Origin of the sequence: Paenibacillus sp. 2TAB26, from assembly GCF_052115145.1 — a bacterium.
GTDB lineage: Bacteria > Bacillota > Bacilli > Paenibacillales > Paenibacillaceae > Pristimantibacillus.
Genome location: NZ_JBFRGC010000016.1, coordinates 1 through 115,343, shown reverse-complemented (window position 1 = coordinate 115,343; position 115,343 = coordinate 1). Strand labels below are relative to the sequence as shown.

General features: G+C 44.9%; 95 protein-coding genes and 1 pseudogene (1 of these 96 running past the window's edge). 71 read left to right on the top strand and 25 right to left on the bottom strand.

Translation table 11 applies throughout. The annotated features are described in order from the left end of the window. The 11 genes and pseudogenes from AB4Z50_RS19340 to AB4Z50_RS19290 form a co-directional block, all read left to right on the top strand. Nucleotides 1-183: the final stretch of an ABC transporter ATP-binding protein gene (locus tag AB4Z50_RS19340; RefSeq protein WP_441881161.1), read on the top strand. Its footprint begins 2,010 nt before the window's first position; 183 of the gene's 2,193 nt are visible here — the last part of the coding sequence; its start codon lies beyond the left edge, outside the window; it ends in the stop codon at nt 181-183. Beyond that, a complete protein-coding gene (locus tag AB4Z50_RS19335; protein WP_441881160.1) occupies nt 180-713 on the top strand; it encodes a DUF1854 domain-containing protein in 534 nt (177 codons plus the stop codon). The genes AB4Z50_RS19340 and AB4Z50_RS19335 overlap by 4 nt, the downstream gene beginning before the upstream one ends. A gap of 177 nt (nt 714-890) precedes the next feature. After that, on the top strand, nt 891-1,403 hold the full coding sequence (locus tag AB4Z50_RS19330; RefSeq protein WP_441881159.1) for a TlpA family protein disulfide reductase: 513 nt from the start codon (nt 891-893) through the stop codon (nt 1,401-1,403). Nucleotides 1,404-1,416: 13 nt separating this feature from the next. Next, a complete protein-coding gene (locus AB4Z50_RS19325) occupies nt 1,417-2,232 on the top strand; it encodes an MBL fold metallo-hydrolase (RefSeq protein ID WP_441881158.1) in 816 nt (271 codons plus the stop codon). Nucleotides 2,233-2,389: 157 nt separating this feature from the next. Then, complete coding sequence (locus AB4Z50_RS19320; protein ID WP_441881157.1) at nt 2,390-3,073, top strand: response regulator transcription factor; 684 nt, start codon at nt 2,390-2,392, stop codon at nt 3,071-3,073. After that, a complete protein-coding gene (locus AB4Z50_RS19315) occupies nt 3,070-4,329 on the top strand; it encodes an ATP-binding protein (protein WP_441881156.1) in 1,260 nt (419 codons plus the stop codon). Before AB4Z50_RS19320 ends, AB4Z50_RS19315 begins: the two co-directional genes overlap by 4 nt. A gap of 144 nt (nt 4,330-4,473) precedes the next feature. Then, nucleotides 4,474-5,235: an ABC transporter ATP-binding protein gene (locus tag AB4Z50_RS19310; protein WP_441881155.1), complete on the top strand. Its 762-nt coding sequence runs from the start codon at nt 4,474-4,476 to the stop codon at nt 5,233-5,235. Between the two features lies 1 nt (nt 5,236). Next, the gene (locus tag AB4Z50_RS19305) at nt 5,237-7,579 is read left to right on the top strand and encodes an FtsX-like permease family protein (protein ID WP_441881154.1); all 2,343 of its coding nucleotides are present in this window, start codon (nt 5,237-5,239) and stop codon (nt 7,577-7,579) included. Between the two features lie 145 nt (nt 7,580-7,724). Then, a complete protein-coding gene (locus tag AB4Z50_RS19300) occupies nt 7,725-8,681 on the top strand; it encodes an alpha/beta fold hydrolase (protein WP_076270672.1) in 957 nt (318 codons plus the stop codon). A gap of 105 nt (nt 8,682-8,786) precedes the next feature. After that, entirely contained in the window at nt 8,787-9,152 is a 366-nt protein-coding gene (locus AB4Z50_RS19295) for a hypothetical protein (RefSeq protein WP_441881213.1), read from the top strand. Further along, a pseudogene (locus tag AB4Z50_RS19290) lies at nt 9,076-9,281 on the top strand (transposase); the annotation flags it as partial. The gene AB4Z50_RS19295 and the pseudogene AB4Z50_RS19290, both read left to right, overlap by 77 nt. A gap of 151 nt (nt 9,282-9,432) precedes the next feature. Here AB4Z50_RS19290 and AB4Z50_RS19285 read toward each other — a convergent pair. Then, a complete protein-coding gene (locus tag AB4Z50_RS19285; RefSeq protein WP_441881153.1) occupies nt 9,433-11,526 on the bottom strand; it encodes a GxGYxYP domain-containing protein in 2,094 nt (697 codons plus the stop codon). Between the two features lie 420 nt (nt 11,527-11,946). On the opposite strand from AB4Z50_RS19285, the gene AB4Z50_RS19280 reads away from it, so the two are divergent. The 4 genes from AB4Z50_RS19280 to AB4Z50_RS19265 all read left to right on the top strand — a co-directional run bounded on the left by AB4Z50_RS19280 (nt 11,947) and on the right by AB4Z50_RS19265 (nt 16,524). Further along, nucleotides 11,947-12,423 carry a CcdC family protein gene (locus tag AB4Z50_RS19280; RefSeq protein WP_441881152.1) on the top strand — a complete coding sequence of 159 codons (477 nt, stop codon included), beginning with the start codon at nt 11,947-11,949 and terminating at the stop codon, nt 12,421-12,423. Nucleotides 12,424-12,698: 275 nt separating this feature from the next. Beyond that, nucleotides 12,699-12,944 (top strand): hypothetical protein, encoded by a 246-nt coding sequence (locus AB4Z50_RS19275; RefSeq protein WP_441881151.1) that lies wholly within the window; start codon nt 12,699-12,701, stop codon nt 12,942-12,944. Nucleotides 12,945-12,993: 49 nt separating this feature from the next. Continuing rightward, on the top strand, nt 12,994-15,267 hold the full coding sequence (locus tag AB4Z50_RS19270) for a glycoside hydrolase family 3 C-terminal domain-containing protein (protein ID WP_441881150.1): 2,274 nt from the start codon (nt 12,994-12,996) through the stop codon (nt 15,265-15,267). Nucleotides 15,268-15,525: 258 nt separating this feature from the next. After that, on the top strand, nt 15,526-16,524 hold the full coding sequence (locus AB4Z50_RS19265; RefSeq protein ID WP_339206155.1) for a LacI family DNA-binding transcriptional regulator: 999 nt from the start codon (nt 15,526-15,528) through the stop codon (nt 16,522-16,524). Nucleotides 16,525-16,620: 96 nt separating this feature from the next. Here the strand turns inward: AB4Z50_RS19265 and AB4Z50_RS19260 are convergent, their stop codons facing one another. Next, nucleotides 16,621-17,163 (bottom strand): NADPH-dependent FMN reductase, encoded by a 543-nt coding sequence (locus AB4Z50_RS19260; protein ID WP_441881149.1) that lies wholly within the window; start codon nt 17,161-17,163, stop codon nt 16,621-16,623. A 409-nt stretch (nt 17,164-17,572) separates the two neighbouring features. Between AB4Z50_RS19260 and AB4Z50_RS19255 the strand changes: the two genes are divergently transcribed. From AB4Z50_RS19255 to AB4Z50_RS19225, 7 genes are all read left to right on the top strand, one after another. Beyond that, nucleotides 17,573-17,857, top strand: coding sequence for a hypothetical protein (locus tag AB4Z50_RS19255; protein ID WP_441881148.1), 285 nt, complete (start codon nt 17,573-17,575; stop codon nt 17,855-17,857). Next, nucleotides 17,766-18,611, top strand: a complete 846-nt coding sequence (locus AB4Z50_RS19250) for a carbohydrate ABC transporter permease (RefSeq protein WP_441881207.1) — start codon at nt 17,766-17,768, stop codon at nt 18,609-18,611. The genes AB4Z50_RS19255 and AB4Z50_RS19250 overlap by 92 nt, the downstream gene beginning before the upstream one ends. After that, nucleotides 18,608-19,489 (top strand): carbohydrate ABC transporter permease, encoded by an 882-nt coding sequence (locus tag AB4Z50_RS19245; protein ID WP_076268609.1) that lies wholly within the window; start codon nt 18,608-18,610, stop codon nt 19,487-19,489. Before AB4Z50_RS19250 ends, AB4Z50_RS19245 begins: the two co-directional genes overlap by 4 nt. Nucleotides 19,490-19,547: 58 nt before the next feature. Next, on the top strand, nt 19,548-20,888 hold the full coding sequence (locus tag AB4Z50_RS19240; RefSeq protein WP_441881147.1) for an ABC transporter substrate-binding protein: 1,341 nt from the start codon (nt 19,548-19,550) through the stop codon (nt 20,886-20,888). Nucleotides 20,889-20,972: 84 nt separating this feature from the next. Further along, nucleotides 20,973-21,965, top strand: coding sequence for a LacI family DNA-binding transcriptional regulator (locus AB4Z50_RS19235; RefSeq protein WP_441881146.1), 993 nt, complete (start codon nt 20,973-20,975; stop codon nt 21,963-21,965). A 28-nt stretch (nt 21,966-21,993) separates the two neighbouring features. Further along, nucleotides 21,994-22,965, top strand: coding sequence for an N-acetylglucosamine kinase (locus AB4Z50_RS19230; protein ID WP_441881145.1), 972 nt, complete (start codon nt 21,994-21,996; stop codon nt 22,963-22,965). Between the two features lie 207 nt (nt 22,966-23,172). Then, complete coding sequence (locus tag AB4Z50_RS19225; protein WP_441881144.1) at nt 23,173-24,504, top strand: family 43 glycosylhydrolase; 1,332 nt, start codon at nt 23,173-23,175, stop codon at nt 24,502-24,504. A 66-nt stretch (nt 24,505-24,570) separates the two neighbouring features. On the opposite strand, the gene AB4Z50_RS19220 is transcribed toward AB4Z50_RS19225, so the two are convergent. From AB4Z50_RS19220 to AB4Z50_RS19205, 4 genes are all read right to left on the bottom strand, one after another. Further along, complete coding sequence (locus tag AB4Z50_RS19220) at nt 24,571-24,960, bottom strand: carboxymuconolactone decarboxylase family protein (RefSeq protein ID WP_441881143.1); 390 nt, start codon at nt 24,958-24,960, stop codon at nt 24,571-24,573. 75 nt (nt 24,961-25,035) lie between these two features. After that, nucleotides 25,036-25,713: a Crp/Fnr family transcriptional regulator gene (locus tag AB4Z50_RS19215; protein ID WP_441881142.1), complete on the bottom strand. Its 678-nt coding sequence runs from the start codon at nt 25,711-25,713 to the stop codon at nt 25,036-25,038. A gap of 148 nt (nt 25,714-25,861) precedes the next feature. Next, nucleotides 25,862-26,914 carry an LLM class flavin-dependent oxidoreductase gene (locus AB4Z50_RS19210; RefSeq protein WP_441881205.1) on the bottom strand — a complete coding sequence of 351 codons (1,053 nt, stop codon included), beginning with the start codon at nt 26,912-26,914 and terminating at the stop codon, nt 25,862-25,864. Nucleotides 26,915-27,378: 464 nt separating this feature from the next. Next, complete coding sequence (locus AB4Z50_RS19205; protein ID WP_441881141.1) at nt 27,379-28,134, bottom strand: class I SAM-dependent methyltransferase; 756 nt, start codon at nt 28,132-28,134, stop codon at nt 27,379-27,381. A 146-nt stretch (nt 28,135-28,280) separates the two neighbouring features. On the opposite strand from AB4Z50_RS19205, the gene AB4Z50_RS19200 reads away from it, so the two are divergent. The 3 genes from AB4Z50_RS19200 to AB4Z50_RS19190 all read left to right on the top strand — a co-directional run bounded on the left by AB4Z50_RS19200 (nt 28,281) and on the right by AB4Z50_RS19190 (nt 35,534). Then, complete coding sequence (locus AB4Z50_RS19200; protein WP_441881140.1) at nt 28,281-29,069, top strand: arylamine N-acetyltransferase family protein; 789 nt, start codon at nt 28,281-28,283, stop codon at nt 29,067-29,069. Nucleotides 29,070-29,802: 733 nt separating this feature from the next. Then, nucleotides 29,803-34,884 (top strand): AAA family ATPase, encoded by a 5,082-nt coding sequence (locus AB4Z50_RS19195; protein ID WP_441881139.1) that lies wholly within the window; start codon nt 29,803-29,805, stop codon nt 34,882-34,884. After that, a complete protein-coding gene (locus AB4Z50_RS19190; RefSeq protein WP_430055984.1) occupies nt 34,881-35,534 on the top strand; it encodes a response regulator transcription factor in 654 nt (217 codons plus the stop codon). Before AB4Z50_RS19195 ends, AB4Z50_RS19190 begins: the two co-directional genes overlap by 4 nt. 9 nt (nt 35,535-35,543) lie before the next feature. Here the strand turns inward: AB4Z50_RS19190 and AB4Z50_RS19185 are convergent, their stop codons facing one another. Both AB4Z50_RS19185 and AB4Z50_RS19180 read right to left on the bottom strand, forming a co-directional pair. After that, a complete protein-coding gene (locus AB4Z50_RS19185) occupies nt 35,544-37,310 on the bottom strand; it encodes a sulfatase-like hydrolase/transferase (protein ID WP_441881138.1) in 1,767 nt (588 codons plus the stop codon). Nucleotides 37,311-37,460: 150 nt separating this feature from the next. Next, a complete protein-coding gene (locus AB4Z50_RS19180) occupies nt 37,461-38,123 on the bottom strand; it encodes a hypothetical protein (protein WP_441881137.1) in 663 nt (220 codons plus the stop codon). A 155-nt stretch (nt 38,124-38,278) separates the two neighbouring features. Between AB4Z50_RS19180 and AB4Z50_RS19175 the strand changes: the two genes are divergently transcribed. From AB4Z50_RS19175 to AB4Z50_RS19105, 15 genes are all read left to right on the top strand, one after another. Next, entirely contained in the window at nt 38,279-38,995 is a 717-nt protein-coding gene (locus AB4Z50_RS19175; protein ID WP_339206184.1) for a response regulator transcription factor, read from the top strand. Between the two features lies 1 nt (nt 38,996). Next, a complete protein-coding gene (locus tag AB4Z50_RS19170; protein WP_441881204.1) occupies nt 38,997-40,349 on the top strand; it encodes a sensor histidine kinase in 1,353 nt (450 codons plus the stop codon). A 488-nt stretch (nt 40,350-40,837) separates the two neighbouring features. Further along, nucleotides 40,838-41,824 carry a LytTR family transcriptional regulator DNA-binding domain-containing protein gene (locus tag AB4Z50_RS19165; RefSeq protein ID WP_441881136.1) on the top strand — a complete coding sequence of 329 codons (987 nt, stop codon included), beginning with the start codon at nt 40,838-40,840 and terminating at the stop codon, nt 41,822-41,824. Between the two features lie 173 nt (nt 41,825-41,997). After that, nucleotides 41,998-42,846 (top strand): ATP-binding cassette domain-containing protein, encoded by an 849-nt coding sequence (locus tag AB4Z50_RS19160; protein ID WP_441881135.1) that lies wholly within the window; start codon nt 41,998-42,000, stop codon nt 42,844-42,846. Continuing rightward, complete coding sequence (locus AB4Z50_RS19155) at nt 42,843-43,553, top strand: ABC transporter permease (protein ID WP_441881134.1); 711 nt, start codon at nt 42,843-42,845, stop codon at nt 43,551-43,553. Before AB4Z50_RS19160 ends, AB4Z50_RS19155 begins: the two co-directional genes overlap by 4 nt. Before the next feature lie 197 nt (nt 43,554-43,750). Beyond that, nucleotides 43,751-45,376, top strand: coding sequence for a response regulator (locus tag AB4Z50_RS19150; RefSeq protein ID WP_441881133.1), 1,626 nt, complete (start codon nt 43,751-43,753; stop codon nt 45,374-45,376). 1 nt (nt 45,377) lies between these two features. Continuing rightward, nucleotides 45,378-47,162, top strand: a complete 1,785-nt coding sequence (locus AB4Z50_RS19145; RefSeq protein WP_441881132.1) for a cache domain-containing sensor histidine kinase — start codon at nt 45,378-45,380, stop codon at nt 47,160-47,162. 15 nt (nt 47,163-47,177) lie between these two features. Beyond that, complete coding sequence (locus tag AB4Z50_RS19140; RefSeq protein ID WP_441881131.1) at nt 47,178-48,164, top strand: substrate-binding domain-containing protein; 987 nt, start codon at nt 47,178-47,180, stop codon at nt 48,162-48,164. Nucleotides 48,165-48,274: 110 nt separating this feature from the next. Beyond that, nucleotides 48,275-49,477, top strand: a complete 1,203-nt coding sequence (locus AB4Z50_RS19135; RefSeq protein ID WP_441881130.1) for an extracellular solute-binding protein — start codon at nt 48,275-48,277, stop codon at nt 49,475-49,477. Between the two features lie 189 nt (nt 49,478-49,666). Continuing rightward, on the top strand, nt 49,667-51,034 hold the full coding sequence (locus tag AB4Z50_RS19130; RefSeq protein WP_083682071.1) for an ABC transporter substrate-binding protein: 1,368 nt from the start codon (nt 49,667-49,669) through the stop codon (nt 51,032-51,034). Between the two features lie 87 nt (nt 51,035-51,121). Next, the gene (locus tag AB4Z50_RS19125; protein ID WP_054026051.1) at nt 51,122-52,024 is read left to right on the top strand and encodes a carbohydrate ABC transporter permease; all 903 of its coding nucleotides are present in this window, start codon (nt 51,122-51,124) and stop codon (nt 52,022-52,024) included. A gap of 13 nt (nt 52,025-52,037) precedes the next feature. Further along, a complete protein-coding gene (locus tag AB4Z50_RS19120; protein ID WP_076268588.1) occupies nt 52,038-52,883 on the top strand; it encodes a carbohydrate ABC transporter permease in 846 nt (281 codons plus the stop codon). A 195-nt stretch (nt 52,884-53,078) separates the two neighbouring features. After that, a complete protein-coding gene (locus tag AB4Z50_RS19115; protein ID WP_441881129.1) occupies nt 53,079-54,155 on the top strand; it encodes a copper resistance D family protein in 1,077 nt (358 codons plus the stop codon). 155 nt (nt 54,156-54,310) lie between these two features. Further along, complete coding sequence (locus tag AB4Z50_RS19110) at nt 54,311-55,408, top strand: polysaccharide deacetylase family protein (RefSeq protein ID WP_441881128.1); 1,098 nt, start codon at nt 54,311-54,313, stop codon at nt 55,406-55,408. A gap of 18 nt (nt 55,409-55,426) precedes the next feature. Beyond that, nucleotides 55,427-56,578 (top strand): MFS transporter, encoded by a 1,152-nt coding sequence (locus tag AB4Z50_RS19105; RefSeq protein WP_441881127.1) that lies wholly within the window; start codon nt 55,427-55,429, stop codon nt 56,576-56,578. Nucleotides 56,579-56,782: 204 nt separating this feature from the next. On the opposite strand, the gene udk is transcribed toward AB4Z50_RS19105, so the two are convergent. Continuing rightward, on the bottom strand, nt 56,783-57,418 hold the full coding sequence (gene udk / locus AB4Z50_RS19100; protein ID WP_076268584.1) for a uridine kinase: 636 nt from the start codon (nt 57,416-57,418) through the stop codon (nt 56,783-56,785). 145 nt (nt 57,419-57,563) lie between these two features. Here udk and AB4Z50_RS19095 point away from each other — a divergent pair, with 145 nt between their 5' ends. Then, on the top strand, nt 57,564-58,484 hold the full coding sequence (locus AB4Z50_RS19095; RefSeq protein WP_441881126.1) for an aldo/keto reductase: 921 nt from the start codon (nt 57,564-57,566) through the stop codon (nt 58,482-58,484). Between the two features lie 66 nt (nt 58,485-58,550). Here the strand turns inward: AB4Z50_RS19095 and hflX are convergent, their stop codons facing one another. The 3 genes from hflX to AB4Z50_RS19080 all read right to left on the bottom strand — a co-directional run bounded on the left by hflX (nt 58,551) and on the right by AB4Z50_RS19080 (nt 64,413). Beyond that, entirely contained in the window at nt 58,551-59,816 is a 1,266-nt protein-coding gene (gene hflX, locus AB4Z50_RS19090; protein ID WP_441881125.1) for a GTPase HflX, read from the bottom strand. Nucleotides 59,817-60,247: 431 nt separating this feature from the next. Further along, nucleotides 60,248-63,205 carry a DEAD/DEAH box helicase gene (locus AB4Z50_RS19085; RefSeq protein WP_441881124.1) on the bottom strand — a complete coding sequence of 986 codons (2,958 nt, stop codon included), beginning with the start codon at nt 63,203-63,205 and terminating at the stop codon, nt 60,248-60,250. Continuing rightward, a complete protein-coding gene (locus AB4Z50_RS19080; protein ID WP_441881123.1) occupies nt 63,202-64,413 on the bottom strand; it encodes an SWIM zinc finger family protein in 1,212 nt (403 codons plus the stop codon). The genes AB4Z50_RS19085 and AB4Z50_RS19080 overlap by 4 nt, the downstream gene beginning before the upstream one ends. Nucleotides 64,414-64,606: 193 nt before the next feature. Between AB4Z50_RS19080 and AB4Z50_RS19075 the strand changes: the two genes are divergently transcribed. The 9 genes from AB4Z50_RS19075 to AB4Z50_RS19035 all read left to right on the top strand — a co-directional run bounded on the left by AB4Z50_RS19075 (nt 64,607) and on the right by AB4Z50_RS19035 (nt 70,837). Beyond that, nucleotides 64,607-64,924, top strand: coding sequence for a thioredoxin family protein (locus AB4Z50_RS19075; RefSeq protein ID WP_083682069.1), 318 nt, complete (start codon nt 64,607-64,609; stop codon nt 64,922-64,924). Between the two features lie 145 nt (nt 64,925-65,069). Beyond that, nucleotides 65,070-65,300 carry a hypothetical protein gene (locus AB4Z50_RS19070; protein WP_053373130.1) on the top strand — a complete coding sequence of 77 codons (231 nt, stop codon included), beginning with the start codon at nt 65,070-65,072 and terminating at the stop codon, nt 65,298-65,300. Nucleotides 65,301-65,550: 250 nt separating this feature from the next. Beyond that, the gene (locus AB4Z50_RS19065; RefSeq protein WP_076268579.1) at nt 65,551-65,730 is read left to right on the top strand and encodes a hypothetical protein; all 180 of its coding nucleotides are present in this window, start codon (nt 65,551-65,553) and stop codon (nt 65,728-65,730) included. Nucleotides 65,731-65,930: 200 nt separating this feature from the next. Beyond that, nucleotides 65,931-66,584 (top strand): polysaccharide deacetylase family protein, encoded by a 654-nt coding sequence (locus AB4Z50_RS19060; protein WP_441881122.1) that lies wholly within the window; start codon nt 65,931-65,933, stop codon nt 66,582-66,584. 193 nt (nt 66,585-66,777) lie between these two features. Beyond that, a complete protein-coding gene (locus AB4Z50_RS19055; RefSeq protein ID WP_441881121.1) occupies nt 66,778-67,167 on the top strand; it encodes a hypothetical protein in 390 nt (129 codons plus the stop codon). A 154-nt stretch (nt 67,168-67,321) separates the two neighbouring features. Continuing rightward, complete coding sequence (locus AB4Z50_RS19050) at nt 67,322-68,344, top strand: serine hydrolase domain-containing protein (protein ID WP_441881120.1); 1,023 nt, start codon at nt 67,322-67,324, stop codon at nt 68,342-68,344. 54 nt (nt 68,345-68,398) lie between these two features. Next, nucleotides 68,399-69,127, top strand: coding sequence for a metal-dependent hydrolase (locus AB4Z50_RS19045; RefSeq protein ID WP_441881119.1), 729 nt, complete (start codon nt 68,399-68,401; stop codon nt 69,125-69,127). Next, nucleotides 69,111-69,671 carry a nucleotidyltransferase family protein gene (locus AB4Z50_RS19040; RefSeq protein WP_441881118.1) on the top strand — a complete coding sequence of 187 codons (561 nt, stop codon included), beginning with the start codon at nt 69,111-69,113 and terminating at the stop codon, nt 69,669-69,671. Before AB4Z50_RS19045 ends, AB4Z50_RS19040 begins: the two co-directional genes overlap by 17 nt. A gap of 179 nt (nt 69,672-69,850) precedes the next feature. After that, complete coding sequence (locus tag AB4Z50_RS19035) at nt 69,851-70,837, top strand: cation diffusion facilitator family transporter (protein WP_441881117.1); 987 nt, start codon at nt 69,851-69,853, stop codon at nt 70,835-70,837. Nucleotides 70,838-70,973: 136 nt separating this feature from the next. Here AB4Z50_RS19035 and AB4Z50_RS19030 read toward each other — a convergent pair whose 3' ends face one another. The 6 genes from AB4Z50_RS19030 to AB4Z50_RS19005 form a co-directional block, all read right to left on the bottom strand. After that, on the bottom strand, nt 70,974-71,807 hold the full coding sequence (locus AB4Z50_RS19030) for a PIG-L deacetylase family protein (RefSeq protein ID WP_441881116.1): 834 nt from the start codon (nt 71,805-71,807) through the stop codon (nt 70,974-70,976). 36 nt (nt 71,808-71,843) lie between these two features. After that, a complete protein-coding gene (locus tag AB4Z50_RS19025; protein ID WP_441881115.1) occupies nt 71,844-72,689 on the bottom strand; it encodes a carbohydrate ABC transporter permease in 846 nt (281 codons plus the stop codon). Nucleotides 72,690-72,731: 42 nt separating this feature from the next. Further along, nucleotides 72,732-73,601, bottom strand: a complete 870-nt coding sequence (locus AB4Z50_RS19020; RefSeq protein WP_441881114.1) for a carbohydrate ABC transporter permease — start codon at nt 73,599-73,601, stop codon at nt 72,732-72,734. Nucleotides 73,602-73,697: 96 nt separating this feature from the next. Continuing rightward, nucleotides 73,698-74,972, bottom strand: coding sequence for an ABC transporter substrate-binding protein (locus tag AB4Z50_RS19015; protein WP_441881113.1), 1,275 nt, complete (start codon nt 74,970-74,972; stop codon nt 73,698-73,700). Nucleotides 74,973-75,101: 129 nt separating this feature from the next. Further along, nucleotides 75,102-76,328, bottom strand: a complete 1,227-nt coding sequence (locus AB4Z50_RS19010) for an ROK family protein (RefSeq protein WP_441881112.1) — start codon at nt 76,326-76,328, stop codon at nt 75,102-75,104. 85 nt (nt 76,329-76,413) lie between these two features. After that, nucleotides 76,414-77,307 (bottom strand): hypothetical protein, encoded by an 894-nt coding sequence (locus tag AB4Z50_RS19005; protein ID WP_441881111.1) that lies wholly within the window; start codon nt 77,305-77,307, stop codon nt 76,414-76,416. A gap of 536 nt (nt 77,308-77,843) precedes the next feature. Between AB4Z50_RS19005 and AB4Z50_RS19000 the strand changes: the two genes are divergently transcribed. The 3 genes from AB4Z50_RS19000 (at nt 77,844) to AB4Z50_RS18990 (ending at nt 80,814) form a co-directional block, all read left to right on the top strand. Then, on the top strand, nt 77,844-78,788 hold the full coding sequence (locus AB4Z50_RS19000; protein ID WP_441881110.1) for an acetamidase/formamidase family protein: 945 nt from the start codon (nt 77,844-77,846) through the stop codon (nt 78,786-78,788). A gap of 177 nt (nt 78,789-78,965) precedes the next feature. Continuing rightward, nucleotides 78,966-79,391 carry a MerR family transcriptional regulator gene (locus tag AB4Z50_RS18995; protein ID WP_441881109.1) on the top strand — a complete coding sequence of 142 codons (426 nt, stop codon included), beginning with the start codon at nt 78,966-78,968 and terminating at the stop codon, nt 79,389-79,391. A gap of 4 nt (nt 79,392-79,395) precedes the next feature. Further along, entirely contained in the window at nt 79,396-80,814 is a 1,419-nt protein-coding gene (locus tag AB4Z50_RS18990) for an MDR family MFS transporter (RefSeq protein WP_441881108.1), read from the top strand. A gap of 42 nt (nt 80,815-80,856) precedes the next feature. Here AB4Z50_RS18990 and AB4Z50_RS18985 read toward each other — a convergent pair whose 3' ends face one another. The 3 genes from AB4Z50_RS18985 to pyk form a co-directional block, all read right to left on the bottom strand. Next, nucleotides 80,857-81,231, bottom strand: coding sequence for a hypothetical protein (locus AB4Z50_RS18985; RefSeq protein WP_076268564.1), 375 nt, complete (start codon nt 81,229-81,231; stop codon nt 80,857-80,859). Nucleotides 81,232-81,473: 242 nt separating this feature from the next. Then, complete coding sequence (locus tag AB4Z50_RS18980) at nt 81,474-81,770, bottom strand: hypothetical protein (RefSeq protein ID WP_076268563.1); 297 nt, start codon at nt 81,768-81,770, stop codon at nt 81,474-81,476. Nucleotides 81,771-81,985: 215 nt separating this feature from the next. Next, nucleotides 81,986-83,401, bottom strand: coding sequence for a pyruvate kinase (gene pyk / locus AB4Z50_RS18975; protein ID WP_430055889.1), 1,416 nt, complete (start codon nt 83,399-83,401; stop codon nt 81,986-81,988). Nucleotides 83,402-83,506: 105 nt separating this feature from the next. Between pyk and AB4Z50_RS18970 the strand changes: the two genes are divergently transcribed. Then, nucleotides 83,507-84,289 carry an AraC family transcriptional regulator gene (locus AB4Z50_RS18970; protein WP_441881107.1) on the top strand — a complete coding sequence of 261 codons (783 nt, stop codon included), beginning with the start codon at nt 83,507-83,509 and terminating at the stop codon, nt 84,287-84,289. 98 nt (nt 84,290-84,387) lie between these two features. Further along, on the top strand, nt 84,388-85,017 hold the full coding sequence (locus AB4Z50_RS18965) for a type 1 glutamine amidotransferase family protein (protein ID WP_441881106.1): 630 nt from the start codon (nt 84,388-84,390) through the stop codon (nt 85,015-85,017). Here AB4Z50_RS18965 and AB4Z50_RS18960 read toward each other — a convergent pair. Continuing rightward, on the bottom strand, nt 84,997-86,382 hold the full coding sequence (locus AB4Z50_RS18960; protein WP_441881203.1) for an MFS transporter: 1,386 nt from the start codon (nt 86,380-86,382) through the stop codon (nt 84,997-84,999). The genes AB4Z50_RS18965 and AB4Z50_RS18960 overlap by 21 nt on opposite strands. A gap of 113 nt (nt 86,383-86,495) precedes the next feature. Here AB4Z50_RS18960 and AB4Z50_RS18955 point away from each other — a divergent pair, with 113 nt between their 5' ends. Further along, complete coding sequence (locus AB4Z50_RS18955) at nt 86,496-87,383, top strand: LysR family transcriptional regulator (RefSeq protein ID WP_441881105.1); 888 nt, start codon at nt 86,496-86,498, stop codon at nt 87,381-87,383. Nucleotides 87,384-87,462: 79 nt separating this feature from the next. Here AB4Z50_RS18955 and AB4Z50_RS18950 read toward each other — a convergent pair whose 3' ends face one another. After that, the gene (locus AB4Z50_RS18950; protein ID WP_441881104.1) at nt 87,463-87,867 is read right to left on the bottom strand and encodes a CBS domain-containing protein; all 405 of its coding nucleotides are present in this window, start codon (nt 87,865-87,867) and stop codon (nt 87,463-87,465) included. A gap of 504 nt (nt 87,868-88,371) precedes the next feature. Between AB4Z50_RS18950 and thrS the strand changes: the two genes are divergently transcribed. From thrS to AB4Z50_RS18925, 5 genes are all read left to right on the top strand, one after another. Next, nucleotides 88,372-90,285 (top strand): threonine--tRNA ligase, encoded by a 1,914-nt coding sequence (gene thrS / locus AB4Z50_RS18945; RefSeq protein ID WP_441881103.1) that lies wholly within the window; start codon nt 88,372-88,374, stop codon nt 90,283-90,285. A gap of 293 nt (nt 90,286-90,578) precedes the next feature. Beyond that, entirely contained in the window at nt 90,579-91,403 is an 825-nt protein-coding gene (locus AB4Z50_RS18940) for a MetQ/NlpA family ABC transporter substrate-binding protein (protein ID WP_441881102.1), read from the top strand. Between the two features lie 73 nt (nt 91,404-91,476). Next, nucleotides 91,477-92,505 carry a methionine ABC transporter ATP-binding protein gene (locus tag AB4Z50_RS18935; RefSeq protein ID WP_441881101.1) on the top strand — a complete coding sequence of 343 codons (1,029 nt, stop codon included), beginning with the start codon at nt 91,477-91,479 and terminating at the stop codon, nt 92,503-92,505. Beyond that, the gene (locus AB4Z50_RS18930; protein ID WP_076268553.1) at nt 92,495-93,169 is read left to right on the top strand and encodes a methionine ABC transporter permease; all 675 of its coding nucleotides are present in this window, start codon (nt 92,495-92,497) and stop codon (nt 93,167-93,169) included. Before AB4Z50_RS18935 ends, AB4Z50_RS18930 begins: the two co-directional genes overlap by 11 nt. A 195-nt stretch (nt 93,170-93,364) precedes the next feature. Next, entirely contained in the window at nt 93,365-94,384 is a 1,020-nt protein-coding gene (locus AB4Z50_RS18925; protein WP_441881100.1) for a cache domain-containing protein, read from the top strand. On the opposite strand, the gene AB4Z50_RS18920 is transcribed toward AB4Z50_RS18925, so the two are convergent. Next, nucleotides 94,372-96,159 carry a sensor histidine kinase gene (locus AB4Z50_RS18920; protein ID WP_441881099.1) on the bottom strand — a complete coding sequence of 596 codons (1,788 nt, stop codon included), beginning with the start codon at nt 96,157-96,159 and terminating at the stop codon, nt 94,372-94,374. The genes AB4Z50_RS18925 and AB4Z50_RS18920 overlap by 13 nt on opposite strands. Continuing rightward, nucleotides 96,140-97,435, bottom strand: coding sequence for a response regulator transcription factor (locus tag AB4Z50_RS18915; protein WP_441881098.1), 1,296 nt, complete (start codon nt 97,433-97,435; stop codon nt 96,140-96,142). The genes AB4Z50_RS18920 and AB4Z50_RS18915 overlap by 20 nt, the downstream gene beginning before the upstream one ends. 278 nt (nt 97,436-97,713) lie before the next feature. Here AB4Z50_RS18915 and AB4Z50_RS18910 point away from each other — a divergent pair, with 278 nt between their 5' ends. From AB4Z50_RS18910 to AB4Z50_RS18865, 10 genes are all read left to right on the top strand, one after another. Beyond that, complete coding sequence (locus tag AB4Z50_RS18910; protein ID WP_441881097.1) at nt 97,714-98,643, top strand: carbohydrate ABC transporter permease; 930 nt, start codon at nt 97,714-97,716, stop codon at nt 98,641-98,643. Nucleotides 98,644-98,654: 11 nt separating this feature from the next. Next, nucleotides 98,655-99,539: a carbohydrate ABC transporter permease gene (locus AB4Z50_RS18905; RefSeq protein WP_441881096.1), complete on the top strand. Its 885-nt coding sequence runs from the start codon at nt 98,655-98,657 to the stop codon at nt 99,537-99,539. Between the two features lie 149 nt (nt 99,540-99,688). Further along, entirely contained in the window at nt 99,689-101,152 is a 1,464-nt protein-coding gene (locus tag AB4Z50_RS18900; protein ID WP_441881095.1) for an ABC transporter substrate-binding protein, read from the top strand. A 132-nt stretch (nt 101,153-101,284) separates the two neighbouring features. Next, complete coding sequence (locus AB4Z50_RS18895; protein WP_441881094.1) at nt 101,285-102,394, top strand: hypothetical protein; 1,110 nt, start codon at nt 101,285-101,287, stop codon at nt 102,392-102,394. A 52-nt stretch (nt 102,395-102,446) separates the two neighbouring features. Next, nucleotides 102,447-107,066 carry an S-layer homology domain-containing protein gene (locus tag AB4Z50_RS18890; protein WP_441881093.1) on the top strand — a complete coding sequence of 1,540 codons (4,620 nt, stop codon included), beginning with the start codon at nt 102,447-102,449 and terminating at the stop codon, nt 107,064-107,066. Between the two features lie 245 nt (nt 107,067-107,311). Then, on the top strand, nt 107,312-109,537 hold the full coding sequence (locus tag AB4Z50_RS18885; protein WP_441881092.1) for a GH92 family glycosyl hydrolase: 2,226 nt from the start codon (nt 107,312-107,314) through the stop codon (nt 109,535-109,537). Beyond that, on the top strand, nt 109,524-111,578 hold the full coding sequence (locus AB4Z50_RS18880; RefSeq protein WP_441881091.1) for a hypothetical protein: 2,055 nt from the start codon (nt 109,524-109,526) through the stop codon (nt 111,576-111,578). Before AB4Z50_RS18885 ends, AB4Z50_RS18880 begins: the two co-directional genes overlap by 14 nt. A 287-nt stretch (nt 111,579-111,865) precedes the next feature. Beyond that, on the top strand, nt 111,866-112,789 hold the full coding sequence (locus AB4Z50_RS18875; protein ID WP_441881090.1) for a PLP-dependent cysteine synthase family protein: 924 nt from the start codon (nt 111,866-111,868) through the stop codon (nt 112,787-112,789). 1 nt (nt 112,790) lies between these two features. Continuing rightward, on the top strand, nt 112,791-113,927 hold the full coding sequence (locus tag AB4Z50_RS18870; RefSeq protein WP_441881202.1) for a bifunctional cystathionine gamma-lyase/homocysteine desulfhydrase: 1,137 nt from the start codon (nt 112,791-112,793) through the stop codon (nt 113,925-113,927). Nucleotides 113,928-114,013: 86 nt separating this feature from the next. After that, nucleotides 114,014-115,141 (top strand): copper amine oxidase N-terminal domain-containing protein, encoded by a 1,128-nt coding sequence (locus tag AB4Z50_RS18865; RefSeq protein WP_441881089.1) that lies wholly within the window; start codon nt 114,014-114,016, stop codon nt 115,139-115,141. The last annotated feature ends 202 nt before the right edge of the window (nt 115,142-115,343 follow it).

The window sequence follows — 115,343 nt, the reverse complement described above, 5'->3', positions numbered from 1 at the left end:
ACGTTTGCGATTGCCCATCGATTGTCGACTTTGCGCAATGCAGATCGGCTTGTTGTGCTGGATCACGGCAAAATTGTTGAAGTAGGAACACATGAGGAGCTGCTGGCTTCCGAGGGTGCATACTACAAGCTGGTTGAGGCGCAAAAGGAAATGTCCAAGATCAAGGGGGTAGAAAATGCATGATTGATTCCAATGACATTGGTGTTGAAATAAACACGAAGGACCCTTTTGAGATTAATCTATTGGAACCCAATGCGGTCTCATTTTCCCGCAGCCAAGGCGGCGTTTTTCAAGGCGTTGTAGAAGGAAAGGCCTATGAAGAAATCACACTCTTTCGTATATTTCCTTTCCAATACACGACCCAGTATATATCAGTCCGCGATGCCAAGGGTGAAGAAATCGGCGTTATTCAGGATATTGAGCAGCTGGATAAAGAAAGCCGAACCGAAATGGTTAAAGAGCTGAAGCTTCGGTATTTCCTTCCGCTTGTAACTCATATTGATTCCATTAAGCAAAAAGCCGACATGTGGATTTGGGAGCTGCAAACGAATTTGGGACCGACCCGCATCGTCATGCGGAACTTGCATGAGCATATGCAATACCCGAGTGATAATCGAATTATTCTTACCGACATCAACGGCAAAAGATGTGAAGTTCGTGATTGGAAGATGCTAGACGGCCACAGTCGTGGTCAGTTGAAGGATGTCTTATAAGGCAACGAATATCGTGCTGTCCCTCTTTTTCTAAATAAAAGAGAGGGCGGCACTTTTGTATTGTCTTATGATGCTCGTGTAGAAAAAAAGTAGATAGCATGTGAAAATCATCGTAAGATAGAATGAATATCCACTTTCAACCAGCATCCCAATGATCAATGGAAGGATCATGTGTAAATGAAGAAAATAGTTAAAATTACGACAGGCACAATTATTATTGCGGCGTTTAGCTTGATGGTCTATCTTGGGTATAGCTATCTCAACAAACTCAAAACCGAATTATCAAGTATCGCCTTGTCGGAGCTCAGTACAGGGGAAGAAGTGGCGGTTGATTTTGCGGAGAAACCAACGGTTTTATYCATCTTTACTTCATGGTGCCCTTACTGTAATGAGGATGCCCCAAAAATGGTCGCTTTGCATGAAAAGTATAAGGATAAAATTAATGTATACGGTATAAATGTTACGAATCGTGATGAATTATCAGAGGTAAAAAACTATGTGGAGCAGCATCAAATTACATACCCGGTTCTCCTGGATAAAACGGGGGATGTATACAAGTACTACGGCGGAGATGGCTTCCCAGCTCTGTGCTTTGTGAATACGGACGGGGAGATCATTGATTACATTATCGGATCGCTTGACCAAGATGAAATAGAAGCTTCGTTTAAGAAGCTTCTCGGCGAGACCTAAAGGAGAGATACTTTTGATTCAATACAAAAATGAACAGGTAACCGTGTTCCAAAGTGAGTTATATCAAACGACAGCGACGGTCATTCAGACGGAGGAAATGGTGCTCATCGTAGATCCGAACTGGCTGGCGGGAGAAGTTGAGGCGATTAAAGAGTATGTAAATGAGATCAAAGGTGATCGAGCTTTGTATCTATTATTTACTCACGGAGATTTTGACCATATTATTGGTTATCAAGCGTTCCCTGATGCCACGACCATCGGCAGTACCGGGCTGCAGCATCATCCGCAAAAAGAAGAGAAGCTTGAAATGATTCGAGATTTTGATCGTAAAAACTATATTGCAAGAAATTATCCTATCGCATTCCCAAGCCTTGATATCATAATTAAAGAGGATGGACAGCAGCTGCACGTAGGAGATACGACAATGACTTTCTATCTTGCGCCGGGTCATACGGAGGATGGATTAATAACGATCGTGGAGCCGTTAGGAATCATGATTGCAGGAGATTATTTATCCGATTTCGAGCTGCCTTTTATTTATCAAAGTGCGAAGGCGTATAATCATACCCTTGAGAAGGCTGGCTGTATTTTTGCAACGCATTCCGTTCGCTTGCTTATACCGGGTCACGGAAAAGCGACAGCCGACTCGTCAGAGATGAAGAGACGTTTGGCTATGGCATCGGATTACCTAAAGCGCCTTTGTGAGGCAGTTATGGCAAATAACGAGACTGCTCTTGCTGCACTCTACCGTGAGCATGCCTTCTTATCCACCTTTACGGAATATTGCCATAAGGAAAATGTATCGATTATACAACGTGAATATCAGTAATAATATAATCAACGAACATTAAAACACCCTAACGAGGAGCCGCTTGCGTGCTGCGCGATAGGGTGTTTTTGGTTTATTTACGTTTAAACTTCCTTTTTCATAGTATATTATGGAAGTGACTGATGTTTACTATTCTATCAACTAATGGAGAACGCATATGAACTATGATTGCTTAATTGTGGATGACGAGACGGTTCTTGCAGAAACGACGAGTGAATATTTTAATATGTTTGAGGTCAAATCAGCATACGTGTCAAGTGCAGAGGAATGTGAGCTCTTTTTACGGGAAAATGAAGCGTCGGTTATCCTGCTCGACATTAATCTTGGTCATACTTCCGGGTTTGATTTATGCAAGAAGCTTAGACAAACGACACAAATTCCGATTCTGTTTATTAGCGCTCGGTCCAGTGATGACGATATTCTTATAGCCCTTAACATAGGCGGCGACGATTATATCCAGAAGCCTTATACGCTGAGTGTGCTGCTTGCGAAAGTGAAGGCTGTCCTCAAAAGATACGGGAATCAAAGCCCAACCGAAATGCTAGAGTTTGGTGAAGTGAAAATTGATTGCAATCTTTGCCGCGTTCGTGTGAACGGTGTAGATATGAAGCTCAAAACGATGGAATATAAATTGCTCTGTTACTTGGTGAAAAATAAAAACAGAGTCATTTCAAAAGAAGAGCTGTTTGACAAGGTGTGGGGTGACTCCTTTGCCGGAGATGGAACTCTTAATGTACATATTCGCCACTTGCGCGAGAAAGTCGAACCGAATCCCAACCAGCCGCAATATATTAAAACGGTATGGGGGACGGGATACGTCCTGGAAGATCACAAGTTATGAGAATAAAGTGGCTGTTCATCACTATCCTCTTTGTATTTGCAACAGGCAGTGCAGCTTCTTGGCTCGTTATGAATAGCAAGACGGATACCGAAGTGGATATGGTAGCTTTAAATGAGGTGTTAAAAAAGCTTGAGAGCCACTGGGGGCAAATCGATCAAGCGAATTTCAGCACGATAAAGCAGTCATTCAGCGTTATCGATACTCATGGCCAAGTACGCTTTCAAACATTCGAGGGGCAATCTCCTACCATTAATGATGCAATTAAAAATAGAGATACGATAACAGATGTCGTGGTAGAGGGTACTTTAGTTGGCAAGCTTATTGTGCTAAACGATGATAAAAAAGTAATTCAGCAAATGAAACGGCAGCTTATTATCGTGCTCTTTATGACTTTTACCATGTTTGCGCTGCTGAGTGTCATCTATGTTTTATTTTTAAATTATAAGGTTTTCAAACCATTTCATAAGCTGCAAAGCTTTGCAGTTAACGTGGCGAGAGGGAATCTGGATATTCCTTTGAAAATGGGTCAAAACAACCCGTTTGGCGCCTTTACAGAGAGCTTCGACATTATGCGCGAGGAACTGGCTCTAGCAAGGCAAAGTGAATATGAGGCAAACCGCAGCAAGAAGGAGCTTGTAGCCAGCTTAAGTCATGACATTAAGACACCAGTTGCCTCCATTAAAGCGGTGAGCGAATTGATGCTGCTTCGAGCTGACGATGAGAAAGTAACGAAGCAATTAACGACGATTTATTCAAAGGCAGAGCAGATCAACCTATTGGTGAGCGATATGTTTACGGCAACTTTAGAGGAGCTTAATGAGCTGAAAGTAACAGTGACGGAGGAAGAAAGCAGTGTTTTAAACGGTATTATCGCTAACGTGAATTATGATGATCAAATCAGCTTTGCGCCTGTTCCTGCATGCCTAATCTTAACGGATATATCGCGTTTACAGCAGGTATTTGATAATCTTTTGAGCAACTCTTACAAGTATGCGGGTACCTCAGTTACCATTTTGTCCGCAATAAAACACAGCTATTTGGAAATAAGCATTATGGATTATGGTAAAGGTATTCAGCCTGACGAGTTGCCGCTCTTGTTCAATAAATTTTATCGAGGAAATAATGCAGAGGGACACAGTGGCTCAGGGCTTGGGCTATACATATCCCAATACTTGATGCAAAGCATGCAAGGGGATATAACCTGCCATAACCGTGAAGATGGTTTTAGCGTGATGTTAAAAATTAAGTTAGCTTAAAGAATTAAGAATTGGCTAAGGATTGAACAAAGCTTAACTAAGAATTGGTTTTGTATGATAGGACTGTAAGCTACATTACAGTCTTTTTTGCTTGGGGCTAGAGCGAAGCTATCATACAATTGCAGGATAAAGGAGATTTAATTTATGCCAAGCCAAATGTTAAGAACCGAAAAATTGTGCAAAACGTTCTCAAGCGGGGGAAATCAGCAGCATGTGCTAAAAAACCTCGACATTAGTTTAATGGAGGGTGACTTTACCGTTATTATGGGAAGCTCGGGCTCAGGCAAATCGACCCTGCTCTACGCGCTTTCTGGAATGGATAAACCGACATTAGGCGAAATTTATTTTGAGGAGAAAAAGATTTCGAAGCTAAATAACGATCAGCTGGCGATTTTCCGAAGGAACAATTGCGGCTTTGTATTCCAAAAGGTTTATTTGCTCGACAATATGAGCGTGCTGGATAATGCGCTGGCAAGCGGTCTGCTCGTTAGCAAAAACAAGCGGGCTATCGTAGCCAAAGCAAAAAAGCTGCTTGCCCAAGTGGGATTAAATGAAACCTCATGGGGCAAATTTCCGGAGCAGCTCTCCGGAGGAGAGGCGCAGCGTGCTGGCATCGTGCGCGCGTTGATCAATGATCCCAAAATTGTGTTTGCAGATGAACCAACCGGCGCGCTTAATTCCGCTGCTAGCGACAGTGTGCTGGATGTCATGACGGAGGTTAATAAGAGCGGACAAAGCATTGTTATGGTTACACATGATATGAAAACCGCATTAAGAGGGAATAGAATCATTTACCTGCGTGATGGCGTTATTTTCGGGGATTTGCAGCTTAGTCCGTTCCATGTGGAAAATAACTATAAACGGCATGAGCAGCTAAAAGCATTTTTGGCTGAAATGGGGTGGTGAGATGAACATCGTCAACCTAGCCTGGGCCAACATCAGAAAAGGCAAAAGCGCGGCATTTTCCCTTTTTATTTTGATATTTATCGCAGCGCTGCTGCTTAATGTGGGAATGACGGTTATTTTCAAAATTAATACGTTTTTTGATGATAAGGTGGCGGAACTACATGATCCTCACTTGAACATCATCATGGACAGTGCAAGCTATACGAATGCCAAGGGCGACTTTTTGAAAAACTATTCTGATGTGAGTGAGTTTGAGCTCGAAAACATGGTGTTGATGAGTTCAGCGAAATTTCGTTATGGGGATAGTGACATGAGCCATGCCGCTGTTATCCTAAAAGCGGATACTGATCGCACGATTGCACCATTAAAACTAATTGAGCAGATAGCCTTGAGCTCTGAGCCGGATATATACCTCCCTTACAGCTTTAAAGTAAGTGGCGGGTATAAGCTGGCTGACAGCTTCGTCTTTACCTATCAGGACAAGGAATATCGTTACCGGGTTGCAGGTTTTTTTGAGACAACGATGCTTGGCACCACCAACATAACGTTGATGAAATATTTTTTGCCGGATACGGAATATGAGCAGTTGCTCAGCCAATTAAGCCCCAAAGAGGAAGGCACCTTCTTATCTGCCAAGTTAAAAAACAGCGAGCAATCGATTCAACTGCTTAAAGATTACGAAGAGCAATTTCCCTTTTCCCATAATGAGGCAAGCTCTTTTTATTCTTCATTAGACGTGATGACGATGAAGGGCATAAGTACGATGACGATCAATCTGGTCGCTATGATTATGGTTGCTTTTGCGGCGGTTATTGTTGTGGTGTCATTGCTTGTTATTAAGTTCCGTGTGACCAATAGTATTGAGGATGGCCTTGTTAATATTGGTGTTCTCAAAGCAGTGGGCTATACGAGTCAGCAAATTATTTTATCTATTATGATGCAGTTTATGATCATTACCTTATTGGCAAGCATTATGGGGATGGCGGTCACTTACACCGTTATGCCTGTATTCGGAGGCATTATTTCTACGCTGTCCGGACTGCTATGGAATCAAAGCTTTAATGCTGTAATTAATCTAGCCAGTATTCTAATTGTAGTTGTACTTGTCGTGACTGTAACGCTTCTCGCTTCAATACGTATTAGAAAGCTGCATCCAATAGCGGCGCTGCGGGGAGGCATTGTGACACATAGCTTTAAGAAAAATCGCTTCCCCCTAGATCAAGCTAAGGGTGGATTAAGCTTTGTGCTTGCTTGCAAAACCATCGTGATGAACATCAGGCAGAACATTATGATCACTTTTATCGTTGCCGCCGTTACCTTTGCCTCTGTTTTTGCTATTGTTCTTTATTACAATATAGCAACAGATAAAACAGCGTTTATTCACCTCGTCGGTGCAGAAACCTCGAATGTCAATGTTCAGGCTAAAGAGGACGTAGATAGTGAGGCGCTGTTTGAATCCATTAAGCAAATGGATGGTGTTGAAAAAACGGTATTACTGGACTATTTAATAGCGAAGGTTGACGATAAACCGTTTGCTATGACGATTTCGGATGATTACAGCGGGTTGGAAAACCAAATGGTGTATGAGGGACGATATCCGCAATATGATAACGAAATTGTCGTTTCGTGGGCAGTATCGCAGCTGCTTGAAAAAAACATTGGCGATACGGTCAAAGTAGATATAGGGGAAGCCAGTTATTCTTTTTTAATTACCGGTCTGAGTCAGTCTATTAGCAATATGGGGCAAATATCATCTGTCACTTTGGAAGGTGTTCGGCACCTCATTCCAGATTATACAGGCAAGATGCTCAACGTTTATTTAAATGGTATCGATAATGCGAGCTTTATCAAAAATAGTAAAGTACAATACGGAAGCTCAGTAGAGGAATTTGTTGATGTAGATGAGACGATAAACAGCCAAAGCAGCGTCTATATTTCCGCGGTGTTTGCTGTTATGGCGCTTGTTCTCGCGATTACTGTATTGGTTGTCGTTCTCATTCTTTATCTTGTTATTAAAACGATGATTCTCGAGCGCAAGAGGGAGCTCGGAATATACAAAGCAACAGGATATACGACGAGCCAGCTAATGACGCAAATCATGCTCAGCTTTGTGCCAATTGTCATTATAGGGGTTGTTATTGGTGGCGTGCTGGGCAGCCTGTATACCAATTCCATGCTGACCCTTCTGCTCTCTGGAGCGGGAATTCACAACGTTCAGTTCATTATTAAATTGCCTCTTGTTATTGCGCTTTGTTTCGGAATTGTTATGTTGTCTTATGTTGTTTCTATTCTTGTGTCGCGGCGGATCAAAGGAATTTCCGCCTATGAATTAATTACAGAGTGAGAATAAAGATATTGCTTTAATCAAAGCTTTCGCAGGCGGCCTTTCGAGGTCGCTTTTTTGTGTTGTTGCAGGTGTCATTCGTATGCTACCATACGCTAAACGCCTACTTTAATAAATCGATTATATTTGAGAGGAATGAGTGTAAATGCCAGTAGTAGACATGCCGCTTGAGAAGTTAAAAGAGTACCAAGGAATTAATCCTCGCCCAGCTGATTTTGATGCTTATTGGGATCGTGCGATCTCTGAAATGCGTGCTGTAGATCCGCAAATTAAGCTCGTTCCAAGCTCATTCCAGACTCCGAACGCGGAATGCTTTGATCTCTACTTTACGGGCGTTCGCGGGGCTCGTATCCATGCCAAATATGTTCGGCCAAAACATATGGCAGAGCCGCATCCGGCAGTCGTATTATTCCATGGCTATACGGGAAATGCAGGCGATTGGAGTGACAAGCTGGCTTATGCCTCATTAGGCTTCTCCGTTCTAGCTATGGATTGCCGTGGTCAAGGCGGGGAGTCTGAGGATTCCGGCAATGTGAAGGGAAATACACATCAGGGTCATATTATTCGGGGATTAGATGATCATCCGGACAATCTGTTGTTCCGTCATATCTATTTGGATACTGCACAATTGGCGGGCATCGCACTGGGCTTGCCTGAGGTTGATCCAGAACGTGTTTATGCAGCTGGCGGTTCGCAGGGCGGAGCGCTTACGATTGCTTGTGCGGCGCTTGAACCGAGAGTAAAGAAGCTAGCTCCTGTTTTCCCATTCCTTTGCGATTATAAACGCACGTGGGAGATGGATTTGGCGAAGGACGCGTATCAGGAGCTTCGTACCTTCTTCCGTTATTTTGATCCGCTGCATGAGCGCGAGGATGAAATTTTTGAGAAGCTGGGTTATATCGATCTTCAATTTCTTGCAAACCGCATTCGCGGCGAAGTATTGATGTTTGTTGGCCTCATGGACACCATTTGTCCGCCTTCCACACAGTTTGCAGCTTATAACAAAATAACTTCTCCTAAGCAGTTAGCCATCTATCCGGACTTCGGGCATGAGCATTTGCCGGGTTCGTCGGATCGTACGATTCAATTTTTCTTGAACTAATAGGAATGAAATAAAGGGGCTGTCTCAAAAGTCATTTTGCGATTTTTTGAGCACTACTTAGAACTTATTTTCATCGAGAAAAAGGACCTCAAGCTCCACTATACAGTGGAATTTGAAGTCCTTTCATTTGAAAACGGGGATGTTTCCCTGATGCAAAGACTTTTGCGGCAGCGCCTGCAGCATCTTCATCTAAGTGCAGAAATGCACTTATTTAACCAAATTTTCTTCAAATCTGATCAATTAGAGGTATTAGTACACCTATTTGCAACATTCCATTCTTGTTTGTTAAAAACAGGTGCACTTTTACACTTATTTGCTCTCCACTATTGGTTCGCGCACATTACAATCATACGACGATCATCGATGATGCTGGATATGGTCAGTCTGAGTTATTATGCGCTACAAGCAGCAAGCAGGGGAAAAACTGAGCTGCGAGGAAGGATATTCGCTGTCGGTAAGACGAATGATTGAACCCAAAAGTATTTTAGGGCAGATAAAGAATAACCAAGGATTCCGGCGTTTCTGCTTCGCAGCTTACCTAAGGTAAGTCTGGAGGTCGGGTGGCTTTCGCTTGCCCATAATCCTATGAAGCAAGCATAGACCAGAATAGAAAAATAGCAGTACAGGAATAGCTCTCCTGTACTGCTACCAATACTCCCGTTCAAAGCGAGCTATTCCTCAGCGAGCTTGATGCTTATGGGACAGCCCCTTTTTGGTTCCACTTTTAACAAAAGCCTCGTCCACTTTAAATCTAATCCTCGTTTTCGTCCTCCGCTAGCTGCGATTTGGCTGGCAGTTTATTGTAATCGCGGATAAGTGAGAAGTAGTGGTCAGCCCGTACAGCTTGATATTCTGGTCCGAGCGATTCTGTTATTGCCACTACATCAGAAGGTGTCATGCTCCATGCGAGCAGCCCGAGTGATACGAATAATGGTGATTTGCCATCCCATTTTGCTTTGGCTGCTGCCAAAATGTTTTTCCCGTCTTGTGCGGTACTTATGCCTTGAATCGTGGATACGGGCAGTGTACCGTTTATGATTTCGACACCGTAATGATCTTCCCAGCTGAGGAATAGTCCTTTTGCCTTGTAAAACTTCTCATAGGCAGCTGCCTTTGAAGCGCTGAGCGGAACATTCTCGCTGTTCACACGATTCAGCACATACGGAACGGTCATTCCTGTTTGCTTCATATACGTATAAGACTGCTTAAGGAAATCAGAGAATGTGGCTTCCGGCCATGCTTCCGGGTAGAAGTATCCTGACCCAGAAGGACCAGCAATGATGAGGTCATTTTCCGTCGCTGTCTTTTGGAAATAGTTCAGAATAGCGGGTGCGCCGTCATAAAGAAGCGGGCTTGATGTCCAGTTGATCGGTACTTTTCCGCGAGCATGATCATCCCATAGGATACGCATTCTATGTTGATTGTACTGGAAGTTGTCGCCCTCGCTGAAGGTATACGTGACGTAAATTTTATTTGCAAGCTTAGGCGCCTTAGGCGTTTTGGCTTTGACTGCCTTTGCCTTTGTACCCGAGAAAACCGTTAAGTTGCTGAACCAGTCGGCCGCAAGCACGTAGACACTGTAATTGGATGTAATTTCTACGGAGCTGAATTCGCCTTCAACGTCATTATTGAACCAGCCTAAGTAAGGGGTGCCTGGCTTGACGCCTGATAAGATTTTTTCGAAAAGCGCTTTCTGTTCCGGCACGTTGGAATCAAGCCAGAACACCATTGCTTTGTTCGCAACTGCATAATCACGGAGGTAGCCGTAAGGCTCCTTCTGGTCTGAGGTTGGCGGCTGGATATTGCCTGCCGATACCTTAAATTGATTCCACATAAGGACGGAGGCAGTTAACTGCTTTGTACCTGCAGGCGGCGTAAACTTATAGACGAAGTATCGGCCATTGTCTGCGAATCGGTGTCCGCCTTGACCTGTTGATACTTGAGAGCTTTGACGGTCGTACAGAAACGCCTCTTCCTCAGGCGTACCTGGAATAAACTGCGCGATTGTTTGCCCGTCTGCCTTCACGGTTACTTCATGAACGGCGGATCCCCAGCCATCCTGAGGGAAAGCATCCTCGAAGCGAAGAAATACGGATTCTTTGCCCAAATTGCTCGTCAAATCCAGCTCATACGTATTTTTATTTTTGCCATCGCGCTCCTGCGTGGTGTCTTCAGCAATGGTCTTGAACGATTCAGGGAGTCCGGGAGGTATTCTAACGGATGTGTCAGGGCTTAATCCGACTAACATCCGATGTGTCGATTTGGCCCATAGATTCTCATATTGCCATGTGTAAGCATCCAAACGGTCTTTGAATTTGCCTTGTAAATCATCGAGCACTGTTAGGTTAAATGGTGCTGCTTTCAACTGCGCGGCGAGAGCAGGGCTAGCGACAACGGCATCCTTTAACCCAGCAAGAGTAGTCGCTACATTGACGGTGTCAGCAACCTTTGGATCGTAAACAATGATGCCTTTCACTTCTTTTTTATATTTTTTGACGATATCCCAGTAATCTGCATGCACATTGTAGGGAACCTTCAAATCTTTTAGCCAGGTCAGTTTGCCTTCTTCTTGGTTTTCCAGCAGATAGATTCGAGGCTCCTCACGGTTAACGATACCCTGCAGCGTTGCAAGCAGAAGCTTAATGTCCCCTGGCGCATCATAAATATCAGCTACATCTAGTTTTTTGGGGGTTGCAAAGGATGGAAGCGCTTGCTTGTTTGGCCAGCTAATAGAGCTTTTGCCGGATTTGGATTCCGCAGTTGCTGCAGCCGGTGCTGAAGCGCCAAGCGTTAAAGACAGCGTACATACGATAGCCAGACATGTGACAGTTAGTTTTCGAATCACGATCTTACACCTCGTCTCATCTGATTGGGTAATACCATCGTCATAGCGCCTTTTCCATTCCCTCCTTCTTAGGCGGCTTCGCTAATGCGCATACGGCAGTACCTAAACTATATATTAAATATATTTATGTTTAATACAATCGTTTCGACAAAGGTTCCAACAGAAGACAACTCGAGACCTAAAGTATTATAGCGCAAAAGAGATAGACAATAGTCCCTTTTACATAGCCAAATCATGAGTATTGCATTCATTAATTATATATATTAAATATATATAATTGGCGGAAAATATGCATGCAGCATATACTTCACATAGTGATCCCTTTATATCCAAAGGAATCGTATTGCAGGTATTTCATTCGAGTAGGTATAATATAAATTATGGAAATTCAATATTTATTTTGTAGAAAGCGGTGTTGAAATGGATCGTTCATTTTATGTGTTTGTCATTGCCATTGCTGCCCTCGTGCTGTGGAGACGAACAAGGAGCTTTTACCGCCCCATTCGAGGAGACGGCAAAAGGCTGTTGTACCCTATTCTATTTATGCTGCCGGGTCTGCTCTTGATATTTAATTCCAATGTCCATGCGCCGTTTTACGAATTTTTGATTGCTGCGGCTATAGGTATTATCCTCTCGATTCCTCTAATATGGACCACAAACTATGAAATTCGTGATGATCATCTTATATACGCCAAGAAGAACTGGGGATTCATCGTCGCTTTTCTCGTTGTCATTGCCATTCGTTTCGAGCTTCACCAATACATGTCCACAATCGAACCTCAAACGCTGGCTGCTTTGTTTATGATTTTAGCGTTCTTCTACGTCATCCCATGGCGAGTCGTTTCTTATATTAAATTTCGGAGATTAGTGCAGCTTCAAACGGTACGAAAAGTATAATCGCTATTCTGGCATTCAAGGAGCCCTTTTAAAGGAGCTCCTTTTTTTCTGTTTTCACGACACCTCATGAAAATACTATTTTTCTGAAATTTATACCATATTTTATGGAATTGGCATTTTATAATCAATGTAYTGGGATGCAACAATGGGCGGAGGGGGAATTTAAAAATGAGGCATGACCATGCTGGAAGTAATGGTTTAGTCGCAGCTTCTATCTTTTTTGAATAAATGTAAGCGCTTGCTGTAATGTACATTTTTCGAATAGGAGTATGGATATGACATCGAAAGGAATGCGGCTCTTTATTTGGGGATTTGTGCTCTTGTGGGTCGCAGTCATGATCGTTTTTAGTTTTGCTGATTTGAGCTTGTCCAAAGCGATATATAACGAGGAACACTCCTTGTTTGGACAGTTTTTTGAAAACTTCGGCGAGCATCCTGCATTTATTGTCCTATTTATCGCGGGCAGCATTCTCTTTAGTACGGCTAGGCATGATAATCCTAATGCTGTATTCAGAGCTTAAGGCGTCTAAACATAGGTGTAATGAGAAACATAATAGAGGAGGATTTTAAATGAAAATTGATATTCAAGCGCTTATTGACCAAATGACTTTGGAAGAAAAAGCAGGTATGTGCTCGGGGCTCGATTTCTGGCATCTAAAGGGTGTTGAACGACTTCATATTCCTTCTATAATGGTAACGGATGGACCTCATGGGCTGCGTAAGCAAAAAGGTTCTTCTGACCATGTAGGTATTTTTGATAGCGTTCCTGCTACCTGCTTTCCATCAGCGGCGGGGCTTGCCGGCTCTTGGGACCGTGAATTAGTTGGAAAGGTAGGCGTGGCTCTTGGCGAGGAATGCCAAGCGGAGGATGTTGCTGTTTTACTTGGGCCAGGCGCGAACATCAAGCGGACGCCGCTATGTGGACGGAACTTTGAATACTTTTCTGAAGATCCTTTCCTATCATCGGAAATGGCGGCAAGCCATATTCAAGGGGTACAAAGCCAAGGTGTTGGCACTTCACTCAAGCATTTTGCACTCAACAATCAAGAACACCGCCGGATGTCAGTCGATGCGGTTGTCGACGAGCGGACGATGCGTGAAATTTATTTGGCAAGCTTCGAGGGTGCGGTGAAAAAAGGTAAACCATGGACGGTCATGAGCGCCTACAACAAAGTAAACGGAACGTATGCTTCGGAAAACGAATTTTTGTTAACGGATATATTGAAGGAAGAATGGGGCCATGAAGGTTTTGTTGTCTCCGACTGGGGTGCGGTAGATGAGCGAGTAGATGCGCTTGCAGCGGGCCTTGAGCTAGAAATGCCTTCCAGCAACGGCAGTGGCGACAAAAAAATAATAGAGGCCGTGCAAAGCGGCAAGCTATCCGTCGAATTGCTCGATCAAGCTGTTGCAAGACTGCTTCGAATTATCTTCATGAGTGTTGATCAGAAAAAAGAGAACGCGTCTTACAATGTGGGAGAGCATCATCAGCTAGCTCGCACGGTTGCTAGTGAATGTATGGTGCTTTTGAAAAATGAACAACAGCTGCTGCCTCTTAGCAAAGGGAAAAAAGTGGCGGTCATTGGCGCATTCGCTCAAAAACCTAGGTTTCAAGGCGGCGGCAGCTCGCATATCGTGCCGACTGCGCTCGATAATCCGCTGCAGGAAATGAAGCAGCTGGCTGGAGACTCGTCATTCATTGTATATGCTGAGGGTTACTCGCTAGATAACGATAATAGTGATGATGCACTCCTGGAAGAAGCGAAGAAGGCCGCTAGCGAAGCCGATGTGGCCGTTGTATTTGCAGGTCTTCCCGACCGTTATGAATCTGAGGGATACGATAGAAAACATCTAAATATGCCGGGTAATCAGAATCAATTGATTAAGGCTGTAGCGAGCGTGCAAAGCAACGTCGTTGTTGTCCTTATGAATGGTTCGGCTATCGAGATGCCTTGGGCTGACGAGGTGGGAGCCATTTTGGAGGCATACTTAGGGGGGCAAGCGGTTGGTGGTGCGATTGCTGATCTGCTGTTCGGAGAAGCGAATCCATCCGGCAAGCTGGCAGAGACATTTCCTGCTAAGCTAAGCGACAATCCATCATTTCTATTTTATCCAGGCGAGGCAGATCATGCGGAATATCGGGAAGGCATTTTTGTCGGATATCGCTACTATGATTCGAAGAGCGTTAAGCCGATGTTCCCGTTTGGGCATGGTCTGAGCTATACAACATTCGAGTACACAAACCTGTTGATAGACAGCAAGGAAATAAATGATACGGAAACGGTAAGCGTTCACGTCACGGTTAAGAACACAGGAACACGCTCCGGTAAAGAAATCGTTCAGCTGTACGTTCAAGATGTCGAGAGCACCGTGATCCGGCCGGAGAAAGAGCTGAAAGGATTTGCCAAGGTGGAGCTGCAGCCTGGAGAGCAAAAGAAGATAACGTTTACGCTGGATAAACGATCTTTCGCTTATTACAATGTTGCTCTAAAAGACTGGCATGTCGAGAGCGGAGACTTTGCTGTTCTTATTGGGCGTTCATCGGAGGATATTGTCCTAGGCGAGACGCTGCGCGTTCAATCCACTGTCCCTCTGAAAGTTGTGTATCATCGCAATAGCCTTCTCGGTGACTTAATAAACGATACGGAGAAGGGTCCAATCGTGCAAGGCATTATGCAGCAGGTTCAAGCAGGAATGGGAATCTTGATGTCTGAGGATAACGAAATGGCAGACATGATGGCCGCGATGATGAAATTTATGCCTCTTCGCAGCTTGGTGTCCTTCAGCCAAGGGGCGTTCACAGACGAAATGCTAAACGGCTTGCTTCACCAATTAAACCGTTCATAGTCGGAGCAAAATAGATTTTACAAAAGGACCGTCCTTCCACGTGACGGTTCTTTTTTTCTATTCAATTAAAGCAAAGCTTTTATATGCCGATCCACAATTGAGTAGGGATGCGAGGTGCCTTTTACGGTCAAAACCAGAATAAAGTCCTGTCAATGGAATAAAACATAAATTTACTCTAATAAAGTCTCAACTTATGTGAAATCTAGTGGTAAATGTGGTATGTTTATGTAAATTGCGTTTAACAGGAGCGGTTCATCAATGAAGGTTAGTATATTCGATGTTGCCAAGAAGTCAGGATTGTCGGTTGTAACGGTATCCCGAGTTCTTAATAAGTCGACATCCGTGCGCCAGAAAAATAAAGAAAAAGTGTTGCAGGCCATGAAGGACCTGGACTATCATCCGAACGCCTCAGCCCGCAGTCTTGCAAGCGGCAAAACCGGTATTATCGGTCTAACTTTGACGACATTGCATGATACTGTTCTTGACGCTGTAGTCAAAGAAATTAATGATAGCTTGGCAGAGCAGGGCTATTTTCTGGCACTCTCCATCTCGCAGGGGGACGAGGATTCATTCGATCGTTCGATGTTTCAAGAGGACCGTGTAGATGGAGTTATTTTGCTCTCGCCAATTAATGCAGATATATATGTGATGGAGCTGAAGAAGCGGAAAATTCCTTTTGTCATCCTTGATAACCAGCAGCGCAATCCGACGGTTCCTTCTGTTATTGTTAATAATTTCAAAGGCGGATATGATGCAACCAAACATCTCATCGACCTTGGACATACCGAAATCGCTCATATTAGCGGGCCAGATCCGTTTCTGAGCAGCCGTGAGCGTGAGAGAGGGTTTCTGTTCGCGCTCGAAGAAGCAGGTTTGCAGCCTTTTGAAGTGGAGCAAGGATCGTTTGATATTCCTTCAGGCTACGCCATTGCCAAGCGCTGGATCGATGCAGGCAAGCTGCCTACAGCGGTATTTGCAGCAGATGACTTTATGGCCCTAGGCGTAATGGACGCGTTCAAAAACGAAGGGGTTCGCATTCCTCAAGATGTATCCGTCGTAGGTTTCGACGATCAGATCTATGCGGAAGAATTTCATCCTGCGCTGACAACCATCCGTTTGCCATTTGAGAAAATTGGGCGGCAGGGTGTTGATATTTTGCTGAAGCTAATCAAGGATTCTCCAAAAAGAAATACGATCATGGAGTTTGATCCGGAGTTAATGGTGAGGAAATCGACAGGAGCGCCTAGAGGGCGTTAAGTTTAAGAATCATGAGCAAAAGAGCCCGCGCAATTACTATTTGTATAGTGATTGCGCGGGCTCTTTCTATTTATTTTGGCTGAGTCGCTATTAAGTCTAGTAGCAAGCCTGCTCAAGTGATTGAAGAGCGGTAATTAATTCCTGCTTTAATTGGGAATCGGTAATCATGCCTTCTTTATTTAGCTTCAAAGTAATATGTGGAATAATTAATGTCCCGCCCTCAACAATATCAGCATTAATCATTTTAAGAGTAAGCAGAAGTGAAGCATGAGCTTTGTCCCCGCCCATTGGAGTAGGTGAGGCACTAATTACCGCTGTAGGTTTATTCATAAACGCCGTTGTGGATACAAGCCAATCCAACGCGTTTTTCAAAACGCCAGGCACACCGTTCCCATATTCGGGTGTACATATAAGCACGCCATCCGTTTCCTCAAGAAGTGCTCTCAGCTCTCTGACAGGCACCGGTCCTTCATCTAGATCCATGTCAGGGTTGAAATGCGGAAGGTCGCCTAACCCGCCATAGATAGTAAATTCCATGTTTGCGGGGGCTAATCCGATGACAGCCTTCATTAGCGATGTATTTGAGGAGTTTTGACGAAGACTCCCCGAAATAGCCAAGATTTTTATTTCCTTATTCATTCCACTTCATCTCATTTCTTCTATGCTATTAAGCCCTCGATATGGAGTTGCCTTGTATTATGATAAACAGTCGCATTCATATTTATTATCTCATTTAAACACGAGTTTTCAAATAACTTCTGCCTATACTAAATTAAAACCCGATAATTGAATAGCCTTTCACATAATAAAGTTTAAACGTTTAAACAAAATATACGACAAAATTTACGTTTGATACTTATAAGAGACAAGTAAAGACAAAAACAGAAACCGTACGTTTTTGTACGTGAGTAAAGGGAATATATAATCCATAATAAACAAAAAAAATATTAATTGACATATTTTGAATGTCGGTATAAACTCATGTTGAATATTAAAGCGGTTTAACTTTCGTGAATGAAAAGCAATAACAGAGAGAAAAAGAGGTGATTTGAAAAGCGATTTTGAAGAAATGCAGAAGCAAAGTAATGGTGGAAAAAAGGGGATATACAAGAGAGCGATTAAGAGTTTTTTAAATTTACTTCTTTTAAGGCCAAAAGGAATAGGAAACCAAATGGAAGGGGGCGGTTTTACTGAAGAACAGCAAATTTCAGAGACGGGAAAACAAACACTTTTATTTATTTATTTCGCCATGGATTATTGGTTTTCTCATATTTGCTTTATATCCAGTAGGCGCATCATTGTACTACAGCTTCACAGACTACGATATTATTAACCCGCCTGTTTTCGTGGGATTAAACAATTTCAAAGAGCTCTTTCAGGATGAACAGTTTTATAATTCGATAATGGTTACGCTCAAGTACACGCTTATTAGTGTTCCTATTACGTTATTTTTATCACTTATGTTTGCAATCTTGATTAATCAGAAAATTCCTTTTAACGGCTTTTTCCGAACAGCGATGTATTTTCCAAGTATGATTTCAGGCGTATCCATGGCCTTGTTATGGTTTTGGGTGTTTAATCCACAGGCGGGATTGTTCAACTATGGATTATCTTTTTTCGGAATTGACCCCATCCACTGGTTCCTGGATGAGAATTACGCTTTGTGGGCGCTCATCATTATGTCGTTCTGGGGACTCGGCGCAGGTATGCTTATTTTCCTAGCAGGGCTCCAAGGTGTGCCGGCTCATCTGCTGGAGGCAGCAAGGCTCGACGGTGCTGGCCGGTGGAAAACATTTTGGAACGTAACCTTTCCAATGATTTCGCCCGTTTTTCTGTTCCAGCTTATCATCGGTGTCATTGAATCCTTCCAAGTGTTTACACAGGCCTATACCATCACGCGTGGTGGACCGAACTACTCTACATGGTTTTACGTGTACAACATTTACATCAATGCGTTCAAAAATTTCCGCTACGGATACGCGTCTACCATGGCCTGGATCCTTCTCGTTGCAGTACTCGTTGTCACCTACTTTATCATGAGGACGTCGAAACGTTACGTTTACTACGAAGGAGGGGGCAGCAAATGAGTGAAGTGACCCATGACGCGAGCTCAAAGCGGATTATTGTCAAAAGAAAGCTAAAGCTTTCGCAAATTGTCGGATTTCTTATTTTATTAGCGGTAACAATTACGATGCTGTCACCGGTTTGGTTTATGCTCTCGACATCCCTGAAGACGACGAAAGAAATGCTTATGTTTCCCCCAACAATTATTCCAAAAGTGTTTGCGTGGGAAAATTTTCGTGAATTGTTTACCAATACCGAAATTAAATTCGGACAGCAATATAAGAACAGCTTGATTGTTGGCATATTCACGGTTATTGGAACGGTGCTTTCTTCATCATTCGTTGCCTTTGGATTTGCTAGATATAAGGGAAAAGGCAGCGGGCTTATGTTCATGCTAGTGCTCAGCACATTGATGCTTCCTTATCCAGCGATCATGATTCCGCAGTTCTTATTATTTATGAATCTGGGACTGCATGATTCGTTATTGCCGCTTATTCTGCCCGCTTTCTTTGGGTCAGCTTATATGATTTTTTTGTTGCGACAGTTTTTCTCTACGCTGCCTGACGAGCTTTATAACGCCGGCCGGATTGACGGCTGCAGTGAGTTCAGACTGTACTGGAATATTACACTGCCTTTAGCAGGACCAGCACTCGCTACGGTTGCTATATTTTCATTCATTTGGAGTTGGAATGACCTGCTCACCCCTGTACTTTACTTAGATTCGCAGGAGAACTTCACGCTTCCAGTAGGGATGGCTGCTATGCTGTCATCGAAGTTTCGTTTAGCGCCTTGGAATTTACTGATGGCCGCTTCGATTCTTTCCGTACTGCCAATTATCGTGTTGTTTGCGGTAGCACAGAAGAGATTCGTTGAGGGAATCGTACTTACAGGCATTAAATAGTTTTTAAGTGTATTAGCTTGCTTGTATGGAATCTAATAAAACCAAGGGGGAAATTAGAATGAAGAACAAGAAATGGTTATCCATTACCGCTATTCTCGCATTATCGATGTTTGCAACCGCTTGCTCAAACGGCGGAAACGAGGGTTCCGGTAAAGAAAAACAGGTAACGATCACGCATTATACGATTGACTCGCCGGACAGAACGTTTGTAGAGAAGCTGATTCCAGAGTTTGAAGAGAAACATCCGAACATTAAAGTAAAAGTGACTAAAGCACCTTATGAACAGTTTGATTCCAAGCTGCAATCGTCCATTGCCGCGAAAAATGCGCCGGACGTAACCTCTCACTGGGGCTATGGCGGTTTCATGGAATATTACAACAAAGATATGCTGATGGATATGACCCCTTATTTTGAAGACTTCAAAGCAGCAGACTACAATATTCCGGAAGATGTAATGAACATCTACAAGGTTGATGGTAAAACCTATGGTATTCCGTTAAACAGCTACGTGACCGTGATGCTGTACAACAAGGATCTTTTTGATAAAGCGGGACTTCCTTACCCTCCAACTGATTACGAGGATAAAAGCTGGACATTCGACAAAATGGTCGAATATGCGAAGAAGCTGACCGTAGACTCTGAAAATTTGGAGGAAGCTCAATATGGCGTCGACTTTGGATTCGGTGAGCGCGACCAACGTCCTCAATACTTCGGTGCAAATGTCTACTCTGATGATACATGGACAAATGGCGGCAAACCTTCCGAAATTAATCTGACTAAGCCTGATGTGATTGATGCTTACAAAACACTTTATGGTCTCATTCATGATTTGAAAGTGTCACCAACGCCAGCATTCTCCCAATCCGTATCCGGGCAATTCGGTGATCCGTTCCTATCGGGTAAAATCGCGATGTCTGTAGTTGGTTCATGGAGCCTTGCTGCCGCTGCAGATTTCAACTTTAAAGTAGGTGTTGCTGCGGTTCCAGTAAGTCCAAAAGGTGATGTGCGAAGCGTGCTTTACGTGGATCCATTATTTGTACTTAAGGATTCGAAACATCCGAAGGAAGCTGCGGAGTGGATTAAGTTCTTGGTTACAACTGAAATTCAGGAGAAATCGATCGAGCTTAGCGGAGGCAATCCTCCGGTCAACCAAGCAGCTGCTGAAAAGTATTACAGCAACTTTGAAGGCATCGATCCAGCAGGTATTAAGCAAGTATTCGAGGGTGCTTATAAATACGGCTTCGAATCATACAATCATTTAATTTCCAATTACTCTCAAATCAATGAGCTGTTCATCAATGAACTTTCAGGTGTAGAGAACGGAAAGCAGAAGGTTGAGGATGTGCTGCCAGTCATTGAACAGAAGCTGAAGGATCTTTTGGCAAGAGTGAATAAGTAATGGGTTAAGGGGAGGGGCGATTGAGGCTGCTCCCCTCCATTTTATACAAAGCATGATTACTACTAGTCTGAGGAAGGCGTTCTTATGAAGGTAAGCATTGTGGACGTTGCCAAAAAATCAGGATTATCCATTGTGACGGTATCAAGGGTATTAAACAATTTGCCAAGTGTCAGAAAGAGCAACCGGGAGCGGGTTCTTCAGGCTATGAAGGAGCTTGATTATCACCCTAATGCGTCTGCAAGGAGTCTTGCACGAGGAAAAACAGGCATAATCGGACTAGCGTTAACAACTTTGCATGACTCGTTTCTCGATGCGGTCGTCAAGGAGGTTAATGATCGACTTGCGGAAAATGGCTACTTTCTTGCATTATCGATTTCAACAGAAGAGGACGATCACATCCATCGATCATTATTTCAGGAAGGACGTGTCGATGGCGTCATCTTATTGTCGCCCATACGTGAGGATGAGTACGTACTAGAGCTTAAGAGAAACCGAATTCCATTTGTCATGCTCGATAATCAGCAGATGAATTCGCCTGCTACCTCTGTCATCGTAGACAATTTTTATGGTGGATATGAAGCAACCAAACATTTAATTGATTTGGGGCACAGGGATATCGCACATATTAGTGGTCCAGAGCTGTTTTTGAGCAGTCGAGAGCGTGAACGAGGATACCATGCCGCATTGGAAGAAGCGGGCATAACACCCTTCTGTGTGGAGCGCGGAGATTTTGAAATATCTACGGGTTATCGAATTGCTCGGGGCTGGATGGACGCTGGCAGACTGCCGACTGCGGTATTCGCGTCCGATGATAATATGGCGCTCGGCGCTATGAATGCTTTTATAATTGAAGGAATTCGAATACCTCAGCAAATTTCGATCATTGGATTTGATGATCAGATTCTTGCCACGGAGTTTCACCCGAAGCTGACGACGATGCGCCAGCCGGCCGCGCAAATTGGAAGGATGGGGGTTGAACTGCTGTTGAAGAGCATAAGCGGTGCAGCCAAAAGAAATGTCACTGTTCAATTGAGCCCAGAGCTAGTTATTCGGGAGACAACTTCTTTGAGGCAATAACAAACATGAAATCAAGGGAGTGTATCCGTTGAAATATTACTTGGGTGTAGATGGCGGCGGCAGCAAGACGTACACGCTAATTACAGATGAGTCGGGCAGAATTGTAGGAAAAGGGAATAGCGGTAACGGCAATCATCAGGTTGATTATGAGGCGGCCAAACGCAACATACGCGAATCGGTTGAGATGGCATTACAAGAAGCAAATGTAGTACGCAGTGACATTCAGTTCGCTTATTTTGGATTAGCTGGTGCTGACAGGGAAGCGGATTATGAAATATTGAGACCCATGATCGCAGAACTGGGATTTGCGAAGCATGAAGTAAATTGCGATACAGCGATAGCTCTTCGAGCGGGAACGGATCAGCCGTATGGCGTTGTACTGATTTGTGGTGCGGGAACGAACAGCGCGGGCGTTAACTCTCGGAATGAGTTTTATCAGTGTGGAGGCTTCTCTTATGCTTTCGGAGATTTCGGCGGTGGCAGCGACTTAGGCATTGAAGCTTTCCGCTCGGTTATCCGGGCTTGGGATGGGCGCGAGCGGCCGACTATATTGACGAACCTTCTGCTGCAGGACCAAGGCTACGACAGTGTGGAGAGCATGTTCAATGATTATTTGAATCACGATAAAACACCTCCGCTTAGAACGGTGAAGCTGCTGTTTAAAGCAGCAGAACAGGGAGATGAGGTTGCATTAACGATTTTGCGAGTGCAGGGGAAGGAGCTGGGCAAGTCGGCGCGGGCTGTCATTCAACGTCTGAGGATGGAGGCGGACAAGTTCGATGTTGTCCTTGCTGGCAGCGTACTAACTAGGGGAGAGGCAAGTTTTATTCACCCGTATATCGAACAAGCTGTCAAAAGCTGTGCTCCAGATGCATCATTAGTTAAGCTCGAGATTGAACCGGTTGTCGGAGCGGTATGGCTTGCTTTTGAAGCTGAAGGGAATACGCTGCCGCGGGAAGTATACGACCGTTTAAGATCCGTGTCGGAATATAGTTATTAATTTTTTTGGAGGGTACCGTTGACGGTGCTCTTTTTTTATTTGGCCTTTTAAAACAAATGTAATGAACGTGGCATATGAAGATGCTATTCAAATCGACTAGATTGTTTAATATCGTCTCATGGTGACGTATAGGTAAGTCGAGTTATGCTGGAGTAAGCTAATCATTTGGTTAAGTTTATAAAATATAGGCTGGAGAGCGAGGAATAGATGAACATGATAAAAAATGAAGGTATTCCAGTAGAACGTGAACGTGTGAAGCTAACATCTCAAAATCCGATAATAACTACAATATATACGGCTGACCCTTCTGCTCATGTTTGGGAGGACGGCAAGGTTTATATTTATGCTTCACATGATATGGACCCGGCAAGAGGCTGTGATTTAATGGATCGATACCATGTGTACTCCTCTTCCGATATGGTGAATTGGTTGGATGAGGGTGAAATTCTTCGTTCGGACGATGTAGCATGGGGCAGGCCGGAAGGCGGCTTCATGTGGGCGCCCGATTGCGCCTACAAAAACGGAACCTATTATTTCTATTACCCGCATCCCAGCGGGTCAAACTGGAATGATACATGGAAAATCGGTGTGGCGACGAGTCAAAAACCGGGAAGCGGTTTTAAGGATCAAGGTTATATCTCGGGACTGGGCGGATTTGCACTCATTGATCCATGCGTGCTCGTTGACGATGATGGACGTGCTTATATGTATTACGGCGGGGGCAGCAGATGCGAGGGCGGCGAGCTGAACGACGATATGATGTCCATTAACGGTGAAATGCGCGAGATGGAAGGACTGGAGGATTTTCATGAGGCGGCTTGGGTTTTCAAAAGGGCTGATCTCTACTATCTGACCTACGCCGATAATTTAGATGGAAACAACCGCATGAGATATGCTACCAGCAAGCATCCGCTTGGACCATGGACATATAGAGGTATTTTTCTAGAGCCGACTGGCTGTTCAACTACTCACGGTTCTGTGGCGGAGTTTAAGGGGCAGTGGTATTTGTTTTATCACAATCAGGAAATTTCGGGCCAAGGCAATTTAAGAAGCATGTGTATTGATTATTTGTATTTTAATGAAGATGGAACGATTCAGACCGTCGTTCAAACCAAAGAAGGCGTCAAGCCTGTAGGGGATGCTCCGGCTCCTAACACAAATCAGAAAACCTACTCTGCCAGCCGTGTGGACGGAGGAGCGGTTGTTGAAACAAACGAGCAAGGAGAAAGTGTCGTTAATCGTTTGGATATCGCGGGCTCTTATTGTGAGTTTCAAACTATCGACGGAGAAAAAGGCGGAAGAGCGGCCATTCATATTCGTTATGCAACAGCAGAGCGACTCGCCAAACTAAACCTGACCGTGAATGGTCATGATTATTCCTTGCTTAATGCACTGTCGACAGGAAGTCTGCTGGACTATAGCGGCCTTGCTAGTATTACCGTTCAGCTAGAGCCAGGTGATGATAATATCATTAGACTCACAGGCGGAAATGGCGAGATTAGTGTCGAAAGCATAACGGTTAGCCCGTTTCTGGATTGATGGAATAAGCAGCAGCCCCCGCGACAACAAATGGGGGCTGCTGCTTTTTAATTTGAAGAAATAAACTTAACAGAAACAGTCCGGCGCTGAGGATGATTGCTCTGCTTTCTTGTGTGATCGTTTGTTATCGTCTTCTTCAAATGAGATTAAGGCATGGGTCGCATGGCTGAGAATGGCGCCTGCTCTTGTGGATGCTGCAATCAAAACGGCCTCTACTATTTCCTCCCGCGTGCCTCCTAGCGCCTTGCATTTCTTCACATGCATATCAATGCAATAGGGGCATCCTGTCACATGAGCAACGGCTACAGCAATGAGCTCTTTCATTTTTGCAGGTATGGCATCAGAAGCATGATAAACGTCTTTTTCAAAAGCTAAAAAGGAACCTGCAGCCTGCGGAACGAGCTTAATCAGCTCTGGAATCCGGCTTAAATTCGTACGATCGTAATAATGGGTCATCATGTGCCCTCCCGTTAAATAAGATTGATTCCTTATTAATTGTAGGGGAGAGCGATTCAAATCTCAGTGACATTGTCACAAATGCTGTTCTATTATACGGTTTAAGATGGCGCGATCCAATATGGTGACCTTTCCTCTGCTTAATGCAATCGCTCCTTGCTCCACAAAGCCTTTTAAAATGCGGGTGATGACCTCGCGTGATGTCCCAATTTCTATAGCTAGTTGTTCATGAGTAAGCCGCAAGCAATCACCCTTCACAGATTCCGAAATTAAATAGTCCGCAATGCGATAAGGGAGCTGCTGGAAAGCGACATTTTCCAGCAGCTTTGTCACATTCGTCATTCGATCAATAAATTGTTTATAAATATATTGCCGAATGGGTTTGATCGTGTTCATCCAGTCTCGAAATACGGAAACGGGCAGCAGCAACACGTCCGTTTCCTCCTCTATCGCAACCGATGCTTCATATTCAGTCTCGCCCAATATGCTTGCCATCATAAGGACGCAGCACTGACCGCTATGTACCCGGTATAAAGTAATTTCTCTGCCTGTTTGACTCAGCTTAAGCACTCGAATTTGACCGCTGACAATAAACATAGCATGTTGCAAAATATGGCCTTCTCGAATGGAATGCGAGGTAGCCGGATTAATGGATAATAGCTGTGCAGCTTCCCAGCTCTCAGCAGGAAGATGGGTGAATGAGGGAAACATATGCTGAATTTGCTGTATTTGTTTGCGAGAAAGATGATTCATACACAGGCTCCTTAAGTGACGGATTGTGTACTATTTCTCTGTCTTTTTCGTTTTTCCTTTTATTAGAAGATTTACCCAACCTAAAAAAAGAAGTGTACTGGCCATCTCAGGCTCGCACACTTCAATTTTTTGATAATGGCTATCTTTTTTATTGCTTTCCTTCGCTTCTTGCAAGCTCCTTGCGTACAATTGGGGCGACCTTAGTGCCGAGCAGTTCAATGGCTCGCAGTACCTCGCGGTGCGGCATCGTACCTACATTCACATGCAGGAAGAATCGAGTGACGCCTAGATTTTTGCGCAGCAAAAGAATCTTCTCCGCAACATATTCAGAATCACCCACATATAAAGCGCCTCGAAGGCTGCGGGCAGAGTCATAAGCTGCACGACTGTAATGCTGCCCCCAGCCGCGTTCACGTCCAATGACATTCATTTGTGCCTGAGTTGGCGGGAAAAATAAATCGGCTGCCTGCTCCGTAGTTTCACCAACAAAACCGTGGGAATGTGTGGCGATTTGCAGCTTGCTAGGATCATGGCCAGCTTTTGCAGCTGCTTCTTTGTAAAGATCGACCAGCGGCGCAAAATTTTCAGGCATTCCGCCAATAATAGCGAAGGCGATAGGAAGGCCGAGCAGACCTGCGCGAATCGCAGATTGTGCGTTGCCGCCGCTTGCGATCCAAACGGGAAGCGGGCTCTGAACTGGCCGCGGGTATACAGGTAGATTATGAATAGCAGGACGATGTCCACCGCGCCAATTAACCTTTTCGGAATCTCTGATAGCAAGAAGCAGCTCTAGCTTCTCTTCAAACAATTCATCATAATCTTCTAAGCTGTACCCAAATAGCGGGAAGGATTCAATAAATGATCCCCGCCCTGCCATAATTTCGGCTCTGCCGTTCGAGAGCCCATCGAGTGTGGAAAACTGTTGAAATACACGAACCGGGTCGTCTGAGGACAGAACGGTAACGGCGCTAGTGAGTCTAATATTTTTGGTCATAGGAGCTGCTGCTGCCAGTACAACCGCAGGCGCAGTGCCAGCGTAATCAGCACGGTGATGCTCTCCAATACCATAAACATCTAGTCCAACTTGATCTGCGAGCACGATCTCCTCAACCGCGTTGCGCAGACGTTCAGCATGGCTCATGATTACTCCTGTCACCGGGTCCGGTGTCGTTTCCAAAAAAGTACTAATTCCAATTTCCATGTTTGCTGCCAAATCGGCCATAAGCATACGCCTCCTTTATTACCTATAGTTTACTCAATTTTTTATGGTTTCTCAAATTTAGTAAGCAGATAATTTCGGTTGATTACTTCTCTAACGAATCGTAATATACTTATTAGGCAGAAAACGGCATCTTTTAAATTTTAACGAACCTGATTAACGTTATGGCATGCTGTATGAGGGGTTAGGAGCTGTTTTTCTCAAAATAGCGACGCTGGAGTTCGTTACATATTTAATCCATTACGAATCGATTAAATAAGAGCTGCTAGGTTCGTTAGCGATAAATCCAATACAAATTCCGGGCAAAGGAGCACATAGTTAACAGTGATTCACTCAGGCATTCGCTTTGTCCAAGCCTCCATAAACAAAACAAGGGCTGTTCCAAATGTAGATTTCTACTTTTGGGACAGCCCCTTTAGATATATAGCAGTACGTGATTACTTGATTTAGACGTTACCCATATAGCTGCGTGTTAGATTCGGCATGATAAGCACATCGTTTTTGCTGTATTTTGCATAGAGCTCGGAGAGGGATTGAATAAACGGTTCATACTGTTCGTCAGTCTCTTTTGGCGCATAGGAGCCGGATAAATTACGTCCAATAAAACGGTCTAAATCAAATTCCAAATGGTATTCAAATACTTTAAATTCATAGCTGCCGTTTCGGAAAAACTGCTCATACACGTCAGGAGTCTTATCGATACCGCCGCTAAATCCTTTAAATGCAGGGCAATACTTTTGGCAGATCGCTGCGTTTTCAATAACGAGCTCGCTTGAAGCATCTCTGCTATTCCACACTAAGGCAACGTTAGCATCTGGTTTTAGTATTCGTTGGCACTCCAGCTTAAACTGCTCCTTGTCAAACCAATGAAAGGCTTGGGCAACCGTAATTAAATCAATACTTTGGCCTTGCAGCGGCGTATGCTCAGCAGCACCATTTATAGAGGTGAACTTAGCATAATGATTTAATTCTTTTTCTGCGGTGGATCTCATATCCTCATTAGGTTCAATAGCAATGACCTTTAAATCTTGATCCAGTAGCTGCTTCGTAAGTATTCCAGTGCCGGAACCAATATCAGCTACAGTATGATCCGGTGATAGGTTATTGCTCTGAATAAGGTAGTTAATATAAGCCATTGGATAATTGGAACGGTATTCGGAGTAAATCGTGGCTTTGCCTGTAAAGTTATCTTTTGTCCCCAAAATAAATAGCCTCCTGTAAATGATTTATTTTGAATACAATAATTTTACTGATTTTCTTTAATTGTAGCGCTTGTCTTGCCATTAGTCGATGCAGGAAGATATGATGAAATAAATAACAAGTCTACGAACAGCGAGGGGTAAATAAAATGGTAGTTGACCACAAGCAATGGAAACCTGAAGTATTGGCGTATCTTGAACGAATAGGTTATAACGGCCCGATCGACAACAGTTTGGCAACACTTACGGAGCTCCAGAACTGCCATGTACATACCGTACCCTACGAAAACTTAGATATTATAAATCGGGTACCGCTATCATTGGAAATTCCCGACCTGTTCAATAAAATCGTTACTAAGCATCGCGGCGGCTATTGCTTTGAGTTGAATGCACTGTTTGGTTGGTTGTTAGCCGAGCTCGGCTTTAACGTGACGAACTATTTTGCCCGGTTCTGGCGTGATGAAACACAGACACCGCCAAAACGCAGGCATCATATTTTACAGGTAGTAGCTGAAGGAAAGCCGTATTTATGCGACGTGGGAGTAGGCGGTATTGCACCGCGAAACCCGATTCTTTTGGCTGAAAATGTCGTCCATGAGCAAAAGGATGAAGCGTATCAGCTGGAGCGGGATGCCTTTTTTGGCTGGGTGCTGCTGGAGAGGAAGAAGGGGGAATGGAGCCGCCTTTATACCTTTACCGAGGAACCGCAGCTGCCGCAGGATTTCATTATGACTTCCTACTGGTGTGAGCATGCACAAGATTCGATATTTGTGAGCACGCCGATGGCGGCCATTCGGACAGCTGAAGGAAGAAATACGATCGCAGGCGAAGAGTTTCGTATATTTACGGCAGAGGGCGTTCAGGTAGTCACACCTTCTACACAAGAGGAATATGCGGAAGCATTACGTAAATATTTTGGAATTGTCATATCCGTATAGCTTGTTAAGCAATTGGATCATCTTTTATATCTCTATCATACTAATGGGCTGTCTCAAAAGTAGATTAATCTACGGTTGGGACAGCCCATTTTTTACGTATATGCTGACCGATTGTTGTCATATGACAAAAAAATGACAACTCTCACTATATAAAAGGGAGAATTTGGATTATACTGTTTATAGGTAATTAGTATCATGTAAATGATAGAAATGCTAAAGGTAAATAGATAATAGGAATTATTTTTGAGGTGAAAACTATGGCTGAGTATATCATGTTTCGAGAAATTTGGACGCCTTTCCGATTGGTAGGCATTCGACTGTTTAAGGATGAACATACTAAATATTGGTATAAAATTGGGAGCAATCATCGAAAACGAATGTTTAAGTGAATGTAACGAGCAGACTTTCCATCGGATGGTCTGTTTTTTTTATTCCAAGCACGAACGCGGTATTCATAGTAGAAGAGCCAATGCTATAATGAAGTTAAATTTCTTCTGGGCTTCCTTTAATTGATTAGGGCGTGTCTGAGAACTCTGAGGACAGCAAATTTTGCCGAATTTTCGTTCAATGCAAGGCGCGTTTGTGAAGGCGTACCGGGGTACGTCAAGCAAACGGAACGAAGCAGGGGGCGAAAAGGCGGTGAAAGGTGCCACTGAACGGGTTTTCAGACACGCCCTACCTATATTTAAATAATGAATTCTTTCCATATCTAGCAACTGGGGAGTGCGGCTTCTTGATTGAGATATCAGGTTATCAAATGATCGATGAAATAGGCAGTTATGATGATATAAACCTATATAGAATGATTCGCCAAACGGATAACATTACGGTTATCGCCAAAACCACATGTGACATCTATCCAGGACCAAACGTGGTTGCTGCATTTCAGCATGAGTATGAGTTGCTCGTTAAGCTCGGCGGACGAGGAACGTTAGAAGCATACAGTCTGGAAATGTTAGCAGACAGACCTGTTCTGATTTTGCAGGATATCGGAGGCAGTACGCTAGATCGAGTATTGCGCATGCGCGATAACCCTTTTATGCATGAAGCGTTGCTGGCCATCGCAGTATCGGCAGCAGATAGCCTGATGCAAATACATCGTGAAAAAATAATACTCAATGAAATAACCCCCTTTCATCTCATCGCTAATCCCGATACCTATGAAGTGAAGCTTATTGATATTCGAATGTGTTCAACTGAACTTAACAAGAGTCCGCTTCCATTAACAACAGGCAGGCCTGACTTCATTTTGTCCTATATCTCTCCAGAACAGACGGGCAGAACGGGAATGATCCCCGATTACCGCTCAGATTTCTATTCGCTCGGCGTCACCTTATACGAATGGATGTCGGGAAGCCTTCCTTTTGAATCACAAGATGTAATGGATGTTATATATCGGCATATTGCCAGCACGCCTGAACCTCTGCATAAGAGGTATCCCTCTATACCCGAGATGGTATCTGCTATTGTAAGCAAGTGTATGGAGAAGATGCCTGATGCGAGGTATATCAGTGCATTCGGGTTGAAGTCGGACTTGGAGGAATGTCTGAATCAATTCCAGTTATCTGGAGAAGTAGAAGCTTTTGCACTGGCAAGCCGTGATATTTCCGATCTTTGGAGGACTTCAAGCCAGTATTACGGCAGACGCTCAGAGCAGCAATGCTTGCAAGATGCACTGCAGCGAGCGTCGTTAAGCGCTGCGGAGGTTATCTGGGTTAGTGGCAACGGAGGAATAGGGAAAACGTCCTTTGTGAATGAAACGCTTAGAAAATCGATGCCGCTTGAAGTTTATTTTGTTACGGGCAAATTCAATCCGCAACAAGCGGCAAAACCCTACGACGTATGGATTCAAGCCATTGATGAATTGGTTAGCCTGATGCTCATGGAGAGCAAGCTGCAGGCAGAGGTTTGGAAGCTGCGCATTATAGATGCCTTAAATGGGTATGGACAGCTGTTGATTGAATTGGTTCCAAAGCTGGAGCTGCTGATTGGAGAGCAGCCAGCGGTACTTTCATTGCCGCCAGTGGAAGCACAGCGCCGTTTTCACCTTATTTTGAGCCGTTTTATTCATCTATTCCTTCACCGGGACTGCCCGTTGGTTTTGTTCTTTGATGATCTTCAATGGGCGGATGAAGAATCGCTTCAATATCTTGCTTATCTTCTAGAGGATAGGGACATCAATCATTTACTCGTCATCTTGGCTTATCGGGATGGAGAAATTACGCCGCTGCATCCGCTGAGCCGTTTGGAGAATCATTTTGAAGAGCACAACACAAAGAACAGCCGTATACATCTGGAGGCTTTGGAAGCCTCTGATTTAACCAGCCTTCTAAGCGACACCATGGGCTGCGAAGCTGCTGAAACCGATGAGCTGGCTGCTGTATTGCTCCATAAGACGGAAGGCAATCCTTTTTTTCTAAAGCAATTTATTCAGGATTTGGTTGATGATGAGCAAGTTATGTTTGATGAATCGAGCAGGCGCTGGCAGTGGGATTTGCAGCTAATTGCTGAAAGGAACGTTCCGGCCAATACGGCTGATTATATATCGGATAAGATGAAGCTTTTCCCGGATCAGATGGTTTATGTGCTTGGGCGGGCAGCTGTTCTTGGCACCAGCTTTGATGTAGATATGCTTGTTTCCATTACGAATCTACCCTTGCAGGAGCTGGAAGAAGTGCTGGAGAAAGCCGAGCGTGAACAATTATTGCAGCCAGTTAAGCTCGGGAACGGTAAAATTTATCAATTTCAGCATGATCGCATTCAGCAGGCTGCCTATCATCTTGTATCCGAGGATGAGCTTCCCGCACTGCATTGGAGAATCGGATCGCTGCTTGCGGACCGTGTAGCATTCACTGAAGATGCAAATGTATTCGAAGCCGTCAATCATTTCAATCAGGCATGGAAACAAATAGAACGTCTAGAGCAGAAGCTGGAACTCGCCGAGCTGAACTTAAAGGCGGCCTTGAAAGCGAAACAATCGACCGCATATGAGACATCACTAGGCTATTTGCGTCATGCTGCTGCCCTTATCGAAGAGGAATGTTGGAAAAATAGCTACTCGCTTGCCTTCCGAATATTCAGAGAACGCGCCGAGGCGGAATATTTATGCGGTCATTTTGCGAAAGCACATGATTTATTTAATTTGTTGATCAGCAAAGCGGAGACTAATTTAGATAAAGCGCTCGTTTGGACCATGAAAATTCAATTAGAGGCAACGAATGACAATTACGACGAGGTCCTTTCTTTGGGCCGTCAAACGTTGGAGCTATTGGATATTCACCCTCATTTTGAGCCAAGCACATTCGAATTGACTGTGCAGTGGTTAAAGCTCAGAAGGAAAATTAAGAAACATTCGATAGCATCGCTGCAGCAACTACCGCCAATGACAGATGAAGTACGGAAAGCGGCTATGACCGCGATGGTCTATACGAGCAATGCCAGTTTTTTTGTAAATCAAAAAGGCTGGCTTGCTACTACGTTTACCATGGTCGAAATGACACTGGATTACGGCATGGCCCCGGAGTCTTCAATCGGTTTTGTCGGTTATGCCATGTTCCTGAATTTTCAGTTTCGGCATTATAAAGAGGCATTCGAATGGGGTATGCTCGCCTGTGAATTATCGAAGCCGTACCCTATACTGCATGTTAAGACGCTTACTTCATTCACCCTTTGTTACGACAGCTGGCGCAAATTTGATCCGATGATGCTAAAGACCTTTACTGAGCATGCTGGGAAAGTTGGACTGGAATCGGGAGATCTGTGGCACAGCAATCAAAGTGTATTAATTAATTGTGCAACTCTGCTGCAATATGGTCATCCGCTTAGTGATATTTATAACCGGTTAATTGCGCATTCAGGCGATTTTTTGCGCCATAATAATACGCTTCATTGGAAGCAAGCCGTTTTGCTTGCCACTCTCCTTGTCCGTTTAACGGGATATCGCGCGCCGAATGATCCATTTATGGAAACAGATATCTTTAGCGAGGATTTTGCCGGATCGGTGCACGGAGATCAATTTAATACGATTCAAGAGCTGGTTTGCACGCTTCATTATTTGCCTGGCTATTTTTTTGGTCAGTATCAGGAAGCAAATGAGGCTTTGAAGAAAGCAGCCGAAATTATTTCTTCGCGTAATGATAACTATGAGAGCACCGTACAATATTTTTATGAATCGTTAGTGCTGGCACAGCTTTATGAGGATGTTTCCGTACAGGAGCAAAAAGAATTTTTGACAACTATTAAGAAACATATGAAAAGAATGAAACTGCTCACTTCGCGTTGTCCAGAAAACTATAAGCATAAATATTTGCTCATTAAAGCTGAAATGGCACGGATTACACGAAAGAGCCGTCAAGCGGAGGAGCTGTTTGAGCAGTCGATTGAGGCAGCGCGTGCTTATGGATATATACATGATCTTGCAATAGCAGCAGAATGCCTTGCAAAATTCGCCCTTCGTCAAGGCAGGCAGCAGCTCGCGAAAATCTATATGACGGAAGCGTATGAAGCTTATATTGAATGGGGGGCGGCTGCGAAAGCGGCTGATCTGGAACAAAAATATGGGCATCTGCTCCACATTAGACGGGAGTCGGGCCTTGAAAGTGTGGATTATCTCTCAGCAGTCATGTCCGCGCAAGCATTATCGGGCGAAATGGAAATGAATCGTTTGCTCGATACGCTGATGCGTATCATGCTTCATAATGCTGGCGCGGAATATGGCGTACTTATTTTTGGTCACGAAGACAATTGGGTTGTTGAGGCGTATGGAACAGCAGAGGAGCTTCACATTGAAACCGTGCCCCTTGCGGAGGAATCGGAAATCGCCTCAGCGGCGATTATTGGCTATGCAGCACGAACGAAAGAGGAAGTTGTCCTACATGATGCAGCCCATGAAGGGATGTTCGTCCGAAATCCGTATGTTAAAAATAATGGATTAAAGTCGGTTTTATGTCTGCCTATCATGCATCAGAATAAGCTGATTTGCTTGCTTTATATGGAGAATAAGCTAACGACGAGCGTCTTCACACCTCAGCGGCTTGATGTTCTGAAGCTGCTCGGCTCCCAGTGCGCCATTTCCATAGAAAACGCTAAGCTTTATTCGGGGATACAATATCTTAAAAACAACTTAGAGGCACAAGTCGTCGAGCGGACTCGCAGTCTTGAGAGATCGATGCAAGAGACGTCTGCTGCGCTTGCCGAAGCTTCTGTTTATGAGGAACGGAGCCGCATTGCCCATGATATTCATGATATTGTCGGTCATTCACTTACCTCGACGATCCTTCAGATTGAAGCTGGAAAACGTCTGCTGCACAAGGACATGGAGGGCGGCATGCAGCGGCTGAAAGAAGCGCAGGATCTAGCAAGGCATAGCTTGAATGAGATCCGCGGCTCTGTCCATATGTTGAAGGAGGACAAGTTCGCTGACCTCGGACAAATGCTGAATCGGCTCATTCAAGATACAGAGCGCAATATGGAAGTAGAAGTTCATGCAGCGATTCAGCCTTTGCCGAAGCTGTCGACAGCGCATAAGAAGGCGATCTATCATGCGCTCCAAGAAGGCTTAACCAATGGCATCCGGCATGGGGGGAGCAAGGAATTCCGCTTTAGTTTGCAAACCGTCGGCACCTATTTGCAGTTCAGGCTTGAGGATTGCGGAATTGGAGCCCCTGAGATTGCGCTCGGATTTGGGTTAAAGGCGATGAAAGAGCGAGTGGAACAGCTGGGCGGAAGCCTCTCTATTGAATCATGGCCAAATCAAGGCTGTCTGTTAAAGATCGATTTGCCCTACAAGATACGATTGAATGGAGAGAGGGAATGAATAAGATAACGATTGTAATTGCCGATGATCAGATGCTGACACGGGAAGGACTTCGAACCATACTGGACTTAGAAGATGATTTCGAGATCGTTGGCGTAGCTAAAAATGGGGAAGAGGCGTGTGAAATGGCAGAGACGCTTCAGCCACACCTTATGCTGCTGGACATTCAAATGCCGATTATGGATGGAATCACCGCTTTAAAACGAATAAAGCAGAGCTCGCCCAACATTTTTATTTTGTTTTTAACGACATTCATAGACGCGGATTATATTGTAGAGGGCATGGCGCATGGGGCAAGCGGCTATATGCTGAAGGATATGGACATCGATAAAATGATTGCCGCGATTCGTGATACGATATCCGGGCAGTTTATTCTTCCAGCCGCGGTTGCAGCCAAACTGGCTGAGAGGATGAACAGGTTTACAGAAGATCACGAGCAATGGCAAAATCCGAGCCAGCGCCACATCCAGCTGACAGATCGCGAGAAAAAGTTGGCACAGCTTATTATACGCGGACTGAACAATCGAGAAATTGCTGATGCGTTGTTCATAGCCGAAGGTACAGCACGCAACTACATCAGCAATCTCTATAGCAAACTGGAAGTTGTTGATCGCGCACAGGCGATTATTCGCCTGCAAGGCTTGATTTGATTCATGGCTTTAAGTGATGCCCGTATCCGCTGGGACAAGACGTTTTTGCATGCGCTGCTCATTTAGCAGCTCCATCATCCATGTTTCAATTTCTTTCGTATGCTGCGTGGCATAGGCTGGATTCGCAAGATTGCGATTTTCTAGAGGATCTTCGGTTAAGTTGTACAGCTCAAATTCCTCAGGAGCCGGCTCCGTTTTCACTTGTGTCGCCCACAGCGGGTACTGTTCACCTTTCGCAGCATCAGCTTGCAAAAAGGTTACATCTTGTACGCCTGGTTGGCTCCAAAATTGCACGTTGTCATAGTAACGGGAGTATTTCCACAATTGTTTCTTGCCATCGGTAATGATCGTCATGAGGACAGACTCAATATGATTAGGCTGAACAACGGATGCATAGGCTTCCCCGAGTGGATTTACTTGGTGCTGGCCGCGTGTCACGTCGTCATCGGTCATGAAATATACAGGACTATCACCGGTTACCGCCGGTTTTTGTTCCAAAATGATAGGAGTGAGGTCGCGCCCAACAAAAGGGCGGGCTTCGCTGAATCTCTTTTGCAAGCAGCATTGAACGGTATGGATGTCCACATTCGCAAGTCCAAGCATAGTAGGCAGCAAATCAACATGGCTTGTAAGGGTATCCACATTTTTATTATGCGGAAAAAGATGTTTATTATGAATAAGGAAAGGCACATGCAGAAACTCTTCATAGGCACAGTACCATTTTTGATGAAGATTTCCGTGAGATCCGAGCAAATCACCATGGTCTGAGGTGAAAATAACGATCGTATTGTCATAAAATGATGAGCGAGCAAGCGCCTCGTATACTTTTAACATTTGCTGATCGGCATTTTTTTGCAGCTGGTAATAAAGCTGACGGTAAAATGGATTGTCGATGATCGGCTGCAGCGCCTTAGGGTAAGTATCGCGATAGCTTGCTTGGCAGCGTGGTTTCGTAAGCAGCGATTCGTTCATCGTTGGCGGCGGGGAAACGGATGGTACCGTAGGCTCCACTTCGAAACGGAAGGCGGGCAGATGCGCGGTGAGCGCACCGTACAAAACAATATCGTGCGGGTTAACGAAGGAAGCAATGACTAACCATGGCTTGGCATTTTTATCATTGCTTTTTTGACGATCAAGGTTTTCAAGCAGCATCACGGTTTCCTCACCATAAACCACATCGCGTCCGCTTTTTCCAAAACCTGCAGAGGAGGCGGAATTACGCGGATTTTTTCCATTTGGCTCCGGACCAATCCAGTCAGAGAAGCCGAAGTCATCTAAGCGATTAGCTTGGTAATATAAGTCGGTTCGCTCTCTGTCAGGTACGCCTGTCAAAGGATTAAAGCTTGGTATGCTGTTGTGGGTGCCAGGGACGATAATATCTGCATTGGTTATATGCCATTTCCCTTTGTAGTGCGTCTGATAGCCGGCTTCGCGGAAATAGTCGCCCATCGTAGGAACGGTGTTTTTATCCAGCCAATGCACATCGGAATCGAAAGACTCTTTGGCGATTCCAACCGTTTGGCTGACGCCGTGGAGCGACGGGTAATGTCCGGTAAATAAGGTTGCCCGGCTTGGGCAGCATGCGGAGCTCCCGATGTAGTGCCTATGGAACTCCATAGAGTTTTCTTTCAACAGCTCCTGTGCGATTAGATTTTTTTTGCGCCATTTTTTTATTTCGGCGTTCTCATATACAGGGGGATAACGTTCCTCATCCACCAGGATCACAAGAAAATTAGGCTTATCGAGCTTTCGGGAAGCTTGCTGATTACGTTTCATGGCATACACATCCTTGGCTAAGACTTCACTTTAAATTATGCTGCAAAGCTTAGAAACAGTAATTTTCTACTGTTAGATGCGTAAGCATATGCGAAAAAGAAACAAGCTCACCTCATCAAGGAGGTGAGCTTGTTTCCTTTTTTATAGGTTTTACTTCTCTGCTTTCCATTCAGCGATTTGCTGTTTGTATTGTACAAAAAGCTCGCTCAGTGATTGCTTAATAGCAGCAGCATCTTCAGCTTGAACCGCTTGCGCCAGCTTAATCTCTGCTCTAATAAACGCCATGTCAGCGCTGTCGGCTTCGCTAATAGTCGCTTCAGTCATTTGAACTGCCGTACCTGTATTCTTATCAAGCTGAACGACATCAGCTGGTGCAATATTTAGTTTAGTGGAATCTGAGATTTTCACTGCAGCAGTGCTCATTGATAAAGTTCCGACATTCTCCGATTTAGAAATCGAAATCGTCTCCTTGCCATCTGAAATTGCTGGTATTGCTTCAACAGATGAAATGAGGTTTTTCATCGTGCTGCCGATCGTTTTCTCATATTGGTCTAATGTATCCTGCCAGTCCGCTAGTGTGTCAGGTGCATACTTTTTGGCTAAGTCGAGCGGATTAGTAAAGCTGTTGACCACAGCTACACCAGTCGTTGCATCTGCGGAGATGGAAGTGCTTGCTGTTACGTTTTGCAGCATTGAGAATTTTTCAGGTGCTGGCGCTTTAGACGCTGCATTCGAGATGGCAGGGCCTGCAACAGCGGACATTAATAAAGCAGATGAAAGGACAACTCTGGAAATAATCAACTTATGGTTCATGGTTTCACGCTCCTAATGGGTTTGTCTTACTCGTCTTACTCTACAAGAAGGCTGTGTCAGAACATTGGTGTATTTGTGGAAAAACGATGGCACGACCCCATTGCGATTGTGGGCTTGGTATACTTATAGAAGAAATGTTCAGGGGGTTAGTGAAGGTGAACAGCAATTATCGCATCGCCGTTGTGGATGATGACTTTCATATACGTAATTTAGTCGAGATTTATTTGCAGAAGGAAAATTACCAGACAATCGGTTTGGAAAATGCAGAGGACGCATGGGAGCTGTGGCAAACTAATCCTCCGGATCTGTGGGTGCTCGATATTATGCTGCCGGGAATGGATGGCTATGAGCTATGCAGGCGAATTCGGAATGAGGCAGAAGTGCCCATTATTATGATTTCAGCCAAAGATACAGAGGTTGATAAAATATTAGGCTTAGAGCTTGGGAGCGACGATTATTTAGTTAAGCCATTTAGTCCTCGGGAGCTGATGGCACGCATAAAGCGGCAGCTCCAACGCTGGTATAAAATTAACCAAGCCGAAGAAAACACGGCGAATGCTGCAACGCCATTGTCACGGTTGGAGCTTGGTGAGCTTCAATTGATGCTGGAGGAAAGACGTGTATTCTGGCAAGGCGAGGAAGTGGACATGACGAGCAAGGAATTCACGATGCTCAAGGTGTTTATTGAGCAGCCGAATCGTGCTTTTGCTAGAGCTGATCTGCTCACACTCGTCTGGGGCGACGATTATTTCGGCAGCGATCGTGCAGTCGATCATCTTATTAAACGAATACGAAAAAAAATAGAGCATTTACCAATAGAGTCAGTATGGGGTCATGGCTATCGAATGAGAACGGATCGGGGTGTGTATTAATATGAAGCTCGTTCATCAAATTAATCTCGCATTTGGCATCGCGCTTGTGCTTGTTCTATCGATCACAGCGCTCTTAATTCACTATGTGTTATTAGATCACTTTATGGTTGCGCAGAAGGAAGAACTGAAGATGGCAAGCGCAACGCTGTCCGCTACTATGAAGACAGAAATGCTGACCCAATCAGCGAAAGATAGCCGGGTGACTCTTTCTGCCAGTGCATTGTCAATTAACCCATCCATTGAAGCCGTCGTGACGGATGCCCAAGGAAATATTATGCAAGAGGTATTGCCGATGCAATCTTTGCAGGCCGGTAAAGCATCGAGCACGGAGACAGCAGCCATTACGAGCGTTGGTAAGGTAGTAGATGGTACGGATAAAGGGTTTCTTGTAGAAGTAAACGCCATTCCGCAGGGTACTTTGACGCTCTTTACGCCGGTCAGCAAAATCAAAGAAATTGAACAGGCGCTGCTGAAACGTTTGCTTCTTGTATTCGGTTTGGGCGGAATGCTCATGCTGCTGCTCAGCCATTTGATCACGAGAAAGCTAATCAAGCCGCTCATGAAATTAAAGGAAGAATTGACAAAGGTGAAGAGCCGCCAGTTTTCCAAGGTGAAACGCGTAAAGGCAGGGGGGGAGCTTGGTTCTGTTGCACAGGTCGTTTTTGAAATGGCTGACGAGCTTAATCGCTTTAACCGTGCGCAAAAGCAGTTTTTCCAAAATGCTTCACATGAGCTGAAATCACCTTTAATGTCCATTGCGGGTTATGCGGAAGGCATTAGAGACGGAGTGTTTGAAGGTGAAGGTGTTTATAAAGGCTTGGACATTATTTTAAGCGAAAGTGACAGGCTAAAAAATCTGGTGACCGAAATGACGTTGTTAGCGAAGCTGGACAGCGAGGAGGATATTTATCAGTCCTCGTTGGTGTGTTTAAAGGATTTGCTCGCTGAGACGATTGAACGTGTAAACCCTATGCTCGTCAAAAAAGGAATTACTCTGCATCCAAGCTATGATGAGCATGAACAGCTGATTGTACGAGCAGACCAAGACAAGCTTCTTCAGGCGATGCTTAATGTTGTTACAAACGCGATTCGACATGCGGACAAAAATATTTATATTCATGCTTCGGCTAAGAAAGGCCGCATAGAAATATCGGTGTCCGATGATGGCGGCGGCATTCCGGATGAGCTGCTTCCTTATTTATTTCATCGTTTTGTGAAAGGCAAGGACGGGGAGTCTGGCCTCGGCCTAGCTATATCGCGAGCGATTGTGGAACGATGCGGGGGCCTCATTACTGCCGATAACCACAAGGGCGGCGGTGCTATATTTTCTCTTGGATTTCCAATAGCCGCATGAGTAGGAGTAAGCCATAAGGAAGAAGCTTTCAAATGCCACCGATACAGCCTTATCTCGAAGAAGAAAAGTGCAGGTCATATTTGATCGGCAAACGAGTTTTACAGAGATGCAAAAGGATGATCAAGTCAAAGTAAAGGGTACGGCACTCTTAGATCATTCTGGTAAATATAAATTCACGCTCGATATTAAACATTCGAAGCKGCTGAAAATTTTACAAGGAGAAGCGGGTAGCATATTTTCATTTAAATCGTTAAACGCAATCCACAACCTCACCTGGTTGTGGATTTTTTACATTCATTGCAGTGATTAGGTCATGTATAATAAACAAGTTAAATGAAAAATATGGCTTTTAAACTATAGATAAGCTAGGTGATCATGTGTCGGTTCTTACCATTAATGAGTTAGAGAGATATACCGAAAACGTACTCGTATTTCCTGCCTTTCATATCGAAATTGCATGTCATGAAGTGGTCGCGCTTTATTCGAGCATGAATGTCCGAAATACGCTATTAGCGATGCTGACAGGAAAACTGCCGATTTCCAGTGGTGAAATTAAAGTGAATGAGCTGTCATTTGCAAATAACAGGAAGGGTTTTCTTAGTCAGATAGGTCTTCTGCTGTTGCAAGATGGCTCTTATGAACGGCTGACGGTCAAAGAAAACTTTAGTTTCTTTAAACTGCTATACGGTTCAAGCCTATCCATCGATGAAGCTGTCCGCATCGTCAAGCTCGATCTGAAAGCCAATAAGCGCCTAACGAAGCTGAGCCTGTCAGAGAAAAGGCGGGTTCAGTTTGCACGCTTATTATTTCAAAATCCTGCTCTTTACATTTTTGAGGAGCCGGATCAGAATGTCGACCTCGAAACGAAGCTTGTTTTTCATAAGATGGTGCATAGACTCGGAGAGAGCGGCAAAGCGATTCTCGTGCTCACGGGGAATATGGAAACAGCGCTTAGTGTGACGAGCCGGGTCTATCGACTGGATGAGAAGGGACTCAAAGCTTTTGATGTTCAAGATACAGAAGAAGAACCAAAATCAATATCTCCAGAAAATGCGGATAAAAAGGAAGAACCTTTGCCTTCGCATGCAGAAAGTGATGAGGAGCTTGAAGATGATGAACCTCTCGTTCAGCACGTCAGATTCGAGAAAATTCCGACACGAATGAATGACAAAATTATATTGTTTAATCCTCCGGAAATTGATTATATCGAAAGCAGTGAAGGACAAACGAATCTCTATATTAAAGGGGAGATGTATCCAACATCCTTCAAAATTAATGAGCTGGAAGAAAGACTGCAGACGTATGGTTTCTTTCGTTGCCATCGTTCTTACATCGTTAATTTGCAAAAGGTAAGGGAAGTCATCACCTTCACTCGCAATAGCTATAGCTTGGTGCTTGATGATCATTTAAAGACTAACGTACCGCTGTCAAAAACAAAAATGGCTGAGTTAAAGGAAATGATCGGGCTTAAATAAGCGCCATTCACCGAAACCGCTGCTCCAAACCACGTGATTATTGCGCTATTCAGCCCGAAATAAGCATCATTCACCCCTTTGTATACTCCATTCAATGCGATTATAATGCATCTCTCCCTCCTCTCACCTAAGATGAAGGTAGATCGGATAAAACAACGGAGGTTGAGAGCGGCATGCAAAATATAATTGAAGTGACTTCATTAGAGAAATCATTTTCGAATTCCAGGGCGTTAAAGGACGTTTCCTTTAACGTGAGGAAGGGTGAGATTTTCGGATTTCTAGGACCAAGCGGATCAGGCAAAACAACAACCATCAAAATATTAACAGCGCAGTCGAAGCCGACCTCGGGGAGTGCCTGTGTATTTGGAGTACCCACGAGTAAATTACGAGAAGAGAAGTATCGCAAAAAAATTGGAATCATTACCGACAATACGTCTTTGTATGCTCGCTTGTCTGTTTACGATAATTTGAAGTTTTTTTGTGATTTATACGATGTACCCGAAGGCCGGATTCATGTCGTGCTGCAGATGGTGAATTTGGAGCAAGAGAGCAAGAAGATGGTATCTAAATTATCCAAGGGCATGCTTCAACGGGTCATTCTCGCTCGGGCTTTTCTGCATGAACCAGAGCTTTTGTTTCTGGATGAGCCCACATCAGCGCTTGACCCTGTGAATACGAAGCATATTTATGAAGGCTTGTTACAATTGAAAGCCAAGGGCACAACCATTTTTTTAACGACACATGATATGAATGAAGCCGAAACTTTATGTGACCGCGTTGCTTTCCTAAACAATGGAACGATTCAATTGCTCGATGAACCAAAGAAGCTGCGTGAGCAGCATAGTGATGCAACGATTACAGTGGAGCTAACTGATGGGTCAACGGTTATTGTACCAAAGGGGTCTGATGGGGCGCAGAAGGTATTTGACTATATGAGCAAAAACCAAATCGCATCCATTCAATCCAATTTTCCGACATTAGGCGATATTTTTGTAGAAGTGACTGGGAGGAAACTATCATGACATTTTCAATGAAGCGAGTAAGGGCCATTTTGCAAAAAGACTATAAAGACGTATCTCGAAACATGTATATAACCACGACATTGATCCTTCCTTTAGTCCTTGCTGCTTTTTTTGGGCGCGTTGGTGGGAATACCATTGATGTACATTATTTGATCATCAATATGGCCTTAATTTTAGTAGCTACTTATGTGCAGTCTTCTTTAGTCGCCGAAGAGAAAGAAAAAAACACACTGCGCGGACTCATGCTGTCACCGGCGAGTATTTTCGAGATTTTTTGCGGCAAAAGCTTGCTAAGCTTTATTGCGAGTACGGTTATTATTATTTTGTCTGCTTTACTTACCGATTATCATCCGAAAAACCTATTGGTCATTATCATCGCTATATTTTTATCATCCATCTTTTATTTGGGCTTAGGCACGTTCATCGGTCTGTTAACTAAATCGGTGATGGAAGCATCCGTTGCGATCATGCCGGCTTTTGTCATTTTTGCTTTTGGGTCATTGATTACACCGTTGATGGATCAGTATCCAATCCTGACCATTGCCAATTACATGCCAAACCTGYAGCTGATTGAGCTAGCGAAGCAAGTAGAGGCTGGTGCGGGGCTGGCAGACGTATTGTCCCATTTAGCTATCATTTTTGTTTGGATTATTGCGATGTATGCTGTCTGCTTGTATGTATACAAGAAACGTATGGTGGATGAATAAAGCAAAGTAGTATATGAAATGGTGGACGGAGCAGCATGATTTTGCTGCCGCTTAAGCCAAGAGAACCCGAGCCGCTAGCGGCCGGGTTTTTCGACATTTTCCTGAATCAAAGAATTGTAAGCTGGTGTATTCTCATGCATAATTGGAGTATATTGTTACTGCTCGTATATTGGCATTTACAGACTGGAGAGGCTTCGATGTATAAAGTAATAATTGTCGATGATGAAGCGGTTGTCCGAATCGGATTAAAAAATACAATCAATTGGAACGAGCATGGCTTCGAATTGATTGGTGATTACGCTAACGGTCGAGAAGCGTGGGATGCCGTAGAATTGGATAGGCCGGAGCTCGTTATTTCAGACATCAGTATGCCGTTTATGGACGGATTAGAGCTGGCTGGTTTAATTTCCGCTCAATTCCCGTATATAAAAATGATTATATTAACAGGCTATGACGAATTTGAGTATGCGCAGCAGGCGATTCGGCTTAAAATTTCTGATTTCATTCTGAAACCGATTACAGCGCAAGAAATACGTCAGCTCCTGGATCGAATTAAAGCAGAGATGGATGAAGAGAAGCAGCGTCGTGAAGATCTGGGCAGGCTAAACAACCAGCTGGAGCACAGTCTTCCATTGCTTAAAGAGCGATTTCTAGAGCGTTTAGTTGCGGTTGGTTTAGGAAAAGTGGAAATCGCAGAACGTTTTGCTTATTTCAACCTACCGCCGATATCACCGCTATATTTGGTCATGGTCGTAGATATCGACGATTTTGGCGACCGAGAACTGTCCTCCTATGAGCATGATGTCGAATTTTTGCGATTCGCTGCTTATGACATTTTTAATGAAACGCTGGACCGAGAGCACGTGCTGACCTTCCGAACCCGTGAGGAGCGGATGGTTGCCATCATTTTTGGACATGACAGTGAAAGCCTGCTATATGAACAAGGATTTTCGCTGGCCGAGGAGGTCCGCTATCATATTGAGAAGTATTTGAAATTTACAGTGACGATAGGAATTGGACGAACATGTACGCTCGCTGAACAGCTGCCGTCATCTTATAAGAGTGCGTTGTCGGTGCTGGACTATCGTTTCCTGCTAGGTAAGAATAGAGTGCTGAGCATTATTGATATTGAAGGAAAACCTTCCGGATATATGCCGCTGAGCCATGACCTCGACCGTAAGCTGGCTGCTGCTGTTAAGACAGGCGCCATTCAAGAAGCCTACCAATTGATTGAACAAGGGGTGGCAGAGCTGAAAACCTCTCTTGTTCCAGTGGAAGCCTGTATGCTGCAAATGCAAAAGGTTGTTCTCTCGCTGATGAACTCTGTACAGGAGCTAGCCGTTCGAGAGCAGGAATCACCGTTCGAGCAGCAAATGAAGCTGATGAACGTATTCAAATTCAAGACGCTGGATGAGGTTGAGATTTGGCTAAAGGACATGGTAAGCTCCGTTATTTCTACTATAGCGGATAACCGTAATTATTTGACCAACATGCAAATTCATCGCGCGGTGGAGTATATCGATACAAATTACGCGAATGAAAAGATGTCGTTGCAGGACTTATGCCGTCACGTGCTCATGAGCTCAAGCTATTTCAGTCTCGTGTTCAAACAGCATACAGGAGAGACATTTATTGAATATTTGACCGGCGTAAGGGTGGCTAAGGCGAAGGAGCTGCTTCACAATTCGGCGATGAAGCTGTATGAAATTGCGGAGCAGGTGGGCTACAAGGACCCGAATTATTTCAGCATTTTATTTAAGAAGCACACAGGTATAACGCCAAAGGATTATAGAGAGAAACAAATAAAGGGGAGCGGAGCCTAACATGCTCAAAGATCGGTTCTTTCCTTTGTTTCCGCTAAAAAGCATTCAATCCAATATATCTTTGGCGTTTTCTATGCTGATTTTGGCTGCTATTGTATTAACAAGTCTAGTAAGCTATCAAGTTTCCGTAGCGGCGGTTGAGCGGAATTCGAAAGGCTACATTGAGGAAATTATTAAGCAGGTCAACCTAAATATTCAGTCGTATGTCGACAATATGGAAAATATTTCACTGCTCGCCTTAACGAATAAGGACGTCAAGTATTACATATCGGACAATAACTTCATCAGCGCAGAGAACCGCCGCACGTACGAGAAGCAAATTTCCGACTTGTTCCAGGCGATCTTGTATACGCGCAAGGACATTGCATCCATTATGGTGTTTGGATACAATGGGCGATTTGTTTCTGACCGCCGAATTACTACCTTAAATCCAAATACGAAGACAGAGGATCAAGAGTGGTATCAGCTGGCAAAAGCGGCAGGAGGCAGGTCCGTCGTTTCTGCTCCTCATGTACAAAGCTTAATTGAAAACGAATACCGCTGGGTTGTCTCTCTGAGTCGAGAGCTTAAGAGCACAGATGGAATTAAGGCGGATGGCGTACTCCTCGTTGATCTAAACTTAAGTGTCATTAATGACATTTGCGAAAATATTAACCTCGGAAAAAAAGGTTATCTCTTCATCGTGGATAATGAAGGTCATATCGTTTATCATCCGCAGCAGCAGCTCATCGATAGCAAATTGCGTACAGAGCGTATTGCAGAAGTTTTGCAGGCTCCAAGCGGTCAATCCTTCGTCGTGAACGAGGGTGGAGACAAACGTATTTACTCCGTGCAAGACACGAACTTTGGTTGGAGAATTGCCGGAGTGGCTTATTCAGATGATTTAATTGCAAACAAAGAGGGTCTGCGTAATTCCATTATTTTTTATTCCTTATGCGGCTTAGCCATTACGCTGCTGATTTCTATAGGATTGTCACATCGCTTATCTAAGCCTATTAAAGTATTGCAATCCGACATGAAGCAAGTAGAGAAGGGCAACTTCAATATTCAGACGGAAATTGGCCAAATGAATGAAATCGGACAGCTGGGTCGATCTTTTAACTTAATGGTCAGCCGAACCAAGTTTCTCATGGAGGAAACGATTTTAAATCAGGAAAATAAGCGAAAGAGCGAGCTGCTGCTACTTCAATCGCAAATCAATCCTCATTTTTTATACAACACTCTCGATTCGATTGTGTGGATGGCCGAGCAGAAGCAGCACGAGGAGGTCGTTCTGATGACATCTGCTTTAGCTAAGCTGTTCCGCGCAAGCATTACGAAGGAAAAAGAGCTGGTTCCGATTCGAGTGGAAATTGAGCATATTACGAACTACTTGCTTATACAGAAAATGCGCTATAACGATGAGCTTAATTATGTCATTGATATGGACGAATCAATTCTTGACTATAAAACGTTAAAAATATTGCTTCAGCCTTTTGTAGAAAATGCGATCTATCATGGCATCCGGAACATGTATGGCATGGATGATGGATTAATTACGATCCGCGGAAGGCAGGCAGGCGATCAAATTATTTTTGAGGTAGAGGATAACGGCCAAGGGATGTCAGCGGAACAGCTAGGGAAGCTTCTCTACAGCAATTTGGAGGATAACGCCAACCAGGGCATCGGGATACGCAATGTAAACGAGCGAATCAAGCTTTATTTTGGGCATGAGTATGGCATTCAAATTCGCAGCGAAATTGAAGAGGGCACCTGTATTACGATCGTAATACCGAAGCTCGATTAAGGGGGAAGCAAAATAATGCGAAAGCATCGATTTACGCTGTTGCTAGTTGTGGCAATTGCGATGATTGCCATCTATTTTGTATTCAACTTTAATCTGCTTTTTGGTGTTAACCATGAGGAGAAAAATGTTACGGTCATTTTGAAATCCTTAAATATTCGACTTGATTTCTGGCAGGCAGTCAATCAGGGTGCGGAAGCAGCAGCTAAGGAAACGGGGCTAAACCTGAGTGTAGAAGGTCCGCTTATTGAAGGCGATTCCAATGCTCAGATTCAAATCTTGGAGGATGCGATCGCACGGAAGCCGCAAGCGATTGTCATTGATATGGTAATGGATAATCGAATGCCAGCTATTCTTGCCAAGGCGCGCGCTGCAGGCATCAAGCTGGTCATTATTAATCATTCTCCGAGTATGAAGCCTTCTCCTATTGTTGTTTCAAGCAACCATAAAGAAGCAGGACAACTAGCAGGACAAACCTCCATTCAGGAAACGGACGGTGATCCGAATATTGCCGTTATTAGTGATTACGCGAGCTCGATTATTTCGCAAGAGAGGCTGGAGGGAATGCGCCTTGCATTAAAGGGCTACAAAGCGAGTGCAATGGAAACCTATTATGCAGATGATTCCGAGGATCAAGCCTATGAAATTGCCAAGCGGCTGCTTCGAAGTGATTCCGGCATTAATACATTTATTACGCTCAATCAAACCGCGTCACAGGGGGTTGCAAGGCTGCTGAAGGAGTATAACAAGGCAGGTGCTATTAATCTTATTGGATTTGATAGCACCAGTGATGAGGTTCAATTGCTGGAGTCGGGCATTATGACAGCTTCTATTGTACAAAAGCCATTTAATATGGGTTATCTTGGCGTGAAAGCAGCGCTGAAGCTAATTGATGGAGAAAAGACCGAGCCTATCACTTATATCGAATCCAATGTCATTACAAAAGAAAATATGTACACAACGGAAAATCAGAAGCTGTTATTCCCATTTATAACGAGTAAGTAGATCCCTATTCGGAAGGATAATATAACTATATGCAGCGAAAACGGTATGGAATTAAACCTCTTATGGTTGCTATCAGCCTCTTGTTAGTTACAGCAGTTTCCTCCTCGTGCATGAACGAGAACCCGGAGCCCGTTGCAACTCCAAAGGAGGAGCGGGCGTTGATTCGGTATGTCGCCTCCGAATATAGTACGGAAACAAAGCCGCTGCTTGAGAAGCTGGTAAAAGAGTTTGAGAGGAAAAACCCTCTCATTGATGTAGAGCTGCAAGTAGCCAACTGGGATATACTCGATGGAATCTATACGACGATGATTAGCAAAAACCAGCCTCCCGATCTTCTGAATACGAATGTGTATGCCCATTACGCCAAGGATGGCTTGTTAAATAATATGGATGATATTATATCGCCTGAACTAGCGAATCGGCTGTATCCGAACTTAGTAGATATGGATCAGATAGACGGGGTGCAATACGCAATTCCATACGTTGCTACTACACGGAATTTATACTATAACAAGGAGCTGTTCCGCAAAGCGGGCATTGCTGCCCCTCCGACAACGTGGTCGGAGCTGGAGCAGGCCGCAATGAAAATTAAAGCGCTTGGCGCAGCAGATGGCTTCGGCATTGACCTGTCGGACAATGAGACGCAGGCTACTTTGTCTTATATATTTTTCGGTTCGGGCGGAGATTGGATTAAAAATGGGAAATGGGCCATTAATTCACCGACCAATGTGGAAGGATTGTCTTTTTTTAAAGAGCTGTTTGATAAAGGCTTGACTGAGCCTGAGCCGAACATAACGACTCGCGATGAGAAGCAGCGAATTATGGGCGGAGGCAATCTTGCTATGATGATATCAGGAAATTATTTCTCGGCAGTCGTCCCCAAAGAGTTTCCGGAGCTGGAATGGGGAAAGGGTCCGATTCCAGTAAAGGATGGTACATCGCCAATTACGTTTGGTGTACATGATCTGCTCGTGTCCTTCAAAACCGATCATACCAATAAAGAAGCGTTGTCCAAGTTTCTTGACTTCCTCTATGAAGATCGAGCTTATGAAGAAATGATTAAACGCGAAGGGTTTCTTCCCGTTACGACGACGGTGGGCACCAAGCTGTCGGAGAAAAGCGAAGTGATCAAAAGCGATTTGGAAGCGTTAAGCAAAGCGAGGTTTTATCCGGCGAAGGAGCCTGCTTGGCAAGCGGTGCTTGATTATACCCGTAAGCTAGGTGAAGCTGTTCTATATGAGCAAATGACGCCAAAAGCGGCATTAGATGAATTGCAGTCTTTTGCAGAAAATAAGAGCAATCAGCAAAAATAAGCGCTATCTTAGCGAAATTACTCGAAAAATAGCTTTATATGCACGGAAGAGAAGATAATAAAGAATATATGGAAGATATTCAATAGAGATTATAGCCCTCCCAATTTATGATGAAATTACACGATGGAGCAGCAAGATGAGCCCCTAAGTACAGTGTAAAAAACATCATTTTTGGGAGGGTTTGCTTTAATGATTATGAAGAAAAAGATTGCAGCGCTTGGTATCGCCGTTATTTTGGCTGCCGTATCGTTAGTTGGATGTGGCTCGAATAGCAATAATGGTGGAGCAGCTACTAATGCACCTACAAAGGAGCCGGCTGCTGAAGCGACGGACGCACCTGCTGCTACCGACACGACGGTTAAGCTGACAGGCGATTTCGAAATTCAATATTTTGTGGGCGGGTATGGCGATAAATGGTGGAAAAAAGTTATTGCTGATTTCCAAGCTGCAAATCCGGAGCTTAACATTAAAGAATCCGCAGGACCTAAAATTAACGATCAAAATAGACCGCGCTGGATCGGCGGCAACCCGCCAGATTTCGTATACATCGATGGTCCGGTATTGAACGATCGCCAAATGGTTGAAGACGGCCAGCTGGAAGATTTGACGGATTGGCTGAAAGATGCCAAAAACGTTGACGGTGATCTAATCAGCGACATTTTGGCTCAACCTGCTCAACAATTTGACGGTAAAGTATACAATATTCCACTCGTATTGAACTCATGGGGTGTTTTCTGGAACAAAGCGCTCTTCAAGGAAAAAGGCTGGGCTGAGCCAACTGACTTCCCATCGTTCCTTGCTGTAAGCGAAAAAATCAAAGCAGACGGCATTACGCCGTTCATTCACACAGGTAAATACCCGTACTATATCAATGGCTCGTTCCTGTATCCAGCTATCGTATCAGCAAACAACAACGATTTCTCTATTCTTCAAGATATGGCAGCTAACAAAGTAGAAGCTTTTGAAAGCCCTGCTGTTCTTGCTGCATTGAACAAAATCGTAGAAATGCGCGATAAGGATTACATCGATAAAGCTTCTATCCAAATCAATCACACGGATTCACAAATGCTGTTCCTGCAAAACAAAGATGCTTTCATTGTGAATGGTCTTTGGCTGCCTAATGAAATGGCTAAAGACGTTCCTGCTGGCTTTGACTTTGGTTTTATTCCTTCCATTACGCAAGAAGCAGGCGGTAAAGTGGTTGCGAATACATCCACAGCTACAGTTGCCATTGCGAAAAAAGCGAAAAACAAAGAAGCAGCTAAAGCGTTCTTGCAATTCATTTTCTCAAAAGATCAAGCTTCACAATGGGCTGAGCTAAGCGGCGCGCCTTCCAACATTAAAGGCGACATCAGCAGCTCCAATGCGCCAAGCCATGTTAAAGATGCTGCTAAATATTTGACAGATCCTAACACGGTTGTAATCCCAACAATCACTTACAACGCTGACGTTGATAAAGCGATGATGGATGCAACAGATGCACTGACGATTAGCAAAATTACGCCTGAAGAGTGGGTTAAGCGGGTAACTGACGTGGTGAAAAAGGTTAGCAAATAATAAGCCTTCAAAAGATTGACGGCAGAGATTGATCGAGGCATAACGCCTCGATCACTTTCTGTGAATTTACTCGGAGGGATGGAAGGTATGAACTCAGGGACAGTAAAATGGCAGAGAAATATATTTATCGCATCATTCATCATCCCAACTCTTTTATTTTTCGGCGTATTTACAATCTATCCGGTAGTGCAAAGCTTGTATTATTCATTTTTTGACTGGTCCGGCATGTCGGAGACAAAAACGTTTGTTGGTTTTGATAATTTCAAAGAGATGTTCCATGATCCCATTGTGTGGAGAGCGATCGGCAACGACTATTTTCTTGTTGCTGGCAAAGTAATCGGAATTATGCTTCTCGCGACGTTTTTTGCAGTAGCACTCACTAGGTTTGGCTTTAAGCTGGCTGGATTTTTTCGGTCGATTTTCTTCATTCCGAATGTAATTTCCGTCGTTGTTATTGGCGTATTGTGGAATTTCATATATAATCCGCAAATTGGCTTCTTGAATGCATTTTTGTCATTATTCACGAGTGAAAAAGTATCGATAACGTGGCTAGGTTTTTCCGATCATACGATATGGATGCTTCTGCCTCCGGCTATTTGGGCGGGTATCGGCTTTTATATGATTCTTCTCATTGCAGCTATTCAAAGCATTCCTGCTTCCTATTTTGAAGCGGCAAGCATTGAGGGCGCAGGGGAATGGAAACAGTTCTGGAGCATCACGCTTCCGCTCGTTTGGGAGCAGATGAAAGTGTCCATTCTTAACATCATGATGACTACGCTTAACGGTTCCTTCGTAATCGTATGGATTATGACAGAAGGCGGACCGGATAACAGTACACAGGTTATGGGCTCCTACTTGTATCAAATGGCATTCCGGCAATTCCACTTTGGGTATGGCGCTTCGATAGGGTTTATCATCCTGGTCCTGTCCTTAATTACGACAATCGTACTTCAACGGCTTATGCGTCATGATCCCGTTGAGATGAGCTAAGGGGGATAAAGAGATGAATATACAGATTAAAAATCCGATCGCCAAGCTAATCATCTATGCCATTTTGATCCTATGGGGCATATCGGTATTGTACCCGCTCATTTGGACCTTGCTTGATTCTCTAAAAAATAATGAACAATTTTTCTTAAATGCACCGTGGGCTTTGCCGGAGATTCCGCTTATTTGGTCCAATTTCTCGTATGTGTGGAGCAAATACCACTTTGATACTTATTTTGTGAATTCCCTTGTCATTACGACGGGATCAACGATATTAGCGCTGCTGCTATCCGCAACGACAGCGTATGTGCTGGCTAGATATAAATTTAGAGGAAGCAATGCGTTGTTTCTGCTTTATATTTCCTCAATGATGGTACCGTTTGTACTAGCGCTCATTCCGTTGTTTTTCTTAATGAATTCACTCGGCCTAATTAATACGAAGCTCGGATTGATATTTGTTTATACGTCCAGCTTGCTGGCCTTCGGCATCTTTGTGCTCGTCGGTTTTTTCAAGTCGCTGCCGAAGGAGCTCGAGGAAGCAGCAATCGTGGATGGCGCTTCTTATTACGGGACATTTTTCCGAGTTATGCTTCCGCTGGCGCAGCCAGGTTTGATCACGGTTGGCATCGTCAATATCCTGAACATCTGGAACGAATATATCGTGGGTACGATACTTATTAATGATCCGACCCAGTATACGCTGCCGGTAGAAATTGGCGTTATGCAAGCCGAGATGCAGTATCGCACAGAGTGGGGTCCGTTGTTCGCAGCGCTGTTGATCACCATTATTCCCGTTCTTATTATTTATATTATTTTTCAAAGGCAAATCGCAAGCGGGATTACAGCTGGTGCGGTTAAATAAGCTAATATTTGAATAATCCAATAGCAGCTGGCAGCTCTTTTCTCTTCCGAGGAAGGAGCTGTTCGTTTATGGAATACGTACTCGAGTTCAGGCATTCCTATTTTTCAAACAAATATCATATGAGCATGCATTCATTTGTTTTTATTTATGATATGATGGCTTTTGAGTTGAACCCTGTGCTTGGAGTTGATCATATTGTACATTTATTTGTTTGAAACGCTGCTTTATCTGTCCTTTGCTTTGACCGGTGGTTATCTATTGCTTCAATTCATTCCAGAGAAGTCCAAACCGCAATTAAAGAACATCACTGATTTATTTCAATATGCTTTATTGGCAATCCCGCTTTTTTCATTTATGTCGATTCTTCGATCAGCGCTTGTTTTACGCGATTTTGCGCAGGACATGCCCTTCATTCAAGTTTTATTAATTGTTGTAAAAGATTATTCGTACGGCAATGCTTGGGTGTGGAATCTCATTATATGTACCGTGATGTACATGATCACACAGTTTAAAGGCTTGCAGGGTAAAATGACCAAATGGGTTCTAGCACTCTTATGGTGTGCCAGTATTCTAGCTCATGGCTGGGCCAGCCATCCGGCAGGCTTCTCGCCTTTCTGGGGCGTACTTTCACAATCCGTTCATGTCGCTGCAGTCTCTCTTTGGCTTGGTACACTTCTTATTGTTGCTTGGTTTACAAAAGGGGAATGGAACTGGAAGGCGTTTGTACGATGGTTTACGCCAATGTCGATCAGCAGCATCGTCCTAATTGTAGCGGCTGGTATAATGATGATGTTTCTCCTGGTCGATGGTTATATCAACTCATGGGGAATCAATTATGGACAAGCGCTTCTACTTAAGCATCTTGTTTTCTTGCCGCTTGTTCTTCTAGGCTTTATGAATGGGTTTCTATCAAAAATTACAGATCATGGTCGACATAAAAGTAGATTGCAATGGTGGCTTCGAGCGGAAACGTTTCTTGCACTTGTCATCCTCATCACAACCGCCTACATGGGTGTACAGGAGCCGCCTCATGAAGGGGAGTTCGAACAGCCTTCTCCATCTCCGTTATTTACTTTTTTGCATGGCGATTTGCAAGACTTGTCGCTGCAGTGGAACTGGAGTTTGGTATATATCAGCATGATTGTTATTGGAATTGCAGCACTTTCCTTATTATTTCCCAGCTATAAAAAAGAGAAACGCAGCATGTTTGCTGCCTTTGCTTGCATAGCTGTTTTATTCCCGTTTTTTGGCATACTTTTATCTGTTCAATAGAGCAGATAGAAGGAAACTCGTTTTTGCTTTTTAAGCAGGACGAGTTTTTTTTGTAAGACAGTAGGATTGTATTAGATAAGGAGAGGAGAGTATTGGAACATTTTTTTATTCTCAACTATAATACAGGAAACTAACGAGAGAATAGGGGTTGCCATATGACAACTGAAGCGTTTTGGAAGGGAAATAACGACCAGCCGATATGTGCATTTACGTTTGATGACGGGCCTTCAGATCTGCCACTTGAACTTTGGCTTTCTGTTCTAGAGGAAGAAGAAGCGATTGGCACCTTCTTTTTTACGGGCGAGTGGATAGATCGATATCCAGATAAAGCTAGAGAGATACTTTCACGCGGTCATGTGCTTGCTCCGCATACGTATCATCATCGCCGGATGGCACAGGTGCCTAAAACTGTATTTTTGGAACAGCTTAAGCTGACCGAGCTGGCTTATCAGGATGCGACAGGCCTTGCTTGCCCAACCTTTATGCGTTTTCCTTATTGTTCTTTCCGCGAGGAAAACTTGGATTGGCTGGATGAATGGGGCGGCTACCGGGACATTGAAGGCGTCGATTCAGGAGATTGGAGGGGCGTATCTTCGGAAGATATAATTGCAAAGGTCGAACCCGTTCTAGATAAAGGGACGATTGTCGTCATGCATAGCAATGATATTGCAACAGGCACCCCGGAGGCTTTAAGAGCACTTATCCAAACCGCTAAGCAAAGAGGATTACGATGCGTTGGTATTCCCGAAATGCTGGAGTCAGCAGGGTTAGAAGTAGGCTACAAGCCTTGGAAAATAACGGTTGAAGTTCCATCTGAGCTGGATTATCCTTCGGAGGGCTGGGCTCCCTTGGCAAATAAAGAGGAGCTGTCTGCGCTAGCTGCTCAGACCATAGCATGGAACGTCCCACAATATACGCTTCAATTCAATTCCGAGCAGGAATGGCTTGAGCATTTGGAGAATCCAATTCATGAATTCGGCGTTATAGAGAATCGTGAGCTGTTTCACATATGGCAGTTTGAAGGCTCCTATTGGGGTTTCGTACGCGCTGGTGTCGTAGAAGATACGCTTGTACTACTCGACTTTGCGGCTAAGGAAGCGCAAGCGGATACGCTCGTATATTTGCTTCGGTGGGCTGCTAAGCATGCAATGGAATTAGGGTTAACCCACATTGAAGCAAGACGGGATATTCGCAATATGTATGAGATGTGCAGGCAGCTCGGCTGGCAATCGGAGATTAAGGAAGAGCTGTAGAGAGAAGGTACGTACCCGGTGAAGTCATTAGCAACCTATTATTTTTTATGGTATCTAGCCATTTCTGTCGTTATGCCTTACACCAGTCTATATTTCAGCGATCGCGGCTTTAGCCATACAACGGTTGGTCTCATCCTGTCTTTATGGGCATTGGTCAGCGTCATTGCCCAGCCCGTGATGGGCATGATTAATGACCGAATCAACAATCCGCGCAAAATTATCATGATCTGCGTCATCATTGCTCCGATACTCGGGCTTGGATTTCAGCTTATGGAGGGACTTGCGGGGATTCTCTTCTTGTCTATTTTCTTTGCATGGTTTCAATCCTCTGGCGGGCCGATAGGCGACGCGATGTCTGTAGAAATTGCCAGCAAAAAAGGTTTTTCCTTTGGCAGCGTCAGGTTATGGGGAGCCTTAAGTTATGCGATAGGTACCTTTGCTACAGGCATTTTATACGAAAAATATGGCTACAACGATATTTTTATTTATTATCTTATTGTGAGTATAACCGTCTGCCTGGCGCTCATGCTGCTTCCAGCAACGAAGGTTACTCGTAGAAATGTGACGTTATTCGGCCAAATGGGTGAGGTTGTTCGCAATAAGCCGTTTATGATCTTTGTCGCTACTAGCATGCTGATGATGATGTCTGCATCGATTAATATGAATTTTTTGCCATTATACTTTAAGGAAATGGGCTTTGATAAGAGCTGGATCGGCAGTGCTTTTGCGATAGCCGCTATTATTGAGGTGCCGATGTTCTGGGTGGCGACGAAGCTAAGCAAGCGAATAGGCAGATACCAGCTGCTGTGCGTCGCGGCTTTGATTTATGGCATCCAATATTTTGCGATGTTTTTCTTCGACAACGTTTCAGTGACGCTGGCGGTTCAACTGTTAAATGGGATCGCGTTCGCTTTTGTCGCGGGCACAGCTGTTGAAATCGTACAAAGCTATGCGACTGAGGGCACGAAAGCGACTCTGCAAACGGTATATGCGGCTGTAACCTGGGGACTTGGCGGCATTGTCGGCAATGCGATGGGCGGCGCGGTTGTCGATTATTTTGGAGCGCCATTTCTTTATTTGATTCTGTTCTGTTTATGCCTGACGGCTTCGGTACTGTTTTTTGCAAACAAGCATCATGAGCGCGGAAGCCAAACGAACTCGATTGTTTAATGGTTTCTCGCAAAAATAGATCTAGATAACAGTCTTATTATCTTCGAATTAGCTCATTTTGCTGAAATAGATCTAGAAAGTAGTCTTATTGTTGCTGAGAAGCTGCCGAGTGGCACTTTAAACTTACATTTGCTAAAAAAGGGGCAGTCCCTCATGGTCTGAAATGACCGGAGGGACTGCCCCTTTCCTATGTTTAGAGCGCAATTAGCCGAGAATCGGCGGCTCGTGATCTGTCATATATTTTTCAGTCAGTATGGACAGCAACTGAATACCGACCTCATTGTGTCCGCCTTCGGGAATGATTAGATCGGCATATTTTTTGGATGGTTCGATAAAAGCCTCGTGCATCGGCTTGACCGTCTTCAAGTACTGGTCATGAACGGACTGGATCGTCCGGCCGCGCTCCTCAATATCCCGAAGCACACGACGGAGAATACGTACATCGGGATCCGTATCGACGAATACTTTGATGTCGAGCAGCTTCCGAATGCTCTCTTCCGCGAGCACATGAAGTCCTTCCAATATTACGATATTGTTCGGCTTAAGCTCTACCGTTTCTGTTGTGGATGGAGCATAAGCGGCAAAGTCATAGACTGGCGCGTAAACGGTTTTCCCTTCTTTTAGAAGCAGCAGATCTTGAGCGAGCAGCTCGATATCAAAAGAGAGAGGGTGATCATAATTAATCAATTCACGTTCAGCCATGCTGAGATGCGAATAGGTTTTATAGTAGTTATCCTGAGATATGAAAGTTACTTTTTCCGATCCAAGACGTTCAATGACAGAGCGTGCAACCGTAGTTTTTCCCGAGCCGGTGCCGCCAGCGATACCAATAATAAGCATGGTGATTCAGTAAACCTCCCTAATAAAATTGCCATAGCAATTTCAGTATTGTAGCACAGAATACGGAAGCATGCTATTTCTTACTCATGGTTTAAAATGTTAAAATGAAAAGGACAGGCTACATCATTTAGAAGGAGTGTTGATCTTGAAGTATAGAAGACTCGGAAGCACAGAACTAAATGTGTCGGTAATCGGCATCGGAACCTGGCAGTTTGGAGGAGAATGGGGCCGGGAGTATTCGCAGAACGAAGTCGATTTGATTCTCGATAAAGGGCGTGAGCTTGGCATCAATCTGATTGATACCGCTGAATGTTACGGTGACCACCTCTCAGAGTCACTCATTGGAGATTATATCAGCCGCCGCAACCGCGAGGATTGGATCATAGCAACAAAGTTTGGCCATCATTTCCACGAGCGCTTCACGCGTACCGACGTATTTGACGCTGAAGGTGTTGTAGCTCAGCTTGATGCTTCACTGAAGGCGCTAAAGACGGACTATATTGACCTGTACCAGTTCCACTCAGGACCAGACCAAGCATTTGATAATGATGTGCTGTGGACCACTCTGGATAAGCAAATTGCAGCCGGGAAAATCCGTTTTCTTGGGACGTCTATCGGCAGCAATGACAATTTGCATCAGACAGAAGCCTCAAAAAAGGTGAATTCTCGCGTCATTCAGGTCGTATATAATCGTCTCGACCGTCAGCCGGAGGAAAGAGTATTTCCAGCATGCGAGCAGCAGGATTTGGGCGTGCTTGCACGTGTTCCGCTGGCGAGCGGCTATTTGAGCGGCAAATATAAGCCGGGTGCCGTGTTCGGTGATACCGATGTACGCCACAGGCATGATAAAGAGAACACACGGCTTAAGCTGCTGGAAGTAGAACACATTCAGCGTGAAGAGGTACCGCAAGGTGTCGATATGGCGAGCTGGGCGCTTGCTTGGTGCTTGAAGCACCCAGCCGTAACGGCTGTCATTCCGGGCTGCAAGGACCCGGCTCAGGTTGAAGCGAACGCAAAGGCGGCAATGCTTGCAGTCGAGCCGCACCCGCAGGATCGCAGCAACTAGATATTTTCGACATAAGAAGAGGCTGTCGCAAAAGGTTATTATCCTTTTGGACAGCCTCCTTTTTTCTTAAAGCACTGTTACTTCATTACGGTACCTTTCAAAATCGGATACCCGGCATTCCAGCTTCATCCGAGTGCCTTCTGCTTCGTAGTCCGTTGCATGCACATGCGCATGCTCGTTAAAGTAAGCAACCAAGCGCCCTTGGTTGAACGGAATCAACAGCTCGCATTCCATATAGTCGTCGAAGACATGATCGCGAATAAGCTGAATTAGCTCATTTAGTCCAATATTCTTTTTGGCGGATAGGTAGACGTTGTTATCACGTACTTCCGGATATGGATGCTCCGTCAGATCACATTTATTGTATGCATAAATTGTTGGGAGATTGTAAGCCCCCAGCTCCTTTAACGTCTCATTCGTAACCGCAACAAGCTGCTCATAATCGTCATGGGCGTAGTCGACGACATGTACGAGCAAATCAGCTTCAGTTACTTCCTCTAAAGTTGAGCGGAAGGCCTTCACCAGGTGATGGGGAAGCTGGCTTACGAAGCCGACCGTATCTGTGAGCAAGAATGATTTGTTGTCAGGCAAATCAATACTGCGAACCGAGGTCTCCAGCGTTGCAAAAAGCATATCCTTAGCAAATACCTGTTTGGTTGTCTCTGGATTGTATTTCTCAAGCAAAGCATTCATCAAGCTGGATTTCCCCGTATTCGTATAACCGACGAGACAGACGACAGGCACCTCGTTCTTCTGCCGCTGCTTCCGCTGAATTTGACGGCGGGCTACCAGCTTCTCAAGCTCGGCTTGCAAAGCAGTGATGCGCTCTTCGATGCGTCTGCGATCCAGCTCAAGCTTCGTTTCACCGGCGCCTCTATTCTTGAGACCAGCTCCGCCGCCTTGCCGCCCCAAGGATGCGCGAAGTCCGACAAGCCTAGGAAGCATATATTGAAGCCGAGCAACTTCGACTTGCAGCTGGGCTTCTCTTGTTTTGGCGCGCTCCGCAAAAATATCCAGAATGAGAATCGTTCGGTCAATGACCGTCCGCTCCAAAGCGGCTTCCAAATTACGAATTTGAGAGTGGGAGAGCTCATCGTTGAAGATAACGACATGCGCGTCATGCGCTTCGAGCAGGGCCAGCAGCTCTTGGATTTTTCCAGTCCCAATATAGTGAGACGGGTTAATGCGTGCTGCCTTTTGGCTCAGTTCATCAACGACCTCGATATAACAAGCGGAAGCTAGATTGCGAAGCTCCTCCATGGAGTATTCAAAGTCGGTTTGATTTTGAAGCTGAACTCCGACGATAATCGCCTTTTGTTTTGGTTGTTCCATTATTCATCATCCTTTTAACGGTTATTTAAAAAATAAAAAACACAGGCAGCTCTGCCTGTGTTCACCGTTATAGGTAAGAGGGTATCAGTAAAAATATCCATAAGGAATCGAGTATCCCTTATCAATATGGATTGATGGTCTTCCATATACGCTGAAATAAACGTATGGAAATTCCGCTCTAAAGGCGAATACGCGAGTCGGGATGCTCCCTACAATAGTCGACGTATTCTGTTTATATGGGTTACCTTCAAAATGGGCAGACCTATCCTGAGTCCCCTGCACACAGGCAGAGCTTTGGCGCTATTCAATTAGCAGCTGCGCAAAGACCTAACTCGGATATAGTCTATCACACGTAACCCTCCGTTCATTTAAATTAGCATCAGTGTAGCACAAAGGGCTATTTCACGGCAAGTCAAAAGGAAAAGAGTCCTTTATGAATCGCTCCAATCCTGACGCAAAGTGAAGAGCTCCTTCAGCTCATCGGTTGACAGCTCCGTGATCCAGCCCTCAGAGCTGGAGATGACATTTTCACTGAGCTGCTGCTTATTTTCGAGCATCTCATCGATGCGTTCCTCGAGCGTACCAAGCGAGATGAATTTATGAACCTGAACGTCGCGAGTTTGGCCCATGCGGTACGCGCGGTCGGTTGCTTGGTTCTCCACAGCAGGATTCCACCAACGGTCGAAATGGAATACATGGTTAGCAGCGGTCAGGTTAAGCCCGACGCCGCCAGCCTTAATCGACAGAATGAACACATTAGGCTGCTCTTCCGGTGGCAATTGTTGCGATTGGAAACGCTCAATCATGCGGTCCCGCGCCAGCTTGGAGGTGCTGCCATTCAAGTATAATATCGGCTCCTGCAGCTCCTGCTGCAGCACGCTTTGAAGCATTTCCCCCATACCGAGGTATTGCGTGAAAATAAGGCAGCGTTCGCCTTCATCTCGCAGTTCTCTCACCATGGCGAGCAGCCGCTCAAGCTTAGCCGATCGGCTTATGATCCGATCTGTATCCATTTGCTCGCCAGCGGGCGCAGAGCTGTCCACCAAAGGTTCTTTCGTTAGCAGCATCGGATGATCGCATAGCTGCTTCAGCTGCATAATGGACGATAAAATGGCGCCTTTACGTTCGATGCCTTCAAGCTTTTGCATGCGATCCATAAGCTGATTAACGGTCTGATTATAAAGCGCGCCTTGTTCGGCTGTGAGATGAATATACGTTTTCATTTCATTTTTGTCCGGCAAATCAAGCTGGATCGCGGGGTCCTTCTTCTTGCGCCGCAGCATGAATGGCTTAACTAGCTTCTGCAAATCTGCGGTGCGCTGAACATTGCGTTCCTTCTCAATAGGATTGCTGAAGCGCTGCTGGAAACCATGTGCGCTCCCCAGAAACCCCGGATTCATGAAATCATAGATGGACCACAGCTCCGATAAACGATTCTCGATCGGCGTGCCCGTCAAAGCGATACGATGCTTCGCAGTAAAGCTGCGAACGGCTGCGGATTGTTTCGTTTGAGCGTTCTTTATATTTTGTGCCTCATCCAAGCAAATCGCTGCAAAAGTAATATCCTTCAGCATGTCCTGATCAAGAGTAGCGGTTGCGAATGAAGTTAGTATGACATCGGCGTTTCGCATTTCCTCAAGGAAATGTTCTCCTACGAGGCGTTTGCTTCCGTAATGAAGCATGACGCGCAGCGAGGGTGCAAAGCGGCTAATCTCCTTCTGCCAGTTGCCCAGAACAGAGGTTGGGCAAATGATGAGCGATGGCATGTGTTGCTCCGACTCTGCTGTGCTCTCTTTGAGATTGAGCAAATAGGCGATAAGCTGAACCGTTTTGCCAAGACCCATGTCATCGGCCAAGCATGCGCCAAGTCCGAATCGACGTAAGAAGGACAACCAAGCGTAGCCTTCCTGCTGATAAGGTCGAAGCTCGGCACGCAGCCCGGCAGGAACAGCAAGCATAGGCCATTCGGTTCGTTGATTTAGCTGGCTGACCAGCGTCATCAAATGCTCGTTCAGCTCAACTTCCAGCTGAATACGATGCTCTTGCTCTGCTTCGTTTTCTTGCTCAGGCTGATCATCCCCTTGCTCGTTGCCGCTTCCCAGAAGATGCAGCTGAAGAACATCTTGAAACGATAAACCTTCGGCGCGGTCAATGCCCGACATCGCTTTGCGAATTTGCGCGAGCAAGGCGGGATCAAGCGATACCCACTGTCCTCGGAAGCGAACGAGCCGCTCATTCCGGGCAACAAGCTCATTAAACTCGGATTCAGTCAGGTCAGTGTCTCCAATGGCAATGCGCCAATCGAATTCGATTAGTGTATCCAGTCCAAATAAAGATTCACCGGAGCCCTCTTCTCGTTTGCTTGTGCTGACCTTAGCGCGAAGGCGTGGTTTCTTACGGCTGGCGGTTTCCCACCAAGCGGGAAGCAGTACCTGCCATCCTGCGTCTAACAAACTGGGGCTATCTACGGCAAGGAACCGCCAAGCGGCATCGTTTTTCAAGGGTACGTTTAAAATATCGTCACGCTGGCCCGCAAGCAGGTTTGTCGGCAGGCAAGCATGCAGACGCTCCAACCAGCCTGAGGAACGCTCACGAATAGAAGGAGACCAAGAAGCAGGCCACGAGCCGTAAGCTTCGCCTGTATCAGACAATTTAACGGGTACAATAACCGCTTGATCGAGCTTGTCCTGCAAAATAAGCTTAAGCTGCCACGGGTCATCCACATCAACGGGCTCGACAAGCTGAAGCATTGGCCGAAATGGAGCTTGATCGGCTTTCCAGCCAATGGCGATCAGCCATGCCTGAGCATCAAGTCCAGCGGTTATGCCATCCTTGGCAAAGAGGAGCGGGTATTCCCTGCGCAAATCAGCAGCAGTCGTTTCTGTACCATAGTTAGCGTCAAATACAGCAGCAGAAAAAGCAGCAAGCAATCCCGTCTTAAAGCTATCGTCTGATTGAGTTTTCCTGATCATACTCTGAATTTGTTCGTTTATTGCAGCACTATCCCAGCACCATTGGAGCTTTCCTGAACGGAAGGCCGAGAAGCTTGGTATGTAGCGATGTGCAGTTATTTCAGCTGCTAACAAGGGAGCGAGCGCAACAAGCATTCCGGCTTGCTCTTCCCATATCCATTTCACGTGTTCAAGCACCGTGTTTTCCGCAAAAAAAGGAATAACCTGCTCGGCTGGAAGCAATACAAGCTCTAATCCTTCAACCTGCTGTACTTCGAGTTCTGTGCCGTAAAAGGAAGGTGTATGCCAGGCGAACAAGCTGTGCTTCAAGCTGACGCCGGGCAGGAAGTCGCTCATGCCGCTCATTCCGTATAGGAGAGCATCACCATGTGTCGTTAAACTAGCGTATACTTTAATTGTTTTTGTAAACTTGCTCATGGTATAAGTTTTCCTTTCCGAAGTTCTTCCTGAAGCGCACGTAGGCGGCTATGGCTAGAAGCAAAAGCTGCAATAAACGTTTCCCAGCGCTCCTCGTCTTTCCTTTTCTTGTACAGCTTAGCCAGACGTTTGAGCAGTTTCACAGCGGTTTTGTAGCCAGGCCTATTTTTGAGCAGCACATATCTTTCCACAGCCTGATGATAAAAGGGCAGCAGCAGCTCCGGCGCATGTTTCTCAATAGGGGCGAACACACCAACGCGATACTCAAGCGGCTCGGTTCCCGTGCTGAGCTGATAATCGATCCATTGCTGCCATTTGGCATGACGGAGCAGTTTTCCTTCGTAAATAGAACTAGCATAGGGAAGCGACTGAATGAGAGGCGCCCACATCAGCTGCTCCGCATCTGGATAATGTTCAATTACCTGATCCCAGTAGCTATAAAAGATTTCCAAGGCGTTAATTCGGCTTTTCTCTACATACGGCTTCGTTTCCACTAACCAATTCGATAACCGCTGCCATTGCTCTTTTTCAGACATCATGGTTAAGACATGAAATAAGTCACCTGGACGAAGCTCGTTACCGCTGCTTATTTCATTTAGTTTGCTCCACGCCTCTTCGTCGCGTTGTAAGAAGAAGTTCATCCATACCTCGGCAAGCAGCAAAGGGTAGCGGGAGAGCGCTGAGCCGTGATTTGAAGGTGCGGCATTCAATTGCTGCAGCTCTTCTAGACATAGACTCATATTATTCTGGTTAGGGATAATCCAGTATTGCCATAACCAAAAATAAGGATCGGAGAAATACGTCTTTGATCCTGATTCCGCCAGCATGAGCCTGCGTAAAAAGGCTAATGTTTCTTCTAGGCACCGCCAATAGTCGGGCCCCTCGGCAGGATCGGATTTTTTTTGCATGAGCTCAGCAATAGCAAGCTGTACATCAGAAATAGCAGCATGAGTATGGAAGCCGATAAAGGAGCCGGAATGTCCCTTTTGATCGGGAATAAGATTAAGCAGCAGCATCAGAATATGAAGATGAGCATGCAGCTCGAATAGATTATTTTGTGCAGAAGAAAGCTTAGGCTTTATCTGATTAATAGCTGTAATTGCACTGTGTACATATGCGGCATTTCGAGTAAGGTCAGACAGAGACTCGGTACGAGATTTAAACAGTGCGTGCCACTCTGCGACGTTCATTTGTTCAATTGGTTTCATGACGAAGTGGTCTCCCTAACGAATAAAATCATTTAACGAATCAGCTAATTATACCATTTATTTCGCTTATGGCTCGGAGTATAAAGTGCATGCACGCTTCAGTTTGTCTTTCCTAAAGCACCAAAACATTTTACAATATAAATACGGCAACAAATGAACGACTGTCTTTATCGGCAGAAAGGAAAGATGACAGATGGCAATTCAAGAAATCCAAGAAGAAGACTGGCTAAAGCTTAATCGGATAGGGAATGGTAAGGATGCGCTGCTGTTTTCATCACCGTTTTGCGGTACCTGTAAGGTCGCCGAGCGCATGCTGGAAATTGTGGAAGCGGCTGAGGTTCCAACGACCTTGTATAAAATAAATATAAACTACGCCCCCCAGCTGCGGAATGCTTGGAAAATTACGAGTGTGCCTTGCCTTGTTTTATTGAAGAACGGAGAACCTTATCAGTTTGAATATGCGATGCGTTCAGTTGATTATTTGTATAAACTTATGAAGAACATGGATTAACGGGGATGATTTCTCCGTAGAACGGCCGAAATATATTTTTATTTACTATAAAATTTTTATCAGGCGAAGATTATAGTGCTGTTCGTGTTATAATTGAGAGGTGCAGTCAATAAAGACCATTGACTATGATAAAGGAGTCGGAAATATGCAGGTAGTATTTGAAGACTGGGATCAAAAAGTAAAAAAAACATTTAACGCAACGAGCAAGCAGGTTGTATTAACCGTTACCGAGGCCGGTGACCTGTTAGGCCTGACTAAGGACCAGATGAAGGTTTATGTGCTTAAGCATAACCTCACTAAGGTTGCGATCAATCGCAGCGTCCACAGATATCTATTACTGAAAAGCGAAATAGATGAGATCCTAGGTAAAGCCTAATAATTGCGATAAACCACAGCCAAATATGGGCTGTGGTTTTTTGTTGTGATTATATCGCATCTGAGGAGGTGTGGACGTTATATGGAGGATATGGCAGGATGTTTTCGAATGACTGCTGCTCGTTTCCGCTCAGTCCGCCTTAGTCAGCATTATTAGAAATAACGCCACTGGTTGCTGTTTTTCAATAGGAGTCGTATTCGTTATACTTAAAACGACCGATTGGAAAACATTATCTGGAGGGTGATTTTACTTGACTTATATGGACATGTTAGGACGTCGGAGCATCATTTTGAAGCGGAATATCGGCAATTTAATTATTAAAGACAACAAGCAGGGACTCAGCACGCAGGAAAGTCATTTTTACCAAAGCATGCTCAAGGAATGGCATCAAAATGCCAATGAATTGAATTCAGCTAGAAAACATTCTTAGTTGATTGGTAATTATTGAAATTACATTACTCACAAAAAGAGCCGGGTGTCATTCTGACATTCGGTTTGCTGTGTGTAATTTTTGTATATAGCTACAAATGAAGTTCTTTTAGGAATGAAGAGTAAAGGAAAAGGAATGCTTATGGTATACTACATAGATGATAAAGGTTGGCAGCAATAATTAAACGGGGGTTTCTTGCTATGTTGGCGGTTGAAAAAGCAGTGTACCTCACGATAGATGAAGGTCCTGCTGAAGATTTTATGCAAAAGGTCAATTTTCTGAACGCAAAAGAGATTCGGGCGATTTGGTTTTGTATGGGCGAAGCATTGGAAAGCTGTTCTGAGGAAGCGATAGCTGCGATTAAAGCAGGCCATATCATTGGGAATCGCGGTTATGATCATGCAGATTTCTCTGTTATCGGCTTACAAGACGTAAGAGGGCAGATCGAGCGAACCGACCGTATTATAGATGAGCTGTACAATAAAGCAGAAACGATCAGGCCTTCAAAGCTGTTTCGTTTTCCATTTATGCAGCATTTGTTAGACGAAATGAAGGACGATCATTTCGAAGGTATTCAGCGTGTACTGGATGAGCTGGGCTATCAGCAGCCGTCCTTCGAGAATGGCAGCCCAAAAAACGGACTGCATGTGGATTGTACTTGGGATACGTTCGATTTTGAGCCGGCGGACGTTATGGACCAACATCATGATTTACAAGCAACAAGCGGACAAATTATTATGATACACGACTGGATCTCGGTTGCTCCTTTTCAAGCATTAATGGATAAGCTGCTTGCAAAAAATGTAGTTTTTCAGCTTCCTAAGGAAACGGCTCTTCAAACCGCAGCCATTTAGCAAGCAAATCGCATAATCAAAAAGGAGTACAGCTCGTCTCTATGAATTCATAGCAACGGCGAACGGTACTCCTTTTTTGCTGCGAGCAGTTATTGCTGAATTCATGCTGGGCAAACCAGAATGAACGAAACAAAGTAAGCGCTTCATGCGTTTAAGTAAAAAAGAACATTTATTCAAGAGGGGGCAATGGTTGATGCACTGGATTCCCGCTGACAGAAGCGGCAGGTGGTGGCTACTAGCTGGAGCATCCACCTTGCTTGTTAGCCTGTTATTATGGTTGATTCGTTTTGTTATCTTAGGCCAGCCTTTCACAGGCATGCACGCTTTCCGATTTATGCTGCTTGCAGCCATATTATCTTTTTTATTCGGTTTTATCGGCTGGCTTGGAGCGAGAAAGCTATGGTTGTTCTCCAATCTTGGGATGCTAATTGGTCTTATACTGATGGCTATGTATTCCAAAGGTTTGACTGGATGGGAGGACCTAATTAGTTTCCTCGTATTTTTAGAAGCAGTAGCAGGAGGTTTTATGGCAGGGCTGATTGTTGAGGGCGTTTATTTCTTTAGACGGATATCGAAGAAATAATAGGCTGCCATAAAAATGTTGCAACTGGCTGTTGCTTTTTCCCGTCATACAGAGTGAAATGGAATAATGAGGTAAAAATTATTCTAATTTGTTTGGTGACGGAGCTGATCTTATGTGCCAAGAGGCAATGATAAGTTTGGAAATAGAAGAAAAAATGAAGTTGAATGGTGTTCCGGGATTAGGAATTGCTGTTCTTCAGCATGGACAAATGGTGTGGCAAGGAAGCTATGGCGTACTTGAAGCGAGCATGCAGCAGAAGGTGACAGAGGAAACTTTGTTTCCTGCCTGCTCCATCAGCAAAATGGTTACGGCTATTGGTGTGCTTCGTTTAGTCCAAGAGGGCGTGCTTAGCTTGGAGGAGGATGTTAATCGTTACTTAGTTTCCTGGCAGGTGCCCGAAAACCAGTTCACTCAGCAAAGGAAAGTAACGCTGCGCAGTTTGCTGGCACATCAATCGGGAATTGTGGATGCACGGGGGAGCTATGAACCGTATCAGAAGCAAGACCCTTTCCCTACGCCTAGAGAGCTGCTCTTAGGAGCAACGAAATATCATTCCAAACCAGTTGAGGTTGCTCACCTGCCAGAGAGTCGATTCTCTTACTCGGATGCAGGTTATTCTGTTTTGGAGCAAATCCTTGAGGATGTGTCAGGAGAAGCCTTTTCGGCAGCTATGGAGCGGCTTGTTATGAAGCCGCTTGGCTTAAAACGAACGATTTTCTGGGATGGTATTGCAAACGATCCACTGAACACAACCATGGGTCATGATAAACGGGGACAGGTAGTTGAAGGGAAGAGAGCGCACTATCCCAATTTATCGGGAGCAGGCTTATGGACAACGCCTTCTGAATTGATAGTAATGGCAAGCGAGGTCGTGAAGGCTTGGAATGGCGATCCTAATGGTATTTTGCGTCCAGCGATGGCTAGAATAATGCTTACGGGTTATGTGAGCGATAAAGGTGCAGGCTTAGGCGTATTTCTTCCTGATGCTGGAGAGCAGCTCTGCTTCGTTTCTCAAGGCTGGGGAGTTGGTTCTCAAAGCAAGCTGGTTGGATACCCGCGCCAAGAAAGCGGTATAGCAGTGATGATGAATGCAGAGCCAGGTAAACCTCAAAACGAGTCGTTGATCGGTGAGGTCATTCGGGAGTTGTGCAAGCATTATGAACTGCCGATAGTGTAGGCTGCTTCTTCGAGAATCATATATCAAATTTTATAATTTGATTGAAAGGTGAATATGGAGAATATTTCAGGTCATATCATTCACGTCTTTTTACATTTTGTTGTAGGCGCCAGCTTGGCCTATTTATTTTGCGGGAAAGCGGCTGCATCCAAGGTGAATCGCAAGGTTCTCTTCGTTTTCGGCGGTGCAGCTGCTATTTCTCCTGATATTTCTAAGCTTTACGGAGACCTGCTTGGCCACTCCATTTGGCTTGTACCTGTGATTGGTTTGTTTTTTGCTGCATGTTATTATGCATTCCAGAGGAAAATTACGTTTAAAAAGGCTTGGCTGATATTGTCTATATGCGTTTTTAGCCATTTATTTATAGATTTCATCGGCAATGGCGTAGCTCCCTTTTATCCCTTTATTAAAACGGAGTCTGATTTCTTTATTGTAAATAGAAACGACGCTGTTCTTTTAATTACGCTGACCGCTGCTCTCATTATCGGGGCATCTACTCGGAGAAGAAGGCGTATTTTTTTATCAGGACTAATCCTTGTTGCTTTGTRTCTTGGAGGGTTGTCGTTTTCGAAGCTGCAATTGCAGCATGCATTAGAAAAAAAGTATAAGAACGAAAACATCTATGTCATGCTCACCTTTCCGAGAGAGGGTTTTAAGTGGTCATTCATGGTGAGGACGGATGAAACAAGTGTCGACGGTTATTCGCCAATTGCAGGCTTGGACATACATATTGAACAAGAAATGAACAAATCAGGAGAGTGGATCAATGTTGATAAACAGTGAAGAGGATATTATACAGCTTGTATATAGAGATGAGTGGATGATGAACATCTTACGAGAGGTTAGCACGCTCCAGCTTCCAGATTGGTGGGTATGTGCAGGTTTCGTTCGCAGCAAAATTTGGGATACCCTTCACGGATTTACGGAAAGAACGCCGCTGGCCGATGTTGATGTCGTTTATTTCGATCCTTCCAACATAGACGAGCAGATAGAGAAACAGCTGGAAAACACATTAAATCAGATGAACCCTCACGTACCTTGGTCCGTTAAGAACCAAGCTCGAATGCATGTAATCAATAACAATCCTCCGTATTCCAGCTCCACAGATGCCATTTCCAAATTTCCAGAGACCGTAACCGCTCTAGGATTGAAAATAGATCAGCATGACAAACTCGTGTTAACTGCTCCTTGTGGTATAGAAGATGTTCTAGAAATGATTGTTAGACCATCACCTTTTTACTTGGAATACGAGGATCGAATCGCCATTTATGAGAAGCGGCTTGAGCAAAAAAGATTTCAAGAGCGCTGGCCTAAAGTACGCCAATGAAAGCACGGTATTATTTTAAGGACTTTGATAACGCAAGAAGAAAGTTGTCTCTGATATAATGAAGAGCTTTTGTCCGTTTATCCTATTGCCTGTTTGGGTAAGCATAAAATAGCAGTGCTGGGATTGAAAGCAGGCAATAGTGGAAAGGTAATGGTAAATAAAATGTAGCGGGGGAGAAAATGGAGCCTAAAGCAGAACGTCAGAGTTTTATGCAGCTTATAAAGAAAGGGAATAAATCTTCGGCTGTAGCGATGATCGGCAATGCGTTTATCGCCGCCATAAAAGGGTTCGCAGCGGCCTTCAGCGGCAGCGGCGCGATGTTTGCTTCCGCCATGCATTCATTGGCAGATGCGATAAACCAAGGGTTTGTTTTTGCCGGAAGCATTCTTGCCGAGAAAAAACCGACGCCGAGGTTTCCAACCGGCTTTGGGCGTGTCATCAATATTTTTTGTATGATTGCCGTCATCGTCGTTACTATTATGGCTTATGAAACGATTCGTGAAGGCTGGCATCTCATTTTGCATCCAGTTGCAAGTGAAGGTTTTTGGCTAAACATTGGGGTTCTGGTTGTTAATCTTGTCATAGACGGGCTTATTCTAGTCAAAGCCATGAAGGAAATCTTACACGAAGCGGGAGCAGAAGGGAAAGGACTCGGTATTTTCTCAGCTGCCTTCAAAAATGTTGGGCGTTCTGCTCCTGCTACACGATTAGTTTTCTATGAGGATCTTGTCGCCGTTTCGGGAGCTGCCTTGGCGATGATCGCGGTCATCATTGCTGCATTTACCTCGTTTAAAACAGTTGATGGCGTTGCAACCCTGTTGATTGGACTCTTAATGGTTGGTGTTGCTTATCGTGTCGGCTACGACAATATGATCGGACTCATTGGTGTTTCTGCCCCGAAGGAAGTAGCAGACAAGGTGTCCCGTATTATTTTTTCCGAACAGAGCGTAACCGATATTTATCAAATGCGCATTCTACAAGAAGGCCGCTATTACCACGTTGAGGCGTACTTGGAGCTGCAGCCGGGATTAACGCTTGCGGTAGCTGATGATATTAAGTTCCTCGTTCGCGCCAAGCTGCTTGAAGACAAGGATATTGCAGATGTGACGTTAGGGATTTTAGAGGATGACGGCAAAAGAAGCTGGAATCCTATTGAAACCAAATAGAAAAACTGCACCTCCAATGTTAGATGGTGTCTAACAATGGGGGTGCAGTTCATAGGTGCTGGCTTATGCTATTTACGTGCATTGCAGCTGCCCTGCAACAACGATCCGTTCATGGAGTATCTCAAGGTATTTCCTCTTATTGACTCAGCATGGGAAACAACTGCTTCAGCTCCGTATCACTCGGTCTTCTGCCATAATCTGCAATCTCGAATGGCTCTGCATACTTTGTCTTTTCTGACTTCCCTTCTTCGTATAGTCGATCCAGCGTCGGGAGCATCTCCGATGAAACCTCAATAAAGCTGCTCCAATATTGCAAAATATAATCCTTCCTAGCATCCCACGTCTGTGGAACCTGATCTAGCAGATTACGCTGCCATGGCGCAAACTCATAGAATTGGGAAGCATGCGCATCACAGCCAAGCAGCTTCTTCTCAATAACAGAACCAATATCGACGACCAGATCGGGTGAGTAAGAATGCCTCTTTCCGTAGTCCGGCATAAGCAAGAAAAGAGGGGATTGCTCTAAATATGGGGCATCTGGCACAGAATTAGGTACCTTCGCTATAAAATCCGCAGCATCTCTCACAATTCTTCCTGCATTGCGATTATCTACATGTCCTGCACCTTCAGGATGGAAGGTAATGACGACATCGGCCTTCCAATTGCGAATTTGGCGAATAACCTCTTCTCTCACTTCAAAGCTATTCGTCAGACGGCCATCAGATATATTCAATATGCTATAGTCAAGAACACCCAATCGTCTAGCAGCCTCATAGGCCTCCTGCGTTCTTCTATCCACGAGCTCTTGTCCGCTAATTGAGTAGTGTCCGCAATCTCCATTGGTTAAGGAAACGAATTTAACTCGGTGTCCCATTTCTGCGAATAAAGCAGAGGTTCCTCCCGCATAAATTTCCGGTTCATCCGGATGTGCAGCAATGACAATTATATTTTTTTGTTGTTGTGTAGACATCTTTTTTCTCTCCTCCTGTATGGTAACCCAAAACCATTATCCCTTTACTGCACCTGCTGTCAGCCCTTTAATAACCGTTTCTTGTGAGAACATGTACAAAACAAGTAGTGGTACAATTGAAATCGTGATGGCTGCCATCATAGCGCCATAATCTGTACCATACGCATTCGATACGAGCGACAAGAGGACAGATATAGGCTGCATCTCTCTTATTGGCAAGTAGACGAGTGGTAACAAAAGCTCGTTGTATGACCAAAGAAAGACCATAATAGACACCGTTGCGAAAATAGGGAAGCAAAGCGGCAGCGTTATTTTATAATATATTTTCCAAATGGTTGCCCCATCCATGACCGCCGCTTCCTCTAGTTCTCCAGGCAAAGAAGCCATGAAGCCTGTTATCATTAGAATAGCAAAGCTCAAATTGCCAGCTACTTGTGGGAGAATAACAGATAAATAGGTTCCATTCAAACCCAGCTTCTCGATGATAACGAAATTCGGAATAATAACAGCGAACTGCGGCAGCAGCATACAGATAACAAATATAGACGTGAAATACCCTTTAAATGAAAATTGAAATCTCGCTAGTACAAAAGAAGCCAACCCGCCAAAAAGGGAAACACCTAATACAACGGATCCCGAAATGATCATACTGTTCATAAAGCCTTTAACGACGTTAATGTTGCCATATTCGTTCAACTTCAAAAAGTTAAATAAAGAGTAGCTTTGTGGGAGAGCGAATGATTGCGTTAAAATTTCTTCGGACGTTTTGAAGCTATTGAGCAGCACCCATAATAGTGGGATGATCGTTGTGCATGCCCATAAAAGCAGGAGTGCATATACGCCGAACTTGACCGCACCAGGCTTTACTAGTCTATTAACCATCTAAAATATCACCTTCTCAATTGGGCTGTTTGTTGTCTATCATCAGTAGCTGACAGCCTCTTTTTTAACTAATTTATTTAACACAACGGTTATGACAATACCGAGTATCATCATCGCAATGACGATTGTGCTGGCATAACCTGCGTTTTGCCCATTGAATGCCTTCGTGTACATGTAAGTACTGAGCAGCTCACTGGAATTCAATGGACCACCCTTGGTCACGATATATACGACATCAAATACCTTCAATGCTCCAGCCGTGGCGAGCGTAAGACAAGAAGCAATGACATCTCGTAATAATGGAAGTGTAATATAGATGGATTTTCTTATTCCTGTAATACCGTCCAGCATAGCTGATTCATAAATATCCTCTGGAATCTTCGACATTCCGGTCAGGAATATAACAAAATAAAATCCAACATACTGCCATAGAATCGGTATGAGTACCAAATAGATCGCGCTTTTCTCCGTTAGCCAYATTTGCTCAGACACACCGAGCCCTCTCATAATGGCATTTAAGAGTCCATAGTCGTAGTTGTAAATGAGCGAGAACATGAGGCCAATCGCCGTACCTGAGATAACAATCGGAAAGAAAAAGACCGTTCTAAAAAATTTAAATCCTCGTTTGATGCTGTCGGTTAGCAGCGCAAGGACCAAACCCCCTCCAGCCTGCAGGAATACGGCACCGATCACCAATATAAACGTGTTTTTTAGCGCTATCCAAACAACGGGGTCATGAATGAGCTGGTTGTAATTGCCGAATCCTATGAACTTCTTCGTATTTGAGAAGTTATACCATTCGGTGAAGCTATAATAAACGGATTGTACGAGTGGATACAAAAGAAAGGTGAATAATAATAGCATCGTTGGCGCCAGGAAAAGCACAATGTATCTCTTGTCCCTGAATATCACAACTGAACGCCTCCTCTTCATAAGCAATAGCTTGGATTACATACTGCCATTTGCCCGGGAGCCGGCAATCCGATATCCCGGGGCTTGTTGAAACAACTACTTGTTTCTGTTGTTTAATTTTGTGGCTTCATCTAGAATTTCCTCGGCTGTTTTTCTTCCTGCTGACACATAAGCAATACCTTTTAAGAACTCGGTATACGATTCCCTAGAAACGTAAGAATCGATTGGCATAACGAAATCCTTTGCCTCACTCACCATCTTGTTGCCGTCAATCAGAAGCTGTGCGGTGCTGCTGGATTGTTGTGTATCGACTGCATAAGTTCCGCCTATTGCTGCAAATTTGCCAGCCGTTTCAGGAGATGTCATGAATTTCACAAAAGCTAGAGCTGCATCATATTTAGCTTGATCGGTATTTTTCTTCATATACCAACCAGAACCAAATCCAGATACAATCATATTCTCACCCTTACCACCCGGTACGAGTGGAAATGGTGTAATTTGAAAAGCAGGATTTGTACTCAGACCAGCAGCTGTCCATGAACCGTTGAACATCATTCCCGCTTTCCCGCCTGCAAATAAAGATTGCGCTTTTTCATCATCCAGCGTGAGTGCATCTTTAGGAAACGCTTTCTTATCATTCAACTCTTTGAAGATCGTAAGAGCTGGTGCCCATGATGGATCATAAGCCTTTTGTTGTCCCTCTGGCCCAACCTGTGAAAGAACCAAAGCCTCTTGCAGATATGGAGTTGTGAGCGATGTAGCGAATGGTACAATATTATTAGCTGCAAACGTATCTATCGCTTTTATAAAAGCATCATAGGTTGTTGGAGCTTCGAGTTGATACTGGTCGAATAACTCTTTATTCCAGAACAAGCCTTCATAGAAGCCGATATAGGGAAGAGAATAGAGTTTGCCTTCATACTTGACCTTCTCGATGATCCCGCTATTGAATTGCTTCGCCCAATCTGGATCTTTAGCAAATTCATCTTCCCAGGAAACAATTTCTTTCGATTCGGTTAGAATAGCTGTCTCGCTGCCATTGAAATAAAACATGACATCGGCTAGATTGCCAGTTGCTGCATCCGCTTTCACTTTCGTACGCAATGCTTCTTGATTGACCGGCGTTGACTCATCCGTAATTTTGATGCCCTTGTTTTCCTCTTGGAACTGTTTAATAGCTTCCGTCCAAGCTGGAACCCATGGATCAGATCCAGCGAATGATGTCGCTACCCGAAGCGTTATCTCTTTTGTTTTACTCTCGGATGCTCCATTCTCTTCTTGTTTGGATCCCCCGCATGCTGCCATCAATGCTGCAAATACTACGAAGATAAGTACTAGTGCTGTTGTCTTGCTTGCCACCTGTTTCCTCATTACTCAACTCTCCTTTTAAAATGAATTCATATATTGAAACTTGAACGCGTTCATTTAAAACGCCCAAGGAACAATCTAATTTATTATTGATTAATAAACTTAATTAACTAATTGAAGGAATAGGAGGCTTTAAGCCTCCTGCTCCTCCAGCAGTTCACTGAACATAGTCTCCAATCCAATGGCAATCCCGCCAATCAAAACAGCTTTCGTCTTGAGCGCCGTATCCACGATAGCCGTATTTCCTAGCCCTAAACGCCTAACTTCATCCCGTATTGTATCGGTGTAAGCCGAACCGAGGGTGACGAACCCACCACCCAATATAACGGTATCCAAATCAAGTAAAAATAGCATGTTTGCTACGAAGGCAGCCATAATCTTTGCACAGCGCTTCACATGTTTAACGCTAAGGGCATCTCCTTCTAATGTCGCCATTATAATGTGATTAAAATCGATCTTAGCAATGTCGCCATTCACAGCTTTAAGCAGTCTGCTTTCGCCCCCAGCCTCCAGCTCTGCTCTAACCGATCTGACCAAAGCTTCTATTGTAACCAGATCGCGCAACCGAGAGCTCTCAAATAACCCATCCTGTCGTTCCGTATTCTCTGCCTCTACGTTCACGATGTAATTTTCTATTTCACCTGCAAGATGAAATTTCCCCGGATACAACGATCCTCCAAGCACAATACCAAGACCCACACCCACGTCAACGCTTACAAACACAGCATTTGCGTGACCCTGTGCAGCTCCAAATTTTATTTCACCTAGAACAGCAGAATTGATATCCTTTTGTACCAGTACTCTAACACCGAATTTATTTAGAAGCGGTTCTCTGAAATTCACAGTGCCGAGTCGCTCCAGATACGATCCGCACTTTACGATACCTAAATCATTATCCACTTGACCTGGTATAGAGATAGATATAGCAAGCAATTGATTTACTAATACACTGCTCTTAACAAGAAGTTCATCAATCTTGCTTATTATTAGCTCCATTAACTGGTTGATGTCATATTGTTCAATATCGAATTTCACTTCTTGAATAATAATTGGATTTAGATTTGAAATGCCCACCGTAATACAAGGATTGCTTAGATCAACGGAGATGATATAGCCAAAGTTATCATTCAACCGCAAACGGCTTGCTTTTCTTCCCACACCTGTGAAGCCATCCTCTGTTTCCCTTAGAATGCCTAACTTAACCAATTGATCTGCGTTCGTGCAAACGCTAGGTACACTCAGCTTCAACAGCTTTGACAGCTCACTTCTTGTAGCGCTTTCATCTCTTCTAATCGCATCTATGATTAAATTTTGATTCATGATTCTTACATGTTTCTGCTTTGCTGATACTTTGGACAAACGACAACCTCTCTTCTAAAATTGATTAATAAATAAACTTAATTAAATAATAAGATTTGCCATTATGATTGTCAATAACTATTATTTACATATTCACAAACACGATGGCGAGCAAGCCAATGCCTATTCCGATGATGCCGCCACGAGACATTTTCTCTTTAAATAAAACAGCGGAGAGGATCGTTAGAAGCACAATCATACTTCCATTGACGAGCGGAAACAAATGAAGACCTGACATTCGTCCTGACAAATACGTTATTATCGCATTTCCAGTACCGGTTGATCCTGCTATGGCTACAATGTACAGTGTCAAAATACGAAGCTGTCGTACAGTAGGAATTGGCTTGCTTTGTCTTTGGAATCCCCCAGTGAAAAGAATACCGCAAAGTGAAAATAAGAACGCCGATCCAAATCCTACACACATAAAGGGAATCAGCTCATGCCCCTCAAGTAACGTCTGCTGCCATTTCATGATGATTGGCAAGGTACCATTTAAAATAAAGGCAAGAAGACAATAAACTAACCATTTCATTCCTGCTGCTTCGTGCCCTTTGCTTCCAAACACATTGATGAAATAGAAGGATAGGATAAAAAGAGCAATACCCATAAATTTCATGCCGGTCATCGGTTCATTCCAAAGTACAACACTTGCAACAACAGGCAGAAGAAGGCTTGCTGAGAAATAAAAAGCAGAGTAAGATAACGGTCCCGTATTCATAGCGCAGGAATAGAACAAAACAGTAAGTACAAAAACAAGTCCATAAAACACTCCAAGCACAAGCGTAGCGGTATGGATGCCATTCAAATCTGACATGAGCCATGATACAAAAAAGCCAATAGCAATTATCGCCGTATAAGCCGAACTCCGTTTGAAAAAGGAGGATAATCCCTCATTGTTATTCGTGCTTCTCATTTGTTTCAAAGCTAACGTCTGAATAATGAACATCAGAACAGCGCAAAAGGCCAACAATATATTCAATAGATTCCATCCTTTTTATTCATCTACCATAAACAATATCCAGTCTATGGCGGCCTTCTTCACTATCAACTAGTCACAGCCCACGAATGGGCATTTCATCATATTTATTAATAAAAATCTCAATAATCTAAGGAATGTATGAGGAACCGCCTCCAATAACCGCTATTTTTAAACTTTTTTTCTGCTCCGTCATGCTTTGGACTTCCTAAATGGTTGTAACACTAAAACATACACATCATTAATCTATATCTGTATTTTGGTTCACACTCCTATTCAAATCAAAAAGATATTGGCAAGCGCATGATCTTCATCCCGCTTAGCCTTACTTCTATTGTAAAATAAAAAAAATCGTTCTTCTTATGATAAAGAACGATTTTATAATACTATCTTACTGTATGTAGTCCATGGGGGAGGTTCCAACCGTTAGGACAAACAATGAGCTAAATTGAGATGGACTCACTTCATATAACTATTAATTTTCCAATTATGGTAATATAAATTTGAAAGACAATTTAGCTTTTTTGGAGGGATCATTCATGACCGTTCACGAAATTGAATTGGCGCAAGGCTCCCTAATTGGCTCGTTTACAACAGAAGTGACTCCGCTGCTTACGATCGAATCAGGTGATTCCATTCGTTTTCAAACGCTGGATGCAGGCTGGGGTACAGGTACAAGCAATCAAGATAGATATAAACCTTTTTCAAGAAGACAGGATATCGATAGTGGTCATGCATTAATTGGCCCCATATTTATTAAAGAAGCAAAAAAAGGAATGACCCTTGAGATTAGATTTAATGATATCATTCCAGGATCATACGGCTTTACAGCAGCAGGCCAATATCCAAATTGGCAAAATCAAAAGCTAAAGCTAACCGAATATAAAGAGATTTCCCTCGATTGGAAGCTAGACAAGGAATGGATGAGGGGAACCTGTCTCATTAATGACAAATCGTTTACGGTAGAGCTACAACCCTTTATGGGCGTGATTGGGATGCCCCCTGATAGTCCAGGTATTCATTCCACTTTTCCTCCTCGCGCCTGCGGCGGCAATATTGATTGCAAGGAGCTTGTCAAAGGAAGCAAACTATATTTGCCGATCTCTGTAGACGGAGGTTATTTATCCATAGGAGATGGCCACGCTCGTCAAGGCGATGGGGAGATTAGTTGTCAGGCGATTGAGTCTACAATGGATTTGGTTGACGTAACGATAACGGTGAAGGAAAACATCGTTTTGACGAATCCTAGAGCGAATACACCTTCAGGCTGGATTACGTTTGGCTTTCATGAAGACTTAAATGAAGCCACCGTAGAGGCGCTGGATGGGATGCTTGATCTTATGGGTGAATTATATGGTTTAAACCGAGTGGAAGCGATCGCACTTGGAAGCTCGGTTGTTGACTTAAAGATTACTCAAATTGTGAATGGCATTAAAGGCGTTCACGCTTGCTTACCGCATGGCGCGTTCAAGTCATCGATATAGCTGGGATCAAAAAACAATTTGGAACATGCAGTTATGTTTCAGATTGTTTTTTTTGCTTATGAACGGCAAGTTATTTGCACAACTGCTGCTCCATCACTATTGCTCTCCAAAAGTTAACGTTGACGTTAACTGTTACTAGGGGTATGCTTATTGTAGAAAATTCGGAGGTGCTCGACATTGGATTTGTTAAAAATTGAAGAAGTAGCCAAGCGTACTGGATTAACGAAACGCGCCATTCGGTATTATGAGGATTTTGGTCTAATCTCTGCACCGGAGCGGACGCAAGGCGGTATTCGGTTATATTCAGAGGAAAATATAGAGAAAATCAACAAAATACTGCTCGTAAAAGAGGTACTCGGCTTCTCGCTTGCAGAGCTTCAGCAGTATATGGAGTTTCAATCGCTCATTGAGCAGCAGAAAAGTGAATATCGTACGAGTGAGGATCGCGAAGCGCGAAAATTGAAGCTTTTCGAAATATCACAGGTGCTCCATAAGGAAAAAACGATGATCGACATGAAAATTAAACGTATGGAGCAGTTTAAAGATGAACTTACCGAAACAGAGAAGCGTGTACAGAAGGCTTTGGATCAATTACAGGAATAGGAGCATGAATGTGGATACCTCGCAAAAAGCAGCTTCGTCATTTTGGACCATTATGATTGCCGTTTTTTTCGGTAACTTCATGGCCTCTTTGAGTACAACTACGATAAATGTGGCGTTGCCTATCTTTATGGATGATTTTCATGCCAGTTTAAACACGGTGCAATGGATGTTATCCGGTTTTATGATGGCAACAGGTATTATTGCTCCGATTATCGGTTTTATGGGTGATAAGTGGAGCTACAAAAAATTATATGTGATTGCACTAGCCGGTTTTACTTTAACGTCTGCGCTTTGTACCTTCGCTTGGAGTATTGAATCTCTTATTGCATTTCGGATTTTGCAAGGATTCTTCAGCGGAATTATTATGCCCACTACGATGACAATCATTTACCAGACCATTGAGAAATCAAAACAGGCTGTTGCCGTCAGCTTCTGGAGCGTATCAGCGATGCTTGCTCCTGCGCTTGGGCCGACGATAGGCGGATGGCTTGCTGAAATTTATGGCTGGAAATCATTATTTCTAATGAACATTCCGATTGGCATTATTGCTGTGCTTATTGCCGCGAAGTACATTCCTAATTATCGATTAAGCACCGGGATTAAGCTGGATTGGATCGGGTTTGGCGCAGTTCTCATCGGAACAAGCGCATTGCTGGTCGCATTTAGCGAGGCGCATAATTGGGGCTGGGCGGGCTGGCAAACACTCGGATTGATCGCTGCTGGTTTAGTCGTGCTTGCTTATTTTGTGGTAAGGACTCTGCGAGTCAGCAATCCTTTATTAAATTTGCGAGTACTGAAGATCCCGAGGTTTACTTACGGAGTCATTCTAAACTGCTGTATAACGATTTCCTTATATGCAGGCACGTTACTCGTTCCGATCTTCATGCAAAATATAAAAGGGGAGTCGAGCTTTACTACCGGTATGGTTATGCTTCCAGGTACACTTGCGATGGTATTAATCTCGCTTGCAGTAGGCAGGCTTTATGGCAAAATAGGACCATCGAGGCTAATCTTCATCGGTTTACTGCTAATGGGATTAGCCACATGGGAGCTTAGCCATGCAAATGTGGCGACAAGCGCGGCATTTATTACGGTATGGGTGGCTATTCGTTATATGGGGATTGGCTTCAGCAACATGCCCGTGACGAACGCTGCGATGTCTGCCGTACCAAGCGTCAATTCAGGTCATGCCTCTGCGGTGATGAACTGGATCAGGCAGGGGACATCAGCGTTATCGATTAGTTTGTTCAGCACGATCCTCTCTGCGCAGACGATTGCTCATTTGGAGGACGGAGTATCGTCCAAAACCATTGCGCTGTCGCTTAGCGTTCAGGATGTTTTCCATCTGGGGACGATTATTATTATTTGCTCTATCCCACTTACGCTATTGCTGCGGAAACGAAAGGCAGCTGCAGTACAATAAGAAAGAGCGCCGATTGCGGCGCTCTTTCTTATTTCATGGAAGTTAAAATACATGTGCGCCTTCCAAGGCGACCTTAATTTTGCCGTTAGTCTCCAGCACCTTCACCTTTACTTTGCGGCCAGGCTGATACTGAGGAATATTAACCATATAAATGGCGGTTTTAATGATGGCGCGATAAGGATCTGCATGCTCTCTTGGAATCGTTAATCCGATAAAAACCTCAGGATGACCGTTAATCTCCGTATTGGTTTTTTGTATGGAGCTCACAGTCGCGTCAAAGGATTCGCCATGTTTCAAAATAAATTTAGTTTCCCGAGTATCCTTAAACGATTGCCGAATGACGATGAAGGCAAGCAGGAAAAGCGGCACGGAAATGAGGGTAATGACAACTAAGGTGATACTTTCATTTGTACTCACGAATCACCAACTTTCATGGATCATGAACGGTATAGCTTCATGCTGACTCTAAGCTTTTATAATCCTAGAAGAAGCATAACACAACCAATTCAACATGAAAATATTTCCAAAGCCTTATTAAGGAATAGGTACTTTAGCAGCTGTCAAAGTCGTAAACAGTTTATTTTGTACGATAAAAAAAGGCTGTTTCATGAGGTCATTTGACCCGAAACAGCCTTTCTGCTCCTATTCTAGTAATATTTCTATAGGAATGGCGTCTTTTTTACAAAGCTTTGTGCGAGATGGTCAGCATGTAGATCTTTGTCGTTTTTCTTATAGTTTTCAAGAACGTCGATCAAATAATCGTCTGCTGGGTTGTTGGAGCGGAAAATAAACTGCTCTTCATTCTCGATATGTACATCATGTCCGCATTGTTTCAGGACTTCTTGATAATCTTGAACAGTTGGTTTTGTGTTTTCTTCTAGGTACATGAGTCCGGTTAGCGTCTTGGTTGCCGAGCCATGCATAATTTTGAAATGAACGGTATGTTCTTTTTTCATACCCATTCCCTCCTAAGTGTAGAAACGATGTGTTGTTATTATTATAATATGCTCCAAAAGGCATAGGAAAGCATGTCATTTGTGAAAGCTTCATGAAAGTATCGTTATGTTGAGTCGTTCGGGCTGCATTTATAGCATTTATATGAGTAAAAAGCTGCATCGTCCTCGGACGGCGCAGCTTTTTAATATCATGCCATTTTTGGCGAAATAATTACTTATACTTGTGCTACTTTGATAAGATTGGTTGCCCCGGCTTGGCCGATTGGCACGCCAGCGGAAAGCACGATAATATCGCCTGTATCAATAAGCCCAGTCAGCTTGGCATTGCGGATAGCGGACTCGAACATTTCGTCTGTTGTTGTTACTGCATCGCCTTTAACCGGAATAACGCCGGAGAGCAAGCAAATTTTTGGAAGCACATGATCATGCTGCGTTATCGCGATAATTGGTGACATCGGACGGTACTTGGATACCATGCGAGCAGTAAAGCCGCTTTCCGTTGAAGTAAGAATTGCTTTGGCGCTCAGCTCAAGCGAGGAGCTAACGACACCTTGGCTAATTACCTCCGTAATGTTCGTGCTTTGCTGCGATCTCTTTTTATCGAATTGCTCTTTATAATCGATCATGGATTCCGCTTTTCTTGCGATGGAAGCCATTGTCCGTACGGATGGGATAGGGTATTTTCCAGCAGCTGTCTCGCCGGATAGCATCACGACGTCAGCGCCTTGAATAACCGCATTGGCTACGTCGCTTACTTCAGCCCGAGTTGGACGCGGGTTAACCTGCATCGATTCGAGCATATGTGTAGCAACGATAACCGGCTTGCCTACAAGATTACATTTGTTGATCATCTCACGCTGCATCATCGGCACGTCTTCGATCGGTACCTCTACGCCTAGATCGCCACGCGCAACCATAATGCCATCGGATGCTTCGATAATTGCATCAAGGTTTTGCATGCCCTCAGCGTTCTCAATTTTGGAAATGATTTGTACATGGCTTGCATTTGCTTCTTCAAGAATGTTGCGGATTTCCAAAATGTCCTCTGCTTTTCTTACGAAGGAAGCAGCAATGATCTCAACATTATGTTTGATGCCAAAATGAATATGCACCACATCGCGCTCCGTTACGCCTGGCAGCGTCGTTTTGATGCCTGGCAGGTTAACGCCTTTGCGAGGTTTCAATATGCCGCCGCTCACGATTTTGCAACGAATATCGTTACCTTCAACCGACAATACCGTCAGATCAACAAGTCCATCATCAATGAGAATCCGGTCGCCTGTTTTTACGACAAGCGGAAGCTCGGAATAGTTTACAGGAAGACGAGTTGCATCGCCGAGTACATCCTCCGTTGTGAGAATCAATTCTTCACCGATAACCAGCTCGCAAGACGCTTCCTTCAGCTTGCCGATCCGCACCTCAGGACCTTTAATATCCATCATAATGGGAACAAAAGTGTTCAGCTCGCGTGCAGCCTGCCGTATATTGTTCATTCGCATAACGTGATCTTCTAATTCGCCGTGAGCCATATTCAGTCTACCAACGGTCATCCCTGCTTGGATCATTTCTTTAATCGTCGAAACGGAGTCGCAAGCGGGCCCCATTGTACAAATAATTTTTGTTTTTAGCATGTTGTAGGCCTCCTTATTTTTTTCATTGTAACGTGAAAAGTCGAAAGGAGATAAGAACTATAGTACAATGAATGTACAATAGTACGGTTCTAAGGAGCGTTCATTATGCTATCAATTATGGATGTGCATCAGGACAACGGGGCGGATTGGTACGAGGAAGGTGAGGGGCGCATGTTATCCTTTCATCTCTCGTTAGTGACTTATGGGAAATGTGTATATTGGGTGAACGAGGAGAAGGTGATTTTGGAAAAAGGAGATTTGCTCCTTATACCGGGGCATATTCCATACTATGGGAAAAGCATTCCAACGGTCGTCCACACGAAGTATGTGGTCAATTTTTGCAAAATCGCTACCGAGTGCAGCCTTCCTCTGCTTCAGCTGGAAGAGCCGTTAAAGCAACGGCTCGGGCGCTTTGAAGTGATACAGGAGAGGCTGCGGGGAGTTTGGACACAATACAAGGAGAAACCGCCTTATTATGAACTCATGGCAGAAGCGCTGCTTACGGAAGCGCTGGTTTATCTCAATCAAGAGAAGGATCGCGGAATGATTTCCTCGGACAAGCATCGGCGTGTTGACAGCATGAAGCAATATATTTCGACGCATTATCGCGAGAGGGTGACGAAGGAGGAGCTGGGGGATGTCATTAATACGACACCGAATTATGCGGCTACTTTGTTTAAGGCGGTTACGAACCAGACGATCAGCGAATATGTACACAATCAGCGAATGAAGACGGCGATCTACATGCTGACCGAATCGCAGCTGATGATTAGTGAAATCGCCGACTATTTAGGATATAACGATGTTTCGTATTTTTATCGCATATTCAAGCGCATTGTTGGCAGCTCTCCATCTGATTTCCTGCATGAGCGCTCTTCAACCGTTTAATTGATTTTTATCAAGTTTAAAAAACTTCACTGACGGGGGATGTCAGTGAAGTTTTTTTATAATAGGGGTATTCAGACATTACAAAAGGAGTGTTTATTATGCAGACAAAAAAAGTATATCTTTATGTTTTTGATACGATGGCAGATTGGGAAGTAGGTTATTTAACTGCTGAACTTAACTCGGGGAGATATTTTAAAAAGGAGGCAGCACCTTTAGAAGTTATTACAGTCGGCGTGGATAAAAATCCTGCTACTACAATGGGCGGATTGAAAATATTGCCTGCTATTTCTGTTGAAGAGTGTAGTTTGGAAAGTACGGATGTACTCGTTCTTCCAGGCGGAGATACTTGGATGGAACCCATTCACGAGCCTATATTGAAAAAAGCTTCAAAAGCATTAGAAGAAGGAACAGTAGTTGCAGCGATTTGTGGCGCTACAATGGGACTTGCAAAGATGGGATTGCTTGACTCAAGAAGACATACAAGTAACGATCTCGAATATTTGAAAATGATTTGTCCTAATTATACGGGAGAAAAATATTATGAAACGGAGCCTGCAGTAACAGATGGAAACTTAGTTACTGCATCTGGTATAGCCCCGCTGGAGTTTGCGATGCATGTACTGCAGCTGTTGGATGTTTTTGCGCCAAATACATTACAGGCTTGGTTTAAGCTTTATCAGACTCATGAATCAAAATATTTCTTTGAATTAATGGATTCCGTATCGTAATGAATCCCGGCGCGGCCGGTTCAGGAATACCAAAGACAACGCAATGACCGTGAGGATAATTCCGAGCACGTGAAATCCCTCGAAGCTGAACGTATCGCCCATAACGATACCTATCAGCAATGAGGAGAGGATGGTTCCAAAGTATCTGGATGTATTAAATAATCCGGATGCTACACCGATTATTTCTTTTGGAGAGCTTTGGAACAAGGATGCTTGCATCCCTACATTGTTCAGCCCATTGCTAATACCGAATGCAGCCAAAGCTAGACATACGCTAATAACCGGTGAATTTTGATTCAATGTGACGAGCCACACTGACCCAAGTGTCATGAGTATGGCAGATACCAGCAATGCTGGTCTTGGTCCTGATTTATCGATCCATCGTCCTGCGATTGGAGAAGTAACTAGCGAGCATAAGCCTAAGCTTAGCATGAGAATCCCGGTTTGGAACTCACTGACATGGCGTACCATTTGCAAGTAGGAAGGTAGCCCGAAAAAGAGCGAGTAATATAGTACGTTAACGAGCATGAATTCTACATTTACCCAAGTCATCGCTGGATATTTGGCGAATGTGCGCAGTGGAATAAAAGGTGACGCCGTTTTTAACTCATGTCGAACGAATGCCCCAAGTGCAGCAAGTCCGACCAGCAAGGCAATGACATTTCCGAATGAGAGATGCCCAGATGATTTGGCTGAGAGCAATGAAGCGAGCAGGGCAACCAGACCTACTGTAAAGAGCAGGATTCCTGACGCATCTATCAAATCAAACCACATACGAAAAGACATGTCCTTTGCAGCGTGCATTTGCGGTTCATCCATAGGAATCGTTCTCCATGCTAATAGAAAGCTAGCTATCGCAAATGGAATATTGACGAAAAAGATAGCCGTCCAATCCCACGAATGAATCAAGATCCCGCCAATAAAGGGTCCTATGGCTGCCGCTCCCGATAGAAAGATGGACAAAACAGACAGCGCAGTCGCTTGTTTCTCTGTAATATGAATGCGTACAATGGCCATTCCAACGGCAACCATCATGCTTGTTCCAATGGCTTGCACAATGCGGAACACAATGAGCCATCCGAAGTTTGGTGACAGCGGAGCTAGTAATGACGCAACGAAGGCTACAACAAGGCCGGCAAGAAAGATCTTCCTGCGCCCGAATAAATCGCTGGCCTTTCCCATAATAGGTTGAGCGATGCTGCTTGCAATGTAAAAGGAAAAAATAATCCAAGAAACACTTGTAAAATCAAGTTGGAATACATGCTGCAGACGTGGAATAGCAACTGAAACCATCGAAGAATTTAATGGGTTCAATAGTATTCCTAGACCAACAGAGATCATTAACCACCTGCTGCGAACACTCATTTTTGAATCGCCCCCAAATCGTATTAATGTCATCGTACTTGAAATCATTTATTCATTCCAACGCATTTGATGCTATAATCTCATTGACTTGAGGGAATGAATGGGGGAGCAAAATGGAACTTCTTCAACTGCAATATTTTCTTACGGTAGCTCGTTTGGAGCATATGACCGAAGCTGCACGCAATCTGCACGTTACTCAGTCTTCACTAAGCAAAACGATTGGGCGCTTGGAGGAGGATTTAGGGGTTCCCTTATTCGATCGAATAGGGAGGAATTTGCGATTGAATGAGTATGGCAGCCTATTCCTCCGCCGTGCAGAAAGGGCATTGTTTGAATTGGAGCAGGGGAAGCAGGAGCTTAGCGATTTATCCAGCCCGGAACATAGCACGCTCAAATTAGCAGTGACCACTGCAAGCAAATTGCCCAATATCCTTCGTGAGTTTCGGAAAAAACGTCCTGATATTCAATTTCATGTGCAAATGCTCACCACACAGGAAATGGTTACGCTTCTGGATAGAGGAGAAGTGGATTTTTGCTTGTCCTCGCCTCCTATAGAAGGGGATGATATCGAATGTCAAATCGTGTTTATCGACCCGATCCTTGTAGCTGTTCCAAAGGGGCATCGGCTGGCAGATCGAAGCAGCGTATCTTTGGCAGAGCTAAGGGATGAATGGTTTGTCGGAGTGAAAAAAGGTTACGGTACGCGCGATTTAGTTGACTCTTTATGCGAATCGATTGGATTTGTACCAAAATATGTGTATGAGGGGGATGAACCTGCAAGGCTTAGCATGCTTGTAGAGGCCGAAATAGGTATAGCCTTCATACCCAGCACGGCAAGGAATTCGCGGGAACAAATCCATTATCTCCAAATAGAGAATCACGAATTAGTACGGGAGATAGCGCTATTATGGCATAGGAATCGGTATATTTCGCGAGCTGCTCTGGAATTTCGTGAGGTCGTTGCAGCGTATTTTGAAGCGTTATCCAAACAAAGCATTTAAGCGTGTTCACCACTAATTCATCATAAAAGGCTGCCGGCGACGGCAGCCTTCTTGAAATGCATGATCTGGCTTTTCCAAGCTAATCAGAAATATTTCGGGTATAGTATTCGATGATATCTTTGCGGCGAATAATACCAAGAAAGACACGATCGATGTCTACGACGGGAACGAAGTTCTGATCGGCCGCCAGCGCCAGCATATCGTCCAAATCGGCGTTGATCGCGACACATTCGACTTTCATCCGTTTTTTGATGGAGACGACAGGAATTTCGTGCATTGTATCGAAGGTGAGGCCGGGTGTGGCTTTCAACTTCCATAACAAATCCCCTTCGGAAAGTGTTCCGAAATATAAGCCATTGTCGTCCAAGATCGGAATGGCTGTATAGTGGCTAGCCTCTAATTTATCTATGGCTTCTTTCATATTAGAGGATGTCATGAGGTATGAGACCTCGTTTTTTGGAAATAGAAACGATTTGATGTCCATTGAATCACGCTCCTTTGGTATATTAAAGCATATTTTGTCCGATGGTGCATGTGGAAGTGACTGGGCACGTCTAAAATGATCGAATAAAAATGCTAAAAATTATGCTTATTTCCATGAATACTTGGCTGCAGTTGACTTATTGGAACATTCGAATTACAATTTACCCATAAATAGGCTTTGACCAAAGACATGATTACCTTATACGAGCTGTCCAGAGAGAGAGGCTAAGGCTGAGAGCTTCTCCAGCAACCGATTGTGTAATTACCCCTTTGTAGCCGTGTTATTGAACCCGCTGTTTGCACAAAGCGATTGTAAATAACACCGATTCATCCTCGTTACCGGGTGCTCAATAAGGATCTTGCTGTAACTTTAAGTCTGGCGGATAGCCAGTCATATAAAGCAGCAGATCGAATGAGGGTGGAACCACGAGCTGAACGCACTCGTCCCTTGGTGGGAGAGATGTGTTTTTTTTGCGTTCAACTACATTCGATCGGAGGCTGCATGATGAGTATTGCAATTACATTACCGGATGGAACAGTTAAGGAGTATCCACGGGGGACAACCGCCGCGCAATTGGCGGAATCAATCAGTACTGGCCTTGGCAAAAATGCAGTCGCGGGAAAAGTCGATGGCAGGCTCGTCGATCTGAACGAGCCCATCCTAGCAAGCAGCAGCGTTGAAATTATAACGCTTGATGGTGCTGATGGTTTAGCGATTTACCGTCACAGTACAGCGCATGTGATGGCACAAGCCATAAAGCGTATCTATGGGGAAAAGACTGTGAAGCTTGGGATTGGTCCTGTTATTGAGGATGGCTTCTACTATGACATTGATATCGAGAAGCCGTTGTCTACAGATGATCTTGCTGCGATAGAAGCGGAGATGAGCAAGGTTATTCAAGAAAACCTGCCTATTACGCGTCGTGAAGTGAGTCGCGAGGAAGCGACAGCTTTATTCGCACAGGAGGAAGAGCCGCTCAAGCTGGAGTTAATTCGTGATTTGCCGGACGATTCCATTATTTCGCTGTATGAGCAAGGCGAGTTTGTTGACCTTTGCCGCGGTCCTCATTTACCTTCCACAGGACGCATCAAGGCGTTCAAGCTGCTAAGTGTAGCAGGCGCTTACTGGCGTGGCAATTCGGACAACAAAATGCTGCAGCGCATATATGGCACGTCGTTCCCGAAAAAGGCGCAGCTTGATGAGCATTTGCACCTGCTGGAGGAAGCGAAGAAGCGTGATCACCGCAAGCTGGGCAAGGAATTGGAGCTTTTCATGTTCTCAGAAGAGGCGCCGGGCATGCCGTTCTACCTGCCGAACGGCATGACAATTCGTACGGAGCTGGAGAGCCTGATTCGCGAGAAGCAGTGGCAGCGGGATTATGAGGAGGTACGCACGCCATTTATGATGAACCAGCGGATGTGGGAGCAATCGGGTCACTGGGATCATTATAAGGACAATATGTATTTTACAAATGTGGATGACACGGCTTATGCGCTAAAACCGATGAACTGCCCGGGGCATATGCTGATTTTCAAAAACAGTCTGCACTCGTATAGAGAGCTTCCGATTCGGATGTCGGAATTTGGCCAGGTTCATCGCCATGAGTACTCGGGTGCTCTGAACGGCATGATGCGGGTGCGTACGTTTTGCCAGGATGATGCTCATATATTCGTGCGGCCTGATCAGATTGAAGCAGAGATCAGCCATGCGATCGCATTGATCGACCATATCTACGGCGTATTCGGTTTTGATTTCAAAATTGAGCTGTCGACTAGACCAGAGGACTCAATGGGTTCCGAGGAGCTATGGGATCAAGCGGAGCAATCACTGCGCAGCGTACTGGTCAGCCGCAATATTCAATATCGCGTAAATGAGGGCGACGGTGCATTTTATGGGCCAAAAATCGACTTTCATATCCTCGATGCTTTGAAGCGGAGCTGGCAATGCGGCACGATTCAGCTTGATTTCCAAATGCCTGAGAAATTTGATTTGTCCTATATTGGCGAAGACAACCAGAAGCATCGCCCTGTCGTTATTCATCGTGCGGTATATGGATCGATTGATCGTTTTATCGGTATATTGACAGAGCATTATTCAGGAGCATTCCCATTATGGCTCGCACCTGTTCAGGTTAAGCTGCTGCCTGTCTCGGAGAAATATATCGATTATGCCTTGCAGGTGAAGGAAGCACTCGCTGAAGCGGGCATTCGCACTAAAGTGGATACACGGAATGAGAAGCTGGGTTATAAAATTCGCGAGGCTGGCCTTGAAAAGGTGCCTTACACATTGGTACTCGGTGAAAGTGAGAAAAACGCGGGCAGCGTTGCCATCAGGAAAAGAGGCGAAGGTGATCTCGGATCACTAGCGATTGCTGAGGTTGTACAGCGGATTAAGGATGAGGTGCAGGCTAAATCGTAAGATGGCTAGCGCGGCTGCAGCATGGTGCAATAACGGAGCGGCAGCCGTTCCACGTTGGAATTGGTCATCCATGGAAGAGCTAGCGCTTGAATGACAAATAAAATCGTTGACAGAAGCAATGAATATAATCTATAGTAAGCTCATCGGAATTATAAGAAATCGAGCTGATTAGACGACTAAAAGCTCTTATTTCACGGAACGGCGCAAACAGCCGGCATCGTGGAATAAGAGCTTTTCTGTTTTTCTAGACATGTAATCAGCTTGAAAAACAAATAGGAAGCAGGGGAGATCATATGAAACAAAAGATCGTATTGATTATGCTGACACTGGTATTAACCGCTGTGCTTGCCGCGTGCGGCAACAAATCAGAATTGAGCGGTGCAGAGGGAGAAGGAGAGAAAGCGAAGCTTAAGGTAGGCATTTCGGCAGGCGTTGAGGAAGAGATTTGGAAACAGGTGCAGGAAGTTGCGGCTAAGGATAACCTCGATATTGAGCTTGTTGTATTCAATGACTATGTACAGCCGAATAAAGTGCTGGCGGAAGGCGAGCTTGATGCCAATGCATTCCAGCATGAGCCGTATCTCGATCAATTCAAGAAGGATAACAACCTTGATTTGGTGAAGATCGCAAACACGCTTAATTTTCCAATCGGCTTCTACTCCAAAAAAATCAAAGACGTTTCTGAAATAAAGGAAGGCGATGTCATCGGCCTGCCTAATGATCCGACGAATGGCGCACGCGCGTTGATTCTATTTGAAAATGCTGGACTGATCAAGTTAAAAGAAGGCGTTGGCATTAAAGCGACTGTTCGCGACATCGCAGAAAACAAGCTCAAATTGAAATTTGAGGAGCTGGATGCAGCATTCATACCGAAAGCGCTTGGCGATCTGACGGCGGCAGTAATCAACACCAACTATGCGGTAGAAGCGGGTTTTGTGCCAACGAAGGATGCCATTTTTATTGAGCCAAAGGATTCTCCTTGGGTAAATATTATTGCAGTAAGAACCGAGGACAAGGATAAGCCGGTATTCCAAAGATTGATTAAGGCTTATCATTCCGACCAAGTCAAGAAATTCGTAGAAGAAAAATACGGCACGTACATTGTCGCATCTTGGTAACTCGAAAATAGACCTTGGTCTCTTCTTAGATGAAGAGACCTTTTTAACATTTTAGCAGAGGCGGGGTTGTACAGTGATCTGGATCGAAAATGTCAGCAAAACGTATCAACAGGGCAAACAGAACATCCATGCAATTAAGGACGCGAATCTGCATATTCGTAAAGGGGAAATTTTTGGCATTATCGGCTACAGCGGAGCAGGCAAAAGCACGCTTCTGCGCTGCATCAACTATTTGGAGCGGCCGACTGCTGGCAGTATACGTATAAATGACACGGATCTGGCATCGCTTAGCGAGCAGGAACTGCGCATTATGCGGCGGAAAATCGGGATGATTTTTCAAAACTTTAACTTGCTTATGTCGAGTACCGTCTATGAAAATATAGCTTCTCCGCTCGTGCTTGCAGGTGTCCCCAAAAAACAAATTGAAGCAAGGGTAAGCGAGCTGCTGAAGCTTGTGGAACTTACGGATAAACGAGACAGCTACCCCGCTCAATTGTCTGGAGGGCAGAAGCAGCGTGTGGCGATTGCAAGGGCGCTTGCCAACGAGCCGGAAATCTTGTTATGCGATGAAGCGACATCGGCACTTGATCCGCAGACGACCGATTCGATCTTGCATTTGCTGCTCGACATTCATCGTTCCTATGGGATTACGATTGTGCTGATTACCCATGAGATGTATGTGTTGAAAAAGATATGTGATCGAGCAGCCGTTATGGAGAACGGCATCATTGTAGAGCAGGGCTCTATTTTGGAGCTGTTTACGAAACCGCAAACGGATACGACCAAAAAATTTACGAAAAGCGTGTTTGATGCGGATTTGCCGCAGGAGCTGCTTTACAAAGCCAACCACCCTGCAGAGCCGAAACATCTGCTTCGCATCTCTTTCATTGGCGAAACCGTAAGCGAGCCTATACTCGCAGATTTGACGCTGCGCTATCAGCTTCGGCCAAGCATTTTGTACGGGAATATAACGAAAATTAAAGATACCATATTTGGTTTTCTCTTAATTAGTTTGCCGGGCGAATCGACTGCCATAGAAGAAGGAATTGCATACATGGTACAAAACGGAATGCAGGTGGAGGTGCTTAAGCATGCTGGATAGCTTCTTCAGAAGCCTCGCCGAGAACCATGATCTATACACGGAAGCGCTAGGGGAAACGGCGGCGATGGTTGTCTATTCCTTGTTTTTCTCCACTATTATTGGCTTGTTTCTGGGCATTTGCCTAGTCGTGCTGCGTCCAAATCATATTTATGAGAACAAGGTGCTCTATCATCTGTTAAACGCAGTCATCAATGTGCTGCGGTCTGTCCCGTTCATCATTATTTTGATAGCGATCATTCCTATTACGAAATGGATTGTGCATACGACAATCGGGGTGAAAGGAGCAATCGTTCCGCTTGTCTTTTATACTGCGCCTTATATTGCGAGGCTTATCGAATCGGCTTTGCTGGAGGTGAATCCCGGTGTTATTGAAGCATTTCAAGCGATGGGAGCCTCGCGCCGGCAAATCATTTGGCGGGTTATTTTGAAGGAAGCAAGACCTGGGATCGTGCTTGGTTTAACCATCGCAACGATTGGATTAATCGGCGCAACAGCGATGGCGGGTGTACTTGGCGCAGGCGGTTTAGGCGATGTGGCGATTAGGTACGGCTACCAGCGCTGGGAGCCTGACGTGATGTACGTTTGCGTCATTATTCTTATTTTGCTCGTGCAGCTGATGCAGTCAGCGGGCAACCGCATATCAAAGAAGCTGCGCAAGCACTAGTTGAAACGTTATAGCGGTCTGCCCACATTCTACGAATGAACTCCTGATATAATCGGGAGTTTTTTTCGTTTATCCATTCATCCTGCGATTGCAAACCATTTCGCAGCTTTAACGGCTTTTTTATAAGCAGCTTGTATGGTACTATCGATGGGCAATAAAAGAAAGCGCTTCATTATAGCTTGCGTTAAAATAGAAATGAGGACAACTGGGGAACGAGGGGATACGGTGTTCAGATCGCTTGATAAGAAAATGAAAATTATTTTGCTATCGGTCATTGTTTTATATGTAATCTTGTCCAGCATGCTCGTATTTCGGACCATGGAGAACAAAAGCTCGGAAATGCAGCGTCAGCTTTCCCTTCAATATACAGGCCAACAGCACAAAAACGCCCAGCTGTTTATGAAATGGATGGAGGAAATGGCTAGTTTGGTGACAAACAATACAGCCGTTCATGCTTCCCTCACAAGCAGCGAATATGACAATACCATTCCGCCGATATTGGACGGCATGATTTCATCCAACCTCTATATTTTAGATATGGTGATGTACGGGAATAGCGGCAGCGTGTACGCATCAAGCAACGTATCAGCGATACGCTCGTTCCAGGAGACTCAGAAGCTTCCCGAATATACGAAGTTTTTAAGCTCAGATTTAACGTCCGAATGGATTGTACAAGCTTCGAGCTCGCTCGTGTACAAGAACACAGATCCACGCAGAAAGCTGGTTTATGTGGCCAAAATCATCGATACAAACGAGAAGATAACGGGCCTGCTTCTCATGAATGTGGATTTGAAGAAGATGAGCAGCTTCTATCATGCCGACGATCCTGAATTGTATGGCCGTCATCCTACCTATATTATTACGCATGATCATGCGATTTTGAATGCAAATGGCTTGCAGGAAGAGCCTAACGATGTGATTTGGGAAACGCTGCAGGAGGATACACAAAAAGAAGCGAATGAGGAAATGACGATCAATCAGACGGAAGAGGGCATTGTTTTGTTATATCGCTTGTATCATTCTGATGATCGAATCGCGATTCTAATCTCAGGCGAGCCGATCAAAAGCGAACTCCGACTGCTAAGAAATACGCTGATCGGAGTTGGCGCTTTTATTTTGGCACTATTTTTTATACTGATTAAGCGGCTGTCTCGCAGCATTCTAGATCCATTAAAGGATTTGTACAAACAAATGCGCAGACATCATGAGATTTGATCTAGGCTGAGGCGAATCCGAATAAGGGCAGTCGTTCCTTTTCCGGGTTCGCTCGTTATCGTGAGCCCCGATTCCTTGCCATATTCGAGCTTAATCCTCTCGTCAACGTTTCTGAGGCCGTAACCGCTTTGAAACAACACATTTTTGTCGGTGCTTTGAATGTTGGATTTGCTTTTGAACCCTACCCCGTCATCCTTAATTTCAAAATACAGATAGGTTTCGTCTCGCCAGCTTTTAACCTCGACTAATCCCTTTCCTTGTTTCTCACTCATGCCATGTTTAATGGCGTTCTCCACTAATGGCTGAAGAATAAGCTTCAAGATGCGAATTTTCCGAAGCGGCTCTGGGATATCGTAGGTGACATCATATTTGTCTGGAAAACGCATCAGCTCAACGGTTACAAAGCTTTTTACCAGCCGAATCTCTTCCTCAACGGGAATATGCTTGTCCCCTTTATGCAGGCTGATTCGGAAGAAGGTCGCTAACGCAGAAATCATTCTCTCGATTTCAGGTTGTTTTTTCAGCCTGGCCGTCCAAGTGATCGCATCGAGCGTATTGTACAAAAAATGCGGATTGATTTGCGATTGCAAAGCGGTTAGCTCCATCACTCGCTGCTTTTCCTTTTCCTCATTGTTTTCGTGAATGAGGTTGTTGATTCGGTCGATCATCGTGTAATAGCTGTTTTCAAGCTCACTGATTTCGTCGCTCGGTTTATTTCGATCATTCATGAGCTGCAGCCCGGACTTTCCTATCGCACCCAGCTTCTTTGTCAGATTGAAGACAGGCTCCGTAATTTTGGATGCCAAATAAAAAGATAGAGCTAAGAGACCAACAAAAACGAGCAAAGCGAAATATAGCGCGTTGCGGTTTCCTTCCGTAATCGCTGCAAACAATTGTGGCCGCGATACAACGGAAACAAGCTTCCAGCTGACGCCGAATCGGTTCAGGCGGTCGCTCAGTGGATACGTGCTCAAAACATAGTTTTCATGCCCCGATGATACGTTTCGATAACCTGCCGTTTCTCCGGGATGGAACGAATCCGATTCCAGAAGAGTATTGCCGACCACCCGTTTATCCGGATGTGAAATCACTTCATTAGTGACCGAGGCAATATAGGAATAGCCTAGCCCCTCAAACGCTGGCTTATAAAGATTAAACAGCGAAGATTCCTTCACATAGACGAGAATCGTACCAATGTTTTGGCCAGTATTGAAATTGCGATATTTTTGTCCGAAAACGATATAGGCGTCACCTTTAGCGTTATGCTTCACCTTACCGATAACAGGTAAAATAGACTCCTCGATTTTGGATAGCAGCAGGTCATCCGGATCTTCAAAAATTTCTGTATCGGCGACATATCGGTAACGGGTGCCTTCATTTGTAATGACCACCACGTCGCCGATCAGCTCGTTCTTGGCGACGATGCCTTCCATCAGCGAACGAATACGCGTTTTTTTCTCATCCTCTGCAATGGACGAGTCGCTGATCAGGCGGTAAATGTCTGTATTGACGAGGAAACGGAGCGAAAGCATTTGGATATCATCGACGATCAGCTCTAAGCTGAGTCCGATCTCTTTTTGAATATTGCCAATGTGATTGTACAAATTGTTTTTGAGATACGTGTGCGCGTAAATGTTGAACACACCCAGCATCAAAGTGAGATGCAGCGTCAATCCGGCGATGATGACAAAGACGATTCGGGTTCTAATGTTCATTTTACGCAAAATAGAGGACGACTTGTCGCTGCGATCCTGCTTATTGTTGATATTTGGCATATTCGCTAGGAGACATCCCGGTCATTTTGCGGAAAATTTGGCTGAAATATTTGGAATCGCCGAAGCCAACATGCAGACCGACCTCATAAACGCGGTAGGAGGAGTAGCGCAGCAAACGCTTAGCCTCATCGATGCGATATTCCGTCAGGCACTCATAAAACGTTTTGTTCAGATCCTTCCTAAACAAATGCATCAGATGAGTTGGGCTGACATGAACCTTCTCGGCAACCATGTCGGCTGTAATGTTATCTGCATAATGAAGTCTAATATAGGCGAGCGCGTCCCGAACCTCGCGTCTTGAGCCTGAACGTTCATTTTCTGATTCGAATAAGACGCCGCCTAATCCAGAGATGGATTTGCGTGCCGCCTCGCGTGCTTTCACAAAAGCAGTGTGTATGCCAGTATAGCGGTCAGCTGCTTCAGTGAAGCCTACCGTCAATTGGAAGCCGGCGGAGTCTTTTATTTCTTTAATGACAGCGTAACCAAAAGTGTACATGGTGGATGCAAAATCGATGATTGGCAGGCTCGAAGCCGTGATGACTGTCCATTCTGTCGGTGCACTTTGCAAAACAGCTATAGTATTCACTGAATGGTTGTTTAAGATCTGGCGAATTTGCTGTTCAATTGCCGACCATTTGGATTGATCCACAAAATCTATCGCTGTAACGGTGTCTGGAATGATAGAGATGACAGCAGCAATCAGCTTATCCTCAGGCGCAATCGCGATATTCAGCCAATCATATTTCTCCTGAATCAATGTGGTGTCAGAGAGTCGCCCGTAAAATAAATCAAGCCAAAATTGCGAGGAGATGGCGCTCTCTTCTTTTTTATATTTTTGAAATTGCATGCGGTTTGCTCGTTTTTCAATCGTTTGCCGCCCAATTTGCTGGACCGTTTCTGCCAGCTCATCGATATTTACCGGCTTAAGCAGATAACTGGCTGCGCCATGGCGAAGCGCCTCCTGGGCATATTGAAACTCATCGTATCCACTGAGCACAATAACGCCGCAATGCAGATTATGCTCTTTTATTTTCTCCAAAAACTCCAGCCCGTTCATATAAGGCATACGCACATCAGTCACAATGACATCGGGCTGATGAAGCAGTGCGAGCTCCAGCCCTTCCACGCCATTGCTTGCATCTCCAATAATCTCTACCCCATATTCGGCCCAATCGATGGTCTCGCGGATTCCTGTCCGAACTAAATATTCGTCGTCGACGATAAGCGCTTTCAACATGGTGTCCGACTCCCCCATAACCCATTGTTGTCGATCCATTTTATTATAATATATCGTCTTTATTTCGTCAGTGCCATGGAAGGTTCCGACAGAATAATCCACCCTTTCGCAGGATAACAACCTACTGGCAAATCTTTTTACTGTGCTACCATGAGCTAAAGCAGCGATTGCCATGAAGAAGGGAGAACAACGTTAGCAGCAATCGGAGCTTATATTTCACACCATGTCAAACCATTTCGCAGGGTTGAAGGATGTCACTCTTCGCAAGGAAGCGTTATCATTTTAATTAAATACATCATTTAGGAAAGGAAGCCAACATGAGCGTAAACGCCGGTACACCCACGTATACTCCTAAGCAGAAAAAATCGACTTTTTTTATGTATTGGATGAAGGAATGGTCCTCGTGGCTTTTAATTATTCCCACGCTGCTTTTTTTCTTTTTCTTTTCATGGCAGCCGTTATTGTCAGGTATTTGGTTATCCTTTTTTAAGACAAAGGGATTTAAAGCGGAATCATTTATCGGGCTGCAAAATTATATAGATGTCATCACCAATTCGGTATTCCAGCAAACCTTGATCAATACGTTTATGTACGTTTTTTGGTCTCTTGTTATTGGATTTGTCATTCCGATCGTAGTTGCTGTCATGATTAATGAAATGCGGCATTGGAGCTCTTTTTTCCGGTTTTCGGCTTTTTTCCCAAGCATGATTCCGGGAATTGCAGCATCGATGCTGTGGATGTTCCTCTTTGAGCCGAGTGAGAACGGTTTGGTCAATAAAATAATAGGCATGGTCGGCATTCATCCGCAGGGGTGGCTGCAGGACCCAAGCTTGACGATTATTACGATCGTGCTCACGATCACATGGAGAAGCTTCGGGGCAACAACGCTTCTATTTCTAGCCAGTTTACAGGGTGTGAATAGTGAGCTGTATGAGGCGGCTTCAATTGATGGCGCAGGCATATGGCGAAAATTTTGGAACATTACGCTACCGCAAATTTCACCTTTAATCGGCTTAACGCTGATTTTGCAAATTAGCGGCGTTTTCCAAATTTTCAATGAGCCTCTCGTTTTGACAGAGGGCGGCCCTAATAATTCGTCGATGACTCTGCAGCTGCAAAGCTACTTCTATGCCTTCCGATATTTCGAGGCGGGTCATTCGGTGGCACTCGGCGTCATTACCTTTATGATTTTGATGGTTATGACCGTCTACTATTTCAAATTGCAGAAAAAATGGGACAAGGAGTAAGGAGTGAGTAAATGAAAACGGCTAAATCATCAGGAATTATTGGGGATCTGGAATACAAAATACCTAAGGTTAAAATTATGTATTGGTTATTTTTTGCGATCATGACGATCATTTCACTCGTATGCCTTCTGCCTCCTGTCTGGGTTATTTTGTCCAGCTTCAAGGATGTGAAGGAGTTTTACGAAATTCCGCCTACCATTATTCCGCGGTCTTTTCACATCGAGAAGCTTTGGGACACATGGAATGAGTTCAAGTTTATGCGTTATTATGTGAATACGTCCTATGTGACGATTGGAACGCTTGTATTTACGGTGTTGTTTAATGGATTGGCAGGTTACTTTTTCTCTAAGCTGAAGCCAAAAGGAAGCGCCTTTTTCTTTTTGCTCATTCTTTGGACAGTGCTGCTGCCGAGTACAGTCGGAATTGTTCCTTTGTTCGGCAATATTGTCGATTTTCCACTGTTCCATATTAACTTTACGAATACGTATTGGCCTTTATGGTTTTTGGCGGCGGTCAATCCCGTTGTCATTCTTATTTTCAAAAACTTTTTCGACACGATTCCAGCTTCCTTGGTCGAATCTGCCCATATTGACGGTGCTTCCAAGCTAAGCATTTTCCTGCGGATTATTTTGCCTTTGAGTGGACCTGTGCTCATCACGATCTCGATCTTAACGATCAACGGCGTATGGAATGACTTTTTCTGGCCGTATATGATTCTGAAAGACCAGTCGCAGTGGACGGTCATCGTCGCTATTTTCAACTTAAAGGCTACGCTGCCTGCAGATATCCAGTTCCTTGGATTAACGTTTGCCATCGTTCCGCCGGTTCTACTATTTCTAGTCTTCCAGCGTTATATCATGCAGGGCTATTCGATTGCCGGAAGCATCAAAGGTTAAGGAAGCGCGCAGAATATTAAACTGTTTCGCAGATTTGTGCCCTACTGAATGCGATAATGAGTATGATAGCATTTAGTTGCCGGCAAATAAGAAAGCGCTTCAAAAGCTCGTAAAGTCATTATTCCAAATAGAAGGCTGGGGGATTACAAATGAATTTGAAAAAAAGAAACACTTGGCAGCTTACGTTTATTATGTTGTGCGTGTTTGTTCTCGTTATTGCAGGCTGCGGCAAAAATAGCGGCAATAATGCTGTGGAGCCGACGGCAAGCAGCAATAGCGGCGAAAATAATCCAGCGACGGAAGCGCCTTCCGAAGCGAAGCCTACAACGATCAAGGTCAGCAACTGGCCGAAGCCGAATGAGGAAGCTCAGGTCAAAATTTACACCGATTATATTGCCAAAATGAAAGAGAAATATCCGCTTATTACAGTGGATAAGGATGAATGGGGCTATGATGTAAGCTCGTTCCTTCCGAAAGCGGCAAGCGGTGAGCTTCCTACTGTATATGAAACCTTTTTTACTGAAGCAGACAAAATTATCAAGGCAAATTATGCCGCTGATATTACGGATATTATGACTAAAAATGAGTTCGACAAAGCGCTTAACCCAGATTTGCTCAAGCTGGTGCAAAAAGACGGCAAATATTACGGCATTCCAAAAGACGGATACGTGATGGGCCTTATGTACAACGTAAACCTGTTCAAGCAAGCAGGCCTTGTAGATGACAAAGGGGTGCCAAATTTCCCGAAAACCTATGAGGAGCTTGCGCAAACCGCTAAAACGATCAAAGAGAAAACAGGAAAGTCCGGCTTTTTCTTCCCAACCAAAAACAATCAAGGCGGCTGGATGTTCATGAATATCGCCTGGGCATATGGCGCTGATTTTGAACAGCAGGTAGATGGCAAATGGAAAGCTGTATTTAATTCCCCAGAGGCTGCTGAAGCGCTTCAATACGTAAAGGATTTGAAATGGAAATATGACGTGCTTCCTGCAAACAATCTAGTCGATGTCGGTACTGATTTATTCCAAATGTTCGGAACAGAGCAAGTGGCGATGAGCTTTGGCATATCCGATTGGGGTAATGCGATCGTTCAAAATATGAAAATGCCAAAGGATAATCTGGCTATGTCTGCACTGCCGACAGGACCAAAAGGAAATGCGACGCTTCTAGGCGGCGGATTATACATGTTTGCGCCGGATGCGACGCCTGAGCAATTGGATTCAGCTTTCAAATGGCTGGATGTGAAGGGCTTCTCGCCACAAACGAGTGAAGAGTCGCTGCTTGGACTTGAAACGCAATCCAAAACAGCTAACGAGCAAGGTTTAATCGTGGGCCCGCACGGACTTCGCGTATGGGTGAACGAGGATCGTATTAAAGCGGAGCAAGCAATTCTTGATAAATACACCAATGTAAATATGGATATGTTCAATGATTACATGACGAATGGTTCGGCTGGTCTTCGCCCTGAGGTGCCAGTCAATGCGCAAGAGCTTTACAAAACGCTTGATGTGGCTATCCAAGCTGTATTAACGAACAAGAATGCAGATCCGAAAGCACTGCTTGAGAAAGCAGCTGCCGATTTCCAAAAGGACTATCTCGATAAAGTGCAATAAGCATCGGAAGTTTTCGGTGAACTCTAAATCCCCAAGGGCAGTCAGCCTTGGGGATTTACAATCAATAGGGCAGCGGCGGAGCCTCTGCGAATGGCAAAGGACAACAGGTGGTGTGGAAGGAGAATGGATGTCGTGGGGAAGCAGAAGGATATGGCGATAAAGGGGCTGCGTGCGAAACAAAAGCAAGTTTTCATTTTGTTATTATTGATAACGCTTACAGCAGTTTTCTTCTTGGTCGGTGCTTCACAAAAACGATCGAGCATTGCTTCCGAGCCCTTAATCGTTAACGGCCATACAGCTTCAGCAGAACAATTCGGAATGTATTTAGGGTTGAAAAAAGCGCTCGTAGCTGATTATTTCAAGCAAACCTACGGAGCTGAATATACAGATCAGTTCTGGACGACTTCCTACTCCGGCGAAATGCCTTTGCAGAGGTTAATTGATGAAGCTAAAGCGGAGCTGACGAAAACGATAGCTTTGCAGCAGCTGGCGAAGAAGAGTGGGATTGCTGTGGATGGCAGCTACGTATCGTTTCATAGCGGGATGGAAGCTGAGAATAGCAGGCGCAGCAAGGCTGCAGCAGACGGTGAAATCGTATATGGACCCACTTCCTTCGAAATTGAAGCTTATTACAGCTATTACATGAGCAATTTGGAAAGCGCGACACTTGAAGCAATGCAAAAAAGCGGCAAGCTCTCTGTTCCAGATGACAAAGTAAAACAGGCATATGAAACGGATAAACAGACGAAGTATTCGCTACCGAGGCATGTAAAGCTTAAATGGGCGGTGCTGCCTTATGGAGATGGAGCCGCTTTGATTAATAAGAACGAGGCTCTCCGCGTTATGGAACAGTTGAAAAAAGCAGCTGTAGACCAAGCAAGCTTCATCGATTCTGCCAAGCAGCTTGCGATAGAGGTGATGGATGCAAGCTTAACGAGTGCAACTCGTCGTACCGCGGCTTTAGAGAGTCCAATAGCGGTGCAGCAAGCAGAGCGTATCCAGGCAGATCAATTGAGCGATATTTTTGAAGAGAACGGGGAGCTGAATCTACTGTATTGCATTTCTAAAGGAGAGCCAATTCTCCAATCCTATGAGAAAGTGAAAGACGCGATCGCAAGCGAGTTGATGTCTGAACAATTTCGCGAAATCGCTCAGCAGGAATCAAGACTAGCGACGGTTGAATGGGATAACGAGCGTGCAGAACGCCTTGCACGAAGCTGGCTAGGCATAACGAAATTATAGCTTTTCATTAATAAATGAATTTCTATTATTTTTTAAGAGGGAGCCATGAAAAATGTTGAAGAAGTGGATGAATGCGATGCTGGTCCTCACGCTGCTCAGCATGCTGGCATTGCCAGCTGCGAGCGTATCTGCGCATGATGCAGTATCGATTGAAGATGCGTTAACGGATAACTCCAAGATGTTTGCGAGTTCGCCAAACTGGACATTTGACAATACGAATCCGCATTTTTTTGGAGGCGATGATTCTAGGGCGGTTAGAACGTCAACGACGACGGAGTATGCTGTATATAGGCTGGATGGCATTCTGTCCTTTGCGTTGCAAGCTTATTATTTCTCCGGATCAACTGCGGTCGTTACGTTCTATGGCTCAGCGGACGGTTCTGCTTGGACAGAAATTCCTTCTCAATATTCAGATCCTGTAGGAACAGGCTCCGGCTGGTATGGAACGGAATACAGCTCCTCGGGAGCACTGCCAAGCGGAATCGATTATTTGAAAATTGAAGTGAGCGGAGACATCGATACTTGGCTCATGCAGCTTGGATCGATTACGGTTTCAAATCTGTCAACGGCACCTCAGACGATTGACGATAAGCTTGATGACATTTCCAAGCTTGCTTCGTTTACGGCTAATTGGTCGATTGACACTACCAATCCGGCTTTTTTTGGCGGGGATGCTTCTAGAATCGTGAGAACGGCTGTGTCGGATGAGTCAGTCGTTTATCATCTGCATGGCATTAAGCATTTTGCAGCAAGGCTTCACTCCTTCGCAGGTTCAACGGGCGTTATTACGTTTTATGGCTCGCCGGATGGCGCGGTGTGGACAGAGCTTGCTGCTATACATGATACGCCTGAATCGACCGGGGACGGGGCTTGGTCAGGAGCTACATATACGCCGGCTGATCCGCTGCCCGCAGACATTAATTATTTAAAAGTAGAATTATCTGGCGATCTGGCGAATTGGCTCATGCAGCTGGGCTCTGTAACGCTTGCGAATGTGGTGCCTGGAAACGGCGGCGGCACAGGAGGCGATGGCGATTATTTCGTAGATGCCGCGGCTGGCAGCGACAGCAATGACGGCAAATCGCAAAACACGGCATGGAAATCGTTTGCGAATGTCAATAATACGACTTTTGCAGCGGGTGACCGCATCTTGCTCAAAAAAGGCAGCGTATGGAACGAGCGGCTGTATCCCAAGGGCAGCGGGACAGCGGAAGCGCCGATAACGATTACGTCTTACGGCAGCGGCAGCAAGCCAATCATTAACGGCGGCGGCATGGCCGGGGGCGCTGTATATCTTCGCAATTCTTCGAACGTTGTTATTCAAAATTTGGAAGTAACCAACTACGCCGATGAACGCGGAACGACGTACCGAGAGGGTATTCTTGTTGAGAATGCAAACGCGGGTACGCTGACAAACATTCAGATTTTGGATAACTACGTGCATGACGTATCAAGCAGCTTTAGATATCCGACTGAATCAGGAGCAGAGGGCGGGCCACATGCCTTTGGGGGCATTTCCGTATATGTAGGCGGCACTACCGCAACGGATAAGTTCGATCAAGTGCTCATTCAAGGAAATACGGTGGAGCGTATTGGACGAACGGGCATTGTCGTATGGGATCAGCGCTGGAATGGGCAGGATTTCGCTTCAACTGGCGTGAAAATTCGTCAAAACTATGTGAAGCAAGCCGATAGCGACGGCATTCTTACTTTCGGCGTCAATGGCGCGTTAATTGAACATAATGTGGCAGAAGGCGGCGGCAATTACTCTGAGGTCGGTGAATTTAACGGTTCAGCTGCGATTTGGCCGACTCGAGGCAAAAACAATGTGGTGCAGTTTAATGAATCCTTTAATACGAATAAGCCGGAAGGCGACGGCCAAGGCTTCAATTTAGATATTGATACGAACAACAGCGTCGTTCAATACAACTACAGCCATGACAATAAAGGCGGCTTTATTCTCTTTGTGGATGCGCGGTTAACACCAGGCGTGCTGGTTGGCTCTTCAAACAATGTGGTTAGATACAACATCAGCCAAAACGACCTGACTCATACGTTTAACTTTGCAGGCGGAGTTTCGCCTAATACGCAAATTTATAACAACAGCATTTATATCGGAACAGGTCAAAATACAAAAATTATGGATCATGAATGGAATGAAGCAGGGGATTTGCAGGCGGCTTTTTCATTCAAAAACAATCTTATCTATAATCTTGGAACTGGCGATTATCATGTGCCGGGCATGAATGGCGTTTTTGACCATAACTTGTTTTACGGCAACCATCCGATCAACGAGCCTGCTGACCCGAATAAAGTTACGGCTAACCCGATGCTCGTTTATCAAGGCGGCGGCAGCAAAGGCTGGAATACGGTTGATGGGTACAAGCTAAGAGCCGGTTCTCCTGCTTTGGGTGCGGGTACGCTCATTGCCGACAATGGCGGTCTTGATTATTGGGGGAATTCGGTATCGGGCACGGAAGCTCCGAATATTGGCGCTTATAATGGAGCAGGTCTAGATCCGGCGACGCTGCCGGAGCCGCCTATCGATGATTTGAGATTGTATTTCCAAGGCTTGAAGGTCATACCAAGTATTACTGATGATGAAAGCGGCAGCAAGTCGCTCCGTCTTCAGTTCGTAAACAGCTCTGAAAAAGACAGCTTAACGGTTGGAAAGATCGCTTGGGAGGTTGGCAAAGGTTCGGGTCTCGGCACAATCAGCGGTACGGATACGAAAGTCCCTGTCGTCGCGCCAAGCGGGCAATCGACGTATGTCATTCCTTTGCCGGGCTTGGCTGAAGGGGTTAAATATCCGCTTGATTTGAAGGTTGAAATTGCCGGATATGAGAACATTCATATGACAAGAGAGATTGATTTTAACCGCATATTGCATGAAACGGACAGCCGCCAGCCTATAACGATTGATTTGGCGAAAGGCAGCAATGTGATCACAGGTTTTCAAGGTGACGATGACTTAAGCGGTACAGCCAAGCTGCGCTGGGATGAAGGCTTTTTCTATTTCTCAGCAAGCATTAAAGATGATGTGTTTAACCATGTAGCCTCCGGCAGCTCGATTTGGCAAAACGATGGTATTCAGTTCAGCGTAGCGCCGGGTGTTCCCGGCGAGAGCCAGTCCTGGTATGAATACGGCATTTCGCAGACGCCGGACGGGCCGCAAATTTATCGCTGGCTTACGATGCAAGGCAAAGCAACAGGTTCAGTAACGAACGGTACGCTTAACGTAACGCGAAATGAAGAAACGAAGGTAACTTTCTATGAGCTGAAGCTTCCTTGGAGCGAGCTTTATCCGATCCAAGCCGCTGCGAATCAAGCATTAAGCTTCTCGATGCTGGTCAACGATAATGATGGTGCAGGCCGCAAAGGATATATCGAGTGGGGCTCGGGTATTGGCGGAGTGAAGGACCCGGCGCTATTCCGTACTTTCCAGCTGCTGGTTAAAGCAACGGTCACTCCACCGACACCAGGGGGAAGCACAGGCGGCAGCAATGGCAGCTTGAACACGATTGATAAGGGCATCATTACAGCAAAAGGAGCTAGTATCGACAAGGGGATTGCTCAAATTAATATTTCCAACGAGGAGCTTAACAAAGCACTCGAAGGAGCGAAAGACGGGCAATTGGTTATTAATGTGGTACCGTCTGGAGCAGATGCGAAGGGTGCTGCCATTCACATTTCCGCAGCAGCGCTAAAGGATGGGAACGCCAAGGCAAAAGAATTGATGGTCACCGCAAATGGCGCATCGCTTTCCATTCCAGTAGAAGCTCTCTTAGGTAGCCTTCCAGCTGGCTCGAAGCAGGTGGAGATCTCAATTATCCAGCAAGGAGATGCCTCGCTTCCGCAAAGCTTACAGCAAAAATGGAAAGGCAATACGATTTACGATTTCTTCGTTAAGGCTGATGGAGCAGCGGCCCGCAAGTTTGATTCGAAGTCGCCAATGACGGCGACAATGAAATACGAGCTGAAGCCAGAAGAGCAGGCTCATCAGGTTGTTGTATATACAATTCTAGAAGATGGCCGTGTAGAAGCGGTGAAACAAGTAAAATACGATTCCGTTACGGGGACGGTAACTTTCCAGACTAATCTTTCTAGCCGTTACGCAGCAGCCTATGCGAATGTACATTTTACAGACGTCAACGCTGCATCGCGGACGATTATTGAAGCTTTAGCAGCTCGTGAAATTGTGAAAGGTGTGGGGGAGAGCAGGTTTGAGCCTAACCGTTCCATTACCCGCGGCGAGTTTGTTCAGCTTCTCGTCAATGCCCTCGATTTGGCACCTGCTGCTGCAGGGTCTAGCAGCTTTACGGATGTCCGTAAGGAAGCATGGTATTATGCTGCGGTTTCCACAGCTCAGGCGCTGGGTATTGTAAACGGAAAAGGGGACGGCTCGTTTGGCGTATCGGATGTCATTACACGTGAGGAAATGGCTGTCATTGCTTTCCGCGCAATAGAGGCGGTTGTGAAGCTGCCAAAAGCAGCTGGCGAATCGGATATTTTTAAGGACCAGAGCCAAATAAGCGGTTACGCTTTGGAGGGAATTATGGCTTTGCAGCAGGCGGGATTCATCAAAGGGTACAAGGATGGATTATACAAACCAAAAGGCTTGTCTACCCGCGCGGAAGCAGCAGCAGTTATTTTCCGGTTGATGGGGTTATAGGTTTGTTGAAAGGACTGCACTCTTGTTGAAAAACAGGAGGGTGGTCCTTTTTTTCTATTGTAAAATCGGCTGGTTGCTGGAAATTTGCAAGGAGATCAAGGGTTTTATAGGAAATTAAGCAAAAAAGGAAGCCTACTTAACCATTTCGCAGGGTTGTCGGATATTATCCTACGATATAAAGCGCTATCATAAGATGAAAATGGCAGGCCAAATCAACATTAGCCAACTACTCGGAGGTCGTTTCCATGAACTATTTGTCTTATGTTAATCCGCTGCAAGGAACGGATTCTGTGTATACATTCTCGAATGGAAATACGCTCCCGCTCGTTTCAAGACCTTGGGGTACTGCTTCATGGAGTCCGCAATCCCATGAGGACGGAGCGGGGTGGTTTTACCATCCCTCCCACCGCAGATTTCAAGGCCTGCGGCTAACGCATCAGCCTAGCCCGTGGATAAGGGATTATGGGCATCTTGTTGTCATGCCGCAGAGCGGGCCTATTTATTTAGATGCGGATTCCCGTGCTTCCTCCTACAGACCAGAGGAAATGGTCGTGCAGCCGCATTATTTTCGAATTCGGCTTCCTCGTTATGAAGCATCGCTGGAGCTGGTTCCGGGAATGAGGAGTGCGCGCCTTAAATTTACTTTCGACAGGAGAGAGGACTGCAGAGTTATCGTGTCTCCTTTTGAAGGGGAATCCTCGATTTTAATTGATAGCGTCAATCGACGCGTGACGGGCTTTACTCGTGCTCATCACGGGGAAGTACATGAGAATTTTGCGATGTACTTTGTTATGGACTTTGATTGTGATTTGCAGGAAGAGCAAAGCGGTACATTTAATGGGGATTTTGCTGTGCGCGAGCAGCTGGCAGGAGCGGGAGAACGAGTAGGCGCATTCGCTGGACTTGATGTCCCTGCGTCTGGGATCGTTAATGTTCGCTTTGGCACTTCTTTCATCAGCCATGAGCAGGCGCTTTGGAATATACAGCAGGAGCTGGGGGATTTAAGCTTTGCGCAATTGCAGGAACAAGCTGCACAGGATTGGGAGCAACGACTGAGCACAATAAAGGTGGAAAGTGAAGATAAGGATGAGATGAGCACCTTCTATACATGCTTATATCGCACTTGTCTATTTCCTCGTACATGGCATGAATACAGCCCTGCTGGGGAACAAGTGCATTTTAGTGCTTATGACGGTAACGTTCATAAAGGCCCTATGTATATGGATATTGGTTTTTGGGATATCTATCGTACGAGCCTTCCGCTGTACAGCCTTTTATTTCCCTCCCTGCTGGGTGAAATGACAGAAGCATGGGTTCATATTTATAAGGAAAGCGGCTGGATGCCCAAATGGATTTCGCCTGCGGAACGAAGTGCCATGCCGGGTACATTGATCGATGCTGCGATAGCGGATGCTTATGTGAAAGGCATTCAAGGGTTTGATGTGCAAGCGGCTTACGAGGGACTGCGCAAGCATGCCACACTCGCTTCCAGTGATGGGAAGCATGGACGAAAAGGATTGGCAGCTTATATCGAATATGGCTATCTGCCGGATAATCTTTTCCACGAAAGCGTGAGCAACGCCTTGGATTATTATTACGGTGACTTCTGCATTGCTCAGATGGCAAAAGGCCTCGGCAAAGAAGAGGATTATCGTTTCTTTATGGAGAGAGCGGCGAACTATAACAAGCTGTTTGATGCTGGCGAGGGTTTCATGAAAGGGCGCAATGAGCAAGGGCAGTGGCAGGAGCACTTCGATCCTTTGCAATGGGGCAACCCGTTTTGTGAAGGCGGGGCTTGGCAGTGCAGCTGGTCCGTACCGCATGATATAGCTGGGTTAGCAGAGCTGATGGGCGGAAATGATGCTTTTGCGAAAATGCTCGATGAACTGATGACGATGCCTCCTCTATTCAAAACGGGCACGTACGGCACGGAAATTCATGAAATGTCGGAAATGGCTGCGATAGATTTCGGCCAGTTTGCCATTAGCAATCAGCCTAGCTTCCATATTCCCTATATTTATACCGTAATCGGCAAGCCGTCTCGAACGCAATATTGGGTAAGAAAAGCGATGAAAGAGCTATTCAGCAGCAGGCCTGATGGACTGCCTGGCGATGAGGATAATGGGAGCTTGAGCTCGTGGTATATATGGAGTGCGCTTGGCATGTATCCATTCTGTCCCGGAACTCCGGAATATGTCATGGGCTGCCCCTTGTTCCGTAAAGTGACCATTCAATTGGAGAACGGCAAGGAGCTTGTCATTGAAGCGGTGAACAACGGCGCTGAAAATGTATATTGGGATAAACTGAGTGTAAACGGCGAACCGTGGCATAAATTGTCGATCAGTCATGATCAGCTGGCGGCTGGAGCGGAGCTTCAATTTCATATGGTGGACGCGCCTTTTGGGTCGGTAACGCTAAGTAATACTTTACCATACTCAATGAAAAATGAGGCTGCTTATGAGCCCAAATAATTTGATTTTTGCTCCTGGTCGTTATGTCCCTATTAGCTCGTTTACTAGTCTTGACGGTACCTCGTCGTTCGCAGATATAAAGGTGAACCCGAAGCTTTTAGCGGCTCTTACGGAAAGCGAAGCAACGATTAAAGCGGCTCGTTATACGGATAAAAAGGTTGAGTTTTTGGAAGTAGAGCAGGTGGATTTCTATCGTGGGCTTGTTCGAATACAATCGGCGACAGCTGGCATTTATACCATTGTCACAGAGAAGCTGTGTAATGATTTTCCGATTTTGACGAATTGGAATGCCGCATTAAATGGCGGCAGAGGCGGTTCACAGGCAGGTGGCACCGATGGGATCGGCGTTCTTCGACTGCATGAGGAAACGGGCGAACGTGAAGTCGAACTTCCGCTGCAGGACAATGATATCACTAGTCCTTATTATTACCGGACGGATGCTTATGCTTTGTTTGCAGGGGAAAAGGGCGGCGAGCATCAAAGGACGCCAGCCTATGAACGCTATATTGGTGAGACGTATAGCGTGGTTCGCGTGACGGATGAAGTAGCTTTGAAGCTATCGGATGAAGTGATGAAACTTACGGGTTATCCTGTCATTTTCCGCAATCCGGGGACGGCACTTGACGAACTAGAAGGAGTACCTGCCTTTCAGCTTGTGCATGGACGTATTGCAGGTCAAGGTGAGCATCGCAGTATGGTTAGCTACATCCTTCCTCCAGAGTGGTCTCGTACACCTGCAGTACGGTATCCTGCTTTATTCAGCGGGTTTTATGATCAGAATGAAAATGTGTTTGCAAACGTTGGGCCAGCTCTTCTAAACGTGCTTGGCCAGACGTTATTGGACACAGGGAAAGGTGCAGTCGGCATCCTATGGAACGGCGGAGGTTCGTTCGGTACGAGAACGATGCATGGTTCCGTGTATGAGAACTTGGACGATCTGTTCCTGACCGCTATCGAGCAGTTCGCCGTGGATGGGTATGCTGTTGTGACGGTTGGCGGCTCACGCGGAGGCATAACAAGCTTAATTGCGGCGGGTAATCCGAATAGCAGTATGTACTCCGTTCGTTATGCCATCTGCTATAATGTGCCGCTCGCTTTTGGAGAACCTTTTAAGGAAATGCTTAATCCTACCTGTCCGGTATGCTGGCGCGCGGTTTGTGAGGATACGGGTTATAAATACGCGTGGCAGCCTGGCTGGCAGGATGCGGACGGTCGCAGCGCAGTTGATCTATTCTTCACAACGCTGCTTGGTACTGATGATATGGAGCTTATTGCGAGCGAGCGAAGTCCTGCGTCGAATCAAATCATACATGCCTTGAAGTCCAAAGGGACTAAGGTTTGGCTGACACACGGGACGCATGACGCGTATACCTCAAGCTGGCTGTCCTTTGAGTGGGCTGATCGAGCCCGCAGGCAGGGCGTGGACGTTAGGCATGAAATCGGCTACCGTTACGGACATAACAATTGTACAGATCCATTCCAAAGCGCAAAAACCTGCTTAACAGCTCTTCTGAATAAAGTGGATTTGCCAATAGAGGGGACATGGCATTATCGCAGAGCTAGCGAAGTGCAGGAAGAGTGGGAGCGATCGGAGCTATTCGAGCCGACACATCAGCCTGTATTTGTGGAAGCGCCCAAAATTGCTGTTGTGGGACTGCCTATTCTTCTTATTGTCTATGGCGAGCCGGGCATGGAATACGAATTGATTTTGCATCCTTCGAGCGAGGTGGAACGGGCGGAGCCCGTTGTTCTCATGGCAGGTACGATGAGCCAGTTGGAAGGCTATCGCACGACATTTTCCTTTGAGAAAACCGTTAAGATCGTGTCAGAGAAGATTAAGCCGGGGTTGTATGAATACCGTTTGCTTTTTAGAAGAAATGGTTCGGAGAAGTGGGATAACACGGCTGTACATTGCCCTCATCCCGGCTTTGAAGGACAGTCGACGCTTACGGTAACAAAGGACATACCAAACTTCGCAAGCAATGAGTGGCTTGAACAGACGACAAAACATGCAATCGGGTGGGGACTGAGCGAGGCTTAATGATAAGGGGATGCTCCTTAAGTAGACTTTTCTACTTGAGGAGCATCCCTTTTTTAAAATATAAGAATTTATAAGTTTTTTAGCTAATATAGGGTTTATATTTCTCCGTCAAAGCTGCTTCAGCATCCAGAGGACGCTGAAGGCGTTTTTGCTTGTAGGCTTGAATAACGCCTAAAAGTAGGCTTACGGGACATAAACACAAAGAGAAGCAGCTTCATATGATGAAGAGTATAGCCCGAGTAAAGGATGCGCGTAGGAGGAAATAGGAGTCGTGGGAGGGAATGCAAATGGCGTTGTATCACAATATCCACGCACTAATTGGCAATACGCCGCTAGTTGAGCTTACAGGTTTTGCGCTGCCAGAAGGTGTAACGCTTTATGCGAAGCTTGAGTATAAAAATCCGGGAGGAAGCGTCAAGGATCGGCTTGGCGTCGAGCTGCTGAATGACGCGTTCGCAAACGGACAGCTGAAGCCCGGAGGAACCGTTATCGAAGCGACAGCAGGCAATACGGGAATAGGTCTGGCATTGGCGGCGATCGGACGGGGAGTATCGACGATCTTTGTTGTCCCCCATAAATTCAGCATTGAGAAGCAGCAATTGATGAGGGCGCTTGGCGCACAAGTTGTAAATACGCCAACAGAGCTTGGGATAGCAGGCGCGGTGCAGAAGGCGGAAGAGCTGATGAAGGAAATACCCGGTTCCTATTCGCCAAGGCAGTTTTCTAATGCAGCAAATCCGTTAACCTATTACAAAACGTTAGGCCCCGAGTTATGGCATGATTTGAATGGTACGGTTGATGTGTTTGTTGCCGGAGCGGGAACGGGGGGCACCTTCATGGGAACAGCGCAGTATTTGAAGGAGCAGAGCCCAAAGGTGAAGACGGTTATTGTTGAGCCGGAAGGCTCCATACTTGGCGGCGGAGCACTAGGGCCGCATAGGATAGAGGGAATTGGCGTGGAGAAGCTGGCTCCATTTATGGATAGCAGCTATTTCGATGCCATTCATACGATAAAGGATGAGGATGCTTTTGCAAGGGTGAAGGAGCTGGCGCAGCTCGAAGGAATGCTTGTCGGCAGCTCATCGGGCGCCGCTCTGCATGCTGCGCTGCTTGAAGCGGAAGCAGCTGCGCCCGGCAGCCGAATCGTTACTATTTTTCCAGATGGCAGTGAGCGGTACTTAAGCAAACAGATTTACAACGGAGGTGCTTAAGCTGAGGCGAAAAACAAAGCTCATTCATGGAGGCAGCCCTTTTGACCCTTTTACAGGTGCAGTCAGTGTTCCCATTTACCAAGTGAGCACCTATAAACAGGACGACATCGGTGTTCATAAAGGCTATGAATACTCACGTACGGGCAATCCAACGCGTCATGCACTGGAGCAGTATATTGCTGATTTAGAGGAAGGTGCAAGAGGTTTTGCTTTTAGCTCAGGCATGGCAGCGATTAACGCTGTGTTTTCTTTGCTGAGCGCTGGCGATCATATTATTTTGACGGATGATGTGTACGGGGGAACGTATCGCATTGTGACGAAGGTGCTCAGCCGACTGGGGATTGAAGCGACCTTTGCGGATACGACGAGCCTAGAAGATATGGAGAAGGCGCTTCAGCCGAATACAAAAGCATTGTTTGTGGAAACACCGACAAATCCGCTGCTTAAAGTAACGGACATTGCAGGTGTAGCCGCTTGGGCCAAAGCAAGGCAGCTGCTATTCATTGTGGACAATACGTTCAGCACGCCATATTGGCAAACCCCGATAACAATAGGCGCTGATATCGTGCTGCATTCCGCTACCAAATATATTGGCGGGCATAGCGATGTTGTCGCTGGCCTGGCTGTTGTGAGCAACGATAAGCTGGGGGAAGAGCTGCATTTTGTGCAAAATGCGACGGGAGGCGTGCTTGGTCCTCAGGATTCGTGGCTGCTCATCCGCGGGTTGAAGACACTTGGCCTGCGCATGGAAGCTCATGAAGAGAATGCTGAGGCAATCGTCGCTTATTTATCGCGTTTGGAAACCATACAAAACATCTATTACCCGGGGCTGCCGAGCCATCCGCAGCATGAGCTTGCGAAGAGGCAGGCACGCGGCTTTGGCGGCATTATATCATTTGACGTAGGCAGCGCGGAGAAAGCGTCTGCGATGATCAAAAAGTTGAAATATTTTACGCTTGCCGAGAGCTTAGGTGCTGTAGAGAGTCTTATTTCCGTTCCCGCGAGAATGACGCATGCATCTATACCAAGCGAGCGGCGGAAGCAGCTTGGCATTACGGATGGTTTAGTGCGAATATCAGTCGGGATTGAAGATAGCGAGGATTTGCTTGAAGATCTAGAGCAGAGTCTTAAGTCATGAAAAATTAGCCAATTGCAACTTATATTCATCTTTGTTCGTTAGTTTGGGTACGCACCAAAAGACTAACAACAAAGGATGGTAGACAAATGGCCTTTAAACAATTGTTAAATAAAAACCTCATGATAGCATCTCTTTCAACCGCTTTATTTCTTAGTGCAGCAGCTAGCGGAGCAACCGCTTATGGCGCTTCAGCCGTTTCGCCTGCTCCTCTTCAATTTCAAATAGGAAGCACCAAATCGATTGATTACCGCGGAGAGCATAAGCTTGCGGTGGCGCCTTATTTACAGAACGGTATTGCGATGGTCCCTGTCAGAGCGCTGGCTGAGGGATTGCAAGCAAACATTCAATTGGATGCGGCAGCGAAACAAATTATTTTAACCCGTGCTGGACTTGCAGTGACTCTCACTCAAAATAGCGATGCGGTAGTTGGGAGCTTCATTAAAAACGTGAAGCTGCCTGCCAAAGTTGTTGTTATTAAAGGCACGACCTTCATACCGGCAAAAATGGTAGCACAGCTGTTAGGAGCAAAAACGAGCTGGGACGCGAAGCAGAAAAAAGTTACCGTGCAAACGAGTGAGGCTGCGCTATCGCTCCATTATAACTTTGACCAAGGCGAGGAAGGCTGGAATGGAGCTTTTGCCGATTTGCCAGTAGACTACAATCCGGATATTTACGAGCTGCAATACGCTAGAGAACTGCTTCCTCTTGCGAATAACAAGACCAATTACGCACTGAAGCTTAAAGGGATGAATCGCAGCGATGATTTGTTTATGTTCGCGACGAAGAAGATCGATGGGCTGAAGCCAAACACGGTATATCAAGCATCATTATCCTTTAAGCTGTATACGGATCAATCGGGCGGCATGATGGGTGTTGGCGGAGCTCCTGGAGAAGCTGTCAGCATTAAAGCAGGATTTGTAAGCAAGGAGCCTCAAGCTGTCAAGGTTGATAGCGGTGGCGATCATTACTATCGAATGAATTTGGATAAAGGCAATCAGAAGACCGAAGGCAAAGATATGAAGATCGTTGGAAACATGGTGCAGCCGGATGATTCGCTGAAAGGCTTTCAGCCAGTCGCCATGGATTATACGGCAACATTGCAAACCAACGAGAAGGGTGAGCTTTATGTCATTGTGGGCAGCGACTCCGGCTATGAGGGTCTGACAACTTTGTACCTTGATGACATGAAAATTGAGCTTTCACCAAAGGGCTAATCATAACATTGCATAACATTGAAAAAAAGCGATTTCTTAATGGTTTTTAACTATGGGACTGACCCCTTAGCGTGAGACAAATTAAAACACCTTCAAGAAAATGCAACCATGTCGTAAGATATGGAGACAACCTTGGAGGTGTTTTTACGTTGGCAACAAGAGTAAGTTACCCAGTGGAAACAAAAATGAAAGCCATTGAATT

Bases quoted from the DNA above. Each gene is read 5' to 3' on its own strand.
- AB4Z50_RS19335 (WP_441881160.1), top strand. From the start codon at position 180: ATGATTGATTCCAATGACATTGGTGTTGAAATAAACACGAAGGACCCT.
- AB4Z50_RS19320 (WP_441881157.1), top strand. From the start codon at position 2,390: ATGAACTATGATTGCTTAATTGTGGATGACGAGACGGTTCTTGCAGAA.
- AB4Z50_RS19315 (WP_441881156.1), top strand. From the start codon at position 3,070: ATGAGAATAAAGTGGCTGTTCATCACTATCCTCTTTGTATTTGCAACA.
- AB4Z50_RS19310 (WP_441881155.1), top strand. From the start codon at position 4,474: ATGCCAAGCCAAATGTTAAGAACCGAAAAATTGTGCAAAACGTTCTCA.
- AB4Z50_RS19305 (WP_441881154.1), top strand. From the start codon at position 5,237: ATGAACATCGTCAACCTAGCCTGGGCCAACATCAGAAAAGGCAAAAGC.
- AB4Z50_RS19300 (WP_076270672.1), top strand. From the start codon at position 7,725: ATGCCAGTAGTAGACATGCCGCTTGAGAAGTTAAAAGAGTACCAAGGA.
- AB4Z50_RS19280 (WP_441881152.1), top strand. From the start codon at position 11,947: ATGGATCGTTCATTTTATGTGTTTGTCATTGCCATTGCTGCCCTCGTG.
- AB4Z50_RS19275 (WP_441881151.1), top strand. From the start codon at position 12,699: ATGACATCGAAAGGAATGCGGCTCTTTATTTGGGGATTTGTGCTCTTG.
- AB4Z50_RS19270 (WP_441881150.1), top strand. From the start codon at position 12,994: ATGAAAATTGATATTCAAGCGCTTATTGACCAAATGACTTTGGAAGAA.
- AB4Z50_RS19265 (WP_339206155.1), top strand. From the start codon at position 15,526: ATGAAGGTTAGTATATTCGATGTTGCCAAGAAGTCAGGATTGTCGGTT.
- AB4Z50_RS19260 (WP_441881149.1), bottom strand. From the start codon at position 17,163: ATGAATAAGGAAATAAAAATCTTGGCTATTTCGGGGAGTCTTCGTCAA.
- AB4Z50_RS19245 (WP_076268609.1), top strand. From the start codon at position 18,608: ATGAGTGAAGTGACCCATGACGCGAGCTCAAAGCGGATTATTGTCAAA.
- AB4Z50_RS19240 (WP_441881147.1), top strand. From the start codon at position 19,548: ATGAAGAACAAGAAATGGTTATCCATTACCGCTATTCTCGCATTATCG.
- AB4Z50_RS19235 (WP_441881146.1), top strand. From the start codon at position 20,973: ATGAAGGTAAGCATTGTGGACGTTGCCAAAAAATCAGGATTATCCATT.
- AB4Z50_RS19225 (WP_441881144.1), top strand. From the start codon at position 23,173: ATGAACATGATAAAAAATGAAGGTATTCCAGTAGAACGTGAACGTGTG.
- AB4Z50_RS19220 (WP_441881143.1), bottom strand. From the start codon at position 24,960: ATGACCCATTATTACGATCGTACGAATTTAAGCCGGATTCCAGAGCTG.
- AB4Z50_RS19215 (WP_441881142.1), bottom strand. From the start codon at position 25,713: ATGAATCATCTTTCTCGCAAACAAATACAGCAAATTCAGCATATGTTT.
- AB4Z50_RS19210 (WP_441881205.1), bottom strand. From the start codon at position 26,914: ATGGAAATTGGAATTAGTACTTTTTTGGAAACGACACCGGACCCGGTG.
- AB4Z50_RS19200 (WP_441881140.1), top strand. From the start codon at position 28,281: ATGGTAGTTGACCACAAGCAATGGAAACCTGAAGTATTGGCGTATCTT.
- AB4Z50_RS19190 (WP_430055984.1), top strand. From the start codon at position 34,881: ATGAATAAGATAACGATTGTAATTGCCGATGATCAGATGCTGACACGG.
- AB4Z50_RS19185 (WP_441881138.1), bottom strand. From the start codon at position 37,310: ATGAAACGTAATCAGCAAGCTTCCCGAAAGCTCGATAAGCCTAATTTT.
- AB4Z50_RS19180 (WP_441881137.1), bottom strand. From the start codon at position 38,123: ATGAACCATAAGTTGATTATTTCCAGAGTTGTCCTTTCATCTGCTTTA.
- AB4Z50_RS19170 (WP_441881204.1), top strand. From the start codon at position 38,997: ATGAAGCTCGTTCATCAAATTAATCTCGCATTTGGCATCGCGCTTGTG.
- AB4Z50_RS19165 (WP_441881136.1), top strand. From the start codon at position 40,838: ATGAATGTCCGAAATACGCTATTAGCGATGCTGACAGGAAAACTGCCG.
- AB4Z50_RS19160 (WP_441881135.1), top strand. From the start codon at position 41,998: ATGCAAAATATAATTGAAGTGACTTCATTAGAGAAATCATTTTCGAAT.
- AB4Z50_RS19150 (WP_441881133.1), top strand. From the start codon at position 43,751: ATGTATAAAGTAATAATTGTCGATGATGAAGCGGTTGTCCGAATCGGA.
- AB4Z50_RS19145 (WP_441881132.1), top strand. From the start codon at position 45,378: ATGCTCAAAGATCGGTTCTTTCCTTTGTTTCCGCTAAAAAGCATTCAA.
- AB4Z50_RS19140 (WP_441881131.1), top strand. From the start codon at position 47,178: ATGCGAAAGCATCGATTTACGCTGTTGCTAGTTGTGGCAATTGCGATG.
- AB4Z50_RS19135 (WP_441881130.1), top strand. From the start codon at position 48,275: ATGAACGAGAACCCGGAGCCCGTTGCAACTCCAAAGGAGGAGCGGGCG.
- AB4Z50_RS19130 (WP_083682071.1), top strand. From the start codon at position 49,667: ATGATTATGAAGAAAAAGATTGCAGCGCTTGGTATCGCCGTTATTTTG.
- AB4Z50_RS19125 (WP_054026051.1), top strand. From the start codon at position 51,122: ATGAACTCAGGGACAGTAAAATGGCAGAGAAATATATTTATCGCATCA.
- AB4Z50_RS19120 (WP_076268588.1), top strand. From the start codon at position 52,038: ATGAATATACAGATTAAAAATCCGATCGCCAAGCTAATCATCTATGCC.
- AB4Z50_RS19110 (WP_441881128.1), top strand. From the start codon at position 54,311: ATGACAACTGAAGCGTTTTGGAAGGGAAATAACGACCAGCCGATATGT.
- udk (WP_076268584.1), bottom strand. From the start codon at position 57,418: ATGCTTATTATTGGTATCGCTGGCGGCACCGGCTCGGGAAAAACTACG.
- hflX (WP_441881125.1), bottom strand. From the start codon at position 59,816: ATGGAACAACCAAAACAAAAGGCGATTATCGTCGGAGTTCAGCTTCAA.
- AB4Z50_RS19085 (WP_441881124.1), bottom strand. From the start codon at position 63,205: ATGAGCAAGTTTACAAAAACAATTAAAGTATACGCTAGTTTAACGACA.
- AB4Z50_RS19080 (WP_441881123.1), bottom strand. From the start codon at position 64,413: ATGAAACCAATTGAACAAATGAACGTCGCAGAGTGGCACGCACTGTTT.
- AB4Z50_RS19075 (WP_083682069.1), top strand. From the start codon at position 64,607: ATGGCAATTCAAGAAATCCAAGAAGAAGACTGGCTAAAGCTTAATCGG.
- AB4Z50_RS19070 (WP_053373130.1), top strand. From the start codon at position 65,070: ATGCAGGTAGTATTTGAAGACTGGGATCAAAAAGTAAAAAAAACATTT.
- AB4Z50_RS19060 (WP_441881122.1), top strand. From the start codon at position 65,931: ATGTTGGCGGTTGAAAAAGCAGTGTACCTCACGATAGATGAAGGTCCT.
- AB4Z50_RS19055 (WP_441881121.1), top strand. From the start codon at position 66,778: ATGCACTGGATTCCCGCTGACAGAAGCGGCAGGTGGTGGCTACTAGCT.
- AB4Z50_RS19050 (WP_441881120.1), top strand. From the start codon at position 67,322: ATGAAGTTGAATGGTGTTCCGGGATTAGGAATTGCTGTTCTTCAGCAT.
- AB4Z50_RS19040 (WP_441881118.1), top strand. From the start codon at position 69,111: ATGTTGATAAACAGTGAAGAGGATATTATACAGCTTGTATATAGAGAT.
- AB4Z50_RS19035 (WP_441881117.1), top strand. From the start codon at position 69,851: ATGGAGCCTAAAGCAGAACGTCAGAGTTTTATGCAGCTTATAAAGAAA.
- AB4Z50_RS19030 (WP_441881116.1), bottom strand. From the start codon at position 71,807: ATGTCTACACAACAACAAAAAAATATAATTGTCATTGCTGCACATCCG.
- AB4Z50_RS19025 (WP_441881115.1), bottom strand. From the start codon at position 72,689: ATGGTTAATAGACTAGTAAAGCCTGGTGCGGTCAAGTTCGGCGTATAT.
- AB4Z50_RS19015 (WP_441881113.1), bottom strand. From the start codon at position 74,972: ATGAGGAAACAGGTGGCAAGCAAGACAACAGCACTAGTACTTATCTTC.
- AB4Z50_RS19000 (WP_441881110.1), top strand. From the start codon at position 77,844: ATGACCGTTCACGAAATTGAATTGGCGCAAGGCTCCCTAATTGGCTCG.
- AB4Z50_RS18990 (WP_441881108.1), top strand. From the start codon at position 79,396: ATGAATGTGGATACCTCGCAAAAAGCAGCTTCGTCATTTTGGACCATT.
- AB4Z50_RS18980 (WP_076268563.1), bottom strand. From the start codon at position 81,770: ATGAAAAAAGAACATACCGTTCATTTCAAAATTATGCATGGCTCGGCA.
- pyk (WP_430055889.1), bottom strand. From the start codon at position 83,401: ATGCTAAAAACAAAAATTATTTGTACAATGGGGCCCGCTTGCGACTCC.
- AB4Z50_RS18970 (WP_441881107.1), top strand. From the start codon at position 83,507: ATGCTATCAATTATGGATGTGCATCAGGACAACGGGGCGGATTGGTAC.
- AB4Z50_RS18965 (WP_441881106.1), top strand. From the start codon at position 84,388: ATGCAGACAAAAAAAGTATATCTTTATGTTTTTGATACGATGGCAGAT.
- AB4Z50_RS18960 (WP_441881203.1), bottom strand. From the start codon at position 86,382: ATGAGTGTTCGCAGCAGGTGGTTAATGATCTCTGTTGGTCTAGGAATA.
- AB4Z50_RS18955 (WP_441881105.1), top strand. From the start codon at position 86,496: ATGGAACTTCTTCAACTGCAATATTTTCTTACGGTAGCTCGTTTGGAG.
- AB4Z50_RS18950 (WP_441881104.1), bottom strand. From the start codon at position 87,867: ATGGACATCAAATCGTTTCTATTTCCAAAAAACGAGGTCTCATACCTC.
- thrS (WP_441881103.1), top strand. From the start codon at position 88,372: ATGAGTATTGCAATTACATTACCGGATGGAACAGTTAAGGAGTATCCA.
- AB4Z50_RS18940 (WP_441881102.1), top strand. From the start codon at position 90,579: ATGAAACAAAAGATCGTATTGATTATGCTGACACTGGTATTAACCGCT.
- AB4Z50_RS18930 (WP_076268553.1), top strand. From the start codon at position 92,495: ATGCTGGATAGCTTCTTCAGAAGCCTCGCCGAGAACCATGATCTATAC.
- AB4Z50_RS18925 (WP_441881100.1), top strand. From the start codon at position 93,365: ATGAGGACAACTGGGGAACGAGGGGATACGGTGTTCAGATCGCTTGAT.
- AB4Z50_RS18920 (WP_441881099.1), bottom strand. From the start codon at position 96,159: ATGCCAAATATCAACAATAAGCAGGATCGCAGCGACAAGTCGTCCTCT.
- AB4Z50_RS18915 (WP_441881098.1), bottom strand. From the start codon at position 97,435: ATGGATCGACAACAATGGGTTATGGGGGAGTCGGACACCATGTTGAAA.
- AB4Z50_RS18910 (WP_441881097.1), top strand. From the start codon at position 97,714: ATGAGCGTAAACGCCGGTACACCCACGTATACTCCTAAGCAGAAAAAA.
- AB4Z50_RS18905 (WP_441881096.1), top strand. From the start codon at position 98,655: ATGAAAACGGCTAAATCATCAGGAATTATTGGGGATCTGGAATACAAA.
- AB4Z50_RS18900 (WP_441881095.1), top strand. From the start codon at position 99,689: ATGAATTTGAAAAAAAGAAACACTTGGCAGCTTACGTTTATTATGTTG.
- AB4Z50_RS18890 (WP_441881093.1), top strand. From the start codon at position 102,447: ATGTTGAAGAAGTGGATGAATGCGATGCTGGTCCTCACGCTGCTCAGC.
- AB4Z50_RS18885 (WP_441881092.1), top strand. From the start codon at position 107,312: ATGAACTATTTGTCTTATGTTAATCCGCTGCAAGGAACGGATTCTGTG.
- AB4Z50_RS18880 (WP_441881091.1), top strand. From the start codon at position 109,524: ATGAGCCCAAATAATTTGATTTTTGCTCCTGGTCGTTATGTCCCTATT.
- AB4Z50_RS18875 (WP_441881090.1), top strand. From the start codon at position 111,866: ATGGCGTTGTATCACAATATCCACGCACTAATTGGCAATACGCCGCTA.
- AB4Z50_RS18865 (WP_441881089.1), top strand. From the start codon at position 114,014: ATGGCCTTTAAACAATTGTTAAATAAAAACCTCATGATAGCATCTCTT.